Here is a 112,885-nt window from a genome sequence, read left to right on the forward strand (position 1 = left end):
TCGGCGTGCCGGGCCCTGGCCCTCGTACTGGATGTACTTGGGTCAGGGCCCGGTGCGGCGAGAGTGCGTGCATGGCGTCGCGGGGCAGACGGGAGTTTGACGACAGGGCCTAGGCCGTCACCACGAAGTTCCGCAGGATCGCCGCCGCCAGGTCCAGGTCGCCCTCCGTCTTCACCTGGTCGGCGACCGCTTCCGGGGTGACCCGGCCGCAGGCCAGGAGGACGTAGGTCTCCCAGTCGAGCGCGAGGGTCGCCGCCGGGCCGAGGGCCGGGGCCGTCTCCAGGGTGCCGCGGCCCTGGATGTCGACGCGGATCGTCCGCAGGAACTCCAGCGGGCCGTGCACGTCGAAGACGACCGCCGAGCTGCGCGGGGCGTCCGCCTTGACCGCGACCACGTCGGGGAGGGCGGCCAGCAGGTAGTCCCGGGCGACGTGGGCGCCGGGCGAGTCGATGTTGCCGGGGCGGCCGAGGGCCGCGCGCAGGTCCTGCTCGTGCACCCAGATGTCGAAGGCGCGGTAGCGCATGGCCTCTTCGAGGGTGATCTCCGCGCTGAGCGGGCCGCGCACCTTGGTGTCGGGGTCGCGGGACTCGTTCCGCAGCTGGCGGTTGCGGCGGATGATCGTGTACTCCAGCTCGGAGGTCATCTCCGGCGACGTGTGGTGGCGGCGGACGTCGACCTGCATCTCCATGTAGCGCTGGTGCTCGTTGGTGACGTGGAACAGGTCGCGCGGGAGGGCGTGGATGGGTCGCGGGTCTCCCAGCAACTCGCAGTCCATGCCGATGATGTGCGAGACGACGTCGCGGACCGACCAGCCCGGGCACGGGGTGCGCCGGTTCCAATCGGCCTCCACCAGGGGCTGCATCAGCTCCGATATCGCCTCGACGGAGTGGGTCCAGGCATCGGCGTAGGGCTGGAGGGTGGGATGCAGACTCACGGAACGGGACCCCTCGGCGGTCGGTACACGGGCAGGTTGTGATGGCATTGCCAGTGGGAGGTGGCTGCGGTCGGCGGGTGTCTTGGAACTCCCCCGGCTTCTCGCTCCGCTACGAGCAGGGGGTACCCCCAAGTTACGCTGCTGTGCGGCAGCCCGGCAGTGCTTTCGTGTGACGATCGTAGGCCTGTCCGGACGACTCGAGTGCCAGGACGGTGGTAGTGTGCGCGCCTCGTTGATCCAGATTGCCGTGGACGACGGCGAATGTGCCGATTCGCGGCGTCGGCGAGCGGCCGCGCTGGTGCGCGAGCAGGCCGGGGCCGATCTCGTGGTGCTGCCGGAGCTGTGGACCACCGGAGCCTTCGCCTTCGCGGAGTTCGAACGCGGGGCCGAACCGCTGGAGGGTCCCACCTACGAGGCGATGGCCGAGGCGGCGAGCGACGCGGGCGTGTGGCTGCACGCCGGCTCGATCCCCGAACGCGCCGCGTCCGACGGCGGCCCGGCCACGGGTCCGGGCACCAGTACGGGTACGGGCTCCCTGTACAACACCTCCCTGGTCTTCTCCCCCTCCGGCGATCTGGCCGCCGTCTACCGCAAGATCCACCGCTTCGGCTTCGACAAGGGCGAGGCCGTGCTGATGAGCGCGGGGCGGGAACTGGTGACGGTCCCTCTGCCGGACACCACCCTCGGCCTCGCGACCTGTTACGACCTCCGCTTCCCCGAACTCTTCCGCGGGCTCGTCGACGCCGGGGCGCAGACCCTGGTGGTCCCGGCGGGCTGGCCCGAGCGCCGGCGTGCGCACTGGACGCTGCTGGCCCGGGCGCGGGCGGTGGAGGACCAGGCGTTCGTGCTCGCCTGTGGAACGGCCGGGACGCACGCCGGAGTTCCGCAGGCGGGTCACTCGATCGTGGTGGACCCCTGGGGCGAGGTGCTGGCCGAGGCCGGCCCCGGTGAGGAGGTCCTCACGGTCGACTTCGACCCGGCGAGGGTGCCGGCCACCCGGGACCAGTTCCCGGCCCTGAAGGACCGGGTCCTCGGCCTGGAGCCGCCGCACCGTCAGGACGTCTCCTAGGGTCTTGAGGCTCCTCTCCCCCTACCGCTCCTCGCGTTCCTTCTCCGCCAGGTGGATCACGCACACCGCCACCGCGATCACCAGCGCGGGGTCGGCGTCCTCGCGCACGACGTCGACGCCGTAGGTCTCCACGACGCTCAGCCAACGCCGGGAGATCACCGCGAGCAGTTCGCCGTCGTACTCGACGGCGAACTCCCGGTCGAGGATCCTGCCGCTGACGTCGAGCTCGGTCCCGTCGACCAGGGACACCCGGTAGTGGTGGCGCAGCAGCGACAGCCGCTTGCGCCTGATCTTCGCCAGCCCCTCCCCGTCCCGCTCGATCACCATCGTGTCCCGCAGCGCGAACATCTTCTGGTGGATGTTGATCAGGACCCGGCCGTGGGCGTCCTTCAGCTCGAAGGTGTCCCGCAGCCGCATCGCCTTGCCGTCGACGAGGAAGGCCTTGCGGCCGTGCTCGTCCTCGATCCAGTAGTCGTCACCGATGCCGAAAATCCGGTCGCGTACGAGGAATCTCATGTCCTCACCGCTTCCCCGCCTCCGCCCCGGCGACGCGGCCGGTGGTCCGACGGGCCCCGTACGGCACCGCGCCGGACGGGCCGCCCCGCACGGGTGGCACCCTTGGTCCCATGAACGACACGGCACCCCGACGCGCCCGCGTACGCGCCCCTGAGCTGATCGGCAAGGGCGGCTGGCTCAACACGGGCGGGAAGAACCTCACCCTCGCCGACCTGCGCGGCAAATGCGTCGTGGTGGATTTCTGGACCTTCTGCTGCGTGAACTGCCTGCACGTCCTGGACGAGCTCAGGGAGCTGGAGGAGAAGCACCGCGACACCGTCGTGGTCGTCGGGGTGCACTCGCCGAAGTTCGTTCACGAGGCGGAGCACCAGGCGGTGGTCGACGCGGTGGAGCGGTACGGGGTGGAGCACCCGGTGCTCGACGACCCGGAGCTCGCCACCTGGAAGCAGTACGCGGTACGGGCCTGGCCGACGCTCGTGGTCATCGACCCGGAGGGCTACGTCGTCGCGCAGCACGCCGGCGAGGGACACGCGCACGCCATCGAGCGGCTGGTGGAGGAGCTGGAGGCCGAGCACGAGGCGAAGGGCACGTTGCGGCGCGGGGACGGGCCGTACGTGCCGCCGGAGCCGGAGTCGACCACGCTGCGCTTCCCGGGCAAGGCGGTGCTGCTGCCGTCCGGGAACTTCCTGGTCAGCGACACCACCCGGCACCAGCTGGTGGAGCTGGCGGAGGACGGCGAGACCGTGGTGCGGCGGATCGGCCAGGGCGGCCGGGGGATGGCCGACGGCGACCCGGACCTGGCCCGGTTCCAGGAGCCGCAGGGACTCGCCCTCCTGCCGGACGGCGCCGTCGTGGTCGCCGACACGGTCAACCACGCCCTGCGGCGCTTCGACCCGGAGACGGGCGAGACCACGACGCTGGCCGGCACCGGACACCAGTGGATGCAGGGCGAGGCCACGTCCGGTCCCGCCCGGGACGTGAACCTGTCCTCGCCCTGGGACGTGGCGTGGTGGAACGGCAAGGTGTGGATCGCCATGGCGGGCGTGCACCAGCTGTGGGTCTACGACCCGCAGGACCGGACCGTCGCCGTCACCGCCGGCACCACGAACGAGGGGCTCGTCGACGGGCCCGGCGCACAGGCCTGGTTCGCGCAGCCCTCCGGGCTCGCGGCCACGCCCGACCGGCTGTGGCTCGCCGACTCCGAGACGTCCGCCCTGCGCTGGGTGGATCTCGACGGAGCCGTCCACACGGCGGTCGGCACCGGGCTGTTCGACTTCGGGCACCGGGACGGAGCCGCCGGACAGGCGCTGCTCCAGCACCCGTTGGGCGTGACCGCCCTGCCGGACGGCTCGGTCGCCGTCAGCGACACCTACAACCACGCCCTGCGCCGCTACGACCCGGCGACCGGCGAGGTCACCACGCTCGCCACCGACCTGCGCGAGCCCAGCGACGCGGTGCTCGTGGGGGACGACATCGTGGTGGTGGAGTCGGCCCGGCACCGGCTGACCCGGCTGCGGCTGCCGGAGGAGGCGGTACGGGTGGAGGCGGTCGCCCACCGCACCCGGCGCGCGGCGACGGAGGTCGCCCCCGGCCGCCTCCGCCTGGACGTGATCTTCCAGGCCCCGGCCGGGCAGAAGCTCGACACCCGCTACGGGCCGTCGACCCGGCTGCTGGTGTCCTCGACCCCGCCCGAGCTGCTGTTGAAGGGCGAGGGCGCGGACACCGACCTGTGCCGCGAACTGGAGCTGGATCCCGCCGTCCCGGAGGGTGTCCTGCACGTCTCCGCGATGGCGGCCTCGTGCGACGACGACCCCGCGAACGAGTACCCCGCCTGCCATGTGCACCAGCAGGACTGGGGTGTTCCGGTCCGGCTCACCGAGGGCGCGACGGACCGGCTGCCGCTCGTCCTGGCCGGGATGGACGAGACCGCGGCGGGCCAGTAGGCCAGTAGACCCAGGGCCTGTCCGGCGGATCGGTTCGCCGGACAGGCCCCGGCGGCGCGGGGGCGGGGGCGCTCAGCCCTCCAGGAACGCCACCAGCGCGTTCGCCAGCAGGAACGGGTCGTCGGCGGCGCACAGTTCGCGGGCGCTGTGCATCGACAGGATGGCCACGCCGATGTCGACGGTCCGGATGCCGTGCCGGGCCGCGGTGATCGGGCCGATGGTCGTGCCGCACGGCATGGAGTTGTTGGAGACGAAGGACTGGAAGGGGACACCGGCCTTCTCGCAGGCCGCCACCCACACCGCGCGTCCCGAACCGTCCGTCGCGTAGCGGTTGTTGACGTTGACCTTGAGGATCGGACCCCCGCCCGCGCGCGGGTGGTGGGTCGGGTCGTGCCGCTCGGCGTAGTTGGGGTGGACGGCGTGGCCGGTGTCGGAGGACAGGCAGACCGTGCCGGCGAAGGCGCGCGCCCGGTCCTCGTAGGACCCTCCGCGTGCGAACACCGAACGCTCCAGCACGCCTCCGAGCAGCGGGCCGTCCGCGCCGGTGTCCGACTGGGAGCCGTTCTCCTCGTGGTCGAAGGCGGCCAGCACCGGGATGTACGGCAGTTCCGGCGTCCCCGCCGTGACGGCCGTCAGCGCCGCGGCGGCGGCGTGCACCGACAGCAGGTTGTCCATGCGGGGGCCGGCCATCAGCTCCCGGTCCCGGCCCAGGTAGGCGGGGGGCTCCACGGAGTGGGTCATCAGGTCCCAGCCGGTCACCTCGCCCGCAGTGAGCCCCGCCTCCGCCTCGAGGAAGGCGATCAGGTCGCCGTCGCGGACGTCGTCGCCCAGGCCCCACACCGGTTGCAGGTGCCGCTGCTTGTCCAGCTTGAGTCCCTCCGCCGAGACCTGGCGGTCCAGGTGGATCGCCAGCTGGGGGACGCGCAGCAGCGGGCGGTCGACGTTGACCAGGCGGGTGGAGCCGTCGCGCAGCGTGAGCCGGCCGGCCAGGCCCAGGTCGCGGTCGAGCCAGGAGTTCATCAGCGGGCCGCCGTAGATCTCCACGGCGACCTGGCGCCAGCCGTGCGCCCCGGTGTCGGGCAGCGGCTTGACCCGCAGGTTGGGGGAGTCGGTGTGCGCGCCGACGATACGGAAGGGGGTGTGCGGTGCGGCACCCTCGGGGACGTACCAGGCCACGATCGCCCCGCCGCGCAGCACGTACTTTCCGCCCGTCGTGCCGTCCCACGCGTCCGTCTCGCAGACCTGGCGGAAGCCGGCCTTCTCCAGCCGCTCGGCCGTGTTCGCCACGGCGTGGTACGGCGACGGGCTCGCCGCCAGGAAGGACATCAGGTCGTCGGTGTGGCCGCGGTCGAAGCGCTGGCTTGTACTCATGGGTTCACCTTAACGACGTCACGAGGGTCCGCTCCCGGCGCCGGGAGCGGACCCTCGTGTGTGGGGGGTGAGGACGGGCGGCAGGGCCGGTGCCCGTCCTAGAAGGCGGCCTCGTCCAGCTCCATCAGGTCCAGGTCCACGTTCTGGGCGACCTTGCGGGCCAGGGTGACGCCCGGCAGGACGTTGGCCGCGAAGAACTTCGCCGCCGCGATCTTGCCCTGGTAGAACGCCACGTCTTTGGAGGACACAGCCTTGACGGAGGCCGTCTCCAGCTTCTCGGCGGCGATCGCGGCGCCCTTGAGCAGCAGGTGGCCGACGATCACGTCACCGGAGGCGAGCAGCAGACGGGTGGTGTTCAGGCCCACCTTGTAGATGCTCTTGACGTCCTTCTCGGTGGCCGCGAGGTCGGTCAGCATGTGGCCGACGAGGGCCTCCAGCTCGGCGGCGGCCCTGGCGAGGTGCTCGCGGGCGCCGGCCAGCTCCTCCCCGCCGGTGCCGAGGGCCAGGAACTCCTTGATGTCCTCGGCGATCGAGTTCAGCGCGGCGCCCTGGTTGCGGACGATCTTCCGGAAGAAGAAGTCCTGGCCCTGGATGGCCGTGGTGCCCTCGTACAGGGTGTCGATCTTGGCGTCCCGGATGTACTGCTCGATCGGGTACTCCTGGAGGAAGCCGGAGCCGCCGAAGGTCTGGAGCGACTGGGCGAGCTGCTCGTACCCCTTCTCCGAGCCGTAGCCCTTGACGATGGGCAGGAGCAGGTCGTTGAGCGCGTGCTCGGCCGAGGCGTCCTCGCCCTCGGCCTCCTTGACCGCGATCGTGTCCTGGACCGCGGCGGTGTGCAGGACGAGGGCGCGCATGCCCTCCGCGTACGCCTTCTGCGTCATCAGCGAGCGGCGCACGTCGGGGTGGTGCGTGATGGTGACCTTGGGCGCGGACTTGTCCATGAAGTTCGCCAGGTCGGGGCCCTGGACGCGCTCCTTGGCGTACTCCAGCGCGTTCAGGTAGCCGGTGGACAGCGTGGAGATCGCCTTCGTGCCGACCATCATGCGGGCGAACTCGATGATGCGGAACATCTGGCGGATGCCGTCGTGCCGGTCGCCGATCAGCCAGCCCTTGGCGGGGTGGCGGTCGCCGAAGGTCATCTCGCAGGTGTTGGAGGCCTTCAGGCCCATCTTGTGCTCGACGTTGGTGGCGTAGACGCCGTTGCGCTCGCCGAGCTCGCCGGTCTCGAAGTCGAAGAGGTACTTCGGGACGAGGAAGAGGGACAGGCCCTTGGTGCCGGGGCCCGCGCCCTCGGGGCGGGCGAGGACGTAGTGGAGGATGTTCTCCTCCATGTCGTGCTCACCGGAGGTGATGAAGCGCTTCACGCCCTCGATGTGCCAGGAGCCGTCCTCCTGCTGGACCGCCCTGGTGCGGCCGGCGCCGACGTCGGAGCCGGCGTCGGGCTCGGTGAGCACCATGGTGGAGCCCCAGGTCTTCTCGACCGCGATCTTCGCGATCCGCTGCTGCTCCTCGGTGCCCTCCTCGAAGAGGATGCGGGCGAAGGCCGGGCCGGAGGAGTACATCCACAGTGCCGGGTTGGCGCCGAGGACCAGCTCCGCGTAGGCCCAGATCAGGGACGGCGGAGCGGTGGTGCCGCCGATCTGCTCGGGCAGGCCCAGGCGCCAGTACTCGGAGTCCATGAAGGCCCGGTAGCTCTTCTTGAAGCTCGCCGGCACCGGCGCGGTGTTCGTCTCGGGGTCGAACACCGGCGGGTTGCGGTCGGCGTCCACGAAGGACTCCGCCAGCTCGTTCTCCGCCAGGCGGGTCAGCTCCGCCAGGACGCTCCTGGCGGTGTCGGCGTCCATCTCCTCGAACGGACCGGTGCCGTACAGCTTGTCGCGCCCGAGCACTTCGAAGAGGTTGAACTCGATGTCGCGGAGGTTCGACTTGTAGTGCCCCATGGCCACGGCTCCCGTCGAGGACTCGGCGAGGCACTGACTCCTCGCATCTGGTTCACGTACCAACTAGTAGCTCCGATGATGCTACCCGTCGGTAATAAGAAGCAACCCCGATCCCGCCATGTGTGACCGAGCCCTCGTGCGGGTCAGTACGCTGTGGCTCATGTACGGATACGGCCAGCCGATGGACAGTGGGGCGGCACAGCAGGGGTACGTCCCTCCGCAGCAGCAGATGCCCGGCGGTGTCGGCGGGTACGGTCAGCAGGCTCCGGCCTACCCCGAGCCCTCGCCGCCCTCGCTCGCGGACGCGGTGCGCGCCTTCACCACGGGGCAGTTGGCCGCCGAGGACTTCCAGCAGGTCTTCGCGACCTCCAAGGTGTACTGCCCGCGCGGCGACAACCCCGGGTTCCTGGCGCTGCACAACACCCAGCAGCCGGTGATCCCGATGTTCACCTCGCTGAAGGAGCTGCGCCGGTATGCGGGCAAGGAGTCCAAGTACTTCGTGATCACCGGTGCCGAGGTGATCGACCTGCTGCCGACCGGCTACGGCTTCGTGCTCGACATGGAGGGCGAGCACCGGATGGTGTTCGACGCCAAGGCGGTCGAGCAGATGGTCGACTTCGCCATGCGCCGGATGTACGGCTAGCAGGCGGCTGGAAGTGTGTACGGAGCCCGGAGGGAATTCCCTCCGGGCTTCTTCTGTTGAGGCTGGCAGAAAGTTCAACAATCAACTAAAGTGGTCGCACAAGGAGGAACCGACATGCCTGCAGTGACCGTCGAGAACCCGCTGACGCTGCCTCGTGTGGCCGCACCCGCCGATGCCGTGGCACGTCCCGTGCTCACCGTCACGACCGCCCCGAGCGGCTTCGAGGGCGAGGGCTTCCCGGTGCGCCGCGCGTTCGCCGGAATCAACTACCGCCACCTCGACCCGTTCATCATGATGGACCAGATGGGTGAGGTGGAGTACGCGCCGGGCGAGCCCAAGGGCACTCCCTGGCACCCGCACCGCGGCTTCGAGACCGTCACGTACGTCATCGACGGCGTCTTCGACCACCAGGACTCCAACGGCGGTGGCGGCACCATCACCAACGGCGACACCCAGTGGATGACGGCGGGCAGCGGCCTGCTGCACATCGAGGCCCCGCCGGAGTCGCTGGTGGTGTCCGGCGGTCTCTTCCACGGCCTCCAGCTGTGGGTGAACCTGCCGGCCAAGGACAAGATGATGGCGCCGCGCTACCAGGACATCCGCGGCGGCAGCGTCCAGCTGCTCACCTCCCCCGACGGCGGCGCGCTGCTGCGGGTCATCGCCGGTGAGCTGGACGGCCACGCCGGCCCCGGCATCACGCACACGCCGATCACGATGATCCACGCGACGGTGGCCCCGGGCGCGGAGGTCACCCTGCCCTGGCGGGAGGACTTCAACGGCCTGGCGTACGTGCTGGCCGGGCGCGGCTCCGTGGGTGCCGAGCGCCGGCCGATCCACCTCGGCCAGACCGCGGTCTTCGGCGCCGGCTCCTCGCTGACCGTCCGCGCGGACGAGAAGCAGGACGCGCACACGCCCGACCTGGAGGTCGTGCTCCTCGGCGGGCAGCCGATCCGCGAGCCGATGGCCCACTACGGCCCGTTCGTCATGAACACCCGGGACGAGCTCGTGCAGGCCTTCGAGGACTTCAAGAAGGGCCGCCTCGGCACCGTCCCGGCGGTCCACGGGATGAGTGAGGGCGGGCTGTAGACCCTTCCCGGTCGTTGGGCGCGAAAGGCCCCGTCCTTCACGGACGGGGCCTTTCGCGTTCCTGCCGGGCCCCGGTGCCCGGCGCGGGGCGCGTCACCGGCGGGCGGAGCCCCGGCAGCTGACGCCGTGTCACCCGTGTGGGGCGTCCGTGCGGGACAGCCCGTCCGGCGTGTGATCGTCTGGAGGTGTGCAGGCCCCCGCCCCGCTGCTGCCCGAGCCCGTCCGGCGTCTCGCCGCCTGGTGCGCCGCCCTCCTGCTGGTGTCCGGGGTGGTGTGGATCGGGATCGAGCTGTGCGTGGTGTTCCGGACCGCGGTGATCCCGGTGCTGCTGGCGCTGCTGGGCACGGCCCTGCTGCGGCCGCTCTTCCGGCGGCTGGTGGGGGTGGGGGTGAACCGGTCGTTCGCCGCCGGGATCACCTGTGTGGCGGTCGTCGTGGTCGTCGGCGGGGTGGTCTACATCGTGGTGGCCGCGCTGATCGACAGCGGGGACCAGATCGTCGCCTCGCTCAAGAAGGCCGCGCACTCGCTCGCCAGGCCCCTCGGGGCGGCCGGCACCTCGCTGGACGACCTCGCCTCCCACGGCGGGCGGCTGCTGGAGAAGTTCGGCGGGACGGCCGCCTCCAACGTCATCAGCGGGGTCAGCGCGGTCGGCGAGTGGCTCGCCATGGCCGTACTGGCCCTGCTGCTCGTGTTCTTCTTCCTGCGCGACGCGCACCGGGCCGCCGCCGTCCTGCGCACCCTCGCCCCGCGCGGGACCGGCGACACGGCGGAGGCCATGGCCCGGCGGGCCTTCGCGGCCGTGGAGGGCTTCATGCGCGGCACGACACTCATCGCGCTGATCGACGCCGCCTGCATCACCGTCGGCCTGCTGGTGCTGAGGGTGCCCGGTGCGCTCGGCCTCGGCGCGCTGGTCTTCATCGGCGGCTACCTCCCCTACCTGGGCGCCTTCCTCTCCGGCACGGTGTCCGTGCTGGTCGCGCTCGCCGACCGCGGATTCGTCATCGGACTGTGGGCGCTCGGCGTGGTGCTGGCGGTGCAGGTGCTGGAGGGGCACGTGCTCCAGCCGGTGATCCAGAGCCGGACCGTGCAGATGCACCCGGCGGTGGTGCTGCTGGCGATCACGGGGGGCGCGTCGGTCGCCGGCATCGTGGGGATGCTGCTGGCGGTGCCGCTGACGGCGGCGGCCTTCGGAACCGCGCACGAGCTGCGGGAACGCTACGCGGCCTCGCCGTAGGACGCACCCGCCGGAACGGCTCACCTGGCCGCCGAGGACTCGTACAGCTCGAACCAGATGCTCTTGCCCTGGCCCCGCGGCACGACGCCCCACGCGTCCGCGAGCAGTTCGATCAGCATCAGCCCGCGCCCGGAGGAGGCGAGCTCGCCGGGCCGGCGCTTGTGCGGCAGGTCGTCGCCGCCGTCGGTGACCTCCACCCGCAGCCGCCGCTCACCCTTCTCCCCGCTGACCTCGGCCAGCACCAGCGCGTCGACGTCGGTGTGCAGCAGGACGTTGGCGAGGGTCTCCGACAGCAGCAGCACCGCCGAGTCCACATGCTCCTCGTTCGACCAGTCGTGCAGCAGCTCCCGCAGCTGCCGGCGGGCCACGGAGACCCGCTCGGGCTCGGCCTGGGCGACCGTCATCAGGGTGTGCCGCAGCCGGGGGCGGGCCGCCCGGCCGTCGCGGCGCCGGCTCAGCAGCAGCACCGCGATGTCGTCCTCGCGACGGTCGGCCAAGGGCCCGGTGGTGTGGTGGGAGGAGGGCCCGTGCACGGCCTGCACCAGCGCGTCGGCGAGTTCCTCGGCGTCGCCGCCGTGCCGCTCCAGGATCGTGCGGATCCGCTGCCAGCCGGTCTCCAGGTCGTGGCCGCCGGTCTCGATCAGGCCGTCCGTGCAGAGCATCATCGTCTCGCCCGGCTCCAGGATGAACCGGGTGGTCGGGTAGTCGGCGTCCGGGTCGACGCCGAGCGGCAGCCCGCCCGCGGTCGCCCGTTGCAGCACCGTGCCGTCCGCCATCCGGATCACCGGGTCCGGATGCCCCGCACGGGCCACCTCCAGGACCCCGGTACGCGGGTCGACCTCGGCGTACAGGCAGGTCGCGAAGCGCAGGTCGGCGGCCTCGTCGGCATCCTCGCCGTTCTCGCCGTTCTCGCCTTCGGCACCGGCGGCGAGCATGCCGTGCAGGAAGCGGGAGGCGCGGGAGAGCACCGCGTCCGGGCGGTGCCCCTCGCAGGCGTAGGCGCGCAGGGCGACGCGCAGCTGGCCCATCAGCCCCGCCGCGCGCACGTCGTGGCCCTGGACGTCCCCCATCACCAGGGCGAAGCGGCCCGACCCGGAGGACGTGCGGGATCGCGAGGCGGCACCGGGCAGCGGGATCATGTCGTACCAGTCGCCGCCGATCTGGAGGCCGCCGCCGGTGGGGACGTAGCGGGCGGCCACGTCCATCCCGGGGACCTCGGGGCCCAGCGTGGGCATCATCGAACGCTGAAGGCCCTCGCTCAGCTCCCGCTCGGTCTCGGCGGTCCCGGCCCGGGACAGGGCCTGCGCGAGCATGCGGGCCACCGTGGTCAGCACCGAGCGCTCGTCGGGAGTGAAGGCCACCGGGTAGGTGAAGGCGGCCATCCAGGCGCCCATCGTGCGGCCCGCGACGGTCAGCGGCAGGAACGCCCAGGAGTGGCGGTGGAAGCGCTCGGCGAGCGGCCAGGTGAGCGGATAGCGGGACTTGTACTGCCCCGGCGAGGAGAGGTAGACGGCCCGCCCGGTGCGGACCACCTCGGCCGCCGGATAGTCCGTCTCCAGACCCATGTGCACGAAGGGGCCCTCGTCGCCGGGCCGCTGCCCGTGGTGGCCGATGATCGTCAGCCGGTCGCCCTGGACGCCGAAGACCGCCAGCCCGTCCGGCGAGAAGCCGGGCATCGACAGGCCGGCGGCGACCCGCAGCACCTCCGCCGTGGAGCGGGCCTCGGCCAGCGCCCGGCCGGCGTCGAGCAGGAAGGCCTCCCGCGAGCGCCGCCAGTCACCGGTGACCGCTCGTCGCCCGGCGGGCGAACCGGGCGTCGGCTCGGCGACCTCCTGGAGGGTGCCGATCAGCCGGTACGCCTTCTTGCGGGCGTCGAAGGTCGGCTTGGAGCGGCTGCGCACGACGCGGACGATCCGGTTGCGCTCGTCCATGATGCGGATGCGGACCTCGGCGAGGGTGCCCTCGGCGACGGCAAGCTGCACGACGCCGGTGATCTCGTTCCAGTCGACCGGGTGGAGGCGGGCGCGCACCTGGGCCTCCCTGAGCGTGGCCTTCTCGGGAGGCAGCCCTAGCAGCCGGGCCGCCTCGGCGTCCACCGAGACCAGGCCGGTGGCCGTGTCCCAGTGCCACATCCCGGTCGCGAGAGAGGCGAGCACGTCCCCCACGGCGGGCAGGGGCTCACCAGTACGCATTGCCCCACTGTAAGAAGAGGCGATCGGACACTGCCACCGATGGCGTACGGCCGTCCGGTCCCGGAGCCGCCCGGGACCGCTCCATAAAGTGGGGAGCCGACCTTGAGCTGCCCGGTACGCTTGGTAGGTCCGGGCCGTGCCCGCCCGGTGATCCCCAATCCGCGAAGGCTGGATGAACGACGATGCATCGGTACAGGTCCCACACCTGCGGCGAGCTCCGCGCCTCTGACGTCGGCACCGACGTCCGGCTCAGTGGCTGGCTGCACAATCGGCGCGACCTGGGCGGCATCCTCTTCATCGATCTGCGCGACCACTACGGCATCACGCAGCTCGTCGCCCGCCCCGGCACGCCCGCGTACGAGGCCCTCGACAAGCTCTCGAAGGAGACCGTCGTCCGCGTCGACGGCAAGGTCGTCTCCCGCGGCGCCGACAACGTCAACCCCGAGCTGCCCACCGGCGAGATCGAGATCGAGGTCGGCGAGGTCGAGGTGCTGGGCGCGGCGGCCCCGCTCCCCTTCACCATCAACGCCGAGGACGGGGTCAACGAGGAGCGGCGCCTGGAGTACCGCTTCCTGGACCTGCGCCGCGAGCGCATGCACCGCAACATCCTGCTGCGCACGGCGGTCGTCTCCGCCATCCGCCAGAAGATGTCCGCGATGGGCTTCAACGAGATGGCGACGCCGATCCTGTCCGCCACCTCCCCCGAGGGCGCCCGCGACTACGTGGTCCCCTCCCGGGTCCACCCGGGCCGGTTCTACGCCCTCCCGCAGGCCCCCCAGCAGTTCAAGCAGCTGCTGATGATCTCGGGCTTCGACCGCTACTTCCAGATCGCGCCCTGCTTCCGCGACGAGGACGCCCGCGCGGACCGCTCGCCGGGCGAGTTCTACCAGCTCGACGTCGAGATGAGCTTCGTCGAGCAGGAGGACGTCTTCCAGCCGATCGAGAAGCTCATGACGGAGCTCTTCGAGGAGTTCGGCGGCGGCCGCCACGTCACCTCCCCCTTCCCGCGGATCCCGTTCCGCGAGGCGATGCTGAAGTACGGCTCCGACAAGCCGGACCTGCGCGCCAAGCTGGAGCTCGTCGACATCACCGATGTCTTCGCGGGCTCGGAGTTCAAGGCGTTCGCGGGCAAGCACGTCCGCGCGCTGCCGGTGCCGGACACCGCGGGCCAGCCCCGCAAGTTCTTCGACCAGCTCGGCGACTACGCGGTGGAGCAGGGCGCGAAGGGCCTGGCGTGGGTGCGGGTCGGCGAGGACGGCGGGCTGACCGGCCCGATCGCGAAGTTCCTGACCGAGGAGAACGTCGCCGAGCTGACCAAGCGGCTGTCGCTGGCCCCCGGCCACGCGGTGTTCTTCGGCGCGGGCGAGTTCGACGAGGTCTCGAAGATCATGGGCGCGGTGCGGGTGGAGGCCGCCAAGCGCGCCGGTCACTTCGAGGACGGCGTGTTCCGCTTCTGCTGGATCGTCGACTTCCCCATGTACGAGAAGGACGAGGAGACCGGCGGGATCGACTTCTCCCACAACCCGTTCTCCATGCCGCAGGGCGGCCTGGAGGCCCTGGAGACCCAGGACCCGCTGGACATCCTGGGCTGGCAGTACGACATCGTCTGCAACGGTGTCGAGCTGTCCTCCGGCGCCATCCGCAACCACGAGCCGGACATCATGCTCAAGGCCTTCGAGATCGCCGGCTACGACCGTGAGACCGTCGAGGAGAAGTTCGCCGGCATGCTCCGCGCGTTCCGCTTCGGCGCCCCGCCGCACGGCGGCATCGCCCCCGGCGTCGACCGCATCGTCATGCTCCTCGCGGACGAGCCCAACATCCGCGAGACCATCGCCTTCCCGCTCAACGGCAACGCCCAGGACCTGATGATGGGCGCCCCGACCGAGCTGGACGAGTCCCGCCTGCGGGAACTCCACCTGTCGGTGCGCAAGCCGCAGCCGAAGTAGTCCCCGGACACGGTCTGTTGCCCGCCACGGCGGGCACGGACTTCGAAGGGCTCGGAACCGAACCGGTTTCGAGCCCTTTTCCCATGCGCCCCGCCGCCTCGAAGACGGGGGCGAGGACCTCCGGATGCCCCTGGAAGATCCGGTGTGCGGCCTCGTGTGTCGATGTGACCATGTGCGCAACGTAGGTGGATCAAAGGCTGATCTGCCGGGGAATCAGTGTGCGCTCACTCTTTCGAGGGCCGGAGAAACGTTCACGTTGCAGCCGGTTTGACTGGGGGTTCCGGAGACCGGTGATCGAGTTCCGGGCGCCCCGGTCGTGCTCACCTGCTGGGGCGACGACGGCGAGGGCGGCGCGGAGGGCGTCCGGGGTCTGCTGCGGCCGGACGATCAGCTCACGGGGCATGTCGGCTCGCCCGGCGAGCTGGGTCCCAACGGGTGTGGCTCATGGCCGTGGCCTCCGGGAAGCGGTTGTGGACACTGTGGGGCGGGCGGGGCGCGTCTACGGATCGAGCGGAAGGGATGTCTGTTCAGCCGCTGGGCCGAGGTAGGTGTACTCGGTCGACTGTGCGATGCCCACAGAGTCCAGCCGCTGGCGGAAGCGGACGCGGAAATGGACGTTGTCCCCGAGACCCGGGCGCATGCGCAGCAACTCTTCCGGCTCTTCGAATCGGACGTCGTAGGCATACGCGTTCTTGGCGGTCCCGGTCTTGACTTTCACCCAGCCGCTTTCGCGCAGTTCGGTGATACGGCCGGAGATCGTGATCTCCTGGTCGCGGTCCCGGGTCTCCCGCAACCGTTCCACATAGCGCCTGCCTCGTTCAGTCAGCTGCGCGCGGCGCATGCCCCCGTCGGCGGCGTACCAGGTCATCCCCAGGCCGAGGCTGTACCTGCTCAAGGCGCGGGACAGCGAGTCCACGGCGTCGAAGAGCCGGGCCCACTCGCGGACATCACTCTCCGATTCCAGCGCGGTCAGCAACTCGGTGAGTGTGCGCATGCCTGTGCTTGCCGCGGAGGTGGTGGGGGCGTCAAGAGCGTACGGCTCCGGGGAGGCACAGGTGGCCACGGGCCGGGCGTGCACCACAGTGCTGCCTGCCGAGACGCCGGTGAGTTCCAGAAGGACGGGCGTGCCCGCGGCAGCGGAGATCGCTGCCTCCACCGGGTGGAGGAGGGCGTCCCCCCATTGGAAGCGGAGGGCACCTGCTTCGGTGTCCGGGCCGGTCAGGCGCAGCTGAAGCTCCTCGTCGAGCCGCGCCTCCGGTGCGTATTCGCGTGCCGCGGCGAGACGACTGGCCCGGTGTTCGGCCTCGATCTCCTCGTCGTCCCTGTCCTCGACGCCCATTTCGTCCAGAAGCCGTGCTGCCTTGTCCTCCGCGGTCGGATCGTCGCCCAGGAGCGCGCGCCTGCGCTCGCGCCAGCTGTCGCCGTTCACAGTCGCACCTCCAGATATCCGCGCGCCGGGGCGGCACTCTGTTCGGATGGTGAGCGGTCGACCTGGCCGGGCAGCCTGCAGCGCTGCCACCAGTCGTCCCACACACCCCGTTGTATGAAGTATGTCCGCTCTTCAGGTGTGAAGCGCTCCGGCTCGAAGATATGGGCAACCGGCTGGTACCCGATGCGGAGGGGGGAGACGCCGAACTTCTCCCTCATTCTGTCCCGGCTCTGGAAAGCGGTGGTCAGCCATTTGGACCCGGGTTTGCCGCGCACCGCACGTTCGGCCCGGGTGTCGATCAGAAGCGTCGCGTCGATGTTCCTGGGGTCGGGTTTCGTACTGACGAAGCTGCCACCGAGCCACACCCGGTGAATGAGCCGGAGGCCTGCAAGGACGTCCGCGTACGCGTCCTCGAGTGCGAGGAAGCGGTCGACATAGTCGAGTAAGCCGTCCCACAGTGCCGTGCGCGTCGCGGATTCCTGAAATTCCGGGGCGCTGACCAGCATGGACTCCGCTTCGTCGAGGGAGACGGAGTACCGGCCCAGGGGGAGGAATCCGTTCGCGGCGAAGGTGGGCGGCACGTGAGGTCCTGTCGGTGTCGGAGAAAGTTGTACAGCGGTCAGGTCGGAGCGGTACGGGTCATCCTGCCGGGGTGGCTTCGGGGGCGCCGACGGTTTCGGGCAATTGCTTCGTTGACGCGCATCCCCGGCAGTTGTGCGGGTCGGGGCCGCGATAGCCGCGGTCGCAGGTGTCGCAGTTGCGGAGTGGGTGCCCGACAGGCGGGGGTGGCTCGGAGGCGTGGAACGGCGGCAGGGGCGGGAGCTGGGCGGCGAGGCGGTGAGCCAGGAGGGCGGCCGGACGGCGCAGGGGCTCCGGTGGCAGGTCGGCGGTCAGGGCGTGGCGTACGGCGGTGGGAGTGAGGTCCCGCTCCAGCCAGGCGGCGACACCGGGTGCGAGGTGCTCGGCGTCGGTGGCGGAGAGGAGCAGGCGGGGGTCCTTGCGGCGCAGGCCGGCGAGGACCTCAGTGGCTGCCTGGAGCAGGGCGGGGGAGCTGTACGCGGGCTTCGGTACGGCGGGGAGGGCTGCGCGGCGCGGAGGGTTCTGCTGCGGGGCGGTGGCCGCGCGGCGGGCCGGGGGCCTTGGCGGTGCCGCTTCGGACGCGTCGCGGTCGCGGTGTCGGCCCGGCTGGTTGCAGGAGACGGTGCGGGTGACGATGCGGCCGGTCTCGGTGCGTTCGCGGGTGCGGCGCAGGTAACCATGGGTCTCCAGCTCGCGCAGGGCGGCGGCGATCCGGGTCGGGCCCTCCGGGAAACGGGCCGCGAGGGTCTTGATGTCGACGGGGGCGCCGGTGGGGAGGGACTGGATGTGCACCGCCAGGCCGATGGCGAGCCCCGACAGCTCGGGGTGCTGGGCGAGGTGGTTGCCGATCACCGTGAAGCGGGTGGTGTGGCGGGTGTTGTCGTGGGTGACGCCGTAGCCGCGCGGGCGGGCGTGGGTGCGTGGATTCGCCCGGGAGTGGGGTTCGTTCGCTTCGTTCGCGGCAACGGCTGACTGGGCGTGCGGGGGCACGCTAGGGTCGTGGGTACCCATCAGGAAGGTCCGTTCTTCCTCGGTGGTCAGGCCCTCGATCGGGATCGCTAGTCCCGGCCGGGGGCCGATGCATGTGTGGGGTTGTTTGCGCTGAGCGTAGGGCCGTTGGGGGAGCAGAAATCCAGCCGAGCCGGTGATGTTCACCCGCCCGAGTGAGCGTGTGCCGTGGGCGGGAGGGGTGGGGCTTGGTGAGGTCCTTTCTCCCTCGAGTTCTTTGAGGGGACACCGCCTGTGGCACCGGAACCCGTGGGGGTGGGTTCCGGTGGTGAGCAGCGCAGTTCGGCCCACACCCGCTTGCGCGGGAACCGGTCCTCGCTCACACCCCAGCGGTCGGCGAGCGCGTCCACGATGAGCAGGCCTCGCCCCGACTCGGCGTCGCCAGCGGGGTGTTGAGGTGCGGGATGCCGGTCGCCGCGCGTGTCGGTGACCTCGATGCGGAGCGTGTCGCCGATCGCGTAGAGCGTCAGCCGGAAGTCACGCCCGGGGACGCGGCCGTGGGTGATGGCGTTGGCCGCCAGCTCGGCCACGAGATGGTTCGCGGGTTCCGTGGGCAGCCCCCAGCGGCGCAACTGCGCCTCGGTGAGCAGACGGGCGAGACGGGCACCGCGCCGTGTGGACGACAGCAGCACGCTGAAGTTGTGGATCTCGGCGGCGGGTTTGGCCGTGAGGTCGGCGATTTCCTGATTCACGTCACTCAGCGTGGCCGAGCCCGCCTACCGTGAGGAGTGACTGAAGGGTTGCGTACGGTGACTGTCGGCGGCTTGTCCGGTGCTGTCCGGGCCGTCGGCACCGTTCGTAGGGGTAGGGCGTCGCCGTACGGCGCGGGACTACGGAGGGGTGCGGGATGTCGGTGGACGGCGAGGCGGTACGGCTCGGGGCAGAGGCGGACGAGCCGGGGTGGGAGGTGGACCCGGACGACGAGTGGGGAGTCGCGGTGATCGCCACCGTGGGGCGGCAGTTGAGGCTGCGGCGAGAGGCGGTGGGGATGCGGGCTTCCGAGTTCGGGGCGGCGATGGGGTACGGGGAGGACCTGGTCTACAAGATCGAGGGCGGGAAGAGGATCCCGCGGGAGGAGTACCTGGACAAGGCCGACGAGGTGTTGCGCGCGGGTGGGCTCATCTCGGCGACCTGGGAGGACGTGAAGAAGGTCCGGTACCCGAAGAGCGTGCGGGCGCTGGCGGTTCTTGAGGCCAAAGCGGTTGAGATCGGGGTGTACGTCGGGCTCAGCATCCACGGCCTGTTGCAGACGCCGGGTCATGCGCGAGCCTTGTTCGAGGCCTGGCAGCCACCGTATGCGGAAGAGGAAGTGGAGCGCTTGGTCGCGGCCCGGATGGCCCGAAAGTCGATCTTCGAGCGGTCACCTGCTCCGGCTCTCAGCTTCGTCCTGGAAGAGGCGACGCTACGCCGACGGGTTGGGAGCACAATGGTGTGGCGTCAGCAGCTCGAACACATGCTGGAGGCAGGGCGGTTGCGCAACGTCACGCTTCAGGTGATGCCGACGAGTGCAGGGGCCCACCCTGGGCTGGACGGCAGGATCGAGGTGCTGAAGTTCGCCGACGGTACGGCGACGGGTCGTTCCGACGGTGCCTTCAATGGCCGACCGACTTCGGATCCGAAGCAGCTGCGGATCCTTGAGCTGCGGTATGGGACCATCCGTGCGCAGGCTCTCACGCCGCGGGAGTCGCTGGCCTTTATCGAGCGAGTGCTGGGAGAAACATGATCCGCAAGGCCTGTGCCGGGGATGCTTCCGAACTGGTCTGGTTCAAGAGCAGTTACAGCGATGGCCCCGATGGCAACTCCTGCGTCGAGATCGCGATAGCGCCCCGCACCATCCATGTCCGCGACTCCAAGAACACCGAAGGCCCGCAGCTCGCCCTGGCTCCTGGCGCCTGGGCGGACTTCGTCGGCTACGCCTCGCAACGCTGACCCCGCGAGGGAGTGCGAAGGGGCCCGGGAACAAGTCGCTCCCGGGCCCCTGTGCGCACGCGGTGAGGCCTATTCGTCCGAGCCGCCGAAGCGGTTCTTGTAGGTCTCCAGGTCGTCGTCGGTGAGCTTGGCGAAGAGGACCGGCGGGACCGTGAACGGGGTGCCGGCGGGGACGGTGGTCAGGGCGGCCGCCTCGGTGGGGGTCACCCAGGTCGCCGTGTCGTCGTCCAGGGAGAACGCCGCGCGCATGGCCGCCGACGAGGTGGGGATGAACGGCTCCGAGACCACCGAGTAGAGGTGGATCAGGTTCATCGCGGTGCGCAGGGTGAGGGCCGCGCCGTCCTTGTCGGTCTTGATCTCCAGCCAGGGGGACTTCTCCTCCAGGTAGGAGTTGCCCGCCGACCACAGGGCGCGCAGGGAGGCCGCCGCCTTGCGGAACTGGATGGCCTCCATGTGCTCCTCGTACTCGGCGAGGAGGCGGGCGATCTCCTCCCCGAGCCGCGCCTCGGCCTCGCCCGGCTCACCGCCCTCCGGGACGGCGTCGCCGAAGCGCTTGCGGGAGAAGGACAGCACCCGGTTGACGAAGTTGCCCAGCGTGTCCGCCAGGTCCTTGTTCACCGTGGCCGTGAAGTGCTCCCAGGTGAAGGACGAGTCGTCGGACTCCGGCGCGTTCGCCATCATGAAGTAGCGCCAGTAGTCGGCCGGGAGGATCTCCAGCGCGTCGTGCGTGAAGACGCCGCGCCGCTGCGAGGTGGAGAACTTGCCGCCGTAGTAGTTGAGCCAGTTGAAGGCCTTGATGACGTCGACCTTCTTCCACGGCGAGCGGGTGCCCAGCAGGGTCGCCGGGAACATCACGCTGTGGAAGGGCACGTTGTCCTTGCCCATGAACTGCGTGTAGTGGACGTCCGCGTCCGACTCCCACCACCACGCACGCCAGTCCCGGTTCTCCGGGTCCTGGTCCGCCCACTCCTTCGTGGCGCCGATGTACTCGATCGGGGCGTCGAACCAGACGTAGAAGACCTTGCCCTCGGCGGCCAGGTCCGGCCAGGTGTCGGCCGGGACCGGCACGCCCCAGTCCAGGTCACGGGTGATCGCACGGTCGTGCAGGCCCTCGGTGAGCCACTTGCGGGCGATCGAGGAGGCCAGCACCGGCCAGTTGTCGGCGCGCTCGTCGACCCAGGCCTCGACCTCGCCGGCCAGCACGGACTGGAGCAGGAAGAGGTGCTTGGTCTCGCGGACCTCCAGGTCGCTGCTGCCACTGATCGCGGAACGCGGCTCGATCAGGTCGGTCGGGTCCAGGACTCGCGTGCAGTTCTCGCACTGGTCGCCGCGGGCCTTGTCGTAGCCGCAGTGCGGGCAGGTGCCGATGATGTACCGGTCGGGCAGGAAGCGGCCGTCGGTGTTGGAGTACACCTGGCGGATGGCCCGCTCCTCGATGAACCCGTTCGCCTTCAGCTCGCGGGCGATCTCCTGCGTGATCTCGTGGTTCTGCGGGGACGAGCTGCGGCCGAAGTAGTCGAACGCGAGTGAGAAGCCGTCGTAGACCGCCTTCTGCGCGTCGTGCGCCTGCGCGCAGAACTCGTCGACCGGGATGCCCTGCTCCTTGGCGGCAAGTTCGGCGGGGGTGCCGTGCTCGTCGGTCGCGCAGATGTACAGGACCTCGTGGCCGCGCTGGCGGAGGTAGCGGGAGTACACGTCGGCCGGGAGCATGGACCCCACCATGTTGCCCAGGTGCTTGATCCCGTTGATGTACGGAAGGGCGCTGGTGATGAGGTGTCGAGCCATTGCGGGCTGCTCCCAAGTCGCTACGTGGGGTGACGATCTCGTCAGGTGCGGGTCGTCTGCGGAACCTTGAAATCGTAGCCGACATGACTGGGCCGCCCGCTTCCCGTTTTGAGGGGTGGGAAGGGGCGGCCCTGGTGCGGTGGTGGGTCCCGTCGGTTACGGGCGCCAGTTGGCCAGTACGCCCTCGTAGAGCTCCTGGTCCGTGAGCTCGCGGGGGGTCGGTCCCGCGTGGAAGAAGGACGTGGTGTCGGTCTTCAGTTTGCGGAGGTAGTCGAAGGCCTTGTTGTCGTGCTCGCCGAAGGCGACGAAGGAGAAGAAGACGGTGGGGTGCTTCTTCGACGCGTCGGTGAGGGACTTGGTGGCCGGGGTCTTGGCGTCCGGGGCGCCGTCCGTCTGGAAGATCACCAGGGTGGGGGTCGCCGGGTCGTCGGCCGACTCCGCGCGGTGGCCCAGTACGGCGTCCACGGCCGCGTGGTAGCTGGTGCGGCCCATGCGGCCGAGGGAGCCGTGCAGGTCGTCGATCCGGTTCTCGTGCTCGGCGAGGGTCAGCTCGCCGGTGCCGTCCACCTCCGTGGAGAAGAACACGACCTGGACCGTCGCCTCGGGGTCGAGGTGGGACGCGAGGGCGAGGGTCTGCTCGCCGAGGGCCTGGGCGGAGCCGTCCTTGTAGTACGGGCGCATGGAGGCGGAGCGGTCGAGGACGAGGTAGACCTTGGCGCGGGTGCCGGTGAGGTCGAACTTCGCCAGGGCGGACGCGGCGGATTGGTAGGCGGTGGTGAGGGCGGGGGCGTGCGAGTCGATGTGGGTGAGGGGGGTGGCGGGGGTGGGGTCCGTGTCCGGCGCGGGCTGTTCGGCCGCCGGTTCGGTCTCGGCCTCGGTCTCGGTCTCGGCTTCGCCTTCGGCCGGGTCGTTCCCACCCGCACCACCCGTGCGGCTCTCGTCGTCGAGTGCCGGTGGCCCCTGTGGGGCTTCCTCGCCGTCGGCGGCCTGCGGGTCGCCGGCCTCGGTCTGCGGCGTGGCCGCCGCGGGCTCGGGGGTCGGCTCCGTCGCCGCCGGTTCCTGCTCCGAGGGCGGCTGATCGGTCGTCGGTTCGGCCTCGGCTTCGCCTTCGGCCAGGTCGTTCCCACCCGCACCACCCGTGCGGCTCTCGTCGTCGAGTGCCGGTGGCCCCTGTGGGGCTTCCTCGCCGTCGGCGGCTTGCGGGTCGCCGGCCTCGGCCTGCGGCTCCGACTCCGACTTCGGCTCGGGCTCGGCCTGCGGCTCCGCCTCAGCCTCCGGCTTGGCCTCGGCCTGCGGTGCGGGCGTCGGCTCGGGCTCGGTCTGCGGCTCCGCCTCGGTCTCCGGCTCCGGCGTGGCCTCGGCCTGGGGCTTGGGCGCCGGCTCGGGGGTGGCCTCGGTCTCTGGCTCCGGCGTGGCCTCAGCCTGCGGTTCGGGCGTCGGCTCGAACTCCGGAGTTGCTTCGGCCACCGGTTCCGGGGTCGGCTCGGGCTCGGCCTCCGGCTCCGCCTGCGCGGCCGCCGGCTCGGGCTCGGCCTCCGGCTCCGCGGCCGTCGGCTCGGGGGTCGGCTCCGACTTCGGTTCTGCGGCTGCCGGTTCGGCCGTCGGGGTCGGGTTTTCGGCTGCCGGTTCCTGGGTCGGCTCAGGTTCCGACTTCTCTTCCGCGGCCGCCGTTTCGGGTTCCGTGGGGGTCGGGGTCTCGGCTGCCGGGGCGGTCGGGTCCACGGGGTCGGACGGCTTGGGGACCGTGACGTTGCCGAAGGCGGCTGAGACCAGTTCGTGTTCGTCGCCGTCGGAGGGACGGGGGTCGGGGACGTGGACGGTGGGGGCGGACTCGGTCGCCGGGGCGGGGACCTTCGGCTCCGGCTGCTGGGCAGCGGTGGGTGCCGGCTCCTGGGCTGGAGCCTGTTCCGCACCCTCTGCCTCGGCCGTACGCCCCTTGCGCGATCGGCCGAACGCGTTCCGCAGGAGAGTGAGAATGCCCATGTGCGCAACCCTTCGTGAGTTGATGCCCGTCAATCCCTGGCCAGGACGGACACGTAAGGTTAGCGGCCCCGAGTGGTGATCTTGGGCAGGGGCGAGTACCGAGAAGCGGGCCGTGTCAATGCGATCCTCGGCCGTCGTGCAGCGTGACGTCGACGAGCAGCGCGCGGTGGTCGGTGTCGGCCACGGCGAGGAAGCGGGCGCCCGTCGCGGAGAAGTCCGGCGAGACGAGCACGTGGTCGATCTGCGCGCCGAGCGTGGGCGCGGTGCGGGCCGGCCAACTGGGGGAGCGCTCGGCGCCGGCCAGGCGGGCGGCGTCGCGCAGGCCGGTGTCGATGATGCGGCGGAAGGCCGCGTGGTCCTGGGAGGCGTTGAAGTCCCCGGCCAGCACGGTCGGGGTCGTACGGTCCGCCGCGGCGAAGGCACGCAGCCGGGCGAGTTCCCGGTGCCAGAGCGCGACCTGGCCGGGCAGCGGCGGCATGGGGTGCGCGAGCTGGAGACGTACGGCGTGCCCGCGCACGTCGGCGACCGCGCCCGGCATGCCCATCGTGCCGCGGACCCCGGCGGTGCCGCGCAGGGGGTAGCGGCTGAGGATCAGGGACCCCTCCGAACCGCCCGCCCGGACCGCGCGCCGGTACGGGTAGTCGCCGCCGACCTCCCGGTCCAGGGTCGCCTGGCAGGTGTACTCGCACTCCTCGACGAAGACGATGTCCGGCCGCTCGCGGCGGATGACGGGGACGAGGGCCGGGGCGCCGCGCCCGAACTGCACGTTCGAGGTCAGCACCCGCACCCCGGCCACGGCATGGCCGGCCGGCTCGGAGACCCTGCCGTACGGCTCGATGTACCAGGCCAGCAGCCCCAGCAGCGCCACGCCCCACACCGCACCCACCCACCAGCGTCCGCGCAGCGTGAGCGCCAGGCCCAGCCCGGTGGGCACGAGCAGCCACGGCAGGAAGGCGAGGAACTGCGGCACGGGCGTGATGCCGTCGCTGTCGGCCAGCCGGCACCCGACGACGACGCTCACCCCGGCGAACATCAGCCCGGCGCACCAGACCGTGAACCGTCCCCCCTGCTTGGTCACGACGACGAGCCTACGGGTTCTGCACGGACCCCGGGCCTCCTTCGCGCGGGATCAGACGCGTCGTGGGATCAGACGCGTACGCGGGGCGGCGGCTGCTCGGGGCGGGTCCGGGTGGTGGGGGCGACGGACGCCCGGCGGCGGAACGGCAGGCGCGGGTGGCGGACGAGCCAGGTCAGGGCGGCCACCGTCAGACCGAGGGCGACCAGGATCCACGAGGCGGTGCGCAGGGTGGCCGTGAGGGCGTCGTAGACGGCAGCGACGGCCGGCTGGGAGACGTCGGCGGGCAGGTCGGCGAGGGTCAGGTTGCGGCCGATGGCGACGGCGAGGGCGAGCAGCGCGCCGCCGAGGGCGGTGCCGAGCGCGGTGGCGGTCAGCGCCCGGCGGCGGCGGACGGCCAGGGCGAGGCCCGCGACGGCGAACGCGACGGCCGTGATCGGCAGCCAGAAACCGGCGACTTCGAGCACGTGGAACCCCTTCCGCAGGCGGCCCAGTTGCTGGGCCGGAAGCAGGTCGACCTCGGTGTGCTGGACGGGGATGCGGTTCGCGAGCGGTACGTGGTCCTGGGCGAGCTGGGCCTTGACCTGGGCGGTGACGGGCGCGAGATCGACGGTGACCGGGCGTGCGCGGGGGTCGCGCTCGTCGCGCAGGGCCCGCAGGACGGCGTCGTGGGCGGCCCGGTTGCCCTCGTTCCACGCCGTGCGGAACGCCTCGGTCCGGGTGAACGAGCGGACCGCGTCGTGCACGTAGGGGGTGATGGTGCCGCGTCGCACCCGGGCGTCCAACGCGGGACCGATCTCCTGCACGATCCCGTCCCCGAGGGTGTCCGCGACCGCGTCGCGCACGTCCGGGTCGTCGGCGAGCGGCGCCATCGTGGTGACGTAGCGGCCGGTGTCGGAGAGCCCGTACGCCGCCCAGGCCGACAGCGCGCCGAGCGGCACGAGCAGGCACGAGAGTGCGATGAGCGCGGCCGACAGGCCGCTTCGCATACGTCGGGGCACGTTCTCAGCGAAGGCCGTCGCCCGCTCTTTGGCGAGCGGAGAGGCGGCATTCGGGTGACGGGAGGGTGGGTCGGCCGGTTCGGTCGACCGACGTGGGCCGACCGACGCGGGTCAACGGACGCGATGGCCCACGGCGTCCTCGTGCGTGTAGAACCAGTAGAAGCAGAAGAGGCCCGCGACGATGGCGATCCCCAGGGCCAGGGCGGCCGTCGACAGGATCGCATGGCCGCTCTGGCTGTAGAGGAAGCCGAACGCCGCGCCGATGAAGGCGAACCACAGGAAGGCGTGCCGCTCTCGCCGCAGCCGGGGGCCCAGGACGAGGACGCCGGCCAGGAGCGCCATGAACACGATCGTGGTCACGAAGCCGAACAGGACGTTCCAGCCCGTGATCGGTCCACCGTGGCGCCGGTCGGCCGCGGCCCAGTAGCCGTACACGAGCCCCAGCGCGAGCGGTCCCGCCCACCGGCCGATGGTATGGGCCCGGCGGCTGAACAGGTTGGGTGGGCGAGTGGTGCGGGTGCTGATACCGGATACGGGTGCCGCGTGAGCCATGAGAGCGCTCCTCTCTCTCCTCGCCCCCGCCTACCAGAGCACACCGGGGAAGGGGCCCTGGCAAGTCGGTGGACCGGTTAACGTGCTGACGTACGCGACCGACTGGATCACGACACGGGGGGACGATGCCCGGAACCGTGCTGCTGCTCGCGGCCGCGCCCATGGGCAGGGGACGTCTGGTGGACGCCGCGTCCGTGCTGCCGGTGCTGGCCGCCGTGGCGCCCTCCGTGCTGTCCGGCACGGACACCGCGACCGTGGTGGAGCTCGCCGACCCGCTGGAGCCGCAGGCCGTGCTCACCCGGCTGCGCGCGGCCGCGGCGGCGTCCGGCCCGCTGACGGTGTTCCTCGCCGGCCAGCTCCAGCTGGACCGCCGCCAGCGCCTGCCCCACCTGGCGCTCGCCCGCACCACACCGGCGACCGTCCGCTACACGGCCCTGCCCTGGCACTGGCTGCGCGAGGAACTCCGGCTGCGCCCGGACGGCACGACCACGGTCGTGGCCGATCTGCACGCGGACGCGGAGAGCTGGGAACTGCTGCGCGGGCGCCCCTTGGACTGCGGGCGCAACATCGCCCTGTACGGCCGGGTCGCACCGCCGCCGTCCCGGCGCACGGTGGCGGCACCGGCGTACATGAGGGCGGTGGCGACGATCCTGCGCAGCGGGCACCGGCCGGCACCGGCGGACCTGCACGAGCAGGCGCTGTCGCGGCTGGCCGAGGAGGACGGCGGCACCGGTCTCGTGCTCACCGCGCCCGGGTCGGCGCCGGCCGACCCGCACCCGGCTATCGCCGCCTGCGTGCAGGCCGGCCGACACGGCGACGCCGACGCGCTCGCGGCCCGCTGGGAGCGGGCCGCCGCCCTCGCCCACGGAGCCGCCTCCGAGGACGCGCTGCACTGGGCCGAGGTCCGTGCCGACCTGGCGATGTTCGCGGGCGACGCCGCCCGCAGCTGCCGGGCCTGGCTGACCGTGGCCGCCACCCGTCTGGCCATGGGCCAGGCCGCCGACGCCGTGGAGGTCGAGACCGCCGTCGACCGCGCCCACCACCAGTGGGGGCTCATCCGCGATCCCGAACGGGCCCGCGAACTCGGTTCGCTGCTCGCGGAGGTGCGCGGCCGCGTGCCGGGCCGGCGGCAGGGCGCACTGGACCACGTGCGCCGCCAGTTGAGCCAGTTGCAGACACAGGGCTGACACGGGGCCGACGCGGGGCCGGGGGAGGTCCTGCGCAGGCCCGGTGCGGGTCCGGGGTAGGCCGGGCGCAGACCTGGTGCGGATCCAGGGCGGATCCGGTGTGGGTCTGAGGCGGGTCCGGTGCAGGCCCGGTGCGGGTCCGGTGCAGGGCCGCTCCCGGTTCGCCGTGGCAGGTACGGGGCCCGGTGTGGCTGAAACGCACCCTCCCGGGGAGTCGTGTCCTGGTGCCAGGATGGTGAGTCATGGCTGAGGGGGAGGGCGTGGCCGGCCGAGGTGTCCGGGTCCGGCTGGACGGAAGTGCGAGCAGCAAGGACATCGGCGCGCTGAAGGCGTGGCTGGAGCGCGAGAAACCGCTGGATGATCTGGTCCGCGACGGGCAGCTGCGGATTGTCGAGCAGCCGCGTTCGGACGTGCCGCCCGGTCGCATGGGCGCCGGCATGGAGATCCTGTTGCTCCTGCTCGGCGCGGGTGCCGAAGCCGTGTTCGACGAGCTGGTGACGCAGACCAAGCGGGCGGTGGCGGCCTGGCTGGAGAACCGCCGCCGAGTGGAGTCCGGCGACTCACCCGAGCCCCACGTCGATCCGGTGCACCGCGACGAGGGGTAGCCCCGTGGACCGCTTCGACCCGCGGGGGCGGGTGAACCGGGCGCTGCTGGTCGGTGTGTGGGAGTACGAGTACACGCAACCGGACGACCCGGAGGGCGTGCCCGGCCACCTGCCCGCCGTCCGGCACAACCTGGAGCGGCTGGAGGCCGTGCTGCGCCGGGGCGGGATCTTCGGCGGGCCCGAGGAGACCGCAGAGCAGGAGGCCACCGGCGGACGGGAGGTCACCGGTGGGCAGGAGGTCACCGGTGGGCAGGAGGAGATCACCGTCCTGCGCTCGCCGTCCCTGGACGAGTTCAGCGAGGCGCTGCGCACCGCCGCCCATGAGGCCGAGGGGCTGCTGCTGTGCTACTTCGCCGGGCACGGCGCCGTGCCGAGCGCGGGCGACGAGCTGTTCCTCCAGATGCGCAACGCGCACGTGGTGGCCGGCGGCCAGGCCGTTTTCCCGGGCGCGGAGGCGTTCACCGGGATGCTCACCGTGCTCGCCGGGAGCCAGGCCGAGCGGATCGTGGTGATCCTCGACTGCTGCTACGCGGGCAACGCCGCCAAGGTGTGGAACGGCTCCGCCGACCGCCGGCAGCGGGTCCTGCTGCTGATGAGCGTGCAGGCCAATCGGCTCATCGACTCCGGCGACGGCACGAGAGCCACTCCGTTCACCGAAGAACTCGTACAACTCCTCGACTCACGCGGGGAGTTGTCCTTTCTGGAGCTCTTCGACGGGCTGCACGGGCGGATGGTCGCGGCGGGCCGCAGTACTCCGTTCGGGGATCTGTGGGAGCCGCAGTTCGCCGGTGAGCCGGGTACGGACGTGCTGCTGGCGGCGCGGGACGGTGGGCCCCCACCGGGCCCGCCCCCTGTACCGCCGCCCCCCGCGCCGCCGCCTGTCGAGCCGCCGGGTGGTCAGGGCGACACCGGGGGCCTGGTCCGGCTCCTGACAGTCCTGTTCGCCGTGGTGCCTACCCGGGCGCGCGCCGTGATCCGCTGGTTCCGCGGGCTGCGCGGCTGGGCCCGGGGCGTGGTGAGCGCGCTGCTGGTGCTCGCGCTCGCCGCACTCGGTGCCGGCGGCTACGAGCTGGCCGGCCTCGGCGGCGGCCACTCCTGCGCGCCGCCGCTCGAACTGCGCCTGCTGACCGACCCCGACCTGGAGCCCACGGTCCGGGACGCCGCCGACGCGTATCTCACCTCGCGGGCCAACACCACCGCGCACGGCTGCCGTCGCAGCGGCATCACCGTCTACAGCGCGGGCGCGACCGCCGCGGTCACCGCGCTGCGCCGGCAGAACGACGCCTGGCAGGAACCCCGTGTGGAGGACACCAACCCGCAGCGGGACGTCGGACCGCAGCCGGACGTCTGGATCCCCGCCTCCGGCACCGACGCGGCCCGGGTCACCACCGACTGGACCACCCGCAGTTACGTCGAACTCCACCCGGACGAAGAGCCGTTCGTGTACTCGCCTGTCGTGCTGGCCGTCCCGCAGAACCTCGCCGGGGCCGGACTGGACGAGCGCGTAGGGCTGTCGCTGTCCCGGCTGACGGAGCACCTGAAGCGGCAGGACGCGAACGCCGGAGTGCTGCGGCCCGACCCGGAGTTCACCGACTCCGCCCTGCTGGCGACCGTCGGCCTGTACGCCGGCACCGCCGACTCACGCGCCGCCGAGCAGGGCGTACGGCCCGCGGGACCGCCCTCCCCGACCGCCGCCGAGCTGCTGTGCGCGCTGCCCGCCGACCGCGCCGCGGACGGTCGCACCGCCGCGCTCGTCCCGGAGTTCCTGCTCAGGAGTGGGGTGGGCTGCGCGCGGACGACACGGGTGCCGCGGATCGCCGAGTACCCCGTCGACGTGCCGGCGCTGACGCCCACCTTCGTGCGGGTCCGCTGGGAGGGCGGCGACCGGGACGCGGCGGCGCGGGACGACGCCGTCGACCGCTTCCGCACCTGGCTGACCGGAGAGGAGGGGCTGGCCGCGTTCGCGGCCGCCGGCTTCCGGTCCGCGACGGGATCCGGCCACCGGCTGCTCGACGCGGACCACGTCGGCGTGGGCGTCCTGCGCGCCCCCAGCCCGCTGCCGGGCGCGGCCTGGCGCACGGCGATGGAATCGGCCCTCACGCGGTACCGCAGCGCCCACGGCGCCGGCCGGGTCCTCTACCTCCTCGACAGCTCCGGTTCGATGAACACGCGGTGGCCCGGGCCGAGCGGTGGCCCCGGCATCCTGAAGCAGTCCCTGGGCGGGCTCGGCGCCCAGGACGACTACGGGGTGTGGGCGGTCTACGGCCTCTCCGGCGACGGGCCCTACCAGCCGCTGCTCCCCTTCGGGCACCACCGCCGCGCCGACGCCGAGCACGTCATCGACACCGAGGCACAGGTGCGCGACGCCGAGGCCGACCCGCACGCGGCGCTGCTCGCCGCGCTGGACGACATGGCCGGCCGCGGCACCGACGACCAGCGGCCGCAGCTGATCGTCTACATCACCGACGACGAGGACAACAACCGGCTGACCGGCAGGAACCTGGACGAGGTGCTGGCCCGGGCGCGGAAGACGAAGGTGCCGGTGGACATGGTGTCCCTGATCAGCGGCTCCTGCGCCCCGGACCGGCCGGACGCCCGGATCGCCGAGGCGAGCGGCGGCCGTTGCCTGGACGGCGGCGACGACCCCGGCAGGGGCCTGCGGGACGAGGTCGCCCGGGTGGGAACGGGGGCCCACTGATGGCACGACTGGCACGACGACCGGCCGCGACACTCGCCCGCCTGCTGGTGCTGCCGCTGCTCGCGGCCACCGCCTGCACCGGGGGCGGACCCGGGGACGGGCAGACGCCCGCCGCCGACGTGCCCGGCGACATCGTGGTGGCCAGCGGCCGGGACGTGACCGGCAAGAACGGCGTCCGCCAGCAGCTCATCGACGCCTGGAACCAGCGGCAGGAGCAGCAGAACTCCGGCTACCACGCCCGCCTGGTGGAGCTGCCGGGCTCCGCCGACGAGCAGCGCAGCCAGCTGCTGGGCGCGCTCCAGTCCGGCAGCGCCCACTACGACGTGGTCAACCTGGACGTCACCTGGGTGCCGGAGTTCGCCGAGGCGGGCCTGGTCAGGCGGCTGTCCGACGGGGCCGTCGACCACGACGTCATCCCGTCCGTGGCCGGCACCGCCCGCTGGAAGGGCAAGGTGTACGCGGTGCCGTTCAACAGCGACGTCGGCCTGCTCTACTACCGGCGCGACTATCTGAGCCGGGCGGGCGTCCAGCGCACCGGCCCGGACGCGGTCCGCACCTGGCGCGACCTGCTCGGCCTCGGCGACACCCTCGACGCGCACCCGCCCAAGGGGTACCAGAAGCTCTGGACCACGCAGCTGGCCGCCTACGAGGGCCGTACGGTCAACGCCGTGGAGGCGTTCGCCTCGGCGACCGACGACTTCGCGCTCACCGACGACTCCGGCCGCTACGACGGCAGCCCGCGGGAGCTGACCGACGGCATCGCGGAGCTGCGTAAGCGCACCGCCAAGCCGTACACCCTGGACAGCGCCGTCAGTTCCGACGAGGCCTCCTCGCTCAGCGCCTTCGAGGACGGCCGCACCGCCTTCCTGCGGCAGTGGCCGTACGCCTACGGAACGCTGCACCAGAGCTTCACCGAGCAGCAGCTGGGCGTGGCCCCGCTGCCCGGCCGGGCGGTGCTCGGCGGGCAGAACCTGGCGGTGACGATGTCCTCGCAGCGGGCCGGGAAGGCGGCCGAGCTGATCACGTACCTCACCAGCGCCCAGAGCGAACGCTGCCTGCTGGACGCCGGCTTCGCCGCGACCCGTACGTCGGCGTACACCGACGACGGCGTCCGCTGCGCGTCCGCGTCCGGCTCCGGCGGCTCGCCGTCGGCGTCGCCCACCGGCGAGAGCACCGACCACATGCCCCGCGACGCGGCCGGCCGGCCCGGCTACGCCCGCGGCATCCTGCTGCCCGCCCTCCAGCGGGCGGTCTCCCGCCCGCGCACCCCGCTCTACGGGGCGTTCACCCAGACCTTCATCGCTCAACTGGGTGCCCTGTTCACCGACGACCCGCCCAGTGACGCGGTGCTGGCCGGCCGGCTGGACGAGGCGCTGCGCCGAGCGCTGCCGGGCTGAGCGCGAACGCGGCAGACGGCGAACGGGACAGACGGCGAACGGGACAGACAGCGAACGGGACAGGCGCGAACGGGACAGAGGCGGCGCCGCGGGTCGCTAGCGGCTCTGCACGGCCTGCGGGGCGGGGACCGGATCGGCCGAGACCACCGGTCCGGCGTTGGCCGCCGCGATCAGGGCGGCCACGGCGATGACGGCCGCGCCGAATCCTCTGACGCAACGTGCGGAGAAGTGTCCTTGGCGCGCGACAGTGCGTCCGAGCACGGCTACCGACCTCGCAACGACAGTGATGGATTAAGCGGGTTTAACAGTCTCTCCAACGTAGGGGGTGGGAAGGCCGAACGAAAAGAGCGCCAGGGCGAGTTGGGGTTCGGTGGGCGGAAGGTCCGGTACTGAAATCCGGTCAGGCGGACAAGTCCCTGCGCAAGTCGACTTACTGGCATGATGAACCGCATGGCGAAGCGGGACGACCCGGAGACCATCGGGCGCAGGGTGCAGCGGCTACGACGGGAACGGGGCCTGACCCAGCGGCAGCTGGCCGAGCCGGCGTACACCCCCGCGTACATCTCCACGCTCGAGGCGGGCCGGGTCCGGCCCTCCGACGAGGCGCTCCGGCACGTCGCCGAGCGGCTCGGGATCGCCTTCGACGAGCTCGCCACCGGGCGTCCCGCCCATCTCGCCACCGACCTGCGCCTGAGGCTGACCGAGGCCCGGCGCACGCTCGCCACCGGGGAGGCCGTGAAGGCGGCCGAGCAGTACACCCGGCTGCTGGCGGAGGCCGAGGAGCACGAACTCGTGGCCGTCCAGGCCGAGGCGCTGCTGGGGCTCGGCGAATGCGCCCTGGAGACCGGCGAACTGGAGAGCGGCCGGCAGTTCTTCGAACGGTCCGAGCAGGCCCTCGCCGACGCGCCGCTGCCCGCCCGGGTCCCCGCGCTGCGCGGCCGCGCCGTCTCCCACTACCTGGCGGGCGAGCTGCGCTACGCCGTCTACCTGCTGGAGTCCACCCTCGACGAGCTCAACCGGGGCGGACTGCACGACCCGGACGCTCTGCTGCTGCTCTACGCCGGCGTCATCGGGCCGTACATGGACATGGGGGCGCACGCGCGGGCGGCCCAGGCGGCCGAGTTCGCGCTCGCGCTGGCCCCGCAGGCGGGCGATCCCGCGCTGGTGGCCCGGATGCACCGGTCGGTGGCCCGCACCCTGCTCGCCGAGGGACGGATCGCCGAGGCCGACGCCTCGCTCGCCAAGGCCGCGGAGCTCTACCGCGCCCTCCAGCTGCGCACCGAACTCGCCAACTGCCACTGGATGCGCGGCTACGTCTGCGCGCAGAACGGCGAACTGGAGCGTGCCGAGGAGGAGTTGCGGGCCGCCCAGGCCATGCTGTCCGCCAAGCGGGCCGCGCTCTACACCAGCCAGGTCGTGGTCGAGCTGGCCGACGTCCTGCACCGGCGTGGCAAGTCGGCGGAGGCGGCCGACCTGCTGCGGAACGTCCTGGGCGACCTCTCCCCCGAGCGGGGCGCCGTGCACGCCGCCGCCGCGCACCGGCTGCTCGGCATCATCGCCGAGGACGCCCGCGACACGGAGGCCGCCGAGGAGCACTACGTGCGGGCGCTGAGCCTGCTGGAGCGGGCGGGCGCGGCCGGCGACCTGGCCGACCTGTGCCGCCTCCTCGGGGATCTGCTGCGCCGCACCGGCCGCGTGGAGGCGGCCCTGGACGCCTACCGCACCGGCCTGGGGCACCGCACCGCGCCCGGCACCACGACCCTGGGCCCGGCCCCGGCGCAGCCGCCGCTGTGACGGCCGCGCGCCGCCGCGATGGCGGTCGGCGGCTGCCCCCGAGGCCGTAGTCCGTGGTTTCCGTGGGTGGTTCCCGAGGTGGTTTCCGGGGCGGTTTCCGGGGGTGCGCCGGGGGTACCCGCCGCGCGCCCGGGCCGGGGACCCGCATGCGGCTCTCCGGTGACCGGTGCCAGCGTCTCGCCGCGCGGCGACGGCATGCCCGTGCGGATGGGCGCCAGCGACGCGGCGGCCGCCCGCCTGGCCGAGATCCAGGCCACCCTGGGCGACGGGCCGTCGCTGTACGCGGCGCAGGCCGGTGCGCCCGTGCTGGCCTCCGACCTGACGGCGGACCGCGCCGCCCGGCGCTGGCCGGTGTTCGCCCAGCAGGCGGCCGAGGCCGGCGTCCGGGCCGTGTACTCCGTTCCGCTGGGCGACGACGCCGTCTGCGTGGGCACGCTCGACCTGTACGGCGACGCCCAGCGCTGGCCCTGCTGCGCGCCCACGCCTTCGCCGACGGCCGTACGGCACTCGACATGGCCCACGAGGTGATCACCCACGGCAGGAGACTCGACCGCGACTAGCTGGTGCCCTGACCGGCTGGTGTCCTGACCGGCTGGTGCTCCGACCGGCCGGTGCAGTGACTGGCCGGTGCCGTGACCGGCCGGGGGTCAGGCCCGGGTCCGTGCCTCGCGCTGCACCGCCGTCAGGCGGTCCACGCCGCGCTCGACCGCCAGAGCGGTGCTGTCCTTCGACGGGGTGCCTCCCAGGGCCCCGGTGGTGAGGACGATCGCGTCGTCGCCGACGCGTACCGTGGCGAGGTCCACGGTGAGGGTGGTGTAGGTGTCCTGCTCGTACGACTCGGCGGTGAGCGTGAGGCGCAGGCCCTGGCGGGCGTCGCCGACGTCCGGCAGGGCGAGGTCGGCGACCCGTACGTACAGATCGTCGTAGTTCGTGCTCCTGGCGGTGAAGTCCGCACAGGTCCGCGGCATGGTCCTGAGCCAGGCGAGGGTGCGGTCCACGGCCGCGGCGTGCAGCGCGAGCACCTGGTGGCGCAGTTGGGCCTCGTCGTAGCCGTCGTCGTAGGCGGCCACCGCGTGCGCGCCCGAGGGGGCGCCGAACGGCTCCTCGGTGTAGAGGGCGTCGAGGAGGCGCCCGCACTCGGACGTGTCGGCCTGCGCCTTGAGGATGCTGTCCCGCCAGGTCGCCGCGCCTCCGGTCGGCGCCCACGCCGTTCCGAGGTCCGCCTCGGTCAGCAACGCGGCCCGCGCCTGGTCCTGCGTGAGCGTGCCCGCGGGGTCGTGCGGACGGGTGTCCACCGGTGCGGGGACGTGGACGACCCGGCCGGACTGCCCGGCGGTGCAGGCGGCCTCGGTCAGCAGGGCGGCCGCGCAGAGCGCGAAGGCGGCCAGGACACGGGCCGGGGTACGGGACATGGATGCCTCCAGACGGACGGAACACACGCCGCGGACGTGGCGTCCGGGCGGCGGCGCTCCTCCCACGGCACCACCGGGCGGCTCCGCCCACCAGCGCGCCGGTCCGTCCGGGTGAGCACCGCCGGGGTGGGAACGAAGCTGCGGGCGGGGAAGCGGGGGGCGGGAAGGGGACGGGCGCGCGGTACCGGACCGGGCACGTGACGATGGAACCGGCCCCCTACGGCGGGACCCGTACGCCGACCTGTCCGGCGGGACCCGTACGACGGAAGGAGCGCGCTGTGACCTCGCGGCCCACACCTGTGATCATCGACTGCGACACCGGCGTCGACGACGCGCTCGCCCTGCTGTTCGCCGTCCGCCACCCGGGCCTCGAGCTGCGCGCGGTCTCCTGCGTGGCCGGGAACACGGACGTGGACCAGGTGGTACGGAACACGCTGACCGTCCTGGAGCAGGCCCGTGCTCCCGCCGTCCCGGTCGCGCGGGGTGCCGAGCGGCCGCTGCTCGAACCGCTGCGCACCGCCCATCACGTGCACGGCGGGGACGGCATGGGCGACCTCGGCCTGCCCGCGCCGGCCCGCCGGCCCGTCGACGTGGACGCGGTGACGCTGCTCCACCACGAGATCGCGGCCTGCGACCGCCGGGTCACCCTGATTCCCACGGCGCCGCTGACGAACATCGCCCTGCTGCTGCGCACCCACCCCGGGGTCACCCGCGACATCGAGCGGATCGTGTTCATGGGCGGCGCGGTGGCCACCGGAAACGCCACGTCCGTCGCCGAGTTCAACGTCTGGCACGACCCGGAGGCCGCGGCGGTCCTGCTCACCGCGGGGGTGCCGATCACGATGTACGGGCTCGACGTGTTCCTGCGGGTGCTCGTGCCGGAGGCGGACGTACGGCGGCTGTGCCGGTCCGACGAGCCCGGTGCCCGGCTGGCCGGACGGCTGCTGGCCCACCCCGACCCGGCCACCGGCCACGACGTCCCGCACGGCGGCCTCGGTGACGCGGGCACGGTGTGCTCGGTCGCGGACCCGGAGGGGCTGACCACCCACCGGCTGCCGGTGGAGGTGAACCTCGCGCCGGGACCGGCCCGCGGGCAGACGGTCGTCGACCGCCGCCCGCGTCCGGGCGAGGCGGAACTGCACGGCGAGGCCCGCGAACAGGCCCTGGTGGACGTGGCGTTGGACATCGACGCCGAGCGGTACGTCCGGCTGTACCTGAACACCGTCGAGGGCGCCTCGGACGGGTCCTGAGTCGAGCGTGGGTGCCGCCTCAGCCCGCCGCCGGGCCGGGGCTCGGGTCGCCGGGCAGGACCAGGGGGCTCGACGTGGCGCTCGGCGGCGGGGTGAGCACGACCTCGGGCTGTCCGCCGGAGGGGGGCGGCGGGGTCAGGTCCGACTGGGGCAGCTTGGGCGGGGTCGTCTGCATGAAGAGCACCTGGTCGAAGTTCACCAGGCCGGTCTCCTCCAGAACCGTGATGTGGTCCAGGACGGTGGCGTTGGCCTGGTTGGCGAGCTCGCGGACCAGGCTGTTCTTGGTGGTGGAGCGGATCTTCGCGACGGTGTTGAAGATCGAACCGTGGGTCATGCGGAGGATGTTGGCCAGGTCGGAGTCGAACTGCTTGCCGTCGTCCCCGGCGAGCTGGGTGACGAAGCCCTGCTGCTGGGGGCTGGCGGCGTTCGGCAGCGTGATGTTGAGCATGGGCGCGATCCTGCGGCAGCTCGCGTCCAGTTGCGCGTGACCGTCGATCAGGTGCTCGCCCGCCGTGACGACCTCCTTGGTGGTCCCCTTCTTCACCGCCATCTCGCCGACCGGGTACTCCCACAGCCCGGCCGCGCGCACCTTGACCACGAAGTCCCGGTCGTCCTCCGTCAGCGGCCCCCACTGGGTCTGCGCGATGATCCGGGAGCCGTCGCTGGAGACCTTCTCGAGGCCGAGCATGCCCGGGTAGGCGAGCGCGACCAGGGTCAGGCCGAGGGCACCGCCCACGAAGAGAGTTCCCGTCGCGTTCCGCGAAAAGCGCACCGTGCCTCCTGCCCGGTCATGGTCCCGCCGCCGGCGGTTCGGACACCCACATGTACGGGCCGGGAAGCGCCGAGAACCTTTTGATTCGGTAAAGAACACCGAACGGAAGGTGAGGCTGGTCACGTTCGCGGCTGGTTCGGTCCCCGCGTCGGTCGCGGCACTCAAGTCGCCCGGCTCGCAGCAAGGTTGACACAATGTTGACCAGCTCTGGGGAGAGCCCTGGGGGAGGCCCGCCCTACATTCGGCCGCATGCCCCCACAGCCCCGCGGTGTGCCGACCGCGCTCCCCGTCCTGCCCTACCGCAAGCCCACCAAAGGCCGTGACTACTGGGTGCTGGACGACGTCCTGCCCGACGCGGACGCCGTACGGCAGCGCTGCCTGGCCAAGGACGACTGGGTGAAGGGCTACCCGTACACCTCCCAGACCTGGCCCGGACTGCGGACCATGCCGGGCCTGGAGCCGTCCGAACTCGCCCGCGTCGAGCGGCTGGTGAAGAAGGCGACCGGGGCGAAGGAACTGTGGGTGCAGCAGGCGCCCGACGGCGGAACCCTCAACCACAACTGCGTCCAGGTGGTGGGCGCCGGCGAGAGCGAGCCGAGGCCGCACACCGACTCGCGGGCGCTGTGCCGGTACGCGGCCGTGCTCTACCTCAACCCCTCGGTGCCCAAGGACTGCGGGACCAGCTTCTACCGCCAGCGTCTGCCCGGCGGCCGGCTCGGCGGCAACGTGGTGCAGCCCCCGCACCACAACCTCGTCGAGGCCCTCGGTACGCGGTTCGTCGCGCCGGACGCCTTCGAGGAGGACGTCCGCGTGCCGCACAAGGCCAACCGGCTCCTCCTCTACCACGCCAACCTCGTCCACAGCGCGACCGGTTACTGCGGGCAGAGCCTGGAGGACAAGCGCATGACCGCGGTCTTCTTCTGGATGGCCTGACCCGGCCGCATGGTCGTGTCACCCGAACGGCCCCGTGGCCGGGCCGCCTGGGCGGACGTCGGGCCCGGGGGTCGGGTGATACTCGCCGCATCGACCAGGAGGAGGACGAGATGACCGACACCCGTACCGTCGGCGTTCTGGGCACCGGGATCATGGGCGCCGCGATGGCCCGCAACCTGGCGAAGGCCGGACACACCGTCCGGGTGTGGAACCGCACCCGGGCCAAGGCCGAGCCCCTGGCCGCCCATGGCGCGCAGGTCGCCGAAACCCCCGCCGAGGCGGTGCGCGACGCCGACGTGGTCCTGACGATGCTCTACGACGGCGGGACGGTGCTGGAGGTCATGCGCGAGGCCGCACCCGTGCTCCGCCCGGGCACGGTCTGGGCGCAGTCGACCACGGTCGGCCTGGAGGCGGCCGGTGAGCTGGCCGCCCTCGCCCGCGAGCACGGCCTGGTCCTCTACGACGCCCCGGTGCTCGGTACCCGGCAGCCCGCCGAGGCGGGCCGGCTGACCGTGCTGGCGGCGGGGCCGGCCGAGGGCCGGGAGACGGTGACGCCGGTGTTCGAGGCGGTCGGCGCCCGCACGGTGTGGACCGGTGAGGACGCCGCGGCGGCCACCGCCACGCGGCTGAAGCTGGTGGCCAACAGCTGGGTCATCGCGGCCACCGCGGCGACCGGGGAGGCCCTGGCCCTGGCCAAGGGGCTCGGCGTGGACCCCCAGGGCTTCTTCGACCTCATCGCCGACGGACCGCTCGACATGGGCTACCTGCATGCCAAGGCCGGCGTCATCCTCGACGGCGCGTACCTGCCCCCGAGCTTCGCCGTGGCCACCGCGGAGAAGGACGCCCGCCTGATCGTCCAGGCCGGCGAGGCCCACGGCGTCCGCCTCGACGTGGCCGCCGCGAGCGCCGAACGCTTCGCCCGTGCCGCCGCGCGGGGCCACGCCGACGAGGACATGGCCGCGGCGTACTTCGCCAGCTTCTCCGACGACTCCGGCGGTCCCGGCAAGTCCTAGCTAGCCGTTCCGCCGCCTCTGCTCGCCCGTGTCCGCGCGGGCCGGACCGGTCAGCTGAGGCAGATCACCAGCAGGCACAGGTGGGACGGCGACGTGGGCGTGTCGGTGGGGCTCGTCTGCGGGGGCTGCTGGGCGGTGCCGTCGGATGCGGTGGACCCGGACCCCTGGGGCGCCGCCGGGGACGACGGGGAGGTGGCCGACTGACCCGAGCGGCCCGACTGGCCCGACGGAACCGACGGGGTGGACTGGGCCGCCTGACTCGACGCGGCGGCGGAGGCGGAGCCGTCGGCCGCCGGTGCCGCGGTGTCCGGCAGCGGGGCGGTCCGCACCGTCCGCGCCGGCGCCACGTGTGCGCGGGAGGGCGCCGACGGGGCCTGCGCCGTACGGGGAGCGGCGGCGTCCGGGCGTACGTCCTGCGGAGTGGTGCCCTGCGGCGCCGACCACTGGTGCCGGGCACCGCCCGTGGACGGGGACTGTCCGGCGTCGGAGGGCGCCGAGGCCGGGTCGTCGTGCTGCGCCGGCCGGCTGTCCCCCACGGTGCCCGTGTGCGGTGCCTCCGGTGCCGGGGCCGCCTGCGTGCGGTCGGTGGAGTGCCGGTCCATCGAGGCGACGGTCAGGCCTCCCCCGACGAGAGCAACGGCGGTCGCCACCAGCGCCCTGCGCTGGGTTTTCTTCCAGCGGGCCAGCTGACGGCGCCGAGCCGCCCGCCCCGGCCGCTGCCGCGGTGGCGGTGCGTCCGCCGCGTCCGCGGGGAGGTCGGTGGTGCTGTCGCCGGGGACCCCGGCGGGTGCGACGTCCGGGGCGAGGCCCGCGGCCCCGCCCGCCGCGAGGCCCGTCGTGAAGGCCGTCGCGGAATCGGTCGCGGTATCGGTCGTGAAGGGCGCCGTGACGTCCGGTGCTATGTCCGGCGCGTACGCACCGCAACCGGGGCACACCAGGGCGCCGTTGAGGTGCCTACGGCACGTGGAGCAGTAGTCCATCCGGTCTTCCTGACTAGGCCTGCCGAGCGGCCAGTCACGCTAACAAGGCGCGCGAGGGACTGTGTGCAGCCTGTGTGACGCTCCTGCACGGATTCCCGGCACCCGGTCCGGGCGTGCCGCCGCTCGGATCCGGGCCGGTCGTCGGGCGCCCGGTCAGACACGCTCGGTCAGGCGCGGTCGGTCAGCTCGTCGGCGTACACCTGCGACAGCGGCTGAGGACCCACGTACTGCTGGCAGTTGCACTGCCCCGGCTCGAAGCGCAGCGGCTTCTTGTTCTCGTCCCAGGCCGTCGGCACCTCGACGCGCTCGTGGCACCGGCCGTTCTTGTCGTGCTTGGCCAGATGGTGGGTGCATCCGCAGATCGGCTCCGGCGTCTTGTGCGCCGCCTCGACGGCCAGCCGCTCGGCCTTGGCCGCCTCCAGCAGTTCGAGCTTGCGCTCGTGCCGGTTGCGCAGCGCGCCGCGGACGTTGTCCGCGAGCCAGGCGAAACCGCCCGTCCAGAAGACGATCAGTACAACCCAGATCCAGCCCATCGGCCCTCACCCTTCCCCCGCGGAGTCCACTGTGATTTTAGGAGGTATCCCCGGTGTTTGCGTCGGGCAGGGCCGGGCGGCCTCGCGGACCGGCGGCCGGTGGCGCGGACGCGGCGGCCGGTGGAGCGGGTGCGGGCCCGTCGGGGCACCCGCCGGGGCCGGGGTCCGCCGCCACCGGGCCAGTACCGCCGCCGGGCCGGGCAGCCATCTCGGGGCGCGGCCGTGGAAGAGCGCGAGGACGATCGCCGTGGCCACCGCGATCAGGTGCTCGCGGCCGGCCAGGTTCGGCTTGACCACCGACTCCAGCACCATCGAGCCGCCGGTGAGGAAGAACACGACCGGGGCGCGCCGCACCACGGACAGATAGGTGAACAGGCCCACCACGGCGGCGGACGGCCCGGTGTCGAGGATCCGGCCGGCCCCGGGCGGCAGCCCCAGCCCCCACCAGCCGGGCCCGACCGCGATCATCACCCGCACGGTGAGGGTGCCGGCCAGGGTGGTCGCGTACGAGACGAACAGCGTGCGGCCCCTGCCCAGGGTGAGTTCGGCCAGCGCGAACGCGAGGAACAACTGGGTGATGCCGGCCCACACCGGCAGGTCGAGCGCCGGGACGTACAGCGACACCGGGGTGCGCAGCAGGGCCAGCCACAGCGGCAGATCGGCCTGGACTCCGCCGAGGACCCGTACCACCGCCTCCCCGGCCGGCCGCTGCGCCACCGCGTGGAAGAAGATCACGCCGAAGGCGGCCACGAAGGCCAGCACCAGCCCGGACAGCCCCCGGCGGGCCAGTCGCCGTACCGGGTCGACGACGATGCCGTGCCACTCGGCGCGCAGTGTCCGCACGGCGAACCGGGCGCATCGCGCGGCCACCTCACGCACCCGCACCGATGCGTCGTCCGCCCCCGTGCCGCCGTCCGGCGGCCGGTCGTTCCGCTCCCCGCGGCCCCGCCACTCGTCGTCCGCAGGTCCCCCCGGACCCGCCGAACTCCCTGGTCCCCCCGGCCGCCCCAGCCGCTCCCTCGTACCGCTGTACTGCTGCACCGCTGTCCGGCTCCTTAGCAGTTCCCCCCACCCCACCGTGCGCACAACCGTATGGACCGTAATCCAGTTCGCCGCGTTCCCACAGACGGCCTCACAGCGGGGGCAGCGGTGGCGGGGGCGGCAGGGGCGGCAGGGGCGACAGCGGCCGCGTCGGGTTCAGGGCGGGATGGCGCAGGACGGAGTGCAGGGCCGCCACGGCACCGCGCACCGCCGCGGTCTGCGGCCGCGGCACCGCCCGGACGTGGCTGCGCAGCCGCGCGGAGAGCCGGTAGGCGACCTCGGGCCGCAGGGCGCCGCCGCCGACGAGCAGGGGGCCGCGGTCGAGGGCGTCGGCGTATGCGGGCCGGGGGTCGTCGCGCAGCAGCCCGGTGACCATCGTGGTGACGGCGGTGACCAGTTCGGCGAGCGCGCCGGCGCGCACGTCGTCGGTGCCCATGGTGGCCCGGCGGGCGGCGGCCACCCGGCCGTCGGTGAGCAGGGCCACCTCGCTGAGCTGCGCGCCGACGTCGATGACGAGCATCGCGCCGGACAGGTCGGCGCCGGCGCCCAGGGCGGCGGCCCGGACACCGTCGATGGTCAGCACGGCCTGCGGCCGCAGTACCTGAAGGACGCCGACGGCGGCGGTGTGGAGCCGCGGCCCGCTCAGGACGGGGGCGGTCACGACGACGACGGGCCGGACGTCGTGCGGGACGCGGTCGGCCAGCAGCCGGGAGACGAGCCGGGTCGCGCCGGCCGGGTCGACGACGGTGCCGCGCCGCACGGGGCGGGCGGCGGCCGAGCCCTGGTGGGTGACGGTGGGCACGTCGAGGATGTCGCCCATGCCCTGAGCCCAGACCCGGGTCCGCGCACTGCCCAGATCAAGGGCGATGCCCGGACCGCGCCCGTGGACCGCCCCGGTGGGCCCGCGGCCTCCCGGGGCGGCGGTCGCCGTGCTGTCGCCGAGGATCACCGGTCGGCCTCCTTCACCTCGGGCAGGAAACGCGCGTGCCGGGCAGGAATCGCGCGTGCGCACCGCCTCGCGTGGCGGCGCCGTCGGGCGCGGGGACCGGATCAGCCGGCGCGCTGCTGGCAGGGCACGCAGCAGCGCGCGTACGGCAGGATCTCCAGACGCTCCACCGGGATGGGCTTGGCGCAGTCCTCGCAGTCGCCGTAGGAGCCGTCGTCCAGCCGCGCGAAGGCTGCCTCGATGTCCTTCAGCGCCCGTTTCAGGGCGGTCTCCTGCGCGGTCAGGAGGTCGTCGGCCTCCTGACCGCCGTCCTCGCTCTCCTGGACGGCCCGCAGCTGGGCGAGGCGGGAGTTGCGCTCGTGTTCGAGGCGCTGCCGGGCATCGTGCGCGCTCAGGCGCTCGGCCGCGGAGGCACTGCTGGTGGTCTCCCACGACATCGGCGATACGGTCCCTTCGAACTGGCCCTTCTGGCAAAAGGAGCCGGTGACGAGGGGGGCCGCGGTGACGTACGGCCCCCCTCCTGACCCTCCAGCGTGGCCGCGCGAGCGCACCGCGGCCATCGGTCGCAGTACCCATTTCCGGTGGGCGGCGGGGTGCACCGCCGCCCACCGCAGCGGCCGCCTCAGACCCGGGCGGCCGGTGCGGACCGGCGGGCGGGGCTGCCGCGCCGGGTGCCGCCCGGGGTGCGACCCGAGGTGCGGCTGTGGCGGCGGTGCATCTCGATGGCCAACGGGGTGGCGGTGAACACCGAGGAGTAGGTGCCGACCACGAGACCGATGAGCAGCGCGAGCGCGAAGTCGGTCAGCGAGTCTCCGCCGAACACCGCCAGGGAGGCGAGGATCAGCAGGGCGCCCATGCCGGTGTTGATCGTTCGGGGCAGTGTCTGCTGGATCCCCAGGTTGGCGAGTTGTGGCAGCGGCATCTTGCGGTCGCGTCCGAGCAGCTCCCGGATCCGGTCGAACAGGACGACCGAGTCGTTGACCGAGTAGCCGATGACGGTGAGCAGCGATGCCAGGAACACGCCGTCGATGGGCTTGCCCAGCCAGGCGAAGACGCCGACGAGGATGACGACGTCGTGCGCGAGCGCGGTCACCGCGGCGGTGCCCCACAGCCAGCGGAAGCGGGCGGCGAGGTACAGCAGCTGGGCGCCCAGGGCCACGGCGAGGGCGATGAGCGCGTTGCGGCGCAGTTCCTCGCCCAGGCTGGGCCCGATCTGCTCGTCGCGGACCTTCTCCGTCTCGCCGCCGAGGGAGCTGACGGTGTCGGTGACCTTGGCCGCCTCGGCGTCGGTCAGGTCCTCGGTGCGCACGGTCAGGCCGTTGTCGTTGGAGGACTGCACGAGCGCGCCGGGGAAGCCCGCGTCGGCGAGGGCGCTGCGGGCCCGGTCGGGGTTCACGGCGGTCGCGGTGGTGTACTCGATCAGCCGGCCGCCGGTGAACTCCAGGCCGAAGTTGAGGCCCCGGGCCACGATGCCCGACCCGGCGAGCACGAGCACGACCGCGGCGGTGGCCAGCCAGCGGCGCGGGTGGCGCATCAGCTGCGGGTCGCGGCGCACGACGAGGTTGCGGATCCAGCCGGTGTTCGCGAGGCCGGTCAGCAGGGGACGGCGGCGCACCGACGCGCGGGACACCGCGAACTCGGCGAGCACCCGGGTGACCACCAGGGCGCTGAACATGGAGGCGAGGACTCCGAGGGCGAGGGTGACGGCGAAGCCGCGCACCGGCCCGGTGGACAGGAAGAACAGCAGCCCGGCCGCGATCAGCGTGGTGATGTTGGAGTCGGCGATCGCGCTGAAGGCGTTGCGGAATCCGGCGGTCAGGGCCGAGCGCGGACTCGGCCGGTGCATGCCGGCGTACTCCTCACGCGCTCGTTCGAAGACGAGCACGTTGGCGTCCACGGCCATGCCGATCGCCAGGACGAAACCGGCCAGGCCCGGCAGGGTCAGGGTCGCGCCGAGGGCGGCCAGGGCGGCGTAGGAGAGCACTCCGTAGCAGAGCAGGGCCAGGGCCGCGAGGAAGCCCGTGAGGCGGTAGACGGTGATGATGAACAGGATCGTCAGGGCGGTGCCGATCACCGCGGCCCAGGCGGTCGCCTTGATGGCGCCGGCGCCGAGGGTGGGGCCGATGGTGTGCTGTTCGACCGTCTCGACCGGCACGGGCAGGGCGCCGCCGTTGATGAGCAGCGCCAGATCGCGGGCCTCGGCGTCGTCGAAGGAGCCGGTGATCTGCGTGGAGCCGTCGGCGATGCCCGTGCCGCAGGCGACGGACGGGGAGACCTGCGGCGAGGAGATGATCCGGTCGTCGAGCACGATGGCCACCCGGCGCGCGGGGTCGCCGACCTGGCGGCACGCGGCCTCACTGGTCAGCTTGGCCCACGCGGCCCGGCCCGCCTTGTCGAAGTCGACGGTGACGGTCCAGCCGGCGCCCGTCTCCTGGTCGAAGAGGGCTTGGGCGCCCTTGACGTCCTTGCCGGTCATGGCGCTGTCCTGAAGGCGCAGCCGCTGCCCCGACTCGTCGGGCAGGACGAGCTCCTTCGGCTCCCCGGGTTCCGTCTTCCCGGATTCCGGCTTCCCGGGTTCCGTCGACTTCTCGGGTTCCTTCGAGGCGTCGGGCTCGGACTTGGCGGGGTCCTCGGTGGCGTCGGGGGCGTCGACAACGCCGGTCACCGGGTGGAAGGTCAGCTGGGCGGTACGGCCGAGCACGTCGGCCGCCTTCTTGGGGTCCTGCACGCCGGGCAGCTCGACGATGATCCGGTTGCTGCCGGAGCGGACGAGGGACGGTTCGGAGACGCCGAGTCCGTCGACCCGGCCGCGCAGCACTTCCACGGCGCGGTCGGTGGCCTCGCGGTCGGCCTTGGCGGTCGGGGTGGAGCGGGTCTCCAGGACGATCTGGGTGCCGCCGCGCAGGTCGAGTCCGAGGCGGACCGGAACGGTGGCGGCGATGTAGACGGACAGGGCGATCACGGCGAGGGCGAACAGCGCTCTCACCCGGGAGGTTCGGTTCGTGCGTTTCGTGGGTTTCGTGCGTTTCAACGGGGCCTCCGGCAGGCACGCCGCGACTGCGGCCGACGCGGTCACGGCGGTCGAGGGGCGAACGGGGACGTCAGATGCCGAAGGCCCGCGGCGGCGCCCGGCCGCCGTCCTGCACCACGTGCACCGTGCGGGCGGCCACGGTCACCGGGACCGGTCGCGTCCGCCCGGGTGCGGGGAGGGGGACGTCCGTGACATCCCCGGTGGTGGCGAACTGCCCGTGCGCGACGGGCCGGTCCCCGTGGAACTCCTGCCGGGTGCCGTCCTGCGCGGAGCAGACGACGGTGCACCCCTGCCCGGCATACGGCGCGTCCGCAGGACGCCCCCCGGCGCCGGGGGCGCCGGTACTGGGAGCGGAGCCGGGCACCCGGGTCTTTCCGTGCTCTTCGTGCTTTCCGGGCGTTCCGGTGCCGGCGGGCGCGAGGGCCGCCGCGGAGGCCGGCGTGGGCGTGATGGGTGCGGGCAGTGGCGGGGGGCTGCCGGTGGTGAAGACCGCCAGGAGGGTGAGCAGGACGGCCGTCACGAAGGCCGGCACACGGGAGGCGGAGACGGTGCTCGACGCTCGGTGCATGCACCGTCCCCTTTCCTGGTGGCACTCGTGGCGGACGCTGTCGTACCCGGGTTCCCGGCCGGGGAGTGGGCAGCCGGGACCCCGGGGGGTCGTGGGGCGGGCGGTCAGGGTTCGATCAGGCCCGCCCGGATGGCGTAGCGGGTGAGCTCCAGGCGGTCGCGCAGACCGAGCTTCTGCAGCAGGTTGGCGCGGTGCCGCTGGACGGTCTTGATGCTGATGAAGAGGATCTCGCCGATCTCCTTCGAGGAGTGCCCCTCCGCCACCAGCTTCAGGACCTCCTCCTCGCGGGGCGTCAGGACCTGGTCCGGGGTCTCCTCGCCGTGGCGGACCCGGTCGAGGTAGTTGCGGATGAGCGCGGTCACCGCGCCCGGGTACAGGAACGGCTCGTCCCGCATCGCCGCCCGGCACGCGGCGACCAGGTCCTGGTCGGCGACGGACTTCAGCACGTACCCGCTGGCACCGGCCTTGAGCGCCTGGAAGAAGTACTGCTCGTTGTCGTGCATGGTGAGCATCAGGATCCGCAGGTCCGGCTTGAGCGCGACCAGCTCGCGGGTGGCCTGGAGTCCGGTCAGCCGGGGCATCGCGATGTCCAGCACAGCGAGGTCGATGTCGCGCGTGCGGGCCATCTCGATGGCCTCCGCGCCGTCGCCGGCCTCGGCGACCACCTCCAGGTCCGGTTCCTGGTCGAGGATGAGCCGCACCCCCCGGCGCACCAGCGCGTGGTCGTCGGCGAGCAGGATGCGGATCGTGGTCGGGTCGGACATGATCAGGTCTGCTTCCTGGGGACGACGGGCGCGGTCAGCCGGACCTCGGTTCCGGCCGCGGGGGCGGGGGCGATGTCGAGTCCGGCCCCGATGAGCAGGGCTCGCTCGCGCATGCCGCGTATACCGGCGCCTTCGCACGCGGCCTTGATGCCGCGGCCGTCGTCGGTGATGGCCAGTACCACGGCGTCGTCGGTGCGCCGCAGGCTGACCTCGATCCGTTCGGCGTCCGCGTGCCGGGCCACGTTGGTCAGGCTCTCCTGGGCGACACGGTAGAGGACCAGCTCGGTCTCCGGTTCCAGGGCGGGCAGGTCGGCGTCGAAGCGGCGCACCACCTGAAGCCCGGTGTGGGTGGCGAAGTCGTGGGTCAGCGAGGTCAGCGCGGCGACCAGACCGAGGTCGTCCAGGACGCCGGGCCGCAGCCGGCGCACCAGCCGGCGGACCTCGTCCAGGCTCGACCGGGTGATCTCCTGCGCCTGGTGCAGTTCGTCGCGCAGCGGTGGGGCCGCCTCGTCCGCGGCCCGCTTGAGCGCGAGCAGGATCGCGGTCATGCTCTGGCCCACCTCGTCGTGCAGCTCCTGCGCGATACGGCGCCGCTCGGCCTCCTGGGCGAGCAGGACCCGGGCACTGCTCGTCGCGCGCTCGTTCTCCAGCCGGTCGAGCATGGCGTTGAACGTGCGGATCAGCTCGGCGACCTCACCGCCGCCCTGTTCGGGCAGCCGCTGGCCGGGGCGCAGCAGGTCGACGGTGGTCATCAGCTTCGTCACCCGGCCCAGCGGGGCCAGCCCGAAGCGCAGCAGGGCGGCGTTGGCGACCAGCATGACGGCCAGGCCGCCCACCAGGATGACGGCCTCGGTCAGCACGACCGGCACCGAGACGGTCACCGGGGCCCACAGCAGCAGGGCGGTGGCCGAGCCCAGCACCACCGCGTTGAGCCCGAAGATCCGCCAGAACAGGGACACCGGGGTCAAGCCTCCTTCCGTGATGCGGTCTGCCTCTACTGTCGGGCATCGCGCATCCTGGACGAGCCGCGGCCCCTGGTCCCGACCGGGCCTGCCGCCAGTCTGCCGTTCGCCGGCCGCCGGGAGCGATGGGGCACGCTCCCCATTTCGCCGGGTGCGCCCTACCCATGCCCCGGTCGAGTGGATCCCCCGATCGGCCGCAAATGGGCTCTGGACCCGATGGGAAACCGCGGCGGGTTCGACCAGGGTTGAGCGGTGACCGACCCCCGTTGCAGAAAGAAGGGCACTGAAAATGTCGCTCGACGCCGCCCGGACCGAACCCCGTGAGCGCCAGTCTGCTCAGGAGGCCCGCCGGCGCCTTGAACACGCCCGCGAGACCCGGATGGTCCAGCTGGAAGCCCTCGGCGAGACCGGGCAGACGGCGGACGACCACCTGATGTCCTCCCAGCGTGAGGCCATCCAGGGGGTGCTCAAGGAGATCGATGAGGCGTTCGCCCGGATCGAGGACGGCACCTACGGGACCTGCCTGGGCTGTGGCAAGCCGGTTCCCGCGGAGCGCTTGGAGATCCTGCCGTACACGGGTCACTGCGTCGGCTGCCGGCGCCGCAGCGCCTGACCGCCGCCCGCCCGTCCGCCCTGCCTTCGTCTTCCGCCCTGCCCGAGGGGTGAAATGGTGAACCACCAGATCATCGACGACCGCGACACGTCCCTGACGGTCGAGGACCTCGCCGTGCTCCGCGCGAACCTCGACGAGCAGCGGCTGTTCCGTCAGGAGCAGCTGGAGCAGATCTCGGCCGCCGCGACGTCCCGCGCGGACGCCCTGCTCCAGCGGCAGGCCTCGCAGGTGGAGGTCCGCGTCAAGCTCGCGGCCTCCGCCCGCATGGTCCTCGCCGACGTCGAGGCGGCCCTGGAGCGTATGGACGACGGCAGCTACGGCGTCTGCCACCTGTGCCGGCGTCCCATCGCACGGGAACGGCTGGAGATCGTGCCGCAGGCCCGCTACTGCGCGCGCTGCCAGCAGGTCAGGGAGGCCGGGCGGTGAGCGTGACCCAGCGTTCGCGTGCGGCCGCGGCCGCACGGCACCGGTCGTGGCCGCTGGGTCGGCAGGGCTGGGGCGTCGCCCTCGACATGGGCAGCGCCCGTACCCGCGCCTGGGTCGCCGGGCGGGGTCTCGTCCTGGACGTTCCCACGGTGACGTTCCCCGGCTCCGGGGCGGTGTATCCGATCCAGCGCGGCACGATCATCGACACCGCGGGCACGGCCCGGATGCTCGACCGCCTGCTCGGTAACCGCCTGCCCCGCTTCACCCGCCCCCTGGTCGTCCTCACCGCGCCGGTACTGGACGGGGTGGCCTTCCGGAACGAGGCCCGTACGGCGGTGGAGGTGCTGCGGCCGCGCGGGGTGCTGACCGTTCCCAGCGCGCGGGCCGTCGCCCTGGCCGCGGGCGCGGACCTGTCCCGCCCGCTGCTCGTGGTGGACATCGGCGCGCATCTGACCGAGGTGGTGCTGCTGTCGGAGGGCGCCGTCGTCGACGCGCGCCGCACCGCGCTGGGCACCAGCGACCTCGACTCCGCCTCGCCGGTGCAGATCTGCGAGGCGGTGGCCACGATGGTGACCGCGATGCTGCGCCAGGACCGTACGTCGCTCACCGTGGACGCGCTGCGCCGGGGCGCGCTGCTGGCCGGCGGGGGCGCCCTGCGCCCGGAGATCACCTACCACCTCACGGGCAGGCTGCACGCGCCCCTCAAGGCCGTGGCGGCGCCGCACACCGCTGCCGTTCGCGGTGCCGCCACCCTGCTGCGCGACGCGCACGACCACCCCGACGGCCCGGCGGGCGAGTCCTTCGAGCCGCCCGCCTTCTAGACCAGCCCCCGTCCCCACCGCACCAGCGCCACGGATCCCACGAAGCCCACTGGGTCCACGAGCCCACTGGGTCCACGAGCCCATTGGGTCCACGAGCCCATTGGGTCCACGAGGACACGGGCCCACGGGCCTACGAGGCCCACGAGGACACGGAAGGAGGGCCGCAGCATGGCCGGCGGCATCCCTCGGGCACAGCCGCCCCCCGAAGGACTGTCCCCCGACGAACCGCTCCCCGACGAACTTCCCAGCCGCGTGCTCTGGCGCCTGCGGCGCAACCCGCTGCGCCGCCCGAGCGACCTGCTCCAGGCGTGGATCGGCCTCGGCGTCCTGCTGGCGGTACTGGCCGGCACGCCCGTGGCGGTGTTCCTCGTCGGCGACACCGCCCTGCGCCACTACGCGCGGGCGGCCGAGCACCAGGACAGGACGCGGCGTCAGACCACCGCGGTCCTCCTGCACGACGCACCCCGCCATCCCGAACCGGGCTCCGCGGAGGCGAGGAACACCCGCTACCCGGTACCGGTCCGCTTCACCGACCCGGGCGGGCTCGCCCGCACCGCCAGGACCCACGTCGAGCCCGGTCTGCCCGCGGGCAGCTCCGTCGACGTATGGGCCGACACCGACGGGCGGCTCACCGAGCCGCCCCTGACCGCCGCTCAGGTCCGCGGCCACAGCACGGGCTGGGCGGCCCTCGCCGCCCTGACCGTCCCGGTCGCCGGCGCCGGAGCGTACGGCGCCGCCTGCCTGCTGCTCCGCCGCCGCAACCTGGCCGCCTGGGACAGCGCCTGGGCCCGCACGGCCCCTCGTTGGACGCCCTCCTCGTGATCTCTCCGCGGTCCCGTGGCGCCGACGGCTACGGGCCGCGCCGCCCCGTACCCGGTACGGCCCGTGAAGGCGGAGGCACGGTCCGGCCCCGGATTCCCGATCTTGACGCTGCACTGTCAGGTCACCGGCATGGAAGCCCCATCGAACGCTGCCGGAAACCGGCAATGTGCGCGGCGGACCTGATCGGGCATCATGTCGCCAGGGGAGCACCGCGGACGGTTCCGGTGCCGGGCACCGGCAGATGTCCGGTTCCGGAACCGGCAGGGGGACGTACCGCCGCCCGGTGTGCCGCAGGGGGAAGAGGGGGCTCGACGACGTTGCGGCGCATCCGCCGCCCGCTGCCCGGCGCCTGAGCCGCCGGGACACGGCGGGGGCCGGACCCGGCCACCCGGTCTCTCCCTTACTCACCGTTCCTTACCGTCAAGGACGTATGCCATGGAACTCATCGGCGCACTCGTCGCGGCCTGCCTGCTCGTCGTGGTCCTCATGCTGTTCTTCTTCTCCCGGCTGTTCCGGAAGGTGGAGCAGGGCAAGGCCCTGATCGTCTCCAAGATGCGCAAGGTCGACGTGACCTTCACCGGCCAGGTCGTCCTGCCGGTGCTGCACAAGGCCGAGGTCATGGACATCTCGGTGAAGGCCATCGAGATCACCCGCACCGGCCGCGAGGGCCTCATCTGCCGGGACAACATCCGCGCCGACATCCGCATCACGTTCTTCGTGCGGGTCAACAAGACCGTCGAGGACGTCGTCAGGGTCGCCCAGGCCGTCGGCACCACTCGCGCCAGCGACCGGGACACGTTGCAGGAGCTGTTCCACGCCAAGTTCTCCGAGGCGCTGAAGACCGTCGGCAAGCAGATGGACTTCACCGACCTCTACACCAAGCGTGAGGAACTGCGGTTCCAGATCATCGAGGTCATCGGTGTCGACCTGAACGGCTACCACCTCGAGGACGCGGCGATCGACTACCTGGAGCAGACGCCGCTGACCCAGCTCGACCCGGGCAACGTCCTCGACGCCCAGGGCATCCGGAAGATCACCGAGCTGACGGCCGTGGAGCACGTGCGTACCAACGAGGCGCAGCGCACCGAGCAGAAGGAGATCACCCGGCAGAACGTCGACGCGCGCGAGGCCATCCTGGAGCTGGAGCGCCGTCAGGCCGACGCCGAGATCAAGCAGAAGCGGGAGATCGAGACCTCCCGCGCCCGCGAGGAGGCCGAGACCGCCCGCGTGGTGGAGGAGGAGCGGCTGCGCGCGCAGAGCGCCTTCCTGCGCACCGAGGAGGAGCTGGGCGTCCAGCGCGAGAACCAGGCCCGTGAGGTCGCGGTCGCCGCGAAGAACCGCGAGCGGGTCATCGCCATCGAGAACGAGCGCATCGAGAAGGACCGCCTCCTGGAGGTCATCGCCCGGGAGCGGGAGACCCAGCTCACCCGGATCTCCGCCGACAAGGAGGTCGAGGCGGAGAAGCGGGAGATCGCCGAGGTCGTCCGCGAGCGGGTCGCGGTGGACCGTACGGTCGCCGAGCAGGAGGAGTCCATCAAGAAGCTGCGCGCCGTGGAGGAGGCGGAGCGCGAGCGCCAGGCCGTGATCATCGCCGCCGAGGCGGAGGCGCAGGAGAAGCTGGTCAAGGACATCAAGGCCGCCGAGGCAGCCGAGCAGGCCGCCACCCACCGCGCGGCCGAGGAACTGACGCTGGCCGAGGCCCGGTTGAAGACCGCCGACCTCGACGCCCGCGCCAAGCTGCGCATGGCGGAGGCCGTCAAGGCCGAGGCCGCCGCGGAGGGGCTGGCCGCCGTCCAGGTCCGCGAGCAGGAGGCCGAGGTCATCGAGAAGGCCGGCCGTGCCGAGGCCGAGGCGCTGCAGGCCCGGCTGCGTGCGGAGGCCGAGGGCGCTCAGGCCAAGGCGCTGGCCGAGGCCCAGGGCACCGAGGCGCTGCTGCGTGCGGAGGCCGAGGGCGCTCAGGCCAAGGCGCTGGCCGAGGCCCAGGGCACCGAGGCGCTGCTGCGTGCGGAGGCCGAGGGCGCTCAGGCCAAGGCGCTGGCCGAGGCCGCCGCGATCGGCGAGAAGCTGAAGGCCGAGGCGGCGGGCCTGACCGAGAAGGCGGCCGCGATGGCCGCCCTGGACGAGGCCTCCCGCGAGCACGAGGAGTACCGGCTGCGGCTCCAGGCGGAGAAGGAGATCCGGCTGGCCGGCCTGGAGACGCAGCGGCAGGTCGCCGAGGCGCAGGCCACGGTCCTCGCGACCGGCCTGGAGCACGCCGACATCGACATCGTCGGCGGCGAGTCGGTCTTCTTCGACCGCCTGATGAGCGCGATCTCGTTCGGCAAGGGCGTCGACGGGTTCGTGGAGAACTCCCGTACCGCGCAGGCCCTGGCCGCGCCCTGGCTGGACGGCTCGTCGAGCTTCACCGACGACCTCGGCCGGATCCTCGGCCAGTTGGGCTCGGCCGACGTCAAGAACCTGACGGTCTCCGCGCTGCTGATGAAGATGATGCAGTCGGGCGGCACGAACGCCGGTCAGCTCCAGCAACTCCTCGACCGCGCCGGTGAGCTGGGCATCGCCGACACCCCGCTCACCGCCCTCAACGGCACCGCCCGGGCCTGACGACCCGCGGGACAGGCCCCAAGCCACCATCGGAGGAAGACGGTTGGGGCCGGTCCCGCGGACCACGCCGACAGCGGCGGGCCGAGAAGCCCCGCCGGCGGGGCCCGGCCCGATCCGCCGGACCGGCCGGGCCCCGGGCCCGCACCTCTTCGTGAAGGGACGCACCACCCATGGCCACCGCCCTGGAGACGGGTTCGTACGACTCCGTGGACACCGGAACGTACGAGGTGCTGCGCGACCGGCTGACCGCGCAGGCCGCCGAGCTCGCCCGCGGTGCCGAGCGACTCAACGCCCGACGGGCCGAGGAGTTCGGCGCCACGCGCCTGGACCTCACCGGCACCGGCCGGCTGCGCACCGAGCACCCCAGCGTGCCGTGCGACGTCGTGGCCGTCGGCGACCGCCTGCTGTTCGGCTACCACGGCAACCGGACCGAGCGCGAGGTCGGCGACGTCCTCGCGCTGTACGACCGGGACGTGAACCGGCTGCCCGAGGACGCGGTGCCCGGACTCCTCGACGACCCCGCCTTCGTGCGGGAGTTCGGGGCCCTGCACCGCTACTACCGGCAGGCCCGGCTGCTGAGCCTGCGCCGCGTGGAGGGCCGGCTCCTCGCCGTCTTCCGGACCGGCGAGAAGGCCGGCGACATCCGGGTGCTGCGCTGGACGATCACGTCCGACGGCCGGGCCGAGTTCCTGGACGGGCGCGGCGAACGCGACCATGTGCCGCCGCCCTCCCACGACTTCGAGTGGACGGCGACCGGCCGCGAGGACCAAGTGCCGGGCCGCCACCCGCACGTCTCCGTGCGCGGCGAGATCTTCGTGTCCACCGTCGGCGGCCACCTCACCGTCAAGACGGAGGACGACACCGAGACCGGCGAGGGCATCCACAGCGAGCCGGTCGACGAGCCGCTCCAGGCCCTCGCCGACGCCGACATCGCCTACGCGAGCGTGGGCCCGCTGATCCTGCTGCGGATCCGCCCCTACAAGGAACAGGCCCACCGCCACCTCGTCTTCCACACCCTCACCAGGACCGTGGTCCGCCTCGACGGCATCGGGCAGGCCTGCCGCCGCCTGCCCGACGACCAGGGCATCGTGTTCCCCGGGGGCTACTGCCTGGCCACCGGCGCCCGCAAGACCTACGAACTCGACAGCTCAGGGCTTGAGTTCGAGCGCGAGGTGCGTTCTCCCTACGGCGAGGACGTGCTGTACGCCTTCCACGCGCCGGACGGGGGACGCAGCCTGCTGCTGTCGTACAACACCATCCGCGAGGAGGTCGCCACCCCGCTGTCCTGCCACGGCTGGGCGCTGTTCGACGACGGCACGCTGACGGCGCTGCGCACGGACCCCTCGGCCGGGCCCGACGAGCCGGGCCGCGTACACCCCCTCCAGCTGTGGAGCTCCCCCTACGTCTCCGACACCCACGCCGGCGCCACGGGCACCGGGCCCCTCGGGCGGATCGGCAACGCCGACCTCGTACGCGGCATCTCCGACTGCCTGTCCATCGGCCGCGCCGTCGCCGAGACCACGCCGACCGTCGAGGTGTACGAGGCACTGGCCGCCGCCTGCGTCCGCGCCCTCGACACCCACCACTGGCTGGGCGAGGAGGAACTGGGGGACCTGCGCACCCCGCTGGACGCCGTGCGGGCCACCGCCGAGCAGGTGCTGGAGGAGTTCCGCACCGTCCAGACCCTGACCCGGCAGGCCGCCGACGCGCTCGAGGCGGTCGCGGGCCGGCTCGCAGCGGTGGTGCGCCGGCTGCGCGGCGAGGCACCGCGCGGCGCCGCCGCCTGGGTCGGCGGCCTGAGCGAACTGAGGCAGGCCCAGGGCCACCTGCTGACCCTGAAGGAGATGCGGTACGCCGACACCGCCCGCATCGACGAACTCGCCGCCGAGGCGGAGGCTGACCTCGCCACGTTCGGGCAGCGGGCGGTCGCCTTCCTGGCCCGCGAGGACGCCTTCGCCGACCACCACGAGGAGGTCGAACGCCTCGCCGTCGAGGCCGAGTCGATCGGCAGCGTCGCCGAGGCGGCACCGGTCGCCGACCGGCTCGACGACCTCGCCGGCACGCTGCGCACGGTCACCGAGGTCGTCGCCGGCCTCGACATCGGCGACGCCACCGTGCGCACCTCCGTCCTGGAACGCATCGCCGAGGTGCTGGGCGGCGTCAACCGTGCCCGCGCCCTGCTCGACGCCCGCCGCCGTGAACTGCGCGACCAGGAGGGCCGCGCCGAGTTCGCGGCCGAGTTCGCGCTGCTCGGCCAGGCCGTCACCGGCGCGCTCGCGGCCGCGGACGATCCGGACGCCTGCGACGAGCAACTCGCGTCCATGCTGGTGCGGCTGGAGAACCTGGAGTCCCGCTTCGCGGAGTTCGACGACTTCCTCGGCGAGCTGGCCGACAAGCGCACCGAGATCTACGAGGCCTTCTCCGGCCGCAGGCAGGGCCTCCTGGACGCCCGCGCCCGCCGCGCCGAACAACTCGCCGCCTCGGCGGGCCGGGTGCTGGAGACGATCGCCCGGCGCGCGGCCACCCTCGCCGACACCGACGCCGTCAGCACCTTCTTCGCCTCCGACCCGCTGGTCGCCAAGGCCCGCCGCACCGCCGAGGAGCTGCGCGAACTCGGCGACCCGGTACGGGCCGAGGAGTTGGACGGCCGGCTGAAGTCCGCCCGCCAGGAGGCGGCCCGCGCGCTGCGCGACCGTACCGACCTGTACGCCGACGGCGGCCGTACCCTCCGCCTGGGCACCCACCGCTTCGCCGTCACCACCCGGCCGCTCGACGTCACCCTGGTCCCGCACGGCGACGGCCTCGCCTTCGCCCTGTCCGGCACCGACTACCGCGCCCCGGTCACCGACCCGGACTTCGCGGACACCCGCCCGTACTGGGACCGGCGGCTGCCGTCCGAGTCGCCCGAGGTCTACCGCGCCGAACACCTCGCCGCCCGGCTGCTGCGCGAGCACGGCGCGGCCGTCCTGGGGGAGGCCGACCTGCCGGCCCTGGTGCGTCGGGCCGCGGAGGAGGCGTACGACGAGGGCTATGAGCGCGGCGTCCACGACCACGACGCGACGGCGATCCTCACCGCCCTGCTCCCCCTGTACGAGCAGGCCGGCCCGCTGCGCCAGGAACCCGCAGCGCGGGCCGCCGCCCAGCTGTTCTGGGCGCACGGCACCACCGCCGAGGCCCGCACGGCCTGGTCCCGCCGAGCGGCCTCCCTGGCCCGCGCCCGCGCCACCTTCGGCCCGTCCCCCGCCATCGCCGAACTCATCACGGAACTCGCGACGTCCCTGGAAACCTGGCCGCCACCCATCGCCGGTCCCGCCCCTCTGGGCGCGGGCGACCTCGCGCACGCCGCCGCGGTGTATCTGTTCGAGGAGCTGACCAGCGGTCCCGGCGGGTTCGTCATCAGTGCCGCCACCCGCACCCTGCTCGACAAGTTCCGGCGCACCGTGGGCAGTTCCGCCTACGACGAGGACCTGGCCGCGCTCGACGACCTCGCCGCGCGCCGCCAGCTGGCCGGGGCGTGGCTGTCGGCGTACGTCACCTCCACCGGCACCGAGATCACCGCCGGGGACCTGGCCGAGGCGGTGGCCGCCGAGCTGTGCCCGGACCTGCCCCGCTACGAGTCCGAGGTCTCCCCGGTGACCACGGTCGAGGGTTTGCTCGGCGCCCACCCCCGCATCGAGGGCCGCTCCCTGACCCTGCGGATCGACGAGTTCCTGGCCCGCACCGAGCGGTTCGAGACGCGGGAGGCACCCGCCTTCCGCGCCTACCAGCGCCGCCGCACCGCCCTGGTCGACGCCGAGCGTGCCCGGCTGCGCCTGGACGATCACCGTCCGCGCTCCATGGCGGCGTTCGTCCGCAACCGGCTCATCGACGAGGTCTACCTGCCCCTCGTCGGCGACAGCCTCGCCCGCCAGCTCGGCACCGCGGGTGAGACCAAGCGCACCGACACCGGCGGCCTGCTGCTGCTCGTCTCGCCGCCCGGCTACGGCAAGACCACGCTGATGGAGTACGTCGCCGACCGCCTCGGCCTGATGCTGGTCAAGATCAGCGGCCCGGCGCTCGGCCACGACGTCACCTCGCTGGACCCCGCCGAGGCCCCGAACGCCACCGCCCGCCAGGAGATCGAGAAGATCAACTTCGCGCTGGCGGCGGGCAACAACACCCTGCTGCTCCTGGACGACATCCAGCACACGTCCCCGGAACTGCTGCAGAAGTTCATCCCGCTGTGCGACGCCACCCGCCGCGTCGAGGGCGTCTGGAACGGCGAGGCGCGCACCTACGACCTGCGCGGCAAGCGGTTCGCGGTGTGCATGACCGGCAACCCGTACACCGAGTCGGGCGAGCGCTTCCGCGTCCCCGACATGCTCGCCAACCGCGCCGACGTCTGGAACCTCGGCGACGTCCTGACCGGCAAGGAGGACGTCTTCGCGCTCAGCTTCCTGGAGAACGCGCTCACCGCGAACCCGGCGCTGGCGCCGCTGGCCGGCCGCGACCGCGGCGACCTCGACCTCTTCCTCCGGCTCGCGGGCCACGACCCCGCGGCCCGCGCCGACCGGCTCGTGCACCCCTACGCGCCGGCCGAGGTGGAGCAGATCGTGTCCGTGCTGCGCCATCTGCTCAGCGCGCGCGAGACGGTCCTCGCGGTCAACGCCGCCTACATCGCCTCCGCCGCCCAGTCCGACGCGACGCGCACCGAGCCGCCGTTCCGGCTCCAGGGCTCCTACCGCACCATGAACAAGATCGCCCAGCGGCTGCGGCCCGTCATGAACGACGCCGAACTGTCCGCCGTCCTCGACGACCACTTCACCGCCGAGGCGCAGACCCTCACCACGGGAGCCGAGGCCAACCTGCTGAAACTGGCCGAACTGCGCGGCACCCTGACCGCGCAACGCGCCACTCGCTGGGCCGAGCTGAAGGCGGCCCACGCTCGTGCCCAGGCCCTCGGCGACCCGGCCGGGGACCCCCTCACACGCGCGACCGCGGCCCTGGCCCTGCTGGCCGACCGGATGGGTGCCATCGAGGCCGCCCTCCTCGGCCGTACCACCTCCCGGGCCCGGCACGCGGCCGAGCACGCAAAGGAGGAGTGACGACGATGGAGACGATGACGGCGGTCACCGCGGCGATGGCGGTGATGACGCCCTTCCTGGTGCCGCTCAGCACCGCCACGCTGATCGTGGCGGCCAGCACGACCGTCCTGGTCCGCCGCGACCGCCGCCGGGCCCACGCCTACCGGTGCCCGTCGCCGGCCGAGGAGGAGTGAACGGCTCTCGGCCGGTGCGCCGGATCAGCGGCGCGAGTTGCCGAACAGGAGGCGGTAGCCGATGAGCAGCACGAGCGAGCCGCCGATGGCCGCACCCCAGGTGTAGAGGTCGAAGAAGTTGTTCTCCACGGGCCGGTCGAAGAACCGGGCGGAGAGCCAGCCGCCCACGAACGCGCCCGCGATGCCGATGAGAGTGGTGCCGATGATGCCGCCGGGGTCCCGCCCCGGCAGCAGGATCTTGGCGATGGCCCCGGCTAGCAGTCCGAGGATGATCCAGCCGATGATGCCCATGTCGTCTGACCTCCAGGAGTGTGGGTTGCCGGATCGCATGGTTCCGGACGCCTGCTATGGCCAGGACGCGAGGTAGGGCACCCTTGGTTGCCTGGCAGGTCCGCATCCAGCCACATACTTTCATTGTTGCGCAACCTCGGAACTGCCGAGGAGGTCAGGCGCGTTGACCCCCATGGACACGGGGGACCGGAAAAGCTGCGGAGGAGTTCGATGAGTGTGCCCTTGGCCAAGGGCGGCAATGTCTCGCTGAGCAAGCAGGCTCCCGGCCTGACGGCGGTCACGGTCGGGCTGGGCTGGCAGGCGGGTACCGGATACGAGCTGGACGCCAGCGCGCTGTTGTGCGACGCGTCCGGAAAAGTGCTGTCCGACCGGCACTTCGTTTTTTTCAACAACCTGAGCAGCCCCGACGGTTCGGTCCGTCACAGCGGTGGCGGCGGCCCCGTCGTCGGCGACGACCAGCGGATCGACGTCGACTTGACGCGCGTGCCCGCCGAGGTCGCCAAGGTCGTCTTCCCGGTCTCGCTCTACGAGGGAGCCGCCCGCGGGCAGACCTTCGGCCAGGTGCGGCGCGCCCACATCCGCGTGCTCGACCAGGACAGCGGCGCCGAGCTGGCCCGGTACGACCTGGCGGCCGACGGACTGGCCGGTGAGACGGCGCTGGTGTTCGGCGAGCTGTACCGGCACGGCGCGGAGTGGAAGTTCCGGGCGGTCGGCCAGGGGTACGCCTCGGGCCTCGCCGGCATCGCCACCGACTACGGCGTGGACGTCCTGAAGGAGACCGCCGCCCCGGACCCGGACCCGGGCCCGGTCCCGTCCGACCCGTCCCTGGGCGCGGGAGCGTACGGCCCGACCCCACCGGCCCCTGTGCCGCCTGTGCCGCCCGCGCCCGCCGTCACGGTGACACCGACACCGACCCTGGTGTCCCCCCAGCCGCCGACCGTCGCCGTACCACCGCACCCCACGAGGAGTCCCGACATGACCTGCTTCTTCGACCCCGGCCACGGCCCCGGCACGACGAGCGTCAGCTGGTACCCGCAGTGGGGCGTGCCCCGGCCGGTCCAGGCGTGCGCCGCGTGCGCGCAGCGGGTCCAGACCACCGCGCCGCCGTTCTACACCCCGCCCCAGCCGCCGAGCCCGGGGTACCCCCAGGCCCAGCAGGGCTATCCGCAACAGGGTTATCCCCAGCAGGGGTACCCGCAGCAGGGCTACCCGGCTCCCCAGGGCGACCAGCAGCAGGGCGGCCGCCGCTTCGGCACCGGCGCGCTCATCGGCGCAGGCGCGGCCGGCCTGGTCGGCGGGGCCCTCCTCAACGAGGCGTTCGACGACGACGAGCCGGACGTGGTGATCAACAACTACTACGAGGAGTGAGCGGCTCCCGCGGGGCCCGGGAGCACGGCGGAGAGGGTGGGACATGACCGGTACCCGGTCGCGGCGGCGCTGGCTGGCGGTGGTGGCGCTGGCCGCCGTCTGCTACGTCGCCGTGCGCGCGGTCGGCGGGCTGCCCGCCGGTTCCACTCCCCGGCCCGCACCGTCGGTCTCCGCCTCGGCCCCGCCCACCGGCCCGGCACACCCCTCCGCGACGGCGACCGCGGGACCGTACGACCCGGCCGACCACGCCGCCCAGGTGCGCCGGCGGGCCGGTCAGGCGGGCGTCGGCGCCCAGCTGCTGATGGCGATCCTCTACAACGAGTCGTACAAACCCCACGAGCCCGACCTCGAACGGGCCTGGCAGAAGTACAAGCCGGACGCCGCCTTCGGTATCGCCAACATGCACCGGGCGACCTTCGACGCCACCAAGAAGGACCGTGACTTCGCGAACCGCTCCTGGAACGAGCTGCCCGACGACCGCGACCTCGCCATCGAGGCCGCGGCCTGGTACCTGCACGACCTCGCGGCCGTGCTGCCCGCCCACTGGACGGCCCCGTACAGCAGGGACGACCTGCTGGCCCTCGGCTACAACACCGGGCCGGGCAACATGCTCGCCTTCGCCCGCGGGGCCACCCCCGGCAGCCAGGCCCAGTCCTACCTCGACAAGCTGCACGAGAACTGGGCCCAGGCCGGCCGGGCGGTCCGCCCCTGAGCCGGTCGCGGCGCTAGAGCCGGGCCCGCGCCGCAGCCCGGCCCGAGCGTGCCGTCGGGCGGGCCCGCTTCGCGGTCCGTGCGACGAGCAGTGGGCCCAGGGGCCCGGCGCTCAGCCGTTCCACCAGCGGCGGGGCGAAACGGCGTGCGGTCAGTACGACGACCAGGGTGACGACGGTCCCCACCAGCGCGCCGACGCCGACGTCATGCGGGTAGTGGGCGCCGACGTAGACGCGCGAGGCCCCCATCGCCACGGCTGCGAGCAGGGCGACGGAGCCCAGCCACCGGTTGATGACGAGCAGGGCCACCGCGAACGCGAAGGCGACCGTGGTGTGGTTGCTGGGGAAGGCGTAGTCGTCGACCGGGGGACACGCCTCGATGAGGAAGTCGTGCGGGAGGGCCCGGCAGGGGCGCGGCTCCTCGAAGACGTTCTTGATCCCGCTGTTGACGACGTACGACAGGACCACGGCGAACGGCGTGGCCAGTACGGCGGCCATGACCGTGTTGTCCTGGCGCCGGGCGCGCCACCAGGCCATCAGCAGGAAGAGCGCGAACAGGCCCATGCCGAGGTCGGAGAAGAGCGCGGCGGGCTCGTTCAGCCAGTGCGTGTCCCGAGCGAAGTTGGTGACGTCGGTGTAGAGGCCGCCGTCGATGGCCGCGCCGTCGAGCCCCGTGGCGGGCGGGGAGGAAGTCGTCATCAGGTGGATCTCCGGGCCATGGGTCCACGTGCGTGAGCGCTCCGGGGAACGCGTGTGAACACACGCGGACACAGATGTGGAACCCTCGTGAAGCCGGGCCGTCCGAGGGATGAACGTCTACAGATTGGTAGACGGTAGCAGGAGGGGAACGGGTTGCTTCAGGCGCCGTCGTCTTGCTCCCGGGCCGCCCACGGCCTCTCGAAGGCGGGCGGTCGTGGCCAAGGGGGCCCTGAGGGTCCGCCGCCCTCCACCCCGGCCCGCGCGGCAGCGCCACGACCAGGCGATCCGCGGGGAGCGCGCCGGCGGCGGCTCATACGGTCGCCGGCCGACCGGGCGCTTGCGCAGGGGCGGACCCGCCACGGGGGGTGCGAACGAGTCCGCCCCTGCATGATGCCGCCCGCGTACCTCCCCCCGGAGAGCAGGCGGCCTGACCCCGCCCGGGGTCACTAGATACAGCGCGCCGCGAGCGCGGACTGTCACGGGTGCCGGTGCACTGACACGAGGTCAACACAACTGTGCAGTAAGGGACTCGATGCGGTCACGAGATGCGCCACCACCCGCACTCCACGCGTTCACGCCCCGGGCTGCCCGTTCTTCTTCCCGGCCGGGTCGCCGTTCGACTGACCGTTCTTCTCGCCGGGGCCGCCTCCGCCGCCGGGGCCACTCGTGTTGCCGGGGTCACTGGCCGCGCCCGAGTCACTCGCGTTGCCGGAGCCGCTGCCCTTGCTCGTGTTGCCCGCGTTGCCTGGGTTGCCCGCGTTGCTCGTGTTGCCCGCCTCGGTCCGCGACAGCTGGTCGGCGCAGTAGGCGTCGACGTTGTCCTCGCCTCCGGCGGCCTCGATGAACCGCTTCCAGGCCGTCGACTCCAGCGCCTTGCCCCTGCCCTTCACCGACGCGTACGCGCGGCAGTGGGCCTGGATGTCCTTGGCCGTGGGCGGGCGGTCCCGGGTGGCGGAGGGGGCGGGCGTCGGGGAGGCGGGCTGGGGCGGTGCGGCGTCGGCGGGTGCCGTGGTCGCCGAGGGCGACGGGTCGGGCGACGGGGCCCGGGGAGCGGTGGGCGACGGATGCGGCCGCACCCGACCGTGGTCCCCCGCCTCCCCGCCGGTTCTCGGTGAGCCGATCGCCGCGATCGCCACGCCGCTGAACGTCAGGGCGGCGAACAGGACGGCGACGGCAGCCCGCACCGAGCGGCGCCCCAGGACGCGCCGCGGCCGCCAGTCGTCCCGCCGCCGCGCTCGTGCCTGACGGTGGACGCCTTCCTCCCGGGCGGCCCGGAAAGCGGCCACGGCCCGCTCCTCGGCCGAGGCGTCGAGGGCCTCGGCGCGCAGGGTGCGGCGGAGCACGGGTTCCAGCGCGGTGGCGCGGATGTCGTCATCGGCACCGGGCCCGCGGCCGCCCGTGCCGGCGCGCCGGCGGTCTACGCCCCCGGCGTCGCTGTGTCGGTCGCCCATACCCGTGTCCATCCCATGCGGTTGCTACTCGTTCGCTCTACGGATCCGACGCCCTCGCTGCTCATTCCGACTGCCTCAGCGTATGGAGGCTCTTTCCCGTCACACCCGGCCGCGCGCGGACCGGTGGACGGGACGGGGCAGGGCGCGCTCAGGGACGGGCGCGCGGCTCACGCGCCGTCGATCTGCCTTCGGGCTGTCGTCGGGCTGTCGTCGCGCCGCCTTCAGGCGTCGAGGCCGTCGATGCTGTCGATGCCGTCCAGGAGCAGGGTGAGTCCTCCCAGGAACTCCTGGTCGGCGCCGACGTTCCGGGCGTGCCGGGCGGTCTCCGTCATGTGCGGGAACTCGGCGGGCGGCAGCTCGGTGATGGCCACGGTGCCCGGACCGGACAGGGCCCCGAGGTGTTCGAGCTGGATGGCGCCGATGACGTAACTGAGCAGGCCCCGCAGGGCGACGACCCGCCGTTCGCCCTCGACGCCCGCCTCGGTGAGGACGGCGAGCACGGCCTCCGACCAGCGCAGCACTCCGAGCGAGTGGTGCCGGTGGGTGATGGTGAGCGGGACGATCGCCGGATGGGCCGCCACGGCGTCGCGCAGGCGCCGCACCATGACCACGATCCGCTCGCGCCACGGCATGCCGGGGTCCGGCGGCTCGACGTCCACGCCGGCGAGTACGAGCTCGACGACGAGCCGTTCCAGTTCCTCGCGGTCGTCCACGTACCGGTAGAGCCCCATGGTGCTCATGCCGAGTTCCTTGGCGACGGCGCGCATCGACAGTCCGGTGGGCCCGTCCCGGTCGATGACGGCCAGGGCGGCGGCGGCCGGCTGGTCCTGCGTGAGGGAACGTGGGCGTGGCATGGCGGTTGACAGCGTACGGCATACGCCTACGCTGGTAAGCGTACGTCGTACGCTTACGGAGGGGAGCCCGTCGTGCGCATGTCCCGCAGTCAGGTGAGGCCCGGTTCCACCGTCCACGACCGGCAGCTCACCGCCGTCTCCGGCGACCGGGTCGCCGTCCCCGATCCCGACCGGCTGATCCACCTCCAGTTCCGGCGGTTCGCCGGCTGCCCGGTCTGCAACCTGCACCTGCGCTCGGTGGTGCGGTGGCACGGGGAGATCGAGGCCGCCGGTGTCCGCGAGGTCGTGGTCTTCCACTCGCCCGCCGGCGAACTGCTGCCCCACACCGCCGATCTCCCGTTCGCCGTCGTGGCCGACCCGGCCAGGCGGCTGTACGCGGAGTTCGGCGTGGAACGCTCGCCCCGCGCCCTGCTCGACCCGCGGGCCTGGTGGCCGATCCTCCGGGCGGTCCTGAGCGGCCTGCGGGAGGTCGCCCGCGGGCGGGAGCACCTTCCGTCCGCCAGCCCGCACGGCGGACGGACCGGCCTGCCCGCCGACTTTCTCGTCGCACCCGACGGCAGGGTCCTCGCCGCCAAGTACGGTGAGCATGTCTATGACCAGTGGTCGGTCGACGAACTGCTGCAACTGGCGGCCGCGCACGTGACGAAGACGGCGAAGACGGCGAAGACGGCGACGACAACAGAGGCGACGGAGGACGACTCCCGGTGATACTTCCCGGCCCCCTGCGCGTGATCAATGAGGGACTGGCGTTCCTCCTGGAGGTACTGGCCCTGGCTGTCCTCGCCTGGTGGGGCTGGCGGAGCGCGGACCACACGGCCGCGCGTCTCCTCCTCACCGTCGCCGCTCCCGCGGCGGCGGCCGTCGTGTGGGGCCTGTTCGCCGCCCCGAAGGCCCGGGTGGCACTGCCCGTGCTGGGCGTCCTGGCCGTGAAGGCGCTGGTGTTCGGCGCCGCGGTGGCCGCCCTGTACGCCGTCGGCCGGCACCGGTGGGCCGCCGTCTTCGCCGTCGTGGTCGCGGTCAACACCGTCCTGGCCACCCTGGACCGGAACGCTCTGATGCACCGTGGATCCTGACCCGCCGCCCACGTCCGGGAAACGCGCCGCCGACCGTGCAGGGTGACGTGTAGATCGCCGCGGCCACTTACTCTTGCGCGCCATGTACTTTGCATTGCAGAGTGGATGGGGCCGGGTGACCGACCGGCGGCCCGGTGCTGTTCGAGGCGCGACCACAAGGGGGACATCGTGGGAATGGGAACACCGTCGCTGAGCGGCGCGGGAGCCGAACCGAGGGCGCGCGCGGCCGGCCTGCTGGCCGCGACGGAAGGCCTGCGGGCCCGTGCCCGCGCGCAGATGAACGGCTCGTGGGTCTCCCTCGTCGGCTTCGGCCTTCTCGCGCTGGCAGCGGCTCCGATGGCCCGGTACGCCTTCAACTTCGGAGCCCACGGCCGGTACGTCGGCTCCTATCCGGCCTTCGCCTACGCCGAGTTGACCGGCCTGTGCGTCGTCCATGAACCGGGAACCCCCTGTCTGAGGGGCGAGTTCGACGGCGCCGTCCTGCGCTTCACCGCCTGGGGCGTGTGGTTCGTGCTCATCCCCCTGGCCTGGTTCGTCTTCGCCCGCTGGTACCGCCTGCGCGGCGAGGCCCGCGGCATCGTCCCCCGCCGGGGCGTGTGGGTCGGCACGACCGCCGTCGCCACCGTGGTGATCACGGGCGCCCTGACGGCCCTGCTCTTCGCCAGGTACCAGCCCTGGCAGGTCGACCTGCTGGAGAACAGCTACGCCTCCCCCTGGTACCTGGTCGGCATCGGACTGCTCGCCCTCGGGATGGCCGAACGCAGCTGGATCGCCGCGGCCGCCGGCATCGCTCACGCCCTGCTGCTCACGGCCTACCTCGGCGCCTCCTGGGGCACCGGATGGCTGCCCTGGCGGCTTCCCGCCCACCCCGGCTGGAGCGACGGACCGCAGGCGAAGGCGCTCCTGCTCGCCGCCGTCCTGCTGCTCGCCGGCCTGGTCGACTGGGCGGTGGCTCGCCCTCGCGTCACGGCCGGCTCCGCCGACGCCGGTACGGTTGCCTCATGAGTGTCGGGGACTCGACCACTGCGTGGGCCGAACAGGAGGGACTCCATCCGACCCAGTCGCTGGACGACACCGTGCACCAGCGTGTGCGGCTCGGCATCCTCGCCATCGCCAAGGAGGCCAACCGTGTCGAGTTCGGCTTCCTGAAGAAGCAACTCGCCGTCACCGACGGAAATCTCTCCCGGCACCTGAGGGTGCTGGAGGAGTCCGAGCTGATCATCCTGGAGAAGGGCTACGCCGGCCGGCGCCCCCGCACCTGGATCGCCCTCACCCGAGCGGGCGCACAGGCACTGGACGCCGAACTCCGCGCCCTGCGCGCCCTGGTCCTGCGCCTGGAGGCCCCGCTGCCCGCCCCCGGCCCGCCGGACAGCCCGGAGGCCCCCCGCCCCGCCCCCGGCCCGCCCGACACCTGACCCGGGCTACGTGTTTCCAGGGGGCTCGGACGCATCCCCGACGGCGGCGGCCGGCGCGGTCACGGCCACCTGACCGACGCGCCACCGGATCCCGGGCAACCGAATCCGCCGAAACGGTGGTCTGGAGGGCGAGGGAGGGTGCTTGATGCAGGCCAAACAGGAGGCCGAGTTCCAGGAGTTCGTCAGAGCGCGGTGGTCCCATCTCGTGCGGACCGCGTATCTGCTCACCGGCGATGTGCACCATGCCGAGGACCTGACACAGACGGCGCTGGCCAAGGCGTACCGCTCATGGCGGCGCGTCTCGCGCAGCGCCAGTCCGGAGGCGTACGTCCGGCGGATCCTGGTCAACTGCAACAGTGACCGGTTCCGCAAACGGCGGGTCAGGGAGGCGCTGACCGCGACGCCGCCGGACGCGGCCGGGCGCGACGAGGCCGTCACACGGGCCGACGAGCGCAGCGCCCTGCTCGCGGCGCTGGCCGGGCTGCCGCCGAAGCAGCGGGCGGTGATCGTCATGCGCTACTGGGAGGACCTGCCCGAGGCCGAGGTCGCCGAGATCCTCGGGTGCTCACCCGGCACGGTCAAGAGCCAGGCGTCCAAGGCGCTGGCGAAGTTGCGTACACATCCGGGGCTCACACAGGTCGTGGACGAACCTGTCCGCAGCCGAGTGCCGTCCGGGCAGAGAGGCAGCAAGTGAACGAGGAGCAGAACCAGCAGGAGGCAGTAGCCGGCGAGGACTTCGAGGAGCAGCTGCGCGAACTGCTCGCCGAGGACGCGAACACGATCCGGCCCGCGCCGGCCCCGTATCCGGTGATCCGCCGCCGGGGCACGGTCGAACGGCGGCGCCGGGTGGCGGCCGGGGCCGCGCTGGTGACCCTGGCGGCGGTGCCCGTGGGGGCGTACGCGCTGGCCGGCGGCGACGCGGGCGGGAACACGGTGGCATCGAAACCGTCGGTCAGCGCCACGCCGCGGACGTCGCCGGCACCGTCTCCGTCGCCGGAACCCGCGCGGCCGGCCACGGAGGGCCAGCTCCTCGACGGAATCACCTTCGGGCAGGCCGCCGACGGGCTGAAGAAGTGCCTCGCCTACGACCAGCCGCTCACAAGCCCCTCGTCCGACTTCCGTCCGGACCTGGGCGTGGCGGAGGAGTACCGGATCATCCTGGCGATGAACAGCACCGGCGACTCCAACGCGCCCGGCGACGGCATTTTCGTCGTCGCGGTGAAGGAGCAGCCGAAGCCGACCCGGCTGATCTGCAACCTGAAGAACGGTGAGGCCTCCGGCCTCAACACCAGCATGGGCTACGACGATTCGTCGGACGCCGTCCCGGTGCGGGCGGACGACAACGGCGGCAAGCTCTACCAGCAGAGCATCCTCGACCACGGCAACTGGAAGCTGCCGTTCCGATGGGGCGTCATCGGCACCGTCGAGCCGTCGGTGGCCCGGGTGACCGTCTCCTACGGCGGCGCCACCAGCCAGGCCGTCCTGGACCACGGCTGGTTCGTCGCCTCCGGCGTCCTGGACCGGCAGGTCACCGCGGCCCCGCGGATCAGGGGCTACGACGCCGACAGCAAGCTCGTCTACGACTCCGACAAGGACAAGTACTACGAGAAGCAGGTGCCGTAGCCACCACCCGCCCGGGGGCGCCACACAGGGGATGGCGCCCCCGGGCACCGGGCTCCCCCTCCGCTCTCCCGTCCGCGCTCCAGCAGTCGTAGCGGTGCGCGTGGTAGGTGCTGCGCGAGTCCGGGTCGCTGAAGAAGAAGTAGAGCTTTCGAGGGCCGCACCCGCGGCGTCCAGGAACGCCGGCACATTCGGCCGCTGCTCAGCCCGCCGCGGCGATCTCGGGCGTGGGGTGTCGGTCGGTTCGGTACCCGGCTCGCGCTCGTGGTCGCCGGTGTCGTGCTCCTCGCCGGTGCGGGTGCGGTGGCCGGGCACATCGGCCGCTCGGCACGGCCGAGCGCCTGAGGGGGCCCACGGAGCCCGCGCGAAAATCCGTTTGGCGGACCACGGCGGCCACTGCTACGTTTCCGGAGGCCGTGCGAGAGAACGAGGAGGTGGTACCCGTGAACACAGTATCGACATGGGTGCTCTCCTCCGGGGTCACGGTCGGGCGATAGGTCGTCCGGGAGCGCCGTTCAAGAGCCCTCCCGAAAGGCACGACCATGCACTTCACTTCTGAACAGCGCCTCGACGACGGCGTCCTCGAACGCGAGTTCACCCTCGGCGAGATCCCCGGCACCCTGTGGACGCCTGAATCCGCCGAACCGGCCCCGCTGATCCTGATGGCCCACAACAACGGCCTGCCCAAGCGGGAGCCCCGGCTGGTGGCCCGGGCCCGGCACTACGCGGCGTACGGCTACGCGGTGGCCGCCATCGACGCCCCCGGGTGCGGTGACCGGCCCCGTTCCGCCGCCGACGAGCAGGCCCGCGTCGACCTCCGCCGGGCGATGCGGGCCGGCGAGCCGGTCGACGAGATCTTCGAGTCCTTCATCGGCCCGCTGGTCGAAAACGCGGTCCCGGAATGGCGGACCACCCTGGACGCCCTCCTTGCGCTGCCCGAGATCGGCGGCGGCCCGGTCGGGTACTCGGGGTGGACCGCCGTCGGCATTCGGCTGGCGGTCCTCGAGCCGCGCATCGCGGCCGCCGGTTTCTTCGCCGGCGGTTACGTGCCCCGCGCCCAGCGCGAGGAGGCCCGGCAGGTCACCGTTCCACTGCTGTTCCTGCTGCAGTGGGACGACGAAGGGAACCCCCGACAGCGGGCCCTGGACCTGTTCGACGCCTTCGGCACCAAGGAGAAGACGCTGCACGCCAATCTCGGCGGGCACACCGGCACCCCGTGGTTCGAGTTGGAGGACGGGGCCCGGTTCTTCGACCGACACCTGAAGTGAGGCCGGGCCGCCAGGCCGGCAGCAGACCGCGGGCCCCCGCCAACTCGGATCCCGTCGGTTGATTCCGCCCCGCTGGACTTGGTCCGGCGGGGCGGCGCGCCGCGAAGGGTGGCACGCGCGTGCGAGCAAGCTGCAGAAGGGGCGTCGCGACTGCTCAGGCGGGCCCGTCCGGGCTCCGGGAGAAGGCCGTGTCGCCGGCCATGGCCACGATCGCGTCCTTGACGAGCAGCACGCGCGGCGGGTAGCTCTGCGCTTTGTCCCCGGGGTCGTCCAGCGCGGAGGTGCGCCAGACCTCCGCTCCGGTGCGACTGTCCAGTGCCAGCAGACGGCCGAAGCGGTTGGAGAAATAGACCCGCTTGTACGTCCCCGACACCGCGGGCACGGACAGGCTCTCCACGTCCGTGACCTGCTGCCAGAGTTGTTTGCCGCTGTCCGCCGACACCGCGGTGACCGACCCGTCGGACCGGACGAAGTAGACGACGCCGTTCGCAAGGGTGGCCGCGCCGGTCAGCGGGTGTGCCAGTGGTATCCGTCTGACCTGCCCGGTTTCCGGGGCCACCCGCAGCAGCGCGGTGTACGGTCGTTCGTACCCGGCTTCGTACACGTCCTTCGCGGTCTGGGGAGCGAGGAACAGCGGCTGCCCGCCGACGGCGCCGAGCGCCTCCGCCTTCTTGGGCAGTGTGGCGCTCTCGGTCAGGCTGCCGGGTCCGAGCTTCATCAGATCGACCGGGGCCTGGCCGGGCTCGGTGCCCTCCGAACACAGGGCGTAGGGGACGCCTCCCAGCGCCGACGGAGTGCAGTACTCGTCGAGCGAAGGCGCCCGCCACAGTTCCTTGCCGGACGGTCCGTAGGCCACGAACCACGAGGAGTCGGGAGACAGGGTCAGCAGTCCGCCGTCGTACAGGACCGCCTTCTCGGCCCGGTTGATGTCGCGTTGCCACCGCCGGTGCCCGGTACCGGCGTCGAGAGCCACCACCCGCCTGGTCTCGTCGCCCGGTTCCTCGTACATGTAGACCAGCCCGTCGCGAACGCCGATCGGCTCCACCCCCTGAGGCCGGGTGCCGGTCCGCCACAGGGTGCGGCCGGAGGCCGCGTCGATTCTGGCGGCCGTGAATCCCGTACCGCCGCAGAACAGGGCGCTTCCCTCCGCCACACATCCGGGGCTGCCGTAGTCGAGAGGAACACCCTTCACGTCGTACCGCAGCTTCGTCCGCCACGGCCGCCAGCCGTCGGGCAGTGAGGCGGCACGGGCCGTGGCGGTGGCGTCGGTGGCGGCGGTGGTGTCCGGGGCGGACACGAAGACACCCACCCCGACGCACAGCCCCGTGACGGCCAGCGCCGCGCCGAGGCCGGTGAGCAGCATCCGTGCGCGTCGGCGCTCGCCGGTGCTGGTGCTGGTGCTGGTGCTGGTGCCGGTCGCGGCACCCGCGGAGATGGTGGCCGCGCTTCGCGAAGTGGGGCGACGCCAGGGTTGCGCGGACTGCCCGGTCTCAGGGAACCCGGTGGCATCGGATTCCGGCAGCGCCTGGAGCATGCGGTGGATGTCCGTCAGGTCCGGCCGTGCGGCCGGGTCCTTGTCCAGGCAGCGCTCGACGATGCCCAGCAGCGCTTCGGGCACCCCGCCCAGGTCCGGGGTCCCGTGCACCACCTGATAGCCGGTGATGTACGGGCTGTCGGCGTCGAACGGTCCCGTGCCGACGGCCGCGAACACCAGCAGTGACCCCAGCGAGAACACGTCCGAGGCCGGGGTGACGTCTCGGGGAGAGGACAGCTGTTCCGGCGACATGAAGGGCGGAGTGCCGATCATCCGTCCGGTCGCGGTGAGGTTCTGGTTGTCGGAAGCGCGCGATATGCCGAAGTCGATGACGCGCGGCCCGTCATCGGTCATCAGGACGTTGCCCGGTTTGAGGTCCCGGTGCACCAGGCCCACCCGGTGGATGTCGCGCAGCGCCTCGGTGAGCCCCAGCCCCAGCGCGCGCAGTTCCCGCTGGTTCAGCGGGCCGTCGTTCTTGACGACTTCGGCAAGGTTGAGCCCCGGCACGTAGAGCGTCGCCATCCACGGCCGGTCGGCGTCCGGGTCGGCATCCACGACAGGCGCGGTGAAGGCGCCGCTCACTCTGCGCGCTGCCACGATCTCCTGCCGGAAGCGCGTCCGGAACTCCTCCTCCTGGGCATACGGTCCGTGCACGAGCTTGACCGCGACCTGCCGTCCCGAGGCGGAGACTCCCAGAAAGACGACTCCCATGCCGCCCGCCCCGAGCCGACCGAGAAGGGTGTACCCGCCTATGAACTCCGGGTCCCCGCTGTTCAGGGGCGTCATCGCCGATCATCCTTCCCAGCGCCTGCCTGCCTCACGGGGATCAGACTAGGGCCTGCCCCTCCGGAAACGGAGCCGCGCCCATCACGCATCGGTTTCCCCGTGCCCCGAGCCGTGCGCTGGGTCATCCGTCCAGATGAGGCCCCAACTCCTGCAAGTACGGCACTGTCACTCGAATGGCGCAGCATGACGTGCCACCCACATGAGTGAAAGTCAGGCTGACTAGTGCCCCAACCGAGGCAACCGTGAAAGGGGAACCACATGCGCATTCGACGAATCCTCGTCGCTGCCATCGCCACGGCAGGCCTCGCCGGACTCGGCCTCGCAGGCGCCGCCACCGCCACCGCCGCCGCACAGGGTGCCCCCTCCTACGTCACCCCTTCCGAGTGCAAGCAGGGCGGCGGAACGCCCGATCTGGCAGACAACCTCTGCAAGGGCGGTACGCACAACGGGGAGAAGATCGACTAACCCCCACAAGGCGCCCCGCAGCCACGCGCCGCGGGGCGCTCCCGCGGCGCGTGGCCGGGAGAATCGCAGGGACTGTGCCGACCCGTCGGGCACCCTCGGCTCCCACGCGTTGCCCCATTCCCCATTCCCTGAAATCGAGGCGACACTTTCGGCCCCAGATTGAGAGGATGCCCGGCGGCACGACGTCGGTGGCCTCTGACGGGACGAAAGGGCAGGACATGGCCGAGCTCTACCCTCCGATCGAGCCGTACGACCAGGGAATGCTCGATGTCGGCGACGGCCACCTCGTGTACTGGGAGACCTGCGGCAACCCGGACGGCAAGCCGGCCGTGATGGTGCACGGCGGTCCGGGCCAGGGATGCGTGCCGAACATGCGCCGGATGTTTGATCCGGAGCGATACCGGGCCGTCCTGTTCGACCAGCGCGGATGCGGGCGCAGCACGCCGCACGCGAGTGATCCCGGCACGGACCTGCGGCACAACACCACCGAACACCTGGTCGCCGACATGGAACTGCTACGCGAACACCTTGGCGTTGACCGCTGGTTGCTGACGGGCGGCTCCTGGGGCACCACACTCGCTCTCGTCTACGCCGAGCGCCACCCCCATCGCGTATCGGAGATCATGCTGAGCGCCATCAGCACCACGCGGCGCTCGGAGATCGACTGGCTCTACCGAGACGTGCGGCGCTTCTTTCCCGAGGAGTGGGAACAGTTCAGGGCGAGCGCCGGAACCGACCGCGACGGCGACATCGTCGGGGCGTATGCACGCCTGCTGGGGGACCCCGACCCGCGGGTGCGGTACCCGGCGGCGAACGCCTGGCGCACCTGGGAGGATGTGGTGCTCTCCCTCGAGGCGAAGGCCGTACCGGCCGTCTACGACGGTCGGCCGGACGACGATCTGCTGGCGTTCGTCCGGCTCACGGCGCACTATTACGCGCACGCCGGCTGGCTGGAGGAGAACGCCGTGATCCGCGACGCAGGTCGCCTCGCCGGCATCCCGGGCGTGCTCATCCACGGCCGGCGCCCGGTGGACACCGCGTGGGAACTTGCTCGTGCCTGGCCCGGAGCCGAACTCCTGGTTGACGACCACTCAGGCCATCTGGGCAGCGACATCAAGCGCACCTGGATGCTGAACGCGCTCGACCGGTTCGCCACGCGGTGAAGGGGCCAGGTCGCAGGTGAACGGCCCCTGACCAGGCGAATCGGTCAGGGGCCGTTGCGTTGCGCCGTGCCCGCTCGACACCGCCGTTCCCCGCGGGTCCCGTGCGATCGGGCACGCGTGGTGACCGGCCTCCCGGACGGCTTCCGGTGCTACGGCATCCGGCACACCGGACACACTCTGTCGACCGTTCGGGCGCCACCCGCACCGCAAGGAGGAGCCACCGGAGAGCTGGTGGCGTGTGACCGCGGAGGTTGTCGAGTCCACGCAGGCCTCTGTATCGTCTTTCGATAACATCGATAATCGATAGGGGTGGGTGTCGTCATGTCGAAGGTCCGCAATCCTCTGGAGCCGATATCGACGGCGGTCACGGGCGTCCTGACGCTGCTCGCGGCGCTGACGGGCATGGGACTGCTCGCTTCGCTGTTCGCCGACAACGTGCACGTTCTCGGCATCGGCGAGAAGTCCATTTGTGCCACGGATACCAACACGAGGATCGGCGACGATGCGCAGCCGAGCCCGGACTTCGCACCCGCACCGGGGGCCAGGTTCACCGTGGACGCCCACCCGGAGTACTGCACGGAAGCCCCCAGTACGGTGCAGAGCCTGCTCAACACCGCAACCCAGCTGGCTCCCTTCATCTTCGTCGTCGGAGCACTCCTGCTCGCCCTCCGGGTGATCCGAAGCGCAGCGCGCGACGGCCTCTACACCACACAGACCGCGGAGCGGCTGCGCCGGCTGGGTTGGTGGATACTGGCAGGCAGTGTGCTCACCTCGATTGCTACTTCTATGGCCGAGAAGGCTCTCATCGCCACCCTGAGACTCGACAGCGACATCAGTGCCGTCCCCGCCGGACTGCTGTCGTGGGACGTTCCCTTCCTGGCGATCCTCACCGGCCTCGGCGTTCTCTCCTTCGCCCGGATCATGCGCGTCGGCATCACCATGCGCGAGGACCTCGATGGGACGGTCTGATGCCTGAGGAGAAGCAGGAGCACGCGATCGAGGTCCATCTCGACCGGCTGCTCGAGGAGCGGGGGATGACCTTGACGGAACTTGCCAACCGGGTCGGAGTCACCCACGTGAATCTGTCGATCCTCAAGAACGGCAGGGCAAGGGCCGTGCGGTTCACCACCTTGAGCCGCATCTGCGAGGTACTGGAGTGCCAGCCGGGCGATCTCCTCAGCTACCGCCCGCGCTGAGCTGCGTAATGGCGCGGTTGTGGTGCGCGCACCCACATACCGGTCGTCGAACTGGTCGCGGCCCGCGGCGTACGAGACCGCGGCGACGAGGTGGCAGTCGCGGCCGCGCTCGCACCGCCGGAGCTGCCCGCTGGTGTCGGGCGGCTCCGCGGGAGAGGCGGAGCCGGTCCGGTTCACATCGGCTGCGTGCGTCGGGTCAGTCGGCCGCGGGGCGGCTCGTCGTCCAGGAACGGAGCTTGTCGGGGTTGAGCACGGCCCAGATCCTGGTGATCCGACCATCCCGGATGTCGAACGACAGCACGGTCACAATGACGCCGTCGACCTGGACCGCCAGACCCGGACAGCCGTTCACCGTGCGCTCCAGAATCGTCAACCCGGCTGCCGCCCGCGCCCGGTGGACGTAGAAGCGAGCGATCGCCTCGGCTCCTTCGACCGGGCGGAGCTCGGCCCTGACGCGCCCGCCGCCGTCGCCTGTGGCCGTGGCCTCGGGCGCCAGTACACCGAGCAGGGCGTCGATGTCCTGGGCCTGCCAGGCCTGCTTGAAGGCCCTGACGACGTCGGCGCGACGTGTTGTCCGGGGCTCTGGTGGCCGCGCGGCACGTACGCGCCGACGGGCGGAGGAAGCCAACTGGCGGCAGGCTTCCTGCGAGCGGCCGACGATCTCGGCGATGTCCGCGAAGGGGTAGCAGAAGACGTCGTGCAGGACGAACGCGACCCGCTCGGCCGGGGTCATCGCGTCGAGCACGACGAGGAACGCCATGGTGACCGATTCGTCGAGGGCGACCCGGTCCGCGAGATCAGGGACGTCGGCCTCGGTACCGCGCCCGCTGAACCAGCGTGCGTTTCCCGGCAGCGGTTCCGGGAGCCAGGCCCCCACGTAGCGCTCGCGCCGGGCCCGTGCCGAGCCGAGCAGGTCCAGGCAGATACGGCTGACGACGGTCGTCAGCCAACCGCCGGGGGAGTCGATGCCGCTGCGCTCCTGCGGGGACAGCGCGTACCACCGGGTGTACACCTCCTGGACCACGTCCTCGGCCTCCGACAGGGAGCCGAGCAGGCGGTAGCCGAGGCTGAGCAGCTGGCGCCGCTTGCTCATGATCGTGGCCAGTTCGGGATCGTTCTCCCATAAGGAGGCGCCGGAAGAAGCGAACGGGTCGGTCGCGTCGGTCGGGTGGGTCACGGTCTCGTCAGTCTCCTGGGTCCGGCCTCTGTGGGACGTTCGCCTCACATCTTGCCGGGCTGCGTCGTCCTCATGGATGAACACCCACGCCCGCTCGACAGCACCGGGCATCACCGCAAGAAGGGCACTTCTCATGGCATCTGTGAATGTTGCGATTGTGTATTACAGCCAGACGGGGACGGTGTATTCGCTGGCTCGGGCTGTTGCCGAGGGGGCGGAGAAGGCGGGTGCGCAGGTTCGTGTGTTGAAGGTGGCGGAGACGGCGCCGGTGGAGGCGGTGGAGGGGAAGCCGGCGTGGGCGCAGCATCTGCGGGAGACCGCGGATGTGGCGGAGGTGGGTCTGGATGATCTGGAGTGGGCGGACGCGGTGCTGTTCGGGACGCCGACCCGGTTCGGAAACCCGGCCAGTCAGCTGAGGGCGTTCATCGACACGACGGGTCCGCTGTGGTTTCCGGGCAAGCTTGCCGGCAAGGTCTACTCGGCGTTCACCGCCTCGAACACCGCGCACGGCGGCCAGGAATCCACGATCCTCGCCCTGTCGAACACGTTCTACCACTGGGGCGGCATCATCGTCCCGCCCGGCTACACCGACCCCGTCCAGTTCAAGTCGGGCAATCCGTACGGCACTTCACACGTGGTCGGCGAAGGCGCGCCCAGCGAGACCACCCTCCAGGCCGCCGCCCACCAGGGCCGCCGCGTCACCGAAACAGCAACAGCCCTCAAAGCGGGCCGCGCCAACTGACCCGAGGGTCTCCAAGTCGGGCGTCACAACCGGATCTTGGAGGCCCTCGTCCGGTCCACAGACCCAGAGGCCCGACGTTCTGGCCCAGCGCTCGAATGAACTCGTCCACACGTTGACTGAACGGAGTCCACCGCCATGCCGGACACAACCTCGACCAACCTCGGCCCTCGTGAGGTCTTGGCCCGCTACCAGCGAGCGATGCTCGACAAGTCCGCGGACGATCTGGCCGATCTGTACGCGGTCGACGCCGTGCACGAGTTTCCTTTCCTCTTTCCTGGCATGCCTGAGCGCTACCAGGGACGCGAAGAGGTCCGCGCGGGCTATCGAGCGGCCTGGGACGCAAGCCCGGCGCAACCGCAGGAGATCCGCGAAGTCGTCGTGCATGAGAACACCGACCCGGAGGTGATCGTCGTCGAGCAGGTCGTCTCCGGGACCATGACCACGACCGGCCGGCCCTTCAGCTTCCCGGGCCTCCTCGTGATCCGGGTCCGCAACAGCCGGATCGTGCATGTCCGCGACTACATGGATGGGCTCGGCGTGGCTCACGCGATGGACCGACTGACCGCCGTGGCCGCAAGCCTCAGCGGCCGCTCCTGAGCCTCGCCGACATCGCCACGTGGGTGCGGGCGGGAGGACCCGGGCTTGCCGATCTGCCGGAGATCCTCGACCTGTACGAGTTCGCGCCGTCCCGTCGCGCGAGGCGGGGAGTGGACGTCAGACCGTGCTTGACCTGGCCCGCCGCCTGGCCGACCCGGCCTTCCTCGCCCCGACGGCGGCGCTGGCCGCGGCGACTGCCGCCCTCTCGGTCGGTGTGGGCTTCCTGCCGGTTTCCGGCAGGGCAGCCGGGCTGGGCACGGTCGCGACCGGTGCCGCGGTCTCGGTGCTGGCGGCCGTTGCGGCCGTCGTGCAGCCGAAGGCCGGGCGTGCTCTGGACGACGGTCGGCTGACGACGCGTACCGGCCTGGTCGCGGGGCTGCTGGTCACCGCCGCCGGTCTGGCCTGCGCCGTGCTGCCCGGCCTGGCCGGTGTGCTGCTGGGCGCGGTCCTGATCGGAGCCGGTACGGGCCTGATCACGCCACTGGGCTTCGCCGCACTGGCTGCGAGCACCCCCGCGGAACGTCTGGGGCAGACCATGGGCGCCGCTGAACTCGGCCGCGAACTCGGCGACGCGGGCGGACCGTTGCTCGTCGCGGCCGTCGCCTCGATCGCAACCCTCACCCACGGCTTCGCAGCCCTGGCCGTCCTCGTGGCAGCGGGCGCGGTGGCCGTACAGGCCCGCGGGCGCGGTGTGCCGGCCCGGCCGGCGTCCGAAACGGAAGGGTGAACGCACGTACCCAACGGGAGCCGATGCATCCGCCGGCAGGGCCATGGCCGTGTTGAGGGGGCCCGCCGGACCCCGCCGGGTCGCCGCTCGCGGCCGCCCGCTTCGGTCGGCTGCGGCTGACTCGCGTTCGTAGGCGTGAGCACGGCGGGCGCGGTACGCGGCAGGTCAGGACACGTCGCGTCGCATGCCGGTGGTGACGGCGAGTACCGCGAAGATGAGCGTGTAGATCGCCAGGACCGCGCCGCCGCCCACGCGTGGTAGCAGGTTCTCGCCGGCCATGGCCTTGGCTCCGGCGCCGAGCGCCTGGCCGGCGTTGAAGGGCAGCCAACGGGCGAGGTTGCCGATCAGTTGACCGACGATGCCTTCGACCAGGGCGACCCAGGCCAGCGCGACCGCGACTGCGCCGACCAGGCTGCGGATGAGCGCGCCGACTCCTACGCCGATGGCGGCGAACGCCGCGTTCCAGGCGATGCCGCCGCCGATCGTGGTCCACATCTGTGAGTCGGACCACACGAAGGGCACGGCCTTGTCCGACCACCAGGCGGCCGCGACACCGAGGCCCGTCAGGCTGCTGACCACTCCGGCCAGGGCGCCGAACACCGCGTAGACCAGGAGTTTGGCGCCGATGACGCGTCCGCGTGCGGGAGTGCTCAGACAAGTGTCGGTGATGGTCTTGTGCCGGTACTCTCCGGCGACCGCGAGGATCCCGAACACCAGCGTGAACATCGAGGTCAGGCCCACATGTGAGAGCGCCCCGCTCTGGGTGGTCGTATCGAGCGCCTTCTTCCCGGAGACCACCAGACCGCTGACGCCCGCGGCCACCAGCAGCGGGGCAGCGGCCAGCAGCAGCCACGGGCCGCGGACGGTGCGCAGTTTGAGTACTTCGGTGTGGATCAGGCCGTACATGTCACTCGCTTCTCGTGCTCAGCCACGCGTGGACGCCGTCGTGGCGCCGGTCGCGGAGTCGGTGAGGGGCTTGGACGTCAGCCGGAGGAACGCGGCTTCGAGCGTCTCCCCCTTCGCGTCGGTCAGCTCGGACAGCAGGCCTGTATGGCGCAGCGTGCCGCCGGCGACGATGACCACGCGGTCCACGGTCTGCGCCACCTCGCTCAGCACGTGGCTGGACATCAGGACCGTGCGGCCCTCGCCGGCCAGGTCGCGCAGCAGGTCCCGCAACTCGGCCATTCCGGCCGGGTCGAGGCCGTTGGCGGGTTCGTCGAGGATGAGCACCTGCGGGTCGCCGAGCAGGGCGGAGGCCAGGCCCAGCCGCTGGCGCATGCCGAGCGAGTAGCCGCCCACCCGCCGGTCGGCGGCGTCGGCCAGCCCGACCCGGTCCAGCACCTCCTCGACGCGCGAGCGCGGGATGCCTCTCGCCCCGGCCAGAATCCGCAGGTGGTCGCGCCCACGCCGGCCAGGATGGAAGCCGGTGGCCTCCAGGACCGCCCCGACGACCCGCCGTGGCTCGCTGAGCTCGGTGTAGCGGCGGCCGTCGATCAGAGCCCTGCCCGCCGTGGGCGTCACGAGACCCAGGAGCATGCGCAGCGTGGTGGTCTTGCCGGCCCCGTTCGGCCCGAGGAACCCGGTCACCACCCCGGGCTCCACCTCGAAGGTCAGTGAATCGACGGCGGTCATCGTGCCGTACCGCTTGGTCAGGCCTTTCACCAGGATGCCGCCGCTCATGGTGTGCTCCGGCGCGGGATCGGCGCGAAGGTCGGATACATGGGGGTGCTCGCCTTTCGTGTGTTCACGCGTTGCTTCTCGGCGCCCGGCCGGGGCGCCGAGACCACCCTCCCCAGCCCGTCGCCGCCCGTCGTCGCCCGGCCACGGCAATCCCGGCTACCGCGTCCGTGGGCAGTTACCTGGCCGTCTACCGCGTGCGTGGTACCCCGGGCTGTCACGCACGGCGGACGGCATGCCCGGGACGCCCGCCTATCGTGAAGGCATGAACGCCCTCAGCCACCTGCGTCGCGCCGTGCGTCGGCATGCGCACCTGGCGGACGTGGCGATCGCCCTGGCCGTGTTCGCCGCCACCGTGCTGACCACCTTCGCCGGGCACGATGTCGCCGCCGTGGGCAACGGCACCGTGGCGATCGTCTCCGCCGTGCTCGCCTGTGGGGCGCTGGCCGGGCGGCGCCGGCGCCCGCTGGCGGTGCTGCTGGTCAGCGCTGTGGCCGCGGAGGCGTTCCTCGCTGCCACCGGCGGCACCAGGGGGGTGCTGATCCTGCTCGCCCCGCTGATCGCCCTGTACACGGTTGCCGACCTGGTCGAACGCCGGCGCAGCCTGTCCATCGGCGGCGGCGTTCTGGCCGCGCTCGCCATGGCCCACGCGCCCCTGCTCCATCCTGCGCTGCTCGGCCCGCAGACCTTGGCGTTCATCGCGCTGGGCGGCCTGGCGATCGCAGCCGGCGACTCCACCCGCAACCGCCGCGCCTACCTCACCGAGGTCGAGCAGCGCGCCGAGCGCGCCGAACGCGAACGCGAACAGGACGCGCGGCGCCGCATCGCCAAGGAGCGGCTGCGCATCGCCCGTGACCTGCACGACGCCGTGGGCCACCAGCTCGCGCTCATCAGCGTGCAGTCCAACGTCGCCGGACAGGCGCTCGACCGCGACACCGCGGCGGCACGCGAGGCACTCGCCCACGTGAAATCCGCCAGCCGCAAGGCCCTCGGAGAACTGCGCGACACCGTCGGCCTGCTCCGGCAACCGGGAGAGGCCGTCGCCCCCGTCGCGATTCCCGCGCCCGGACTGGACGCGATCGAGGAGCTGCTCACCTCGCTGCGCGCATCCGGCCTGGACATCGACTGCCGCATTGACGGCCCCGTCGTACCCCTGGCACCCGCGGCCGATCTCACCGCGTACCGCGTGATCCAGGAGTCGCTGACCAACGTCTGCAAACACTCCCGGCGACGGAAGGCCCGGCTCGCACTGAGCTACGGCCTGCACGAACTCCACATCACCGTCGACGACCTGGGAGGCGCAAGCACAGCCGGCGGGTCCGACCCTGGCGCAGCCGCCGTTCCGGTGGGCGGCCATGGCATTGTCGGAATGCGCGAGAGAGTCCTCGCGCTCGGCGGACACTTCGCCGCCGATGCGCGCCCGGAGAGAGCGTTCCAGGTGGCCGCGGTCCTGCCCTACCAACCCCTCGCCCTTCTTCCGGAGCCGACCTCGTGACCATCCGCGTAGTCATCGCCGACGACCAGCCTCTGGTGCGCACCGGTTTCAAGGCCCTGATCCAGCCGGCGCCGGATCTGGAGGTGGTCGGCGAGGCGGGCGACGGGCGCGAGGCGGTGCGGCTGGCCAAGGCCGCCCGGGCAGACCTGGTCCTGATGGACATCCGCATGCCGGTCCTCGACGGTCTCGCCGCGACCCGCCTGATCACCGGCGACGAGGACCTCGCCGGAGTGAAGGTCCTCATCCTCACCACTTTCGAGATCGACGAGTACGTCTTCGAGGCACTGCGCGCCGGAGCCAGCGGCTTTCTCGGCAAGAGCGCCGACGCCGAGGAGCTGCTGCACGCCCTCCGCACCGTCAGCCGGGGCGACGCGCTGCTGTCCCCCGCCGCGACCAGAAGTCTCATCGGCCGCTTCCTCGCCGCTCCCGCCACCCCACGGCCCCTGGACGAGGCCGCCCGCCGGGGGCTCGCCACACTCACCGACCGGGAACGCGAGATCACCACCCTCGTGGCGACCGGACTGTCCAACGACGAGATCGCCGCACAGCTCGTGCTCAGCCCCGCCACCGTCAAGACGCACGTCAACCGCGCCATGGTGAAGGTCGGCGCCCGCGACCGGGCTCAACTCGTCGTCTTTGCCCACCGCACCGGCCTCGCCGAAGCGATGTAGACCGCAACCGGCTGTCGGACGGTCACCGCATCAAGTCCGAGGTCGATCATGCTCGCGGGCCGGAGAAGACCTGGGTCTACGGCGCCTCACGCGTTAGCCGCCGGCCTTGACGCCACCGTCCGGAAGGCTCGGGCATTGCGGCTGAGAAGGCGGGCGACAAGCCTTCTGGCGCGAATCTGGCACGTGGCAAGTGATCGCCAAGGACAGCAAAAAGGCCCCGGTCTCCGACCTGGGCCTTCTTCATGGAGCGGGTGACGAGAATCGAACTCGCGCTCTCAGCTTGGGAAGCGACGGCGCTCGCACAGGCTGCATGGCTCTGACCAGCATGAATACCTGATCCCCGAGGTGATCGTGCGTGTCGGATCGCACCGTCATTGACCGTAGGTTTCCGTCCTTACGGGCATGCGGAGGGCACGCGGTCCGCCCGGCGCGGGGATCAGCTGTTGAACGGGGTGCTCGCGGCCGCACTGCATCCACGAGCGCCTAGCGTCGCCTCTGTCATTCGATCAGAGCCGCGCGGTGCACTCACTCTCCACTGTGCCATTTCGAATGGCATACTCGGAGTGTGACTGACAACTACGTTGACTTCCCGCCCGGCGACGGCCCCACCAGTGGTATCTCCGTCACCTTGACCGCCGGAACTCTGCAGGCCATCCGTGAGCGGGTCGGCAAGCGAGGTGTCTCGGCTTACCTGGAGAAGGCGGCCCAGCGGCAGATCGAGCGCGACAATCTGGACGAGCTGATCGCGGACTTCGACAAGGTGCACGGTCCGGCCGACCCCGAGGCCGTGGCGGCCAAGCGTGCCCGGCTGACTGGAGGCGCCATGAACGCCGGGGCGGCCGCGTGAGCGGTGTCCTGGTTCTGGACAGCGAGGGCCTGGCAAAGGCCGTACAGCGGGATCGGGAGATCCACGAGTGGCTGACGGCGGCTCGCGACGCGGACTTGCCCGTGATCACCTCGGCGGCCGTGTTGGTCGAGGTGATCCATCCGAAGATCAACGACGCCGCACTGAAGTGGACTCTGTCCCGCCTGAGCGTCGAGCCCGTGACCCAAGCCGTCGCGCAATCCGCTGCCGCCTTGCTGCGAGCGGCGGGGCTGCACGGCCACAAGTACGCCATCGACGCCATGCTGTGCGCGACCGCCTTGCAGCATCCCGGCCGGGTGACGATTCTGACTTCGGACGTGGAAGACATCGGGCTGCTCACCGCGGAGCATCCGCGCCTGAGTGCCGAGAAGGTCTGAGCCGCGACGCCTTGTAGAAGCGGTGCTCGCCGTGCGGACGCGGCTCTGGCTCAGCGGTCTCCTGCCTAGGCGGCCGGCCGGCTGCTGGGGGGACACCCTCGCGACCTGCCTCGGATCGGGCTGAACGATAGCGTGGTCGGCATCGGGCAGGGGCGTGTCACGTCCGAGTAGCGGCGCCCCCACTGTTGCGAACCCTCTGGAAGGGCATGGACTCGGGCTCCGGCACGCGCCAGACGATGCGGACTTGCTCGTCGAGAGGAAGCGAGGGGCCACCGATGTAGATGCGGTGGATGAAGTAGAGAACGGCCAGTCTGAATGTCTCCGGTTCGATGTCGGTCGACTTCGTCACCGTGGCCCGGCTCAGCTTGTTCACTTGGCGCACGACGCTTGAATCGGCTTCGAGCGGACCGAGCTCGCTGAGGATCTCCGGATCGAGTTCGGCTTCCTCGCGCATGGCCTGGATCGACCGACTCAGCAGGTCGGGCTCCGCTTCGACCCGGTCGACGATTCGAGCGATGACGTAGTCATGGAGCACATCCGCCTCGATGTTGCCGTGTTCCACCGGTTCTTCGCCCGTGCAACTCGGGCACCCCTCGCACTCAGTGGGTTCGTCAGCTTCCTGACTGGAGACGAAGCACGAGACCACCCACATGATCTCGGCACGGTTCAGCTCCAGTTCCCCGGCGGTCGACAGGTCGGGGTCGCCCCATTGACTAGCGGGATCACTGCCATCTCCGTCTCCATCCCCCGGCGGCGTCATCTCGGAGCGCAGCAGGGACTCCAGACTGACGAGGTACGGTTCCCAGCCGTGCGCGCTCATCAGTAGCGTCGCCAGCGCGTCCCCCGGGCGCTTCCAGAAGATGAGGTCTTCGTCGAAGCCGTTGACGAAGTGCAGGACGTGGTCCGTCGAATCGAACTCCACTCCGGACATCTCGCTCAGGTGGGTCAGGACCGCCTGACGGCCCCGATAGCGTCCGGCGTAGCGGCGGGCCTGGGCGACGAAGAACGGCACAGTGCTGTCGTTCAGCACAGCGTTGGGGCTGACGCCGATGAAACGCGGGGAGTTCAGCGGACCGGACCGGCGGAGCTGTTGGGTGGCGTTCGCCCAGTGCAGTTGTCTGGTGTCGGGGTCGTACACCACGCAGTAGACAGGAATGTTCCCGTCCGCCCAGGTATCACCGTGCTGGTCGACAGGCACCGCGTAGCCGTTGCCTTGGCGCCAGCTAGTCCCACCCTTGACCTGGACCTTGATCGTGTCGCTCGTGAGATGTCCGTCGTCGACGAAGGTGACATAGAAATCCTCTCCGAAGTCGTTCTGCCCGGATATCTCTTGAACGATGTGGTCGTGGTTTTCAAGCAGGGTGCGCAACGCGTTCACGGCAGCCTGACCCACACGCCGCCCCTTTGAGACCTTCGGCATGCCGCGCCTCCTTCGGAAGGTTCCTGCCGGCCCCTGCGGACGAGGGGCCGGTGTCTGCCTGGATCAGCCTGCGCCACACCTATGACACCGGAGCCGGAGCGAGGGAGATTGCAGGGCGCCTGCTGAGCGGCCTGGCATGGCGCGGCCCGGAAACGACTGAGGCCCAGGTCGGTGACCTGGGCCTTCTTCACAGAGCGGGTGACGAGAATCGAACTCGCGCTCTCAGCTTGGGAAGCTGATGTTCTACCATTAAACTACACCCGCGTAAGACGCCGACCGAAGTTCGGGTCCGGCGCTCACTGTACCCCATCCCCGGCGCCCGGTGCTCGAGCCGTGGGGCTGTGTGCGTTCGAAGGGGGTGGTGGCCCTGCGGGGCACCGGAGTTGGGGCGTACGGTGGGGATGTGGGTGAGGGGTCCTGTGGGGCCGGAGTGCCGTCTGGTGGCACGTCTCTTTGATCCCGTAATGTGGCTTTTGTCGTCAGGTGGCGAGAGGCCAGACGCGGTTCTGGGGAAGGGACTTAAGGGACTTGATGGAGCGCACCGTCGTCCGTTGTGCCGAGGGGCACGTGTTCAGCACCGCTTCGTTCCCGATGCAGCAGGCCGAGCGGCTCGGCCCCGGCCGGCTCATGAGGTGTCCACGGTGTGCCAGGCTCCGCAGTGCGGTGCCCGTGGCACTTCAGAAGCGGTAGCGGGAGCAGTGCGGTACCGGCGCGTGGAGCCGTCCTGATGGTGGGGGCTCCGCGCGCCTTGCGTATCCTCGCTACGTGCTTCTCTCAGACAAGGACATCCGGGCCGAGATCGACGCCGGGCGGGTGCGGATCGATCCCTTCGACGAATCCATGGTGCAACCGTCGAGCATCGATGTGCGGCTGGACCGCTACTTCCGGGTGTTCGAGAACCACCGCTACCCCCACATCGACCCCTCGGTCGAGCAGCCCGACCTCACCCGGCTCGTCGAGCCGGAGGGCGACGAGCCGTTCATCCTGCACCCGGGGGAGTTCGTCCTCGCGTCGACGTACGAGGTCATCACACTTCCCGACGACCTCGCCTCCCGGCTGGAGGGCAAGAGCTCGCTCGGGCGGCTGGGGCTGGTCACCCACTCCACCGCCGGGTTCATCGACCCCGGGTTCTCCGGGCACGTGACCCTGGAGCTGTCGAACCTCGCCACCCTGCCGATCAAGCTGTGGCCCGGGATGAAGATCGGGCAGCTGTGCATGTTCCGGCTCAGCTCGCCCGCCGAGGCCCCGTACGGCAGCGAGCGCTACGGCTCCCGGTACCAGGGGCAGCGCGGACCCACCGCCTCCCGCTCCTACGTCAACTTCCACCGCACGCAGGTGTGAGGGCACCCACGACATGAGTGAGACACGGGAGAACCTCAGCTACGAGGACTTCGGCGTCGCCGTGCGCGAGCTCGCGCAGACCATCGCCGACGACGGGTACGAGCCGGACATCGTGCTCAGCATCGCGCGCGGCGGTGTCTTCGTCGCCGGCGGGCTCGCCTACGCCCTCGACTGCAAGAACATCCACTTGGTCAACGTCGAGTTCTACACCGGCGTCGGCACCACGCTCGAGATGCCCGTCATGCTCGCGCCCGTGCCCAACGTCATCGACTTCTCCGACAAGAAGGTGCTGATCACCGACGACGTCGCCGACACCGGCAAGACGCTCAAGCTGGTCCGCGACTTCTGCCTGGACACCGTCGCCGAGGTGCGCAGCGCCGTCATCTACGAGAAGTCCCACTCGCTCGTGAAGTGCGAGTACGTCTGGAAGCGCACCGACGATTGGATCAACTTCCCGTGGAGTGTTTTGCCTCCAGTACGTAAGTCGGGTGAGCCGATCACGCCCTCGACGGAGGCGCTATAGATCCGTCCCCGTTCGGTGCCGCGCCAGATGTCCCGCGGAGTGTCCCAAGTGAATCCCCGGGTTGTCAGTGTCGACCGATATGCCTTCGGTCAGCTCGCCCTGGACGTCAGCTGAATGCTTCGCCCGTACGCGCTGGCCCGCATCCTGCAGCCGGGTACCTTCGTCGCCCCCTGCGACAATGCCGCGATGACGACGCTGGTCGTGGGGCAGGGGAAGGGAACAGCGTGGTTCTTCGTGGGGTGCTCGCGTTGATCGCGGGCAGCGCTTTCATCGTGGTGGCCTGCGGCTACCGTGGCGTGGACATGTGGGCATGGGACTGGGCGGACGTGATGTTTTCGCCCGGGCCGGGCCGACGGCGATGGGGGGAGTTCTGGCCCCTTGGACGGTTCAGACTGCTGTGCGGGGTTCTGGGAGTCGTGTTGGTGATCCTGGGTCTGGTGACAGTGACGTCCCGCCGGGAGGGGAGCGCGCCGGTTGGACCCGAGCTTGATCGAGCCCGTGTGGCGCTGACTGCAACCTGAGCGGCCCATCACCAACCGAGAACGCGAGGCTGAGCATCCGCCGGCATCGCGTTCTCGTGTGTTTGCCTCAGTTACTGCGCTGACCTGCGAATATGGGTCCTGCGGAACTACCCTCATCCAGGCGACGGCGCCTGGCCCGTGCTGCCCCCGTGCCGCAAGGCCGGTACGCCGATCACGCCCTCGAAGGACGCTCTGTAGGCGCCGCGACACGTCGTAGGCGCCGCAACCGCCGTAAGCGGCGGATCGTCGCAGCGCACGGCCCGTAGGACCGCGGCCTGACCCCGTACGGCCCCGCAGCACGCGCCACGGGGCCGTCGCGGTCCGGTCAGGCGGTGGTCATCGCGCACGTGCCGCGGTCGGCCTTCATCGGGCCGGCCGCCGAGGGCCGGACGTCGAAGTCGAACATGGCGGTGGGTACGTACAGCGAGCAGCAGGCGTTCGGGATGTCGACGATGCCGCTGATGCGACCCTCTATGGGGGCGGAGCCGAGCAGCAGGTAGGCCTGCTCTCCGCTGTAGCCGAACCTCTTGAAGTACTCGACCGCGTTGAGGCAGGCCCGCCGGTAGGCCAGCGTCGCGTCCATGTAGAAGTTCGTGTCCGTGTCGTGGTCGACGGAGACCCCGATGAAACTCATGAACTCCGTGTAGCGCGGCTCGACGTTACCGGGCATGAACACCGGGTTGGTGGTGATGCCGTACTTCTCCATGCCGCCCTTGATCAGGTCGACATGGAAGTCGATGAAGCCGCCCATCTCGATGGCGCCGCAGAAGGTGATCTCTCCGTCGCCCTGGCTGAAGTGCAGGTCGCCCGCGGAGAGCTTGGCGTCCTTGACGTACACGGGGAAGAAGGCCCGCGAGCCGCGGGTCATGTTCTTGATGTCCTGGTTGCCGCCGTTCTCGCGGGCCGGCACCGTGCGGGCGCCTTCCGCGGCGATGCGACTGGCGAGGTCCCCGGTGGCCGTGCCGGCGAGCGCGTTCTGGGCGTCCGGGGGGATGGCGAGCGGCGGTACCCGGTTCGGGTCGGTGTCGATCAGCGCCTTCTCGCGGGCGTTCCAGCGGGCGAGCATCTCCTCGGAGGGAGCCGTTCCGAACAGACCGGGGTGGGTGATCCCGGTGTAGCGGATGCCGGGCAGGTGGCGGGAGACCGCCTGCTGGCCGTGGAAGTTCCAGATGGCCTTGTAGGAGTCGGGGAAGTAGTCGGTCAGGAAGCCTCCGCCGTTGGCCTTGGCGAAGATGCCGGTGTAGCCCCAGCCCTGGCCCGCCGCGTCCCCGCGCTGCTGCGGCACGGGACCGAGGTCGAGGATGTCGACGACGAGCAGGTCGCCCGGTTCGGCGCCCTCCACGCCTATCGGGCCGCTGAGCATGTGGGGGATGGTCAGGTCGATGTCGCGTACGTCGTTGGCGGAGTCGTTGTCGCCGATCTGGCAGTCGGTCCAGTCACGGCACTCGATCCGGAACTCCGCTCCCGGCTTCACCATGGTGGCGTTGGGGACGTCCGGGTGCCACCTGTTGTGCCCGGGAACGTCCTGCTCACGCATCGACTTGCTCTGGTCCACACTGAAGAGAGTTTCGGGCATGACAGCTCCTCATTTCTGATCCGGTGAGGTTGGAGCGCCCGCCCCACTGGTCGGCGGAGCGGCTTGGGTCGGCTGAGGCGGTCTCCGGGTGCGCGGCCACAACCCGACGAACATCAGCACGCCGAAGACCCCCAGGGCGATGGCGGTCTCGGTGGGGTGCTTCCAGTAGCCGGAGAGCAGCAGACCCGCGGGAATGGCACCGGTGACCCAGCCTTCGATCGCGGAGATCCATCCCGTATAGGTTCTGAGGTGCTCCCTCTTGAGGCCGAGCAGCAGGAAGAACAGGAACCACAGCAGGGCCCAGTAGAGCCAGATGACCCCGAACGGGTAGTCCTTCAAGAGCCGGAAATTGGCGTACGAATATCCAAGGGCGGCGATTGCCACAAACAATGAGTAATAGCCGACCCCAGTGCTGTCGAGGTCGGCGAGCAGGGTTATGCCCACATAGAGGTAGGTGAAGGCGAACAGGTAGATTCCGGATGCCGCGAGGATTTTCTTGGAGTCGCCGCCGGCGGTGAAGATGAGGTAGGTCGGCGTCAGTACTTGCAGTGCCCCGACGAACAGGTTGAACACTGCTCCCGCCCGGTCATCGACCTTGCCGAGAAGCAGCAACCCGTTCATGAAGAGCACCGCACCGACGAAGAGCAGTCCCACATTGTCCACGGGGACGCACCTCCTGACTCCGCGTGGGGCGGAGGCGGTCAGGGTCGTGGCAGCCGTGAGAGCGCGGGATGCGGTCGCCGCTCCGGACTTGTGCGCGGCGGCACTTCGGAAACCACGGTCGGGGCCTCACGGGCCTGCTCCTCCCGTTCGTGGAGGGCGACGGACGCGCTTGAGGCCGACGACAGGCCAGGCGCGGAGTACACGCGCCTCGCAGTGTTGGTGCACACGGGGCAGCCGTACGTCGTGGGCGCCGTTCCGATCGTCAGTTTCACGTCGAAAGGGCCGCAGTGGCTGCACAGGTATTCATAAGTAGCCATTGTCGCTCCGGAAACTGCTGGACGCTCGCGAACCCGAGTGCGCGGCGCACCTGGAAAAGCGTGTGCCGCAGCTGTTTCCTCCCTTCAAGGAGACGTCCCGTCAATGGGTGTGTCAAATCGGGGGCGGGGTGCTCGGTCCTTTTCCTGCTCGGGTGGCCCGTGGTGTGCGCCGAGGCTCGTTCGCGGCCCCGTGAACGAGTGTCCGCGTTGATCAAGCGTTGCGCAGGACCGGAGCCAAGAGGAGATCCACTGAGGAGATCCATTGAGAAGATCCATTGCGTGTGGGGCAATGGGTCTTCCGGTACGGCCGTGCCCGCAGTCTCAGGGTTGCTGTGAGCCGACTCACCCTGAATATCGCTGGACGGTCGCGGCCGAGACCTTTAGTTTCGGTAAATAGATTGATTTTTCTTATGCGAAGGCATCGGCGCCGCGCATACTGTCCCGCAAGAAATCCAAGGAGGGCGGATCGGTGAGCAACATGGACGCCGTGTGGGTGCGAGGCGTGAACGGCATTCAGTTGCATCACGTGACCGACCTTCAGGACGCCGGCAGGTTCCTGGGCAACGCGGCGATGGCGCTGCGGGCCGCACACGTGAGGACCGGCACCGACCAGTACGCCGGCATCGCCGCCGAGCTGAAGAACCTGGTGGAGCGGGTGCGGGAGCTGGAGGACAGGGCGCGGTCGAGCATGCACGACCTGCACTCCACCGACCCCGAGCGGTTCGTCCGCTGCCGGGACGGTTACGAGCCGTGGCCCGGCGAGATCCCGGCGGGGTTCGTCCCGCGCCACACCTGCAAGGACGAGTGCCTCTACCACGACCGCGGGGTCGTCGAGGCCGTCATGCAGTGCACCTGCGGGCAGCCGCCCTGCCGGGCGTGCGAGATCGGCGGCACGCTCTGACGGGCCCGGACTCGGGCGCCGACCGCGCTGGAGCGGGCGCACGACGGAACTGAGGACCAGCGAGGGGCCCGGCGGTGCGCCGGGCCCCTCGTGTGCTGGTGGGCTGCGGGAAGGCCGCAACAGGCCCTAGAACGTGCCGAGCTTCACGATCGACAGCAGGGCGATCAGCTGGATCGCCGAGGCACCCAGGGCCTTGGGCCAGGGCAGGTCGTGGGAGCTGCGGACCATGAGGGTCAGCAGGACGCCGCACGCGACCCAGGTGGCCCAGCCGAGCAACTGGACGAAGCCCGCGTCGCCGCCGAGGAACATGGCCACGAGCAGACGCGGCGCGTCCGTGATCGACATGATCAGCATGGACAGGCCGACCGTGGGCTGCCAGGCCCCGTCGCCGCCGAGTTGGCGGGCCAGGGTGTGGGTGACCACACCGAGGACGAAGGAGCTGATCACCAGGGCCACGGCGGTGATCAGGACGATCGGGACCGCGTTGGAGAGGGTGGCGTTGATGGCGTCCTGGCGGGCGCCGTCGAAGCCGAAGACCGCGAGCAGTCCGTAGAGGAACGTCACGATGAGGGCGGGGCCCCACATCGTGTAGTCGCGCATCCGGAGGAAGGTCTGCTGGGGGGACAGGACTATGCCCCGCAGCAGGTCGGACCAGTGCAGGCGAGGGCCGATCGGGCCGGCCGGCGCCGAGCCGGCGCGGTAGGTCCCGCCCTGGTCGTAGGGGTCCTCGCCGACCGCGAACGCCTGGGTGTGGCCGGGGTTGTCGGCCGCGTACGGGTCGGGGCCGCCCTGCGGGTGGCCGCCGCCGAAGTACTCCGGCTCACCCTGGTTGCCGTAGCCCCCGCCGCCGTAGCCCCCGTCGTCGGCCCGGGGCCACTGGACGGCCCCGCCCCCGCCTCCGTACGGCGGCCGCTGCCGCTGCCGCGGGTACGGCTGCTGCTGCGCAGGGGGATAGCCGTACGAGGGGGCCTGGGGCGCCTGCTGCCCGTACGGAGGTTGTTGGGTCCGCGCTTGCGGGGCACGATCGTTCCGGCCGCCGCGTCCGCTCCTGAATCCAGCCACGTCATTGAACGTACCCGAGCCCGTGAAGTCACGGGCCGGGCCGGGTGTCCCCGCTGGGCTTTGGGTCCGAGCTGTGACATCCCTTAAGGGGCGTTCCCAAGGGTGTTCCCAGGGTTTTCCGGGTGCTTCTCAGGGGAGCCCACGGGGGCTCCGGGGCGCTGAGTGGCGGCTCGGGGGCCACCGGGCAGGATGGGACCATGAGCGTAGTCAAGATCAACGTACTGACCGTGCCCGCCGAGCAACGCGAGACGTTGGAGAAGCGGTTCGCCTCCCGGGCGCACGCGGTCGAGAACTCCGACGGGTTCGAGTGGTTCGAGCTCCTGCGCCCTGTCGAGGGCACCGACACCTACCTCGTCTACACGCGCTGGCGTGACGAGGAGTCGTTCCAGGCCTGGCTGGAGGGGCCGATGAAGGCCGCGCACCAGGGTGCCGGCGCGGGTGAGGGCGGGGGTGAGGGCGGGGAGCGGCCGAAGCCCGCGGCCACCGGCTCCACCCTGTGGTCCTTCGAGGTCGTGCAGCAGGCCGCGCCCAGGAGCGCGTAGCACTCCCGCGGCCCGCTCCCGGGAACACGGCGACGCCCCCGTGCCGTACGGACACGGGGGCGTCGGACGTGGGACGGCCGGGCCGCCTACTTCACCGGCTCGGGCTCCGGTTCGCTCTCGTCGGTCGCCTCGCCCGCCGGGTCGACCGGCGTCCTGACGGAGTCGAGCAGCAGTTGGGCGACGTCGACGACCTGGACGGATTCCTTGGCCTTGCCGTCGTTCTTCTTGCCGTTGACGGAGTCGGTGAGCATGACCAGGCAGAACGGGCAGGCCGTGGAGACGATGTCCGGGTTCAGCGAAAGAGCCTCGTCGACGCGTTCGTCGTTGATGCGCTTGCCGATCCTTTCCTCCATCCACATGCGGGCGCCGCCGGCGCCGCAGCAGAAGCCGCGTTCCTTGTGGCGGTGCATCTCCTCGTTCCTGAGGCCCGGGACCTTGCCGATGATCTCCCGTGGCGGCGTGTAGATCTTGTTGTGGCGGCCCAGGTAGCAGGGGTCGTGGTAGGTGATGATGCCCTCGACCGGGGTGACGGGGACGAGCTTGCCCTCGTCGACCAGGTGCTGGAGCAGCTGGGTGTGGTGGATGACCTCGTAGTCGCCGCCGAGTTGCGGGTATTCGTTGCCGAGGGTGTTGAGGCAGTGCGGGCAGGTGGCGACGATCTTCTTCGCCGACTTCGGCTTGCGGGACTCGGGGGTGACGTTGCCCTCGTCGTCCGACTCCTCACCGAAGGCCATGTTCAGCGCGGCGACGTTCTCCATGCCGAGCTCCTGGAACAGGGGCTCGTTGCCCAGGCGGCGGGCGGAGTCGCCGGTGCACTTCTCGTCGCCGCCCATGATCGCGAACTTGACGCCCGCGATGTGCAGCAGTTCCGCGAAGGCCTTGGTGGTCTTCTTGGCGCGGTCCTCCAGGGCGCCGGCGCAGCCGACCCAGTAGAGGTAGTCGACCTCGGAGAGGTCCTCGATGTCCTTGCCGACGACCGGGACCTCGAAGTCGACCTCCTTGGTCCACTGAAGGCGCTGCTTCTTGGCCAGGCCCCAGGGGTTGCCCTTCTTCTCCAGGTTCTTGAGCATCGTGCCCGCCTCGGACGGGAACGAGGACTCGATCATGACCTGGTAGCGGCGCATGTCGACGATGTGGTCGACGTGCTCGATGTCGACCGGGCACTGCTCGACGCAGGCCCCGCAGGTGGTGCAGGACCACAGCACGTCCGGGTCGATGACGACGCCCGCGGCGAAGCCGCCGTCGGACGCGGCCTCCAGCGTGCCGATCAGTGGACGCTCGGCCTCCGCCAGCGCCGCCGCCGGGACGCCGGCGAGCTGCTCGGCGGAGGCCTTCTCCTCGCCCTCCGTCGTCTTGCCGCCGCCGGCCAGCAGATAGGGGGCCTTGGCGTGCGCGTGGTCGCGCAGCGACATGATCAGCAGCTTCGGGGAGAGCGGCTTGCCGGTGTTCCAGGCCGGGCACTGGGACTGGCAGCGGCCGCACTCGGTGCAGGTGGAGAAGTCCAGCAGGCCCTTCCAGGAAAACTGCTCGACCTGCGAAACACCGAACACGTCGTCCTCACCGGGATCGGTGAAGTCGATCGCCTTCCCGCCGGAGGTCATCGGCTGCAGGGCACCCAGGGCCGTGCCACCGTCCGCCTCGCGCTTGAACCAGATGTTCGGGAAGGCCAGGAAACGGTGCCAGGCCACACCCATGTTGGTGTTCAGGGAGACCACGATCATCCACACGAAGGACGTGCCGATCTTGATCATCGCGGTCAGGTAGACCAGGTTCTGCAGGGTGCCGGCCGACAGGCCCTTGAAGGCGAGCACCAGTGGGTACGAGGCGAAGTACCCGGCCTCGTAGTGCTCCACGTGGTGCAGCGCGCCCTCCAGTCCGCGCAGGACGTAGATCGCGAGGCCGATGATGAGGATGACGTACTCGACGAAGTACGCCTGGCCGGCCTTGGAGCCGGCGAAGCGGGACTTGCGGCCGGGCCGGGACGGCAGGCTCAGCAGCCGGATCGCGATGAGCACGGCGATGCCGAGGACGGTCATCACGCCGATGAACTCGATGTACATCTCGAACGGCAGGAAGTCCCCGATGACCGGCAGCGTCCAGTCGGCCCGGAACAACTGGCCGAACGCCTGCGCGAGGGTGGGCGGCAGCGTCAGGAAGCCGATGGCCACGAACCAGTGGGCGACGCCCACGATGCCCCATCGGTTCATCCGGGTGTGGCCGAGGAACTCCCGGACCAGGGTCACGCTGCGCCGGTAGGGGTTGTCGGTACGGGTGCCGGCGGGTACGGGCTGGCCCAGCTTGAAGTACCGGACGAACTGACCGATGGCACGGGCGAGCAGCGCGACGCCGACCACGGTCAGGACCAGCGACACGATGATCGCGGCGAGTTGCATGGGGGCTCCTGAGGCGGCCTCGAGATTACTGAGCGGTAACTTATGTAGTCCGTCTGAGACTACCTCCATCCTCGGCCGCAATGCAGTCGGGTGCGGGGTGATCTGGGTCGCTGCGGGTCCGCTTGAGGGCCGTCCGGGGGGTGCCGGAGGGCCGCCCGGGGATCCAGTCGCGCGCCGATCGTGTTATTCGCACCTGATCGCCCCATATACCCCTAATTTAAGAACCGTGCTCTACGGGATCGCCACCGCCATCACCGCTCTCCTCCTCGCCGCCCTGCTCTCGGCGCTGCTCCGGGTGCTCGCGCTTCGGCTGGGCCTCGTCGACCGCAGGAGGCGGGCACGCCCCTTGCCCCTGCTCGGCGGCCTGGCCGTGGTGCTCAGCACCTGCCTGGTCGCCGCGGCCGGCGGCTGGACGGGTACCGCCCCGCTGGGCGACGGAGTGGGCAGACTGCTCGTCGCGGGCGCCGCGGTCGCCGTGCTCGGGACCGCCGCGGACGTGTGGCGGCTGAAGACACCGTTCCTGCTCGTCGGTACGGCTCTCGCGGCGGCCTGCGTGGTGCCGTACGACGAGACCGGGCCGGTGGCCGGGGTGGCCGCCGTCGCCTGGATCACCTGTGTGGCCGCCGCCTTCCGGGGGCTCGACCACGCGGACGGCCTCGCGGGCACGGTGGGCGTGCTCACCGCGTTCGGGGTGGGCGTGTGTGCGGCGGCCGAGGTGATGGACGACCTCGCCGTGCTGCTGAGCGTGCTGGCCGCCGCCCTCACCGGTTTCCTGATGCACAACTGGCACCCGGCGCGGATCGCGTTCGGGTCCGGAGGCGCGCTGTTCACCGGCTTCGTGCTGGCCTGCGCGGCCCTCCTCACCCGCACCGGGTACGACACGGTCTCCACCGTGGCGGTGCTGTTCGCGCTCACCGCCACCGCGAGCGCCGACGCCGTGCTGGTCCTGGTGTCGCGCAGGCTGGCCGGACGCCCCCTGCTGCGCCGCGGTCCCGACCACCTCGCGCACCGGCTGCGTCGGCTCGGGCCGACGCAGCCGGGCGCGACCGTCCTGCTCGGCGCCGGCACCTTCGCCGCGGTCCTGGTCGGGGTGCTGGTGCACACGGGCCTGGCCCGGCCGACGGCCGTGCTGTGGGTGGCCGGGGCGGCCCTGGTGATCGTCCTCGGGCTGTTGCGGGTGCCGGCGTACGCTCCGCGGCGCCCGACCGAACCCAACGGTGTCCGCACGCAGGCCCGGCTTCCCGGCACCCGGGGGCAGACCCGAGTGCCCGGCACCCGCGGGCGGCCCGAGGAGCGCACCGCCCGGGGTCCTTCCGCCGCCGGTGGCGCCACGCGTGCGCGTGCTGAGGCGTTCGGCACCGGGGCACCGCCACGCGCGCGCGGCGACGCGTCCGGTGCCCGGTCGCGCACCGAGCCCTTCCGGGTCCTCCGCGCCCCGAGGCAGTCCGGCACGGCCCCCGGAGCCCCGCGCGGCAGGGTCCCGTACGACGCGGAATCCGGCGGCGGAACCGGCGAATCCGGCCTCCAGGCCCCTCGCCGTCACCTCGAATATCCGCCTCCTCCGCCCAGGCAATCCACGTCACCGCAGGTCAGAGCGCCCTTGCGTATAAGAGATGGATAAGACTTGAGTCGGAGTGGCTCAGGTCTGTTGACCCGACGGAGAGCCTCGGGCACACTTGAGTCCGTTCCACTCAAGTCAGCTGGAGGATTCACCATGGCACGTGCGGTCGGCATCGACCTGGGCACGACTAACTCCGTCGTCAGCGTTCTCGAAGGCGGCGAGCCCACCGTCATCACCAACGCCGAGGGCGCCAGGACCACGCCGTCCGTCGTCGCCTTCGCCAAGAACGGCGAGGTGCTGGTCGGTGAGGTGGCCAAGCGTCAGGCCGTCACCAACGTCGACAGGACCATCCGGTCGGTCAAGCGCCACATGGGCACCGACTGGAGGATCAACCTCGACGGCAAGGACTTCAACCCGCAGCAGATCAGCGCCTTCGTGCTGCAGAAGCTGAAGCGGGACGCGGAGGCCTACCTCGGCGAGAAGGTCACGGACGCGGTCATCACCGTCCCGGCGTACTTCAACGACGCCGAGCGCCAGGCCACCAAGGAAGCCGGCGAGATCGCCGGTCTGAACGTGCTGCGCATCGTCAACGAGCCGACGGCCGCCGCCCTGGCGTACGGCCTCGACAAGGACGAGCAGATGATCCTCGTCTTCGACCTCGGTGGCGGTACGTTCGACGTCTCGCTGCTGGAGATCGGCGACGGCGTGGTCGAGGTGAAGGCCACCAACGGCGACAACCACCTCGGTGGCGACGACTGGGACCAGCGTGTCGTCGACTACCTGGTCAAGCAGTTCCACTCCGGTCACGGCGTGGACCTGTCCAAGGACAAGATGGCCCTCCAGCGTCTGCGTGAGGCGGCGGAGAAGGCCAAGATCGAGCTGTCCTCGTCCACCGAGACCTCGATCAACCTGCCCTACATCACCGCGTCCGCCGAGGGCCCGCTGCACCTGGACGAGAAGCTCACCCGCGCCCAGTTCCAGCAGCTGACGGCCGACCTGCTGGAGCGCTGCAAGACGCCGTTCCACAACGTCATCAAGGACGCCGGCGTCTCCGTCAGCGACATCGACCACGTCGTGCTCGTCGGTGGTTCCACCCGTATGCCCGCGGTCGCCGAGCTCGTCAAGGAGCTGACCGGCGGCAAGGAGGCCAACAAGGGCGTGAACCCGGACGAGGTCGTCGCCATCGGCGCCTCGCTCCAGGCCGGTGTCCTCAAGGGCGAGGTCAAGGACGTCCTGCTGCTCGACGTCACCCCGCTGTCCCTCGGCATCGAGACCAAGGGCGGCATCATGACCAAGCTGATCGAGCGCAACACCACGATCCCGACCAAGCGCTCCGAGATCTTCACCACGGCCGAGGACAACCAGCCGTCGGTGCAGATCCAGGTCTACCAGGGCGAGCGCGAGATCGCCGCGTACAACAAGAAGCTCGGCATGTTCGAGCTGACCGGTCTGCCGCCGGCGCCGCGCGGCGTCCCGCAGATCGAGGTGTCCTTCGACATCGACGCCAACGGCATCATGCACGTCACGGCGAAGGACCTCGGCACCGGCAAGGAGCAGAAGATGACCGTCACCGGCGGCTCCTCGCTCCCGAAGGACGAGGTCGACCGCATGCGCGAGGAGGCCGAGCGCTACGCGGAGGAGGACCACAAGCGTCGCGAGGCCGCCGAGACCCGCAACCAGGGCGAGCAGCTCGTCTACCAGACCGAGAAGTTCCTCAAGGACAACGAGGACAAGGTCCCCGGCGAGATCAAGACCGAGGTGGAGTCCGCCGTCGCCGAGCTGAAGGAGACGCTCAAGGGCGAGGACACCACCGAGATCCGCACCGCCACGGAGAAGGTCGCCGCCGTCTCCCAGAAGCTCGGCCAGGCCATGTACGCCGACGCCCAGGCCGCGCAGGCCGCGGGCGGTGCCGGTGACGCCGGTGCGGGCCAGGCCAAGGCCGACGACGACGTCGTGGACGCCGAGATCGTCGACGACGAGCGCAAGGACGGTGCGGCGTGACGGAGGAGACCCCCGGCTTCGAGGAGCACCAGCCGCAGCCTCCGCCGCAGTCCGACGCCGCCTCCGGCACCACCCCCGACGACGCCGCGGAGGCCGCCGCCCAGGACAAGGGCGGGGCCCCGGCCGGTGAGCCGGACCAGTCGGCCGCGCTGACGGCCCAGCTGGACCAGGTGCGCACGGCGCTCGGCGAGCGCACGGCGGACCTGCAACGGCTCCAGGCCGAGTACCAGAACTACCGGCGCCGGGTCGAGCGGGACCGGATCGCGGTACGGGAGGTCGCCGTGGCGAACATCCTGTCCGAGCTCCTGCCCGTGCTCGACGACATCGGCCGCGCGCGGGACCACAGCGAACTGGTGGGCGGTTTCAAGTCCGTCGCCGAGTCGCTGGAGACCGTGGTGTCCAAGCTCGGACTCCAGCAGTTCGGGAAGGAGGGCGAGTCCTTCGACCCGACGATCCACGAGGCCCTGATGCACTCCTACGCACCGGACGTCACCGAGACGACGTGCGTGGCGATTCTTCAGCCCGGGTATCGGATCGGCGAGCGCACCATCCGCCCCGCGCGGGTGGCGGTGGCCGAGCCCCAGCCCGGCGCGCAGACGGTCAAGCCGGCCGAGGAGTCCGGCACGGCCCCGGCAGCCGAGCAGGGCGAGGACAAGGAGAACGGTGGCCCGGAGGAGGGCTGACGTAATAACGGACGACGCACGAGAGGAGGGACGTCGGGGATGAGCACCAAGGACTTCATCGAGAAGGACTTCTACAAGGTCCTCGGCGTCCCCAAGGACGCCACCGAGGCCGAGATCAAGAAGGCGTACCGGAAGCTCGCCCGCGAGTTCCACCCGGACGCCAACAAGGGCAATGCCAAGGCCGAGGAGCGCTTCAAGGAGATCTCCGAGGCGAACGACGTGCTCGGCGACGCCAAGAAGCGCAAGGAGTACGACGAGGCCCGCGCCCTGTTCGGCAACGGCGGCTTCCGCCCCGGACCGGGCGCCGGCGGCGGCAACTTCAACTTCGACCTGGGCGACCTCTTCGGAGGGGGCGCCCAGGGCGGCGGGGGGAGCGGCGGCTTCGGCGGCGGCATCGGTGACGTCTTCGGGGGCCTGTTCAACCGGGGCGGCACGGGCACCACGCGTGCCCAGCCCCGGCGCGGCCAGGACATCGAGTCCGAGGTCACGCTGAGCTTCACGGAGGCCATCGAGGGCGCGACGGTGCCGCTGCGCATGTCGAGCCAGCAGCCGTGCAAGGCCTGTTCCGGCACCGGCGACAAGAACGGCACACCGCGGGTGTGCCCGACCTGCGTCGGCACCGGCCAGGTGGCACGCGGCTCGGGCGGCGGGTTCTCGCTGACGGACCCGTGCCCGGACTGCAAGGGCCGCGGGCTCATCGCGGAGAACCCCTGCGAGGTGTGCACGGGCTCCGGACGGGCCAAGTCGTCCCGGACGATGCAGGTCCGCATCCCGGCCGGGGTCAGCGACGGCCAGCGCATCCGGCTGCGTGGCAAGGGGGCCCCGGGCGAGCGCGGCGGACCCGCGGGCGACCTGTACGTGGTGGTGCACGTCGGGGAGCACCCGGTCTTCGGCCGCCGGGGCGACAACCTCACCGTCACCGTGCCGGTCACGTTCACCGAGGCGGCCCTCGGCGGCGAGATCCGCGTGCCCACCCTGGGCGGTCCCTCGGTGACGCTGAAGCTGCCCCCGGGCACGCCGAACGGCCGTACGATGCGGGCGCGCGGCAAGGGCGCGGTCCGCAAGGACGGCAGCCGCGGCGACCTGCTGGTCACCGTGGAGGTGAGTGTCCCCAAGGACCTGTCGGGGAAGGCTCGTGACGCGCTTCAGGCGTATCGCGAGGCCACCGCGGGCGAGGATCCGCGGGCCGAGCTGTTCGAGGCCGCGAAGGGAGCATGAGGGAGATGGACGGCCGCCGCCGCAACCCGTACGAACTGACGGAAGACACACCGGTGTACGTCATCTCGGTGGCCGCCCAGCTGTCCGGACTGCACCCGCAGACCCTCCGTCAGTACGACCGGCTGGGTCTGGTGTCCCCCGACCGCACCGCCGGCCGTGGGCGCCGCTACTCGGCCCGCGACATCGAACTGCTCCGCCAGGTGCAGCAGTTGTCGCAGGACGAGGGCATCAACCTGGCCGGCATCAAGCGCATCATCGAACTGGAGAACCAGGTCACGGCGCTCCAGTCCCGGGTCGCGGAACTCCAGGCGGCGCTGGACGGCGCGGCGGCGGCGATGCGGCAGCGCGAGGCCGCGGTGCACGCCTCCTACCGCCGGGATCTGGTCCCCTACCAGGAGGTCCAGCAGACCAGCGCGCTGGTGGTGTGGCGGCCCAAGCGCCAGCAACCGGAGTAGCACCGTCCCGCACTCGAGGGGCCCGGAGGCCGCAAGCCTCCGGGCCCCTTCGCGTCTTCCCGGCCCGTCCGGGGTGGCGATCCGCTCCGGTCTCAAGGGTCCGACCGGGCGGGACGAGAGGTCCTGCGCCGGATCGGCGCTCTGCTCGGCTCCCTTGCCTCTCGCGACTTGAAGGCGCGCTGCGCGGCGGGGCTGGACCACGACAGTGAGCAGTGGGCATGGCGGAAGCGGGCGTTGACAGGGGAATCGTCGTCGCGGGGCCTCCTGGGAGGCCGGGCGGGGGCTTTCTGCAGGCCGATGGCGAGTCGGGGAAGTTGTGCGGGGAGCAGGACCCCGAGGAGCAGGGCAAGGGGCCCCGGGGCCTGCCGGACGGCCCTACGGCTTGGCCCCGTCCGCGAGGGACGCGATGCGCCGGAGTTCCGCAAGGTGCCCGGCCAGTGCCTCCTGGCCCGCGTCGGTCAGGGCGAGCCAGGTGTGGGTGCGGGAGTTCATCGGGACCTTGCGCACGGTCGCGTAGCCGGCCGCCTGCAACACCTTGACCTGCTTGCTCAGGACGGAGTCGCTCACTCCGAGGGCATCGCGGACCACCGAGAACTCCAGGGAGTCGACCGCCGCGAGCATGGCGCAGATCCGCAGCCGGTGTGCCGGATGGATCACCTCGTCGAGTCCGGACATGGTCACATCCGCCGCAGCAGATCGCGGCGCAGCGCGTCGTCGTTGCGCCGGGTGACGTACACGGTGAGGGCCAGGGCCAGCAGACCGGCCACCGACATGGCGCCCGGCAGCCCCGCGGCCAGCTTCAGGCTCAGGCCGAGGCCGCCGAGGGCGATGAGCGCCAGCAGGTACAGGCCGTTGAGCCCGCGCGTGCCCGGAGCGGACACCGAGCGGTTGACGGAGACGCCGCGGGAGCGGGCGACGCTCAGGGTGAGCATCGTCGGGAGGACGATCCCCCCGACGATGACGCCCGAGGGCACCATGCTGCCGCCCATGTCGATCGAGGCGAAGACGATGCCCACGCCGAGGCCCAGCCCGGCGTGGTACCACCAGGGCGCGGTGGCGCGGTCGGCGAGGGTGGCGCGTGCGGAGGCCGCGCTGTCGAGGGCCGCGCGTGCGGCGGCAGGATCGTCCGAGATACTTGCCATGATGGAAAGTCTAGCTCGACTTTCCATCATGGCAAGTGCCGGTCTGTGTGGTACCCGAGTCGGCTCATCCGGATCGTCTCCACGCCCTCGAGCCTCTCCATGGCTGGCGCCTTTGTCGGCGCCGACTCCTGTTCGGGTCGGCAGGTGTGGGTCCGTCAGGTCGCCTGCCTCTTCGTACGACCGCTGAACTTCCCTCTGGTGAAGGGTCCGCAAAGGGCGTTTGAGGGTGATTCCGCAAGGGTTCGCAGGGTCTTCACAGCCGCAGCGGAGCGTGGTGTTGCCATCTCGTTAAGTGGTTCCGCTTGACGCCGGTGGTCGCCTCCGCGTTGGCTTTTCAGTCACCTGGGTTGCAATGCTGCGCCCTCGTCCGGAAGGCACCAGAAGTGAGCACCTCGATGCGTCGTATCGCCATAGCCGTGGCCGCGTCCACGCTGACCTTCTCGCTCGCCGCCTGCGGGGCGCTCGGCGGGTCGGGGAGCGGCGCCGACGCGAGCCCCACCAAGGGCGACGACCTGACGGTGGGCCTGCTGCTGCCGGAGACGGCCAACACCCGGTACGAGAAGTTCGACTACCCCATCATCAAGGAGAAGGTCGCCGAGCTGACCCGGAACAAGGGCAAGGTCGAGTACTCCAACGCGGACGCGGACGCGGGCCGGCAGGCCGGCCAGATGCAGCGGATGATCGACGACAAGGTCGACGTCATCCTGCTCGACGCCGTCGACTCGCACGCCATCGCCGACGTGGTGCAGAAGGCCAAGGACGCGGGCATCCCGGTCATCGCCTACGACCGGCTCTCCGAGGGCCCGATCGACGCGTACATCTCCTTCGACAACGAGCTGGTGGGCGAGGTACAGGGCCGCTCCCTGATCGACGCGCTGGGTTCCGACGTGACCACCTCCGACCAGATCGTCATGATCAACGGATCGCCCACCGACCCGAACGCCAAGCAGTTCAAGGAGGGCGCGCTCTCCCAGCTCAGCGGGAAGGTCACGATCGCCAAGTCCTACGACACCAAGGACTGGAAGCCGGAGAACGCCCAGGCGAACATGGCCGAGGCGCTCGCCGCGCTCGGCAAGGACGACATCGCTGCCGTCTACTCCGCCAACGACGGCATGGCGGGCGGCGTCATCAAGGCCTTCAAGGCTGCGGGCTTCACCCACCTGCCGGCCATCACCGGCCAGGACGCCGAACTCGACGCCGTGCAGCGGATCGTCACCGGCGAGCAGTACATGAGCGTGTACAAGTCCTACCCGACGGAGGCCGAGACCGCCGCCCAGATGGCGGTCGCCAAGGTCCAGGGCAAGGACATCCAGTTCGACTCCCTCACCCGGGACCGGATCAGCAGCCCCACCCACAAGAACATTCCCGCGCAGTTGGTCTCCGTGGTCGCCCTGACGAAGAAGAACATCCAGGACACGGTCATCGACGACGGCATCTACAAGGTGTCCGACATCTGCACCGCGACGTACAAGGCGGCCTGTGACTCGATCGGCCTGAAGTAACGTCCTTACAGGCGGGGCGCGGTCGGGTTCGACAGCGGACTTCGCAGCCGACTTCGCCGCGCTGCGATCCGTCCGGTGGAGGCTGGTGCACACCGGTCGAAACCGCTGGTTCTCGGGGGTCGCGCCGGAAGGAGCCGTGTTGCACAGCCGGTCCGCTCCGCGCATAGTTGCGCTGCGGAAGACGCGGAAACCGGGGGTGTGATGGGGCATGACCGGGCACGGGACGGAGGAGCATCCACACGGTGCCGACCGACTGTGCGAGGCCGGGGAGCACGTGTATTCCCGGGCCGTACGGCAGGGCCGGGTGCCGCGCCGGCTCGCCGAGCCGGTGCCCTGCCTGCTTGAACTCGCCCTGCTGCACCCGGACCCCGACGACATGGACTTCCTGGTGCCGACCGCGCCGCAGGAGGTCATGACCCGGCTGCTGCGCGGGATGTACGCCGAGGTGAGTGAGAGCCACCGGCGGGTGGGCTCGGTGGTGTCCGCCGTCGAGCGGTACGCCGGGCTCGGCCGGCAGGTGCGGGTGCCCTCGGCGGCCGTGGAGGGCACGGCGATCCGGGTGCTGGACGGACTGTCCCGCATCCAGGCGGCGATGGACGAGGCGACCGAGGCGTGCACCGCCGAGGTGCTGACCGTCCAGCCGGGCGGCATCCGCCGCGAGCACGAGTTGTCCGAGGGGCTGCACCGGGCGCTGGCGCTGCGCGGGCGCGGGGTGCGGATGCGGGACCTGTACACGCATGTGGCCCGGCACGGCCAGGGGCTGCTCAACTACCTGGAGCTGATGGGCGACGCGGTCGAGGCGCGCACACTGGACGAGGTGATCGACCGGCTGATCCTCTTCGACCGCACGGTCGCCTTCGTACCCGCCAACGCCGACTGCACGATGGCGCTGGAGCTGCGTCATCCCGCGCTGGTGGAGTACCTGGGGACGGTCTTCGAGCGGCTGTGGCGGCTGGCGATCCCGCTGACCGCGCCGCTGCCCGACACGGGCATCGAGGGCATCTCCCACCGTGAGCGGTCCATCGCGGCGCTGCTGGCCGAGGGCCACCAGGACGCGGTGATCGCCGAGCGGCTGGGCATCAGCGTCCGCACCTGCAGGGCGCACATCGCCCGGCTGTCGGAGACGCTGGGCGCGGCCAGCCGCACGCAGCTGGGTGTGCGGATCGCCCAGGCAGGGCTGGACGGACCGCCGAGCACCGTGGGCGTGGGGCCGTTCACGGTTCCGGGTCAAGAATTCCCGACTGCCCGATGAGGTAGCCCAACTGGGCCCGGCTGCCGCTGCCGAGGGTGGCGGCGAGCTTGGCGATGTGCTCGCGGGCGGTGCGCACGTTCATGCCGAGGCGTTCGGCGATGACGGCGTCGGTGTGGCCTTCGACGAGGAGTCCGGCGATGGCGCGCTGGCGGGGGGTGACGCGGCCTGCGGACGGCTGTGGGACGGCCAGTGGATACATGGGGGTGGCAAGCCGCCACAGCCGGTCGAAGGTGGTGGCGAAGTACCCCACGAGCGCCGGGTGGCGCACTTCGAGCGCGAGGGTGCCGTCGCCATTGGCGGGGATGAAGGCAACCCGGAGGTCGACGATGATGAGGCGGTCGGTGACCTCGTCGAGGGTGCGGACCTCGACGTCGCCGGTCAGCTTCTCGTGATAGCCGGCCACCGAGGGCACATGACGCAGAGTGTGCTGATACAGGGTGCGGATGCGGCCACCTCGGTCCAGCAGCTCCTGGTCGCGCACCAGCGCCACGGCCCGGGCCTCTTCGACGCGTCGTCCGAGGAGGCCCGAGTGCGGTTGCACGCACAGGATCTCCTGGCTCGCCTCGGCCATGGTCTCGGTGATGGCCTGGTTGATCCGGCGAGTACCGCTGAGGAGTCTGAGAGCCGACGAGCGCGGCCCCACGGTACGCGGTCCCTCGACGCGCATCAGCGTCTCGAACGTCTCGGTCAGCCGCTCCTCGCGCCGTCGCTCCTCGGCGATGCGCTCGGCGGAGCCCCGGAGGAGCCGGTGCAGGGCGGCGGCGGGTGGCACGGGTTCGAGCCGGCTCGCGTCGGCGACCGAGGGGTACAGCAGTCCGAAGTCGACCAAGCAGGGTGCGACGGCGGCCTCCTGGGCGGCCACCTGCCCCTGGCGCAGGGCTCGTTCGTACAGCGCCGTGCCCGGTGAGCACAGGTCCTCCGGCTGGTGGTCCGGATGCGGTGCCGACGTCACGCCGTTCGTCCCCTTGCCGTCAGTGGTCCTGGTCCAGAATTCCCGACTGGGCTATGAGATACCCGAGTTGGGCTCGGCTGCCACTGCCCAGGGCCGTGGCCAGCTTGGCTATGTGGGCACGGCAGGTGCGCACGTTCATGCCCAGGCGACGCGCGATGGCCTCGTCGACGTGGCCTTCGACGAGAAGCTTGGCGATGGAGTGCTGGATCTCCGTGATGCCGTCAGAGGCGGTTTCGTAGGGGGCGCCGGTGCGCAGAGGGACCGAGCGGTCCCACAAGAACTCGAAGAGCTTGGTGAGGTAGCGCACGAGGCCGGGATGACGTAGCTCCAGCGCGACCTGCTGGTCGTCCCGGGACGGGATGAACGCCACGGTCTCGTCGCAGATGATCAAACGCTCGACCAGCTCGTCGATGGTGCGGTACTCGGCCTTACTTACGGGCAACTGTGCGACATAGGCCAGTTTTTCAGGGCTGTAGCGCGCGGTGTGCTGATAGAGGGTGCGGATCCGTACACCGCGTTCGATCAGCAGTCGGTCGCGGTCCAGCCCCTGCAGGAGACTGTGTTCCGGGCGGTTGCCGCTCGGCTGGATTGTGAGCATCTCGGACTGGCACTGGGTCGCGGCCAGGTTGAGCGCCGCGTTGATCCGCTCTCCGCCCTCCAGGACCGTGATGGCGTCGGTGCTCACCGATGTCTGGGTACTGAGGGCCATGAACGGCTCGAACGCGTCCGAGAGACGGACCGACAACCGTCGGCGGTCCGCGATCTCCTGCTCTATGGGGTTGAGTCGCTGGGCCAGGGCGACGGCCGGCGACACGGGGCGCAGCCAGTCGGCGTCGTCCGGATCGGGGCGCAGGAGACTGAATTCCATCAGGCAAGGGGCGGATTCGGCATCGGCACGGGTGAGGCGTCCCACGCGCAGAGCATGCGCATAGAGACGGCCGCCTTCCTCGCACATCTCGGTCATCGGGTGGGAATGCGCCACCTCTGCCCGATTCGTTGTCAAATCTCCACCCCCCAGGGTCCTGAACATGCAGGAACATGATGCATCGATTGTGTGGCCATGACGTGCCTGAATGAGCCATCGTCGTATCCGACGGGGGAAGAGGGGACCTTCAAGTGAGGACGAAGCCGACTATGAGTAAGAAAATGCTTCGCTCGGTGCTTGTGGCAGCCTTCTCCACCGTTGTGGCACTCGGTGCGCTGAGTGGCCTGACGGGTGTGAAGGGTAATGCTCAAGCGGACAGCGCTTGGCCGGCAGTGGTCGTGTCCAAGGGGCTCGCTGGACCGTCACAAGGCTCTGGGAGCTGATGTGACCACTCCACCCGACGACCGTTCCTTCCGCCGCGAGATGGCCACCGCCTACCGCTCCGGTTGGCACTTCATCGACCTGGTCACCGCCCTCCCCCACAGCGGTGACTCGCTGATGGTGACCGTCTTCGGTGAGCCGGTCGTCGTCACGCGGGACGAGGACGGTGACGTACGGGCGTACCGGTGTCTGCGGCGGCCTCGGGGGGCGCCGCAGCCCGTACGGTGTGCCGTCCGCTACGGAATGATCTTCGTGAACCTGGACCAGAGGGACCACCGGCAGGTGGTCGCGGAACCCTCGGTCCTCAGAACCATCACTGCCACCCCCCGCAGTGCCTGACGCGATTCCCCCGTCGTAACAGATCGCTCAGGTGCTTCCCCCCGCAGCGGCGTCACCGTGACCTGAACACGGTGACGCCGCTGTCGTTTTCCCGGAATCTCCGGGTATCGGCGGATTCGATCACTGGCCGAAAAAGGCCACCGCCGCTCAGTCGTGTCCCGGCGCCCGGGGCGACCCGATTCCGATCATCACGCGGGACGGGTCGCCCCGGGCGCCGCCGTGTGTGCCGCCTTCGCGCCGGCCCCGACCTCCTCGATCCCCTCCGCGGGAAAGCTCCCGGTCCCACCTTGAGTGGAATAGACTCAAGTTTGTGTACGCTGATGCAGTCAGCACTGGGAGATGTGGGCTGAGAGCGCTCGTCAAGGAGGAGAGAAGCGACCGTGGACGCCGAGCTGACCAACAGGAGCCGTGACGCGATCAACGCGGCCGGAAACCGGGCCGTACGGGAGGGGCACGCCGACCTGACCCCCGCCCACCTGCTCCTCGCCCTGCTCGAGGGGCAGGAGAACGAGAACATCGTCGACCTGCTGTCGGCCGTCGACGCCGACCAGGCCTCCGTCCGCTCCGGCGCCGAGCGCGTGCTCGCCTCGCTGCCCAGCGTGACCGGGTCCACGGTCGCGCCGCCGCAGCCCAACCGCGAGCTGCTCGCCGTGATCGCGGACGCGCAGAGCAGGGCGGCCGACCTCGGGGACGAGTACCTGTCCACCGAGCACCTGCTCATCGGCATCGCCGCGAAGGGCGGCGCGGCCGGCGAGGTGCTGTCCGGGCAGGGCGCCACCGCCAGGAAGCTTCAGGACGCCTTCTCGAAGGCGAGGGGAGGACGCCGGGTGACCACACCCGACCCCGAGGGCCAGTACAAGGCCCTGGAGAAGTTCGGTACGGACCTCACCGCCGCGGCGCGCGAGGGCCGCCTCGACCCGGTGATCGGCCGGGACCAGGAGATCCGCCGCGTGGTGCAGGTGCTGTCGCGCCGCACCAAGAACAACCCGGTGCTCATCGGTGAGCCCGGCGTCGGCAAGACCGCCGTCGTCGAGGGGCTCGCCCAGCGGATCGTCAAGGGCGACGTGCCCGAGTCGCTGAAGGACAAGCGGCTGGTGGCGCTGGACCTCGGGGCGATGGTCGCGGGCGCGAAGTACCGCGGCGAGTTCGAGGAGCGGCTCAAGACCGTCCTGGCGGAGATCAAGGAGTCCGACGGCCGGATCATCACCTTCATCGACGAGCTGCACACCGTCGTCGGCACGGGCGCCGGCGGCGACTCCGCGATGGACGCCGGCAACATGCTCAAGCCCATGCTGGCCCGCGGCGAGCTGCGCATGGTCGGCGCCACGACGCTCGACGAGTACCGGGAGCGGATCGAGAAGGACCCGGCGCTGGAGCGGCGCTTCCAGCAGGTGCTGGTCGCCGAGCCCAGCGTGGAGGACTCCATCGCGATCCTGCGCGGGCTCAAGGGCCGCTACGAGGCCCACCACAAGGTGCAGATCAACGACTCCGCGCTGGTGGCCGCCGCGACCCTGTCCGACCGGTACATCACCTCACGCTTCCTGCCCGACAAGGCGATCGACCTCGTCGACGAGGCCGCCTCCCGGCTGCGCATGGAGATCGACTCCTCCCCGGTGGAGATCGACGAACTCCAGCGCGGCGTCGACCGGTTGCGTATGGAGGAGCTGGCGCTCGACAAGGAGACCGACGCCGCCTCGCGGGAGCGGCTGGAGAAACTGCGCCGCGACCTCGCCGACAAGGAGGAGGAGCTGCGCGGCCTGACCGCCCGCTGGGAGAAGGAGAAGCAGGCCCTCAACCGGGTCGGTGAGCTGAAGGAGCGCCTGGACGACCTGCGCGGCCAGGCCGAACGCGCCCAGCGCGACGGCGACTTCGACACTGCCTCCAAGCTGCTGTACGGGGAGATCCCCGACCTGGAGAAGGAGTTGGAGGCCGCCTCGCAGGCCGAGGAGGAGGCCGCCAAGGACACCATGGTCAAGGAGGAGGTCGGCCCCGACGACATCGCCGACGTGGTCGCCTCCTGGACCGGGATCCCGGCCGGCCGACTGCTGGAGGGCGAGACGCAGAAGCTGCTGCGCATGGAGGAGGAGATCGGAAGGCGGCTCATCGGCCAGGCCGAGGCCGTGCGGGCCGTCTCCGACGCCGTGCGCCGCAGCCGGGCCGGCATCGCGGACCCGGACCGGCCCACGGGCTCGTTCCTCTTCCTCGGCCCGACCGGCGTCGGCAAGACCGAACTCGCCAAGGCGCTCGCCGACTTCCTCTTCGACGACGAGCGGGCCATGGTCCGCATCGACATGTCGGAGTACGGCGAGAAGCACAGCGTGGCCCGGCTGGTCGGCGCCCCGCCCGGCTACGTCGGCTACGAGGAGGGCGGCCAGCTCACCGAGGCGGTGCGCCGCCGCCCGTACAGCGTGGTGCTGCTCGACGAGGTGGAGAAGGCCCACCCGGAGGTCTTCGACATCCTGTTGCAGGTGCTGGACGACGGCCGCCTCACCGACGGTCAGGGCCGCACCGTCGACTTCCGCAACGCCATCCTGGTGCTGACCTCGAACCTGGGCAGCCAGTACCTGGTCGACCCGCTGACGAGCGAGGAGGAGAAGAAGGAGCAGGTCCTGGAGACGGTCCGCACCTCCTTCAAGCCGGAGTTCCTCAACCGCCTGGACGACCTGGTGGTCTTCTCCGCCCTGTCCAAGGAGGAGCTGAGCCGGATCGCCGGGCTCCAGATCGACCGGCTCGCCCGCCGTCTGTCGGAGCGCCGCCTGACCCTGGACATCACCCCCGACGCCCTGGCCTGGCTCGCCGAGGAGGGCATGGACCCGGCCTACGGCGCCCGCCCGCTGCGCCGTCTGGTCCAGACCGCCATCGGCGACCGCCTCGCCAAGGAGATCCTCTCCGGCGAGATCAAGGACGGCGACACGGTCCGCGTCGACCGCTTCGGCGAGGGCCTGCTGGTGGGCCCGGCGACCGGCAAGACGCTGTAGCCCCCGGCGCGGTCCGCCACCACGGTGGGTGGCGGACCGCGTCGCACCGTGAACGCCGTGAACGCCGGGGCCGTGTCCGGGCCGGGACGGGGTTCCCCGTGGGTCCTCCGTTCAGTGGGTACTCGGAGGCGGACAGCACGATGCCCGCGAAGGCGACGAGGAAGGGCAGTGCCTTCGTCCCGCCCCGTGTCCGCGTCATGACCCCCACCTCCGTTTGCCGGACGTCCACCTGACGGCCGGATCGTGTCAGCCCAGGGCTGACAGGCTCCCGGAGGGCTTGCCACCCCCCTCCCCGCATGAGGGAGGATGGCGAGATCCGTACGAAGGGAAAAACACGGTGAGCATCGACCCGTCCTCGATTCCGAACTTCGGGGGCAAGCCAGAGCCGCAGCCCCAGGGACCGGCGGGCCCCGTCGTCCCGGATCAGGACCTCGTGAAGCAGCTCCTGGACCAGATGGAGCTCAAGTACGTCGTCGACGACGAGGGCGACCTCGCGGCGCCGTGGGAGCAGTTCCGTACGTACTTCATGTTCCGCGGCGAGGCCGACCAGCAGGTCTTCTCGGTGCGGACGTTCTACGACCGGCCCCACAAGATCGACGAGAAGCCGCAACTGCTGGAGTCCATCGACGACTGGAACCGGCGCACCCTGTGGCCCAAGGTGTACAGCCACACCCACGACGACGGCACCGTCCGCCTCATCGGCGAGGCGCAGATGCTGATCGGCATGGGCGTGAGCCTGGAGCACTTCGTCTCCTCGACGGTCAGCTGGGTGCGGGCCGCCATCGAGTTCGACCGGTGGCTCGTCGAGCAGCTCGGCCTCGAACAGGACATCAACGAGACGGACAAGCCCGTCGAGCAGGACGTCGACGAGGCGGACAAGCCCGAGGACGACGAGAAGTAGTCTCCCGGCCGTCACGCACAGAAGCGAGAGCCCGGCCCGGGACGCGAGCCGACCATGGCCGCGTACCCGGGACCGGGCTCTTCGCCGTAGCGGCGCGCGTACCCCGGCTCACAGGCTCCGCAGGCGGGACACGGCCTCGCGCAGGACGTCCGTCCGTTTGCAGAAGGCGAAACGGACCTGGGTGCGGCCCGCCTCCCGGTCGTCGTAGAAGACGGCGTTGGGAATGGCGACCACGCCGCAGCGTTCGGGCAGGGTACGGCAGAAGGCGATGCCGTCCTTCTCGCCGAGCCGGGCGATGTCGGTGGTGACGAAGTACGTGCCCCGGGGGCGGAAGACCTCGAAGCCCGCCTCGGCCAGTCCGGTGGCGAGCAGGTCGCGCTTGGCGCGCAGGTCCTCGCGGAAACCGGTGAAGTGGCTGTCGGGGAGGGCGAGCGCCTCGGCGACCGCGTACTGGAACGGTCCGGCGCTCACGTAGGTCAGGAACTGCTTGGCCGAGCGGACCGCCGTGACCAGGGGAGCGGCGGCGGTGACCCAGCCGACCTTCCAGCCCGTGAACGAGAACGTCTTGCCCGCTGACGAGATGGTGACCGTGCGCTCGCGCATACCCGGGAACGTGGCGAGCGGGATGTGCTCGGCGTCGTCGTACACCAGGTGCTCGTACACCTCGTCCGTCACCACGAGCAGGTCGTGTGCGACGGCGAGCCGCGCGATCTCGGCCAGTTCGGCGCGGGTGAGGACGGTGCCGGTCGGGTTGTGCGGGGTGTTCAGGAGCAGCAGCCGGGTCCGCGGGGTCACCGCGTCGCGCAGCTCGTCCAGGTCGAGCCGGAACGCACCCTCCTCGTGGTCCGGCCGGAGCGTCACCGGCACCCGCTTCCCGCCCGCCATCGCGATGCAGGCGGCGTAGGAGTCGTAGTACGGCTCCAGGGCGATCACCTCGTCGCCGGGCTCGAGCAGCGCCAGCAGCGTGGCCGCGATCGCCTCGGTGGCGCCCGCGGTGACGAGCACCTCGGTGTCCGGGTCGTAGGAGAGCCCGTACCGCCGCAGCTGGTGCTCCGCGACCGCCGTGCGCAGTTCGGGGATGCCGGGACCTGGCGGGTACTGGTTGCCCCGCCCGTCGCGCAACGCGCGCACGGCCGCCTCCCTGATCTCCTCGGGGCCGTCGGTGTCGGGGAAGCCCTGCCCCAGGTTGATCGACCCGGTCCGCACGGCGAGCGCGGACATCTCGGCGAAGATCGTCGTCCCGAACTCGGCGAGCCGGCGGTTGAGGAGCGGGCGTGCGCTGGAGGTCATGCCGGCCATCCTCCGTCCAAGCTCTGGACTTCCTCAAGTGTGCTTTGGCCGGTCCTGCGGCCGGGCATCTCCCGGGCACGCTGCGAGGCGCCCGCGGGGGGCCGCTTCGGCGGAACGCCCCGGGAACGTACGGCGGGCGTCCGGGGGAACGGCCCCGGGCGCCCCGGCCGGGGGTCCTGGGGATCGGAGGGAGGGGGCGCCATGGTTCTGGGCATCGTCCTGGCGTTGATCGCGGTGCTGTGCGTGGCCGCCGTGGCGGTCGGGCGCGGCAGGGCCCGCCGCGTCCGGCTCGTGAAGTCGTCGCGGGGCCGGCGCACGGGGTCGGTCGGCGGGGGAAGCGCGAGCGGCGGCGTCGGCTGGTGGGCCGGGTCGGACGGCGGCGGCGGTGGCTGCTCGTCCGACAGTGGCCATCACTCGGGAGGGGGTCACTCGGGAGGGGGACATTCCGGGGGGTCGCACTCGTGTGGGGGTCACTCCTGCGGGGGGCATTCCTCGTGCGGCGGAGGGTCGTCGTGCGGGGGCGGATGCGGCGGAGGCAGCTGACACGGGGCAGCCGAGCTCCGCGGGGGAACCGCATCCGGGCCGGCGCCCGCCGGGGGAAGTCTCCGGCGGGTGCACCGGCCCCCGTCGCGCACGCCCTGGCACCCGCCATGGTTGAACAGTTGAGCTGTGAGGCCCTCTGAGGGATGGAAACCGCACGAAGTTGGGTAAAAACCCTGTGGCGGAACCGCTGTTCATGATTGCCTCTACCGACGCAGCCCCTCGGATGTCCAGCACCCCCCTCCCGAGCTGGGCTGACCGGGCCGTCGTCCCCGTGTCCACCGGGGCGTGCCGGCCCGTTCCTCTCCTTTCTTTTTCTTTGCGTGCTAGCGGAGCCGATCCATGCTCACGACCCTGAACACCTCCTACACCGACACGAGCGCGGCCGACCTCGCCTGGGCCCTGGGACGCGAGCCGCTGCCCGCGCTGGCCACCCTGGACCTCGAACTGACCGGGACAAAACTCCAGTTGAGACTCCTCGGCGCGTCCCACCAGGTGCTCCTGGAGGAGGAGCGGGGAAGCTGTTCGGAGACCGTGGCGTGCATCCCGGGCTCCAGCACACCGCTGCCGCTCGGCGTCGCCAAGCGGGCCGACGACTGGGAGTACGAGTTCGCCGCCCGCGTCGAGTTCCTGACGCCGGGGTC

102 protein-coding genes, 1 tRNA gene and 2 pseudogenes (1 of these 105 cut by a window edge) are annotated in these 112,885 nt (G+C 71.5%); 59 read left to right on the top strand and 46 right to left on the bottom strand.

Features of this window, described 5'->3' with window-relative positions; all coding sequences use genetic code 11:
• Window positions 1-109: 109 nt before the first annotated feature.
• Window positions 110-934, bottom strand: coding sequence for a maleylpyruvate isomerase family mycothiol-dependent enzyme (locus ACTYVM_RS15370; protein WP_445524700.1), 825 nt, complete (start codon window positions 932-934; stop codon window positions 110-112).
• Between the two features lie 220 nt (window positions 935-1,154).
• On the opposite strand from ACTYVM_RS15370, the gene ACTYVM_RS15375 reads away from it, so the two are divergent.
• Complete coding sequence (locus tag ACTYVM_RS15375) at window positions 1,155-2,003, top strand: carbon-nitrogen family hydrolase (RefSeq protein WP_445524699.1); 849 nt, start codon at window positions 1,155-1,157, stop codon at window positions 2,001-2,003.
• A gap of 21 nt (window positions 2,004-2,024) precedes the next feature.
• Here ACTYVM_RS15375 and ACTYVM_RS15380 read toward each other — a convergent pair whose 3' ends face one another.
• Window positions 2,025-2,519, bottom strand: a complete 495-nt coding sequence (locus ACTYVM_RS15380) for an LURP-one-related/scramblase family protein (protein ID WP_445524698.1) — start codon at window positions 2,517-2,519, stop codon at window positions 2,025-2,027.
• Between the two features lie 110 nt (window positions 2,520-2,629).
• Between ACTYVM_RS15380 and ACTYVM_RS15385 the strand changes: the two genes are divergently transcribed.
• Window positions 2,630-4,462: an NHL domain-containing thioredoxin family protein gene (locus ACTYVM_RS15385; protein WP_445524697.1), complete on the top strand. Its 1,833-nt coding sequence runs from the start codon at window positions 2,630-2,632 to the stop codon at window positions 4,460-4,462.
• A gap of 72 nt (window positions 4,463-4,534) precedes the next feature.
• Here ACTYVM_RS15385 and ACTYVM_RS15390 read toward each other — a convergent pair whose 3' ends face one another.
• Both ACTYVM_RS15390 and ACTYVM_RS15395 read right to left on the bottom strand, forming a co-directional pair.
• Complete coding sequence (locus ACTYVM_RS15390; protein ID WP_445524696.1) at window positions 4,535-5,833, bottom strand: M18 family aminopeptidase; 1,299 nt, start codon at window positions 5,831-5,833, stop codon at window positions 4,535-4,537.
• A gap of 98 nt (window positions 5,834-5,931) precedes the next feature.
• Complete coding sequence (locus tag ACTYVM_RS15395; protein WP_445524695.1) at window positions 5,932-7,773, bottom strand: acyl-CoA dehydrogenase; 1,842 nt, start codon at window positions 7,771-7,773, stop codon at window positions 5,932-5,934.
• A 160-nt stretch (window positions 7,774-7,933) separates the two neighbouring features.
• On the opposite strand from ACTYVM_RS15395, the gene ACTYVM_RS15400 reads away from it, so the two are divergent.
• From ACTYVM_RS15400 to ACTYVM_RS15410, 3 genes are all read left to right on the top strand, one after another.
• Entirely contained in the window at window positions 7,934-8,416 is a 483-nt protein-coding gene (locus ACTYVM_RS15400) for an SseB family protein (RefSeq protein WP_141366432.1), read from the top strand.
• 114 nt (window positions 8,417-8,530) lie between these two features.
• Window positions 8,531-9,502, top strand: coding sequence for a pirin family protein (locus tag ACTYVM_RS15405; RefSeq protein ID WP_445524694.1), 972 nt, complete (start codon window positions 8,531-8,533; stop codon window positions 9,500-9,502).
• Window positions 9,503-9,689: 187 nt separating this feature from the next.
• A complete protein-coding gene (locus tag ACTYVM_RS15410) occupies window positions 9,690-10,736 on the top strand; it encodes an AI-2E family transporter (protein WP_445524693.1) in 1,047 nt (348 codons plus the stop codon).
• Window positions 10,737-10,756: 20 nt separating this feature from the next.
• Here ACTYVM_RS15410 and ACTYVM_RS15415 read toward each other — a convergent pair whose 3' ends face one another.
• Window positions 10,757-12,928 carry a SpoIIE family protein phosphatase gene (locus tag ACTYVM_RS15415; protein ID WP_445524692.1) on the bottom strand — a complete coding sequence of 724 codons (2,172 nt, stop codon included), beginning with the start codon at window positions 12,926-12,928 and terminating at the stop codon, window positions 10,757-10,759.
• Between the two features lie 182 nt (window positions 12,929-13,110).
• Here ACTYVM_RS15415 and aspS point away from each other — a divergent pair, with 182 nt between their 5' ends.
• Window positions 13,111-14,874, top strand: coding sequence for an aspartate--tRNA ligase (gene aspS, locus ACTYVM_RS15420; RefSeq protein WP_445524691.1), 1,764 nt, complete (start codon window positions 13,111-13,113; stop codon window positions 14,872-14,874).
• A 499-nt stretch (window positions 14,875-15,373) separates the two neighbouring features.
• Here the strand turns inward: aspS and ACTYVM_RS15425 are convergent, their stop codons facing one another.
• The 4 genes and pseudogenes from ACTYVM_RS15425 to ACTYVM_RS15440 form a co-directional block, all read right to left on the bottom strand.
• A complete protein-coding gene (locus ACTYVM_RS15425; protein WP_445524690.1) occupies window positions 15,374-16,303 on the bottom strand; it encodes a hypothetical protein in 930 nt (309 codons plus the stop codon).
• Window positions 16,300-16,884, bottom strand: a complete 585-nt coding sequence (locus ACTYVM_RS15430) for a DUF6932 family protein (RefSeq protein WP_445524689.1) — start codon at window positions 16,882-16,884, stop codon at window positions 16,300-16,302. Before ACTYVM_RS15430 ends, ACTYVM_RS15425 begins: the two co-directional genes overlap by 4 nt.
• Before the next feature lie 58 nt (window positions 16,885-16,942).
• Window positions 16,943-17,893: a helix-turn-helix domain-containing protein gene (locus ACTYVM_RS15435; RefSeq protein WP_445524688.1), complete on the bottom strand. Its 951-nt coding sequence runs from the start codon at window positions 17,891-17,893 to the stop codon at window positions 16,943-16,945.
• 251 nt (window positions 17,894-18,144) lie between these two features.
• Window positions 18,145-18,591, bottom strand: a pseudogene (locus ACTYVM_RS15440) (ATP-binding protein); the annotation flags it as partial.
• A 146-nt stretch (window positions 18,592-18,737) separates the two neighbouring features.
• On the opposite strand from ACTYVM_RS15440, the gene ACTYVM_RS15445 reads away from it, so the two are divergent.
• Both ACTYVM_RS15445 and ACTYVM_RS15450 read left to right on the top strand, forming a co-directional pair.
• A complete protein-coding gene (locus tag ACTYVM_RS15445) occupies window positions 18,738-19,613 on the top strand; it encodes a helix-turn-helix domain-containing protein (protein ID WP_445524687.1) in 876 nt (291 codons plus the stop codon).
• Entirely contained in the window at window positions 19,610-19,819 is a 210-nt protein-coding gene (locus tag ACTYVM_RS15450; RefSeq protein WP_445524686.1) for a DUF397 domain-containing protein, read from the top strand. The genes ACTYVM_RS15445 and ACTYVM_RS15450 overlap by 4 nt, the downstream gene beginning before the upstream one ends.
• A gap of 69 nt (window positions 19,820-19,888) precedes the next feature.
• On the opposite strand, the gene metG is transcribed toward ACTYVM_RS15450, so the two are convergent.
• The 5 genes from metG to ACTYVM_RS15475 form a co-directional block, all read right to left on the bottom strand.
• Complete coding sequence (gene metG, locus ACTYVM_RS15455) at window positions 19,889-21,604, bottom strand: methionine--tRNA ligase (protein ID WP_445524685.1); 1,716 nt, start codon at window positions 21,602-21,604, stop codon at window positions 19,889-19,891.
• 156 nt (window positions 21,605-21,760) lie between these two features.
• On the bottom strand, window positions 21,761-23,587 hold the full coding sequence (locus tag ACTYVM_RS15460) for a VWA domain-containing protein (RefSeq protein WP_445524684.1): 1,827 nt from the start codon (window positions 23,585-23,587) through the stop codon (window positions 21,761-21,763).
• 115 nt (window positions 23,588-23,702) lie between these two features.
• On the bottom strand, window positions 23,703-24,620 hold the full coding sequence (locus ACTYVM_RS15465) for an endonuclease/exonuclease/phosphatase family protein (protein WP_445524886.1): 918 nt from the start codon (window positions 24,618-24,620) through the stop codon (window positions 23,703-23,705).
• A gap of 113 nt (window positions 24,621-24,733) precedes the next feature.
• The gene (locus tag ACTYVM_RS15470) at window positions 24,734-25,663 is read right to left on the bottom strand and encodes a hypothetical protein (protein WP_445524683.1); all 930 of its coding nucleotides are present in this window, start codon (window positions 25,661-25,663) and stop codon (window positions 24,734-24,736) included.
• A 111-nt stretch (window positions 25,664-25,774) separates the two neighbouring features.
• Window positions 25,775-26,215 carry a hypothetical protein gene (locus tag ACTYVM_RS15475; RefSeq protein ID WP_445524682.1) on the bottom strand — a complete coding sequence of 147 codons (441 nt, stop codon included), beginning with the start codon at window positions 26,213-26,215 and terminating at the stop codon, window positions 25,775-25,777.
• A 125-nt stretch (window positions 26,216-26,340) separates the two neighbouring features.
• Between ACTYVM_RS15475 and ACTYVM_RS15480 the strand changes: the two genes are divergently transcribed.
• From ACTYVM_RS15480 to ACTYVM_RS15495, 4 genes are all read left to right on the top strand, one after another.
• Window positions 26,341-27,402, top strand: coding sequence for a hypothetical protein (locus ACTYVM_RS15480; protein ID WP_445524681.1), 1,062 nt, complete (start codon window positions 26,341-26,343; stop codon window positions 27,400-27,402).
• A gap of 242 nt (window positions 27,403-27,644) precedes the next feature.
• Window positions 27,645-28,007, top strand: a complete 363-nt coding sequence (locus tag ACTYVM_RS15485; protein ID WP_445524680.1) for an effector-associated constant component EACC1 — start codon at window positions 27,645-27,647, stop codon at window positions 28,005-28,007.
• Between the two features lie 4 nt (window positions 28,008-28,011).
• The gene (locus tag ACTYVM_RS15490) at window positions 28,012-30,705 is read left to right on the top strand and encodes a caspase family protein (protein ID WP_445524679.1); all 2,694 of its coding nucleotides are present in this window, start codon (window positions 28,012-28,014) and stop codon (window positions 30,703-30,705) included.
• Complete coding sequence (locus ACTYVM_RS15495) at window positions 30,705-32,102, top strand: extracellular solute-binding protein (RefSeq protein WP_445524678.1); 1,398 nt, start codon at window positions 30,705-30,707, stop codon at window positions 32,100-32,102. The genes ACTYVM_RS15490 and ACTYVM_RS15495 overlap by 1 nt, the downstream gene beginning before the upstream one ends.
• Window positions 32,103-32,198: 96 nt before the next feature.
• Here the strand turns inward: ACTYVM_RS15495 and ACTYVM_RS15500 are convergent, their stop codons facing one another.
• Window positions 32,199-32,363: a hypothetical protein gene (locus ACTYVM_RS15500; protein WP_445524677.1), complete on the bottom strand. Its 165-nt coding sequence runs from the start codon at window positions 32,361-32,363 to the stop codon at window positions 32,199-32,201.
• Between the two features lie 189 nt (window positions 32,364-32,552).
• Between ACTYVM_RS15500 and ACTYVM_RS15505 the strand changes: the two genes are divergently transcribed.
• The gene (locus tag ACTYVM_RS15505; protein WP_445524676.1) at window positions 32,553-33,896 is read left to right on the top strand and encodes a helix-turn-helix domain-containing protein; all 1,344 of its coding nucleotides are present in this window, start codon (window positions 32,553-32,555) and stop codon (window positions 33,894-33,896) included.
• A gap of 159 nt (window positions 33,897-34,055) precedes the next feature.
• Entirely contained in the window at window positions 34,056-34,424 is a 369-nt protein-coding gene (locus ACTYVM_RS15510; protein ID WP_445524675.1) for a GAF domain-containing protein, read from the top strand.
• A gap of 119 nt (window positions 34,425-34,543) precedes the next feature.
• Here ACTYVM_RS15510 and ACTYVM_RS15515 read toward each other — a convergent pair whose 3' ends face one another.
• Window positions 34,544-35,308: a hypothetical protein gene (locus ACTYVM_RS15515; protein WP_445524674.1), complete on the bottom strand. Its 765-nt coding sequence runs from the start codon at window positions 35,306-35,308 to the stop codon at window positions 34,544-34,546.
• A gap of 278 nt (window positions 35,309-35,586) precedes the next feature.
• Here ACTYVM_RS15515 and ACTYVM_RS15520 point away from each other — a divergent pair, with 278 nt between their 5' ends.
• On the top strand, window positions 35,587-36,558 hold the full coding sequence (locus ACTYVM_RS15520; protein ID WP_445524673.1) for a nucleoside hydrolase: 972 nt from the start codon (window positions 35,587-35,589) through the stop codon (window positions 36,556-36,558).
• 19 nt (window positions 36,559-36,577) lie between these two features.
• Here the strand turns inward: ACTYVM_RS15520 and ACTYVM_RS15525 are convergent, their stop codons facing one another.
• The gene (locus ACTYVM_RS15525; RefSeq protein WP_445524672.1) at window positions 36,578-37,330 is read right to left on the bottom strand and encodes a DUF4142 domain-containing protein; all 753 of its coding nucleotides are present in this window, start codon (window positions 37,328-37,330) and stop codon (window positions 36,578-36,580) included.
• A 249-nt stretch (window positions 37,331-37,579) separates the two neighbouring features.
• Here ACTYVM_RS15525 and ACTYVM_RS15530 point away from each other — a divergent pair, with 249 nt between their 5' ends.
• Window positions 37,580-38,263: a DUF6445 family protein gene (locus ACTYVM_RS15530; RefSeq protein ID WP_445524671.1), complete on the top strand. Its 684-nt coding sequence runs from the start codon at window positions 37,580-37,582 to the stop codon at window positions 38,261-38,263.
• A gap of 110 nt (window positions 38,264-38,373) precedes the next feature.
• Window positions 38,374-39,276 carry an NAD(P)-dependent oxidoreductase gene (locus ACTYVM_RS15535; protein WP_445524670.1) on the top strand — a complete coding sequence of 301 codons (903 nt, stop codon included), beginning with the start codon at window positions 38,374-38,376 and terminating at the stop codon, window positions 39,274-39,276.
• A 50-nt stretch (window positions 39,277-39,326) separates the two neighbouring features.
• On the opposite strand, the gene ACTYVM_RS15540 is transcribed toward ACTYVM_RS15535, so the two are convergent.
• From ACTYVM_RS15540 to ACTYVM_RS15580, 9 genes are all read right to left on the bottom strand, one after another.
• On the bottom strand, window positions 39,327-40,256 hold the full coding sequence (locus ACTYVM_RS15540) for an SCO2400 family protein (protein ID WP_445524669.1): 930 nt from the start codon (window positions 40,254-40,256) through the stop codon (window positions 39,327-39,329).
• 167 nt (window positions 40,257-40,423) lie between these two features.
• Entirely contained in the window at window positions 40,424-40,789 is a 366-nt protein-coding gene (locus ACTYVM_RS15545) for a hypothetical protein (RefSeq protein ID WP_445524668.1), read from the bottom strand.
• Window positions 40,790-40,795: 6 nt separating this feature from the next.
• A complete protein-coding gene (locus tag ACTYVM_RS15550) occupies window positions 40,796-41,830 on the bottom strand; it encodes a hypothetical protein (RefSeq protein WP_445524667.1) in 1,035 nt (344 codons plus the stop codon).
• Window positions 41,831-41,921: 91 nt separating this feature from the next.
• The gene (locus ACTYVM_RS15555) at window positions 41,922-42,779 is read right to left on the bottom strand and encodes a rod shape-determining protein (RefSeq protein ID WP_445524666.1); all 858 of its coding nucleotides are present in this window, start codon (window positions 42,777-42,779) and stop codon (window positions 41,922-41,924) included.
• A gap of 101 nt (window positions 42,780-42,880) precedes the next feature.
• A complete protein-coding gene (locus ACTYVM_RS15560) occupies window positions 42,881-43,213 on the bottom strand; it encodes a TraR/DksA family transcriptional regulator (protein ID WP_400030276.1) in 333 nt (110 codons plus the stop codon).
• A gap of 185 nt (window positions 43,214-43,398) precedes the next feature.
• Window positions 43,399-45,807 (bottom strand): protein translocase subunit SecD, encoded by a 2,409-nt coding sequence (gene secD, locus ACTYVM_RS15565; RefSeq protein ID WP_445526493.1) that lies wholly within the window; start codon window positions 45,805-45,807, stop codon window positions 43,399-43,401.
• A 70-nt stretch (window positions 45,808-45,877) separates the two neighbouring features.
• Window positions 45,878-46,375: a hypothetical protein gene (locus ACTYVM_RS15570; RefSeq protein ID WP_445524664.1), complete on the bottom strand. Its 498-nt coding sequence runs from the start codon at window positions 46,373-46,375 to the stop codon at window positions 45,878-45,880.
• A gap of 104 nt (window positions 46,376-46,479) precedes the next feature.
• Complete coding sequence (locus tag ACTYVM_RS15575; RefSeq protein WP_445524663.1) at window positions 46,480-47,139, bottom strand: response regulator; 660 nt, start codon at window positions 47,137-47,139, stop codon at window positions 46,480-46,482.
• A 2-nt stretch (window positions 47,140-47,141) separates the two neighbouring features.
• A complete protein-coding gene (locus ACTYVM_RS15580; RefSeq protein WP_400030816.1) occupies window positions 47,142-48,098 on the bottom strand; it encodes a HAMP domain-containing sensor histidine kinase in 957 nt (318 codons plus the stop codon).
• A 292-nt stretch (window positions 48,099-48,390) separates the two neighbouring features.
• Here ACTYVM_RS15580 and ACTYVM_RS15585 point away from each other — a divergent pair, with 292 nt between their 5' ends.
• From ACTYVM_RS15585 to ACTYVM_RS15615, 7 genes are all read left to right on the top strand, one after another.
• A complete protein-coding gene (locus tag ACTYVM_RS15585) occupies window positions 48,391-48,714 on the top strand; it encodes a TraR/DksA family transcriptional regulator (protein WP_445524662.1) in 324 nt (107 codons plus the stop codon).
• A 54-nt stretch (window positions 48,715-48,768) separates the two neighbouring features.
• Window positions 48,769-49,140: a TraR/DksA family transcriptional regulator gene (locus tag ACTYVM_RS15590; protein ID WP_445524661.1), complete on the top strand. Its 372-nt coding sequence runs from the start codon at window positions 48,769-48,771 to the stop codon at window positions 49,138-49,140.
• On the top strand, window positions 49,137-49,961 hold the full coding sequence (locus tag ACTYVM_RS15595) for a rod shape-determining protein (protein ID WP_400030265.1): 825 nt from the start codon (window positions 49,137-49,139) through the stop codon (window positions 49,959-49,961). Before ACTYVM_RS15590 ends, ACTYVM_RS15595 begins: the two co-directional genes overlap by 4 nt.
• A 168-nt stretch (window positions 49,962-50,129) precedes the next feature.
• Window positions 50,130-50,783: an Rv1733c family protein gene (locus ACTYVM_RS15600; protein WP_445524660.1), complete on the top strand. Its 654-nt coding sequence runs from the start codon at window positions 50,130-50,132 to the stop codon at window positions 50,781-50,783.
• 435 nt (window positions 50,784-51,218) lie between these two features.
• Window positions 51,219-53,384 (top strand): SPFH domain-containing protein, encoded by a 2,166-nt coding sequence (locus ACTYVM_RS15605; protein WP_445526494.1) that lies wholly within the window; start codon window positions 51,219-51,221, stop codon window positions 53,382-53,384.
• A 170-nt stretch (window positions 53,385-53,554) separates the two neighbouring features.
• Entirely contained in the window at window positions 53,555-58,468 is a 4,914-nt protein-coding gene (locus ACTYVM_RS15610; protein WP_445524658.1) for a DNA repair ATPase, read from the top strand.
• A 5-nt stretch (window positions 58,469-58,473) separates the two neighbouring features.
• The gene (locus tag ACTYVM_RS15615; RefSeq protein WP_445524657.1) at window positions 58,474-58,641 is read left to right on the top strand and encodes a hypothetical protein; all 168 of its coding nucleotides are present in this window, start codon (window positions 58,474-58,476) and stop codon (window positions 58,639-58,641) included.
• A gap of 24 nt (window positions 58,642-58,665) precedes the next feature.
• Here the strand turns inward: ACTYVM_RS15615 and ACTYVM_RS15620 are convergent, their stop codons facing one another.
• The gene (locus tag ACTYVM_RS15620; RefSeq protein ID WP_400030255.1) at window positions 58,666-58,932 is read right to left on the bottom strand and encodes a GlsB/YeaQ/YmgE family stress response membrane protein; all 267 of its coding nucleotides are present in this window, start codon (window positions 58,930-58,932) and stop codon (window positions 58,666-58,668) included.
• A 210-nt stretch (window positions 58,933-59,142) separates the two neighbouring features.
• Between ACTYVM_RS15620 and ACTYVM_RS15625 the strand changes: the two are divergent.
• Window positions 59,143-59,700 (top strand): annotated as a pseudogene (locus tag ACTYVM_RS15625) (TerD family protein); the annotation flags it as partial.
• Between the two features lie 643 nt (window positions 59,701-60,343).
• A complete protein-coding gene (locus ACTYVM_RS15630) occupies window positions 60,344-61,012 on the top strand; it encodes a transglycosylase SLT domain-containing protein (RefSeq protein ID WP_445524656.1) in 669 nt (222 codons plus the stop codon).
• 13 nt (window positions 61,013-61,025) lie between these two features.
• Here ACTYVM_RS15630 and ACTYVM_RS15635 read toward each other — a convergent pair whose 3' ends face one another.
• The 3 genes from ACTYVM_RS15635 to ACTYVM_RS15645 all read right to left on the bottom strand — a co-directional run bounded on the left by ACTYVM_RS15635 (window position 61,026) and on the right by ACTYVM_RS15645 (window position 64,014).
• Window positions 61,026-61,709, bottom strand: coding sequence for a phosphatase PAP2 family protein (locus ACTYVM_RS15635; RefSeq protein WP_445524655.1), 684 nt, complete (start codon window positions 61,707-61,709; stop codon window positions 61,026-61,028).
• A 572-nt stretch (window positions 61,710-62,281) separates the two neighbouring features.
• Window positions 62,282-63,160, bottom strand: coding sequence for a hypothetical protein (locus tag ACTYVM_RS15640; RefSeq protein ID WP_445524654.1), 879 nt, complete (start codon window positions 63,158-63,160; stop codon window positions 62,282-62,284).
• A 221-nt stretch (window positions 63,161-63,381) separates the two neighbouring features.
• On the bottom strand, window positions 63,382-64,014 hold the full coding sequence (locus ACTYVM_RS15645) for a TetR/AcrR family transcriptional regulator (RefSeq protein ID WP_445524653.1): 633 nt from the start codon (window positions 64,012-64,014) through the stop codon (window positions 63,382-63,384).
• Between the two features lie 78 nt (window positions 64,015-64,092).
• On the opposite strand from ACTYVM_RS15645, the gene ACTYVM_RS15650 reads away from it, so the two are divergent.
• From ACTYVM_RS15650 to ACTYVM_RS15680, 7 genes are all read left to right on the top strand, one after another.
• A complete protein-coding gene (locus tag ACTYVM_RS15650) occupies window positions 64,093-64,722 on the top strand; it encodes a peroxiredoxin-like family protein (protein WP_445524652.1) in 630 nt (209 codons plus the stop codon).
• The gene (locus tag ACTYVM_RS15655; protein WP_445524651.1) at window positions 64,719-65,087 is read left to right on the top strand and encodes a YrdB family protein; all 369 of its coding nucleotides are present in this window, start codon (window positions 64,719-64,721) and stop codon (window positions 65,085-65,087) included. The genes ACTYVM_RS15650 and ACTYVM_RS15655 overlap by 4 nt, the downstream gene beginning before the upstream one ends.
• Before the next feature lie 174 nt (window positions 65,088-65,261).
• Window positions 65,262-66,092, top strand: coding sequence for a hypothetical protein (locus ACTYVM_RS15660; protein ID WP_445524885.1), 831 nt, complete (start codon window positions 65,262-65,264; stop codon window positions 66,090-66,092).
• Complete coding sequence (locus ACTYVM_RS15665; RefSeq protein WP_445524650.1) at window positions 66,089-66,502, top strand: transcriptional regulator; 414 nt, start codon at window positions 66,089-66,091, stop codon at window positions 66,500-66,502. The genes ACTYVM_RS15660 and ACTYVM_RS15665 overlap by 4 nt, the downstream gene beginning before the upstream one ends.
• Before the next feature lie 145 nt (window positions 66,503-66,647).
• The gene (locus ACTYVM_RS15670; protein ID WP_445524649.1) at window positions 66,648-67,196 is read left to right on the top strand and encodes a SigE family RNA polymerase sigma factor; all 549 of its coding nucleotides are present in this window, start codon (window positions 66,648-66,650) and stop codon (window positions 67,194-67,196) included.
• The gene (locus ACTYVM_RS15675) at window positions 67,193-68,125 is read left to right on the top strand and encodes a hypothetical protein (RefSeq protein ID WP_445524648.1); all 933 of its coding nucleotides are present in this window, start codon (window positions 67,193-67,195) and stop codon (window positions 68,123-68,125) included. The genes ACTYVM_RS15670 and ACTYVM_RS15675 overlap by 4 nt, the downstream gene beginning before the upstream one ends.
• Window positions 68,126-68,664: 539 nt before the next feature.
• Window positions 68,665-69,390: a dienelactone hydrolase family protein gene (locus tag ACTYVM_RS15680; RefSeq protein WP_445524647.1), complete on the top strand. Its 726-nt coding sequence runs from the start codon at window positions 68,665-68,667 to the stop codon at window positions 69,388-69,390.
• 154 nt (window positions 69,391-69,544) lie between these two features.
• On the opposite strand, the gene ACTYVM_RS15685 is transcribed toward ACTYVM_RS15680, so the two are convergent.
• Window positions 69,545-71,710 (bottom strand): serine/threonine-protein kinase, encoded by a 2,166-nt coding sequence (locus tag ACTYVM_RS15685; protein WP_445524646.1) that lies wholly within the window; start codon window positions 71,708-71,710, stop codon window positions 69,545-69,547.
• Between the two features lie 258 nt (window positions 71,711-71,968).
• Here ACTYVM_RS15685 and ACTYVM_RS15690 point away from each other — a divergent pair, with 258 nt between their 5' ends.
• From ACTYVM_RS15690 to ACTYVM_RS15705, 4 genes are all read left to right on the top strand, one after another.
• Window positions 71,969-72,175, top strand: coding sequence for a hypothetical protein (locus ACTYVM_RS15690; RefSeq protein WP_445524645.1), 207 nt, complete (start codon window positions 71,969-71,971; stop codon window positions 72,173-72,175).
• Between the two features lie 218 nt (window positions 72,176-72,393).
• A complete protein-coding gene (pip, locus tag ACTYVM_RS15695; protein WP_445524644.1) occupies window positions 72,394-73,338 on the top strand; it encodes a prolyl aminopeptidase in 945 nt (314 codons plus the stop codon).
• 321 nt (window positions 73,339-73,659) lie between these two features.
• A complete protein-coding gene (locus ACTYVM_RS15700; protein ID WP_445524643.1) occupies window positions 73,660-74,307 on the top strand; it encodes a DUF2975 domain-containing protein in 648 nt (215 codons plus the stop codon).
• Window positions 74,307-74,534 carry a helix-turn-helix domain-containing protein gene (locus ACTYVM_RS15705; protein WP_445524642.1) on the top strand — a complete coding sequence of 76 codons (228 nt, stop codon included), beginning with the start codon at window positions 74,307-74,309 and terminating at the stop codon, window positions 74,532-74,534. Before ACTYVM_RS15700 ends, ACTYVM_RS15705 begins: the two co-directional genes overlap by 1 nt.
• Window positions 74,535-74,730: 196 nt before the next feature.
• On the opposite strand, the gene sigJ is transcribed toward ACTYVM_RS15705, so the two are convergent.
• The gene (sigJ, locus tag ACTYVM_RS15710; protein WP_445524884.1) at window positions 74,731-75,627 is read right to left on the bottom strand and encodes an RNA polymerase sigma factor SigJ; all 897 of its coding nucleotides are present in this window, start codon (window positions 75,625-75,627) and stop codon (window positions 74,731-74,733) included.
• Window positions 75,628-75,844: 217 nt separating this feature from the next.
• On the opposite strand from sigJ, the gene wrbA reads away from it, so the two are divergent.
• From wrbA to ACTYVM_RS15725, 3 genes are all read left to right on the top strand, one after another.
• Entirely contained in the window at window positions 75,845-76,453 is a 609-nt protein-coding gene (gene wrbA / locus ACTYVM_RS15715; protein WP_445524641.1) for an NAD(P)H:quinone oxidoreductase, read from the top strand.
• 135 nt (window positions 76,454-76,588) lie between these two features.
• Window positions 76,589-77,050, top strand: a complete 462-nt coding sequence (locus ACTYVM_RS15720; RefSeq protein ID WP_445524640.1) for a nuclear transport factor 2 family protein — start codon at window positions 76,589-76,591, stop codon at window positions 77,048-77,050.
• A 124-nt stretch (window positions 77,051-77,174) separates the two neighbouring features.
• Entirely contained in the window at window positions 77,175-77,777 is a 603-nt protein-coding gene (locus ACTYVM_RS15725; protein WP_445524639.1) for an MFS transporter, read from the top strand.
• 165 nt (window positions 77,778-77,942) lie between these two features.
• Here the strand turns inward: ACTYVM_RS15725 and ACTYVM_RS15730 are convergent, their stop codons facing one another.
• Together ACTYVM_RS15730 and ACTYVM_RS15735 are read right to left on the bottom strand one after the other, a co-directional pair.
• Complete coding sequence (locus ACTYVM_RS15730) at window positions 77,943-78,683, bottom strand: ABC transporter permease (RefSeq protein WP_445524638.1); 741 nt, start codon at window positions 78,681-78,683, stop codon at window positions 77,943-77,945.
• An 18-nt stretch (window positions 78,684-78,701) separates the two neighbouring features.
• Window positions 78,702-79,457, bottom strand: a complete 756-nt coding sequence (locus ACTYVM_RS15735; protein ID WP_445524637.1) for an ABC transporter ATP-binding protein — start codon at window positions 79,455-79,457, stop codon at window positions 78,702-78,704.
• A 262-nt stretch (window positions 79,458-79,719) separates the two neighbouring features.
• Here ACTYVM_RS15735 and ACTYVM_RS15740 point away from each other — a divergent pair, with 262 nt between their 5' ends.
• The 4 genes from ACTYVM_RS15740 (at window position 79,720) to ACTYVM_RS15755 (ending at window position 82,862) form a co-directional block, all read left to right on the top strand.
• Complete coding sequence (locus ACTYVM_RS15740; RefSeq protein ID WP_445524636.1) at window positions 79,720-80,949, top strand: sensor histidine kinase; 1,230 nt, start codon at window positions 79,720-79,722, stop codon at window positions 80,947-80,949.
• Window positions 80,946-81,620, top strand: a complete 675-nt coding sequence (locus tag ACTYVM_RS15745; protein ID WP_445524635.1) for a response regulator transcription factor — start codon at window positions 80,946-80,948, stop codon at window positions 81,618-81,620. The genes ACTYVM_RS15740 and ACTYVM_RS15745 overlap by 4 nt, the downstream gene beginning before the upstream one ends.
• Before the next feature lie 565 nt (window positions 81,621-82,185).
• Window positions 82,186-82,467, top strand: a complete 282-nt coding sequence (locus ACTYVM_RS15750; RefSeq protein ID WP_445524634.1) for a hypothetical protein — start codon at window positions 82,186-82,188, stop codon at window positions 82,465-82,467.
• Complete coding sequence (locus ACTYVM_RS15755; protein ID WP_361672429.1) at window positions 82,464-82,862, top strand: PIN domain-containing protein; 399 nt, start codon at window positions 82,464-82,466, stop codon at window positions 82,860-82,862. The genes ACTYVM_RS15750 and ACTYVM_RS15755 overlap by 4 nt, the downstream gene beginning before the upstream one ends.
• 157 nt (window positions 82,863-83,019) lie before the next feature.
• Here ACTYVM_RS15755 and ACTYVM_RS15760 read toward each other — a convergent pair whose 3' ends face one another.
• Entirely contained in the window at window positions 83,020-84,282 is a 1,263-nt protein-coding gene (locus ACTYVM_RS15760) for a DUF4365 domain-containing protein (RefSeq protein ID WP_445524633.1), read from the bottom strand.
• Window positions 84,283-84,475: 193 nt separating this feature from the next.
• A tRNA-Gly gene (locus ACTYVM_RS15765) sits at window positions 84,476-84,546 on the bottom strand.
• Between the two features lie 501 nt (window positions 84,547-85,047).
• Here ACTYVM_RS15765 and dcd point away from each other — a divergent pair.
• Both dcd and ACTYVM_RS15775 read left to right on the top strand, forming a co-directional pair.
• A complete protein-coding gene (gene dcd, locus ACTYVM_RS15770) occupies window positions 85,048-85,623 on the top strand; it encodes a dCTP deaminase (protein ID WP_384174675.1) in 576 nt (191 codons plus the stop codon).
• A 13-nt stretch (window positions 85,624-85,636) separates the two neighbouring features.
• Entirely contained in the window at window positions 85,637-86,146 is a 510-nt protein-coding gene (locus ACTYVM_RS15775) for a phosphoribosyltransferase (protein WP_445524632.1), read from the top strand.
• Window positions 86,147-86,992: 846 nt separating this feature from the next.
• On the opposite strand, the gene fmdA is transcribed toward ACTYVM_RS15775, so the two are convergent.
• Genes fmdA through ACTYVM_RS15790 form a run of 3 tightly spaced genes read right to left on the bottom strand, consistent with a single transcriptional unit; the run spans window position 86,993 to window position 89,223 of the window.
• Window positions 86,993-88,243, bottom strand: coding sequence for a formamidase (gene fmdA, locus ACTYVM_RS15780; RefSeq protein ID WP_445524631.1), 1,251 nt, complete (start codon window positions 88,241-88,243; stop codon window positions 86,993-86,995).
• 9 nt (window positions 88,244-88,252) lie between these two features.
• The gene (locus ACTYVM_RS15785; protein ID WP_445524630.1) at window positions 88,253-88,906 is read right to left on the bottom strand and encodes an AmiS/UreI family transporter; all 654 of its coding nucleotides are present in this window, start codon (window positions 88,904-88,906) and stop codon (window positions 88,253-88,255) included.
• Window positions 88,907-88,944: 38 nt separating this feature from the next.
• On the bottom strand, window positions 88,945-89,223 hold the full coding sequence (locus ACTYVM_RS15790) for an FmdB family zinc ribbon protein (protein WP_445524629.1): 279 nt from the start codon (window positions 89,221-89,223) through the stop codon (window positions 88,945-88,947).
• A 478-nt stretch (window positions 89,224-89,701) separates the two neighbouring features.
• Between ACTYVM_RS15790 and ACTYVM_RS15795 the strand changes: the two genes are divergently transcribed.
• Window positions 89,702-90,124, top strand: a complete 423-nt coding sequence (locus tag ACTYVM_RS15795) for a hypothetical protein (RefSeq protein WP_445524883.1) — start codon at window positions 89,702-89,704, stop codon at window positions 90,122-90,124.
• 126 nt (window positions 90,125-90,250) lie between these two features.
• Here ACTYVM_RS15795 and ACTYVM_RS15800 read toward each other — a convergent pair whose 3' ends face one another.
• Complete coding sequence (locus tag ACTYVM_RS15800) at window positions 90,251-91,186, bottom strand: Yip1 family protein (RefSeq protein WP_445524628.1); 936 nt, start codon at window positions 91,184-91,186, stop codon at window positions 90,251-90,253.
• A 197-nt stretch (window positions 91,187-91,383) separates the two neighbouring features.
• On the opposite strand from ACTYVM_RS15800, the gene ACTYVM_RS15805 reads away from it, so the two are divergent.
• On the top strand, window positions 91,384-91,728 hold the full coding sequence (locus tag ACTYVM_RS15805; protein ID WP_445524627.1) for an antibiotic biosynthesis monooxygenase family protein: 345 nt from the start codon (window positions 91,384-91,386) through the stop codon (window positions 91,726-91,728).
• Window positions 91,729-91,814: 86 nt separating this feature from the next.
• On the opposite strand, the gene ACTYVM_RS15810 is transcribed toward ACTYVM_RS15805, so the two are convergent.
• On the bottom strand, window positions 91,815-94,121 hold the full coding sequence (locus tag ACTYVM_RS15810; RefSeq protein WP_445524626.1) for a (Fe-S)-binding protein: 2,307 nt from the start codon (window positions 94,119-94,121) through the stop codon (window positions 91,815-91,817).
• 226 nt (window positions 94,122-94,347) lie between these two features.
• On the opposite strand from ACTYVM_RS15810, the gene ACTYVM_RS15815 reads away from it, so the two are divergent.
• From ACTYVM_RS15815 to ACTYVM_RS15835, 5 genes are all read left to right on the top strand, one after another.
• Window positions 94,348-95,742, top strand: coding sequence for an MraY family glycosyltransferase (locus tag ACTYVM_RS15815; protein WP_445524625.1), 1,395 nt, complete (start codon window positions 94,348-94,350; stop codon window positions 95,740-95,742).
• A gap of 93 nt (window positions 95,743-95,835) precedes the next feature.
• Window positions 95,836-97,683: a molecular chaperone DnaK gene (gene dnaK, locus ACTYVM_RS15820; RefSeq protein WP_445524624.1), complete on the top strand. Its 1,848-nt coding sequence runs from the start codon at window positions 95,836-95,838 to the stop codon at window positions 97,681-97,683.
• Window positions 97,680-98,366, top strand: a complete 687-nt coding sequence (grpE, locus tag ACTYVM_RS15825) for a nucleotide exchange factor GrpE (RefSeq protein ID WP_445524623.1) — start codon at window positions 97,680-97,682, stop codon at window positions 98,364-98,366. Before dnaK ends, grpE begins: the two co-directional genes overlap by 4 nt.
• Before the next feature lie 39 nt (window positions 98,367-98,405).
• Window positions 98,406-99,584, top strand: a complete 1,179-nt coding sequence (gene dnaJ, locus ACTYVM_RS15830; protein ID WP_445524622.1) for a molecular chaperone DnaJ — start codon at window positions 98,406-98,408, stop codon at window positions 99,582-99,584.
• Window positions 99,585-99,589: 5 nt separating this feature from the next.
• Complete coding sequence (locus ACTYVM_RS15835; RefSeq protein WP_400030807.1) at window positions 99,590-100,039, top strand: heat shock protein transcriptional repressor HspR; 450 nt, start codon at window positions 99,590-99,592, stop codon at window positions 100,037-100,039.
• A gap of 375 nt (window positions 100,040-100,414) precedes the next feature.
• Here the strand turns inward: ACTYVM_RS15835 and ACTYVM_RS15840 are convergent, their stop codons facing one another.
• Together ACTYVM_RS15840 and ACTYVM_RS15845 are read right to left on the bottom strand one after the other, a co-directional pair.
• Window positions 100,415-100,714: a transcriptional regulator gene (locus ACTYVM_RS15840; protein ID WP_400030185.1), complete on the bottom strand. Its 300-nt coding sequence runs from the start codon at window positions 100,712-100,714 to the stop codon at window positions 100,415-100,417.
• Window positions 100,715-100,716: 2 nt separating this feature from the next.
• Window positions 100,717-101,181: a hypothetical protein gene (locus tag ACTYVM_RS15845; protein ID WP_445524621.1), complete on the bottom strand. Its 465-nt coding sequence runs from the start codon at window positions 101,179-101,181 to the stop codon at window positions 100,717-100,719.
• Window positions 101,182-101,576: 395 nt separating this feature from the next.
• Here ACTYVM_RS15845 and ACTYVM_RS15850 point away from each other — a divergent pair, with 395 nt between their 5' ends.
• Window positions 101,577-102,683, top strand: coding sequence for a sugar ABC transporter substrate-binding protein (locus tag ACTYVM_RS15850; RefSeq protein ID WP_445524620.1), 1,107 nt, complete (start codon window positions 101,577-101,579; stop codon window positions 102,681-102,683).
• A 208-nt stretch (window positions 102,684-102,891) separates the two neighbouring features.
• Entirely contained in the window at window positions 102,892-103,935 is a 1,044-nt protein-coding gene (locus tag ACTYVM_RS15855; RefSeq protein ID WP_445524619.1) for a helix-turn-helix transcriptional regulator, read from the top strand.
• Here ACTYVM_RS15855 and ACTYVM_RS15860 read toward each other — a convergent pair.
• Entirely contained in the window at window positions 103,898-104,887 is a 990-nt protein-coding gene (locus tag ACTYVM_RS15860; RefSeq protein WP_445524618.1) for a helix-turn-helix transcriptional regulator, read from the bottom strand. The genes ACTYVM_RS15855 and ACTYVM_RS15860 overlap by 38 nt on opposite strands.
• 19 nt (window positions 104,888-104,906) lie before the next feature.
• On the bottom strand, window positions 104,907-105,851 hold the full coding sequence (locus tag ACTYVM_RS15865; RefSeq protein ID WP_445524882.1) for a helix-turn-helix transcriptional regulator: 945 nt from the start codon (window positions 105,849-105,851) through the stop codon (window positions 104,907-104,909).
• Window positions 105,852-106,196: 345 nt separating this feature from the next.
• Between ACTYVM_RS15865 and ACTYVM_RS15870 the strand changes: the two genes are divergently transcribed.
• The 3 genes from ACTYVM_RS15870 (at window position 106,197) to ACTYVM_RS15880 (ending at window position 110,411) form a co-directional block, all read left to right on the top strand.
• Window positions 106,197-106,532 (top strand): hypothetical protein, encoded by a 336-nt coding sequence (locus tag ACTYVM_RS15870; RefSeq protein WP_445524617.1) that lies wholly within the window; start codon window positions 106,197-106,199, stop codon window positions 106,530-106,532.
• 380 nt (window positions 106,533-106,912) lie between these two features.
• The gene (gene clpB / locus ACTYVM_RS15875; RefSeq protein WP_445526495.1) at window positions 106,913-109,510 is read left to right on the top strand and encodes an ATP-dependent chaperone ClpB; all 2,598 of its coding nucleotides are present in this window, start codon (window positions 106,913-106,915) and stop codon (window positions 109,508-109,510) included.
• A gap of 337 nt (window positions 109,511-109,847) precedes the next feature.
• The gene (locus ACTYVM_RS15880) at window positions 109,848-110,411 is read left to right on the top strand and encodes a YbjN domain-containing protein (RefSeq protein WP_400030172.1); all 564 of its coding nucleotides are present in this window, start codon (window positions 109,848-109,850) and stop codon (window positions 110,409-110,411) included.
• Between the two features lie 108 nt (window positions 110,412-110,519).
• Here the strand turns inward: ACTYVM_RS15880 and ACTYVM_RS15885 are convergent, their stop codons facing one another.
• Window positions 110,520-111,710, bottom strand: a complete 1,191-nt coding sequence (locus ACTYVM_RS15885) for a pyridoxal phosphate-dependent aminotransferase (RefSeq protein WP_400030170.1) — start codon at window positions 111,708-111,710, stop codon at window positions 110,520-110,522.
• Window positions 111,711-112,583: 873 nt separating this feature from the next.
• On the opposite strand from ACTYVM_RS15885, the gene ACTYVM_RS15890 reads away from it, so the two are divergent.
• On the top strand, window positions 112,584-112,885 hold the 5' portion of the coding sequence (locus ACTYVM_RS15890) for a DUF2617 family protein (RefSeq protein WP_445526496.1). The gene runs 226 nt beyond the window's last position; only the first 302 of its 528 coding nucleotides appear in the window; the start codon lies at window positions 112,584-112,586; its stop codon lies beyond the right edge, outside the window.

It is taken from the genome of Streptomyces cyslabdanicus (genome assembly GCF_052663305.1).

Coding starts and splice junctions, on each gene's coding strand:
- ACTYVM_RS15435 (WP_445524688.1), bottom strand. CDS start 17,893: ATGGGTACCCACGACCCTAGCGTGCCCCCGCACGCCCAGTCAGCCGTT.
- ACTYVM_RS15560 (WP_400030276.1), bottom strand. CDS start 43,213: ATGTCGTGGGAGACCACCAGCAGTGCCTCCGCGGCCGAGCGCCTGAGC.
- ACTYVM_RS15450 (WP_445524686.1), top strand. CDS start 19,610: ATGATCCGCAAGGCCTGTGCCGGGGATGCTTCCGAACTGGTCTGGTTC.
- ACTYVM_RS15590 (WP_445524661.1), top strand. CDS start 48,769: ATGGTGAACCACCAGATCATCGACGACCGCGACACGTCCCTGACGGTC.
- ACTYVM_RS15635 (WP_445524655.1), bottom strand. CDS start 61,709: ATGACGACTTCCTCCCCGCCCGCCACGGGGCTCGACGGCGCGGCCATC.
- ACTYVM_RS15445 (WP_445524687.1), top strand. CDS start 18,738: ATGTCGGTGGACGGCGAGGCGGTACGGCTCGGGGCAGAGGCGGACGAG.
- ACTYVM_RS15620 (WP_400030255.1), bottom strand. CDS start 58,932: ATGGGCATCATCGGCTGGATCATCCTCGGACTGCTAGCCGGGGCCATC.
- ACTYVM_RS15535 (WP_445524670.1), top strand. CDS start 38,374: ATGACCGACACCCGTACCGTCGGCGTTCTGGGCACCGGGATCATGGGC.
- ACTYVM_RS15735 (WP_445524637.1), bottom strand. CDS start 79,457: ATGAGCGGCGGCATCCTGGTGAAAGGCCTGACCAAGCGGTACGGCACG.
- ACTYVM_RS15795 (WP_445524883.1), top strand. CDS start 89,702: ATGGACGCCGTGTGGGTGCGAGGCGTGAACGGCATTCAGTTGCATCAC.
- ACTYVM_RS15380 (WP_445524698.1), bottom strand. CDS start 2,519: ATGAGATTCCTCGTACGCGACCGGATTTTCGGCATCGGTGACGACTAC.
- ACTYVM_RS15645 (WP_445524653.1), bottom strand. CDS start 64,014: ATGCCACGCCCACGTTCCCTCACGCAGGACCAGCCGGCCGCCGCCGCC.
- ACTYVM_RS15405 (WP_445524694.1), top strand. CDS start 8,531: ATGCCTGCAGTGACCGTCGAGAACCCGCTGACGCTGCCTCGTGTGGCC.
- ACTYVM_RS15680 (WP_445524647.1), top strand. CDS start 68,665: ATGCACTTCACTTCTGAACAGCGCCTCGACGACGGCGTCCTCGAACGC.
- ACTYVM_RS15475 (WP_445524682.1), bottom strand. CDS start 26,215: ATGGCTCACGCGGCACCCGTATCCGGTATCAGCACCCGCACCACTCGC.
- ACTYVM_RS15730 (WP_445524638.1), bottom strand. CDS start 78,683: ATGTACGGCCTGATCCACACCGAAGTACTCAAACTGCGCACCGTCCGC.
- ACTYVM_RS15400 (WP_141366432.1), top strand. CDS start 7,934: ATGTACGGATACGGCCAGCCGATGGACAGTGGGGCGGCACAGCAGGGG.
- ACTYVM_RS15615 (WP_445524657.1), top strand. CDS start 58,474: ATGGAGACGATGACGGCGGTCACCGCGGCGATGGCGGTGATGACGCCC.
- fmdA (WP_445524631.1), bottom strand. CDS start 88,243: ATGCCCGAAACTCTCTTCAGTGTGGACCAGAGCAAGTCGATGCGTGAG.
- ACTYVM_RS15790 (WP_445524629.1), bottom strand. CDS start 89,223: ATGGCTACTTATGAATACCTGTGCAGCCACTGCGGCCCTTTCGACGTG.
- ACTYVM_RS15575 (WP_445524663.1), bottom strand. CDS start 47,139: ATGTCCGACCCGACCACGATCCGCATCCTGCTCGCCGACGACCACGCG.
- ACTYVM_RS15690 (WP_445524645.1), top strand. CDS start 71,969: ATGCGCATTCGACGAATCCTCGTCGCTGCCATCGCCACGGCAGGCCTC.
- aspS (WP_445524691.1), top strand. CDS start 13,111: ATGCATCGGTACAGGTCCCACACCTGCGGCGAGCTCCGCGCCTCTGAC.
- ACTYVM_RS15885 (WP_400030170.1), bottom strand. CDS start 111,710: ATGGCCGGCATGACCTCCAGCGCACGCCCGCTCCTCAACCGCCGGCTC.
- ACTYVM_RS15605 (WP_445526494.1), top strand. CDS start 51,219: ATGGAACTCATCGGCGCACTCGTCGCGGCCTGCCTGCTCGTCGTGGTC.
- ACTYVM_RS15720 (WP_445524640.1), top strand. CDS start 76,589: ATGCCGGACACAACCTCGACCAACCTCGGCCCTCGTGAGGTCTTGGCC.
- ACTYVM_RS15835 (WP_400030807.1), top strand. CDS start 99,590: ATGGACGGCCGCCGCCGCAACCCGTACGAACTGACGGAAGACACACCG.
- ACTYVM_RS15650 (WP_445524652.1), top strand. CDS start 64,093: ATGTCCCGCAGTCAGGTGAGGCCCGGTTCCACCGTCCACGACCGGCAG.
- ACTYVM_RS15390 (WP_445524696.1), bottom strand. CDS start 5,833: ATGAGTACAAGCCAGCGCTTCGACCGCGGCCACACCGACGACCTGATG.
- ACTYVM_RS15705 (WP_445524642.1), top strand. CDS start 74,307: ATGCCTGAGGAGAAGCAGGAGCACGCGATCGAGGTCCATCTCGACCGG.
- ACTYVM_RS15845 (WP_445524621.1), bottom strand. CDS start 101,181: ATGGCAAGTATCTCGGACGATCCTGCCGCCGCACGCGCGGCCCTCGAC.
- ACTYVM_RS15775 (WP_445524632.1), top strand. CDS start 85,637: ATGAGTGAGACACGGGAGAACCTCAGCTACGAGGACTTCGGCGTCGCC.
- ACTYVM_RS15805 (WP_445524627.1), top strand. CDS start 91,384: ATGAGCGTAGTCAAGATCAACGTACTGACCGTGCCCGCCGAGCAACGC.
- ACTYVM_RS15670 (WP_445524649.1), top strand. CDS start 66,648: ATGCAGGCCAAACAGGAGGCCGAGTTCCAGGAGTTCGTCAGAGCGCGG.
- ACTYVM_RS15840 (WP_400030185.1), bottom strand. CDS start 100,714: ATGTCCGGACTCGACGAGGTGATCCATCCGGCACACCGGCTGCGGATC.
- ACTYVM_RS15540 (WP_445524669.1), bottom strand. CDS start 40,256: ATGGACTACTGCTCCACGTGCCGTAGGCACCTCAACGGCGCCCTGGTG.
- ACTYVM_RS15415 (WP_445524692.1), bottom strand. CDS start 12,928: ATGCGTACTGGTGAGCCCCTGCCCGCCGTGGGGGACGTGCTCGCCTCT.
- pip (WP_445524644.1), top strand. CDS start 72,394: ATGGCCGAGCTCTACCCTCCGATCGAGCCGTACGACCAGGGAATGCTC.
- ACTYVM_RS15495 (WP_445524678.1), top strand. CDS start 30,705: ATGGCACGACTGGCACGACGACCGGCCGCGACACTCGCCCGCCTGCTG.
- ACTYVM_RS15485 (WP_445524680.1), top strand. CDS start 27,645: ATGGCTGAGGGGGAGGGCGTGGCCGGCCGAGGTGTCCGGGTCCGGCTG.
- ACTYVM_RS15660 (WP_445524885.1), top strand. CDS start 65,262: ATGGGAACACCGTCGCTGAGCGGCGCGGGAGCCGAACCGAGGGCGCGC.
- ACTYVM_RS15570 (WP_445524664.1), bottom strand. CDS start 46,375: ATGCACCGAGCGTCGAGCACCGTCTCCGCCTCCCGTGTGCCGGCCTTC.
- sigJ (WP_445524884.1), bottom strand. CDS start 75,627: ATGAGCAAGCGGCGCCAGCTGCTCAGCCTCGGCTACCGCCTGCTCGGC.
- ACTYVM_RS15585 (WP_445524662.1), top strand. CDS start 48,391: ATGTCGCTCGACGCCGCCCGGACCGAACCCCGTGAGCGCCAGTCTGCT.
- ACTYVM_RS15465 (WP_445524886.1), bottom strand. CDS start 24,620: ATGTTCGCCGGGGTGAGCGTCGTCGTCGGGTGCCGGCTGGCCGACAGC.
- ACTYVM_RS15545 (WP_445524668.1), bottom strand. CDS start 40,789: ATGGGCTGGATCTGGGTTGTACTGATCGTCTTCTGGACGGGCGGTTTC.
- ACTYVM_RS15850 (WP_445524620.1), top strand. CDS start 101,577: ATGCGTCGTATCGCCATAGCCGTGGCCGCGTCCACGCTGACCTTCTCG.
- ACTYVM_RS15865 (WP_445524882.1), bottom strand. CDS start 105,851: ATGACCGAGATGTGCGAGGAAGGCGGCCGTCTCTATGCGCATGCTCTG.
- ACTYVM_RS15600 (WP_445524660.1), top strand. CDS start 50,130: ATGGCCGGCGGCATCCCTCGGGCACAGCCGCCCCCCGAAGGACTGTCC.
- dnaK (WP_445524624.1), top strand. CDS start 95,836: ATGGCACGTGCGGTCGGCATCGACCTGGGCACGACTAACTCCGTCGTC.
- ACTYVM_RS15630 (WP_445524656.1), top strand. CDS start 60,344: ATGACCGGTACCCGGTCGCGGCGGCGCTGGCTGGCGGTGGTGGCGCTG.
- ACTYVM_RS15700 (WP_445524643.1), top strand. CDS start 73,660: ATGTCGAAGGTCCGCAATCCTCTGGAGCCGATATCGACGGCGGTCACG.
- ACTYVM_RS15515 (WP_445524674.1), bottom strand. CDS start 35,308: ATGTCCCGTACCCCGGCCCGTGTCCTGGCCGCCTTCGCGCTCTGCGCG.
- ACTYVM_RS15610 (WP_445524658.1), top strand. CDS start 53,555: ATGGCCACCGCCCTGGAGACGGGTTCGTACGACTCCGTGGACACCGGA.
- wrbA (WP_445524641.1), top strand. CDS start 75,845: ATGGCATCTGTGAATGTTGCGATTGTGTATTACAGCCAGACGGGGACG.
- dnaJ (WP_445524622.1), top strand. CDS start 98,406: ATGAGCACCAAGGACTTCATCGAGAAGGACTTCTACAAGGTCCTCGGC.
- ACTYVM_RS15740 (WP_445524636.1), top strand. CDS start 79,720: ATGAACGCCCTCAGCCACCTGCGTCGCGCCGTGCGTCGGCATGCGCAC.
- ACTYVM_RS15760 (WP_445524633.1), bottom strand. CDS start 84,282: ATGCCGAAGGTCTCAAAGGGGCGGCGTGTGGGTCAGGCTGCCGTGAAC.
- ACTYVM_RS15640 (WP_445524654.1), bottom strand. CDS start 63,160: ATGGGCGACCGACACAGCGACGCCGGGGGCGTAGACCGCCGGCGCGCC.
- ACTYVM_RS15395 (WP_445524695.1), bottom strand. CDS start 7,773: ATGGGGCACTACAAGTCGAACCTCCGCGACATCGAGTTCAACCTCTTC.
- ACTYVM_RS15385 (WP_445524697.1), top strand. CDS start 2,630: ATGAACGACACGGCACCCCGACGCGCCCGCGTACGCGCCCCTGAGCTG.
- ACTYVM_RS15530 (WP_445524671.1), top strand. CDS start 37,580: ATGCCCCCACAGCCCCGCGGTGTGCCGACCGCGCTCCCCGTCCTGCCC.
- ACTYVM_RS15665 (WP_445524650.1), top strand. CDS start 66,089: ATGAGTGTCGGGGACTCGACCACTGCGTGGGCCGAACAGGAGGGACTC.
- ACTYVM_RS15685 (WP_445524646.1), bottom strand. CDS start 71,710: ATGACGCCCCTGAACAGCGGGGACCCGGAGTTCATAGGCGGGTACACC.
- ACTYVM_RS15460 (WP_445524684.1), bottom strand. CDS start 23,587: ATGGGCATTCTCACTCTCCTGCGGAACGCGTTCGGCCGATCGCGCAAG.
- ACTYVM_RS15810 (WP_445524626.1), bottom strand. CDS start 94,121: ATGCAACTCGCCGCGATCATCGTGTCGCTGGTCCTGACCGTGGTCGGC.
- ACTYVM_RS15855 (WP_445524619.1), top strand. CDS start 102,892: ATGACCGGGCACGGGACGGAGGAGCATCCACACGGTGCCGACCGACTG.
- ACTYVM_RS15480 (WP_445524681.1), top strand. CDS start 26,341: ATGCCCGGAACCGTGCTGCTGCTCGCGGCCGCGCCCATGGGCAGGGGA.
- metG (WP_445524685.1), bottom strand. CDS start 21,604: ATGGCTCGACACCTCATCACCAGCGCCCTTCCGTACATCAACGGGATC.
- ACTYVM_RS15505 (WP_445524676.1), top strand. CDS start 32,553: ATGGCGAAGCGGGACGACCCGGAGACCATCGGGCGCAGGGTGCAGCGG.